Annotated in this window: 112 protein-coding genes and 1 other RNA gene (1 of these 113 running past the window's edge); 64 read left to right on the plus strand and 49 right to left on the minus strand. The window is 42.0% G+C overall.

Annotated elements, in window-relative coordinates:
* From PY092_RS08110 to PY092_RS08125, 4 genes are all read left to right on the plus strand, one after another.
* On the plus strand, positions 1-1,625 hold a 1,625-nt coding region (locus tag PY092_RS08110; RefSeq protein WP_275615349.1), incomplete at its 5' end, for an immunoglobulin-like domain-containing protein.
* Positions 1,626-1,811: 186 nt separating this feature from the next.
* Entirely contained in the window at positions 1,812-5,222 is a 3,411-nt protein-coding gene (locus tag PY092_RS08115) for a HEAT repeat domain-containing protein (RefSeq protein WP_275615350.1), read from the plus strand.
* Positions 5,223-5,394: 172 nt separating this feature from the next.
* Positions 5,395-5,970 carry a DJ-1/PfpI family protein gene (locus PY092_RS08120; RefSeq protein WP_275615351.1) on the plus strand — a complete coding sequence of 192 codons (576 nt, stop codon included), beginning with the start codon at positions 5,395-5,397 and terminating at the stop codon, positions 5,968-5,970.
* A 128-nt stretch (positions 5,971-6,098) separates the two neighbouring features.
* Entirely contained in the window at positions 6,099-6,446 is a 348-nt protein-coding gene (locus PY092_RS08125) for a winged helix-turn-helix domain-containing protein (protein WP_275615352.1), read from the plus strand.
* On the opposite strand, the gene PY092_RS08130 is transcribed toward PY092_RS08125, so the two are convergent.
* From PY092_RS08130 to PY092_RS08175, 10 genes are read right to left on the minus strand one after another with little or no spacing between them, the layout of a single operon-like run.
* Entirely contained in the window at positions 6,443-7,198 is a 756-nt protein-coding gene (locus PY092_RS08130; RefSeq protein ID WP_275615353.1) for a sulfite exporter TauE/SafE family protein, read from the minus strand. The genes PY092_RS08125 and PY092_RS08130 overlap by 4 nt on opposite strands.
* A gap of 3 nt (positions 7,199-7,201) precedes the next feature.
* Positions 7,202-8,368, minus strand: coding sequence for a molybdopterin molybdotransferase MoeA (locus PY092_RS08135; protein ID WP_275615354.1), 1,167 nt, complete (start codon positions 8,366-8,368; stop codon positions 7,202-7,204).
* On the minus strand, positions 8,368-9,360 hold the full coding sequence (moaA, locus tag PY092_RS08140) for a GTP 3',8-cyclase MoaA (protein ID WP_275615355.1): 993 nt from the start codon (positions 9,358-9,360) through the stop codon (positions 8,368-8,370). The genes PY092_RS08135 and moaA overlap by 1 nt, the downstream gene beginning before the upstream one ends.
* Positions 9,353-10,249, minus strand: coding sequence for a bifunctional molybdenum cofactor biosynthesis protein MoaC/MoaB (moaCB, locus tag PY092_RS08145; protein ID WP_275615356.1), 897 nt, complete (start codon positions 10,247-10,249; stop codon positions 9,353-9,355). The genes moaA and moaCB overlap by 8 nt, the downstream gene beginning before the upstream one ends.
* Positions 10,250-10,693, minus strand: a complete 444-nt coding sequence (locus PY092_RS08150; protein WP_275615357.1) for a molybdenum cofactor biosynthesis protein MoaE — start codon at positions 10,691-10,693, stop codon at positions 10,250-10,252. It lies immediately after the preceding gene.
* Positions 10,686-11,699 carry a HesA/MoeB/ThiF family protein gene (locus tag PY092_RS08155; RefSeq protein ID WP_275615358.1) on the minus strand — a complete coding sequence of 338 codons (1,014 nt, stop codon included), beginning with the start codon at positions 11,697-11,699 and terminating at the stop codon, positions 10,686-10,688. The genes PY092_RS08150 and PY092_RS08155 overlap by 8 nt, the downstream gene beginning before the upstream one ends.
* Positions 11,696-11,932: a MoaD/ThiS family protein gene (locus tag PY092_RS08160; protein ID WP_275615359.1), complete on the minus strand. Its 237-nt coding sequence runs from the start codon at positions 11,930-11,932 to the stop codon at positions 11,696-11,698. Before PY092_RS08160 ends, PY092_RS08155 begins: the two co-directional genes overlap by 4 nt.
* Complete coding sequence (locus PY092_RS08165) at positions 11,929-12,534, minus strand: nucleotidyltransferase family protein (protein ID WP_275615360.1); 606 nt, start codon at positions 12,532-12,534, stop codon at positions 11,929-11,931. The genes PY092_RS08160 and PY092_RS08165 overlap by 4 nt, the downstream gene beginning before the upstream one ends.
* On the minus strand, positions 12,531-13,685 hold the full coding sequence (locus tag PY092_RS08170) for an XdhC family protein (protein WP_275615361.1): 1,155 nt from the start codon (positions 13,683-13,685) through the stop codon (positions 12,531-12,533). Before PY092_RS08170 ends, PY092_RS08165 begins: the two co-directional genes overlap by 4 nt.
* A complete protein-coding gene (locus PY092_RS08175; RefSeq protein WP_275615362.1) occupies positions 13,682-14,836 on the minus strand; it encodes a cysteine desulfurase family protein in 1,155 nt (384 codons plus the stop codon). The genes PY092_RS08170 and PY092_RS08175 overlap by 4 nt, the downstream gene beginning before the upstream one ends.
* Before the next feature lie 152 nt (positions 14,837-14,988).
* Here PY092_RS08175 and PY092_RS08180 point away from each other — a divergent pair, with 152 nt between their 5' ends.
* The 4 genes from PY092_RS08180 to arsB are packed head-to-tail and all read left to right on the plus strand — an operon-like array spanning position 14,989 to position 17,512.
* The gene (locus tag PY092_RS08180; protein WP_275615363.1) at positions 14,989-15,318 is read left to right on the plus strand and encodes an ArsR/SmtB family transcription factor; all 330 of its coding nucleotides are present in this window, start codon (positions 14,989-14,991) and stop codon (positions 15,316-15,318) included.
* A 46-nt stretch (positions 15,319-15,364) separates the two neighbouring features.
* On the plus strand, positions 15,365-15,829 hold the full coding sequence (locus PY092_RS08185) for a DUF6428 family protein (protein WP_275615364.1): 465 nt from the start codon (positions 15,365-15,367) through the stop codon (positions 15,827-15,829).
* Between the two features lie 13 nt (positions 15,830-15,842).
* Entirely contained in the window at positions 15,843-16,460 is a 618-nt protein-coding gene (locus PY092_RS08190; protein ID WP_275615365.1) for an arsenate-mycothiol transferase ArsC, read from the plus strand.
* Positions 16,460-17,512, plus strand: coding sequence for an ACR3 family arsenite efflux transporter (gene arsB, locus PY092_RS08195; protein ID WP_275615366.1), 1,053 nt, complete (start codon positions 16,460-16,462; stop codon positions 17,510-17,512). Before PY092_RS08190 ends, arsB begins: the two co-directional genes overlap by 1 nt.
* 28 nt (positions 17,513-17,540) lie before the next feature.
* On the opposite strand, the gene PY092_RS08200 is transcribed toward arsB, so the two are convergent.
* Positions 17,541-19,082: an N-acyl-D-amino-acid deacylase family protein gene (locus PY092_RS08200; protein ID WP_275615367.1), complete on the minus strand. Its 1,542-nt coding sequence runs from the start codon at positions 19,080-19,082 to the stop codon at positions 17,541-17,543.
* Between the two features lie 147 nt (positions 19,083-19,229).
* Between PY092_RS08200 and PY092_RS08205 the strand changes: the two genes are divergently transcribed.
* Positions 19,230-20,183 carry a TolB family protein gene (locus tag PY092_RS08205; RefSeq protein WP_275615368.1) on the plus strand — a complete coding sequence of 318 codons (954 nt, stop codon included), beginning with the start codon at positions 19,230-19,232 and terminating at the stop codon, positions 20,181-20,183.
* 45 nt (positions 20,184-20,228) lie between these two features.
* A complete protein-coding gene (locus PY092_RS08210; RefSeq protein WP_275615369.1) occupies positions 20,229-20,678 on the plus strand; it encodes a hypothetical protein in 450 nt (149 codons plus the stop codon).
* Between the two features lie 8 nt (positions 20,679-20,686).
* Here PY092_RS08210 and PY092_RS08215 read toward each other — a convergent pair whose 3' ends face one another.
* Positions 20,687-21,874 carry a TlpA family protein disulfide reductase gene (locus tag PY092_RS08215; RefSeq protein WP_275615370.1) on the minus strand — a complete coding sequence of 396 codons (1,188 nt, stop codon included), beginning with the start codon at positions 21,872-21,874 and terminating at the stop codon, positions 20,687-20,689.
* Between the two features lie 154 nt (positions 21,875-22,028).
* Between PY092_RS08215 and PY092_RS08220 the strand changes: the two genes are divergently transcribed.
* Together PY092_RS08220 and PY092_RS08225 are read left to right on the plus strand one after the other, a co-directional pair.
* A complete protein-coding gene (locus tag PY092_RS08220) occupies positions 22,029-22,412 on the plus strand; it encodes a DoxX family protein (RefSeq protein WP_275615371.1) in 384 nt (127 codons plus the stop codon).
* Positions 22,413-22,460: 48 nt separating this feature from the next.
* Entirely contained in the window at positions 22,461-23,504 is a 1,044-nt protein-coding gene (locus PY092_RS08225; RefSeq protein WP_275615372.1) for a DUF4421 family protein, read from the plus strand.
* Between the two features lie 6 nt (positions 23,505-23,510).
* On the opposite strand, the gene PY092_RS08230 is transcribed toward PY092_RS08225, so the two are convergent.
* Positions 23,511-25,004 (minus strand): potassium/proton antiporter, encoded by a 1,494-nt coding sequence (locus tag PY092_RS08230; RefSeq protein ID WP_275615373.1) that lies wholly within the window; start codon positions 25,002-25,004, stop codon positions 23,511-23,513.
* 386 nt (positions 25,005-25,390) lie between these two features.
* Here PY092_RS08230 and PY092_RS08235 point away from each other — a divergent pair, with 386 nt between their 5' ends.
* Positions 25,391-26,239, plus strand: a complete 849-nt coding sequence (locus PY092_RS08235; RefSeq protein WP_275615374.1) for a TolB-like translocation protein — start codon at positions 25,391-25,393, stop codon at positions 26,237-26,239.
* Between the two features lie 687 nt (positions 26,240-26,926).
* Positions 26,927-27,571, plus strand: a complete 645-nt coding sequence (locus PY092_RS08240; protein ID WP_275615375.1) for a response regulator transcription factor — start codon at positions 26,927-26,929, stop codon at positions 27,569-27,571.
* A gap of 75 nt (positions 27,572-27,646) precedes the next feature.
* Here the strand turns inward: PY092_RS08240 and dnaK are convergent, their stop codons facing one another.
* On the minus strand, positions 27,647-29,563 hold the full coding sequence (dnaK, locus tag PY092_RS08245; RefSeq protein WP_275615376.1) for a molecular chaperone DnaK: 1,917 nt from the start codon (positions 29,561-29,563) through the stop codon (positions 27,647-27,649).
* Between the two features lie 232 nt (positions 29,564-29,795).
* On the opposite strand from dnaK, the gene PY092_RS08250 reads away from it, so the two are divergent.
* Complete coding sequence (locus tag PY092_RS08250; RefSeq protein WP_275615377.1) at positions 29,796-31,220, plus strand: L-serine ammonia-lyase; 1,425 nt, start codon at positions 29,796-29,798, stop codon at positions 31,218-31,220.
* Between the two features lie 48 nt (positions 31,221-31,268).
* On the plus strand, positions 31,269-31,676 hold the full coding sequence (locus tag PY092_RS08255; RefSeq protein WP_275615378.1) for a GNAT family N-acetyltransferase: 408 nt from the start codon (positions 31,269-31,271) through the stop codon (positions 31,674-31,676).
* Here the strand turns inward: PY092_RS08255 and PY092_RS08260 are convergent.
* Positions 31,668-32,147: a nuclear transport factor 2 family protein gene (locus PY092_RS08260; RefSeq protein ID WP_275615379.1), complete on the minus strand. Its 480-nt coding sequence runs from the start codon at positions 32,145-32,147 to the stop codon at positions 31,668-31,670. The two genes, PY092_RS08255 and PY092_RS08260, sit on opposite strands and share 9 nt — an antisense overlap.
* 71 nt (positions 32,148-32,218) lie before the next feature.
* Between PY092_RS08260 and panB the strand changes: the two genes are divergently transcribed.
* From panB to PY092_RS08275, 3 genes are read left to right on the plus strand one after another with little or no spacing between them, the layout of a single operon-like run.
* On the plus strand, positions 32,219-33,037 hold the full coding sequence (gene panB / locus PY092_RS08265) for a 3-methyl-2-oxobutanoate hydroxymethyltransferase (protein ID WP_275615380.1): 819 nt from the start codon (positions 32,219-32,221) through the stop codon (positions 33,035-33,037).
* 25 nt (positions 33,038-33,062) lie between these two features.
* Complete coding sequence (gene lspA / locus PY092_RS08270; RefSeq protein ID WP_275615381.1) at positions 33,063-33,557, plus strand: signal peptidase II; 495 nt, start codon at positions 33,063-33,065, stop codon at positions 33,555-33,557.
* Positions 33,554-34,261 carry an RluA family pseudouridine synthase gene (locus PY092_RS08275; protein WP_275615382.1) on the plus strand — a complete coding sequence of 236 codons (708 nt, stop codon included), beginning with the start codon at positions 33,554-33,556 and terminating at the stop codon, positions 34,259-34,261. The genes lspA and PY092_RS08275 overlap by 4 nt, the downstream gene beginning before the upstream one ends.
* Here PY092_RS08275 and PY092_RS08280 read toward each other — a convergent pair.
* Entirely contained in the window at positions 34,251-35,795 is a 1,545-nt protein-coding gene (locus PY092_RS08280) for a hypothetical protein (RefSeq protein ID WP_275615383.1), read from the minus strand. The two genes, PY092_RS08275 and PY092_RS08280, sit on opposite strands and share 11 nt — an antisense overlap.
* A gap of 147 nt (positions 35,796-35,942) precedes the next feature.
* On the opposite strand from PY092_RS08280, the gene PY092_RS08285 reads away from it, so the two are divergent.
* Together PY092_RS08285 and leuB are read left to right on the plus strand one after the other, a co-directional pair.
* Positions 35,943-37,115, plus strand: coding sequence for a 2-isopropylmalate synthase (locus PY092_RS08285; RefSeq protein ID WP_275615384.1), 1,173 nt, complete (start codon positions 35,943-35,945; stop codon positions 37,113-37,115).
* Positions 37,116-37,129: 14 nt separating this feature from the next.
* Entirely contained in the window at positions 37,130-38,248 is a 1,119-nt protein-coding gene (gene leuB / locus PY092_RS08290) for a 3-isopropylmalate dehydrogenase (RefSeq protein WP_275615385.1), read from the plus strand.
* Between the two features lies 1 nt (position 38,249).
* Here the strand turns inward: leuB and PY092_RS08295 are convergent, their stop codons facing one another.
* A complete protein-coding gene (locus PY092_RS08295; protein ID WP_275615386.1) occupies positions 38,250-39,497 on the minus strand; it encodes a peroxiredoxin family protein in 1,248 nt (415 codons plus the stop codon).
* 129 nt (positions 39,498-39,626) lie between these two features.
* On the opposite strand from PY092_RS08295, the gene pheT reads away from it, so the two are divergent.
* On the plus strand, positions 39,627-42,038 hold the full coding sequence (gene pheT / locus PY092_RS08300; protein ID WP_275615387.1) for a phenylalanine--tRNA ligase subunit beta: 2,412 nt from the start codon (positions 39,627-39,629) through the stop codon (positions 42,036-42,038).
* Here pheT and PY092_RS08305 read toward each other — a convergent pair whose 3' ends face one another.
* Complete coding sequence (locus tag PY092_RS08305) at positions 42,039-42,566, minus strand: fasciclin domain-containing protein (protein ID WP_275615388.1); 528 nt, start codon at positions 42,564-42,566, stop codon at positions 42,039-42,041.
* Between the two features lie 213 nt (positions 42,567-42,779).
* On the opposite strand from PY092_RS08305, the gene PY092_RS08310 reads away from it, so the two are divergent.
* On the plus strand, positions 42,780-43,499 hold the full coding sequence (locus PY092_RS08310) for a hypothetical protein (RefSeq protein ID WP_275615389.1): 720 nt from the start codon (positions 42,780-42,782) through the stop codon (positions 43,497-43,499).
* Here PY092_RS08310 and PY092_RS08315 read toward each other — a convergent pair.
* A complete protein-coding gene (locus tag PY092_RS08315) occupies positions 43,496-45,124 on the minus strand; it encodes an ABC-F family ATP-binding cassette domain-containing protein (protein ID WP_275615390.1) in 1,629 nt (542 codons plus the stop codon). The two genes, PY092_RS08310 and PY092_RS08315, sit on opposite strands and share 4 nt — an antisense overlap.
* Before the next feature lie 174 nt (positions 45,125-45,298).
* On the opposite strand from PY092_RS08315, the gene PY092_RS08320 reads away from it, so the two are divergent.
* Positions 45,299-46,687: a TlpA family protein disulfide reductase gene (locus tag PY092_RS08320; RefSeq protein ID WP_275615391.1), complete on the plus strand. Its 1,389-nt coding sequence runs from the start codon at positions 45,299-45,301 to the stop codon at positions 46,685-46,687.
* A 59-nt stretch (positions 46,688-46,746) separates the two neighbouring features.
* Here PY092_RS08320 and fsa read toward each other — a convergent pair whose 3' ends face one another.
* The 3 genes from fsa to ffs form a co-directional block, all read right to left on the minus strand.
* Positions 46,747-47,403 (minus strand): fructose-6-phosphate aldolase, encoded by a 657-nt coding sequence (fsa, locus tag PY092_RS08325; RefSeq protein ID WP_275615392.1) that lies wholly within the window; start codon positions 47,401-47,403, stop codon positions 46,747-46,749.
* 39 nt (positions 47,404-47,442) lie between these two features.
* Positions 47,443-48,252, minus strand: coding sequence for an SDR family oxidoreductase (locus PY092_RS08330; protein WP_275615393.1), 810 nt, complete (start codon positions 48,250-48,252; stop codon positions 47,443-47,445).
* A 24-nt stretch (positions 48,253-48,276) separates the two neighbouring features.
* Positions 48,277-48,375: signal recognition particle sRNA small type (gene ffs, locus PY092_RS08335), an RNA gene on the minus strand.
* A 99-nt stretch (positions 48,376-48,474) separates the two neighbouring features.
* Here ffs and PY092_RS08340 point away from each other — a divergent pair.
* The 8 genes from PY092_RS08340 (at position 48,475) to PY092_RS08375 (ending at position 55,319) form a co-directional block, all read left to right on the plus strand.
* A complete protein-coding gene (locus PY092_RS08340) occupies positions 48,475-49,515 on the plus strand; it encodes a glutaminyl-peptide cyclotransferase (RefSeq protein ID WP_275615394.1) in 1,041 nt (346 codons plus the stop codon).
* A gap of 2 nt (positions 49,516-49,517) precedes the next feature.
* A complete protein-coding gene (locus PY092_RS08345) occupies positions 49,518-49,910 on the plus strand; it encodes an acyl-CoA thioesterase (protein WP_275615395.1) in 393 nt (130 codons plus the stop codon).
* Positions 49,911-50,318: 408 nt separating this feature from the next.
* Positions 50,319-51,050, plus strand: a complete 732-nt coding sequence (locus PY092_RS08350; protein ID WP_275615396.1) for a LytR/AlgR family response regulator transcription factor — start codon at positions 50,319-50,321, stop codon at positions 51,048-51,050.
* A gap of 165 nt (positions 51,051-51,215) precedes the next feature.
* Positions 51,216-51,362 carry a hypothetical protein gene (locus PY092_RS08355; protein WP_275615397.1) on the plus strand — a complete coding sequence of 49 codons (147 nt, stop codon included), beginning with the start codon at positions 51,216-51,218 and terminating at the stop codon, positions 51,360-51,362.
* Positions 51,363-51,368: 6 nt separating this feature from the next.
* Positions 51,369-51,602 (plus strand): hypothetical protein, encoded by a 234-nt coding sequence (locus tag PY092_RS08360; protein ID WP_275615398.1) that lies wholly within the window; start codon positions 51,369-51,371, stop codon positions 51,600-51,602.
* An 87-nt stretch (positions 51,603-51,689) separates the two neighbouring features.
* Positions 51,690-53,777, plus strand: coding sequence for a tetratricopeptide repeat-containing sensor histidine kinase (locus tag PY092_RS08365; RefSeq protein WP_275615399.1), 2,088 nt, complete (start codon positions 51,690-51,692; stop codon positions 53,775-53,777).
* Positions 53,778-53,805: 28 nt separating this feature from the next.
* On the plus strand, positions 53,806-54,474 hold the full coding sequence (locus PY092_RS08370) for a response regulator (protein WP_275615400.1): 669 nt from the start codon (positions 53,806-53,808) through the stop codon (positions 54,472-54,474).
* Positions 54,475-54,650: 176 nt separating this feature from the next.
* Positions 54,651-55,319, plus strand: coding sequence for a hypothetical protein (locus tag PY092_RS08375; RefSeq protein ID WP_275615401.1), 669 nt, complete (start codon positions 54,651-54,653; stop codon positions 55,317-55,319).
* 17 nt (positions 55,320-55,336) lie between these two features.
* Here PY092_RS08375 and glyA read toward each other — a convergent pair whose 3' ends face one another.
* Positions 55,337-56,611, minus strand: a complete 1,275-nt coding sequence (gene glyA / locus PY092_RS08380; RefSeq protein ID WP_275615402.1) for a serine hydroxymethyltransferase — start codon at positions 56,609-56,611, stop codon at positions 55,337-55,339.
* Between the two features lie 251 nt (positions 56,612-56,862).
* On the opposite strand from glyA, the gene PY092_RS08385 reads away from it, so the two are divergent.
* Entirely contained in the window at positions 56,863-58,047 is a 1,185-nt protein-coding gene (locus PY092_RS08385; protein WP_275615403.1) for a hypothetical protein, read from the plus strand.
* 84 nt (positions 58,048-58,131) lie between these two features.
* Here the strand turns inward: PY092_RS08385 and ytxJ are convergent, their stop codons facing one another.
* Positions 58,132-58,521 carry a bacillithiol system redox-active protein YtxJ gene (gene ytxJ, locus PY092_RS08390; protein WP_275615404.1) on the minus strand — a complete coding sequence of 130 codons (390 nt, stop codon included), beginning with the start codon at positions 58,519-58,521 and terminating at the stop codon, positions 58,132-58,134.
* Between the two features lie 142 nt (positions 58,522-58,663).
* On the opposite strand from ytxJ, the gene clpB reads away from it, so the two are divergent.
* From clpB to PY092_RS08415, 5 genes are all read left to right on the plus strand, one after another.
* On the plus strand, positions 58,664-61,264 hold the full coding sequence (gene clpB / locus PY092_RS08395; RefSeq protein WP_275615405.1) for an ATP-dependent chaperone ClpB: 2,601 nt from the start codon (positions 58,664-58,666) through the stop codon (positions 61,262-61,264).
* A gap of 158 nt (positions 61,265-61,422) precedes the next feature.
* Entirely contained in the window at positions 61,423-62,736 is a 1,314-nt protein-coding gene (locus PY092_RS08400; RefSeq protein ID WP_275615406.1) for a gluconate:H+ symporter, read from the plus strand.
* Positions 62,737-62,747: 11 nt separating this feature from the next.
* Positions 62,748-63,212, plus strand: coding sequence for a RidA family protein (locus PY092_RS08405; RefSeq protein WP_275615407.1), 465 nt, complete (start codon positions 62,748-62,750; stop codon positions 63,210-63,212).
* Between the two features lie 8 nt (positions 63,213-63,220).
* Positions 63,221-64,285, plus strand: a complete 1,065-nt coding sequence (locus PY092_RS08410) for a dipeptidase (protein ID WP_275615408.1) — start codon at positions 63,221-63,223, stop codon at positions 64,283-64,285.
* Positions 64,286-64,456: 171 nt separating this feature from the next.
* Positions 64,457-65,053, plus strand: coding sequence for a TetR/AcrR family transcriptional regulator (locus tag PY092_RS08415; RefSeq protein ID WP_275615409.1), 597 nt, complete (start codon positions 64,457-64,459; stop codon positions 65,051-65,053).
* Positions 65,054-65,183: 130 nt separating this feature from the next.
* Here the strand turns inward: PY092_RS08415 and PY092_RS08420 are convergent, their stop codons facing one another.
* On the minus strand, positions 65,184-66,623 hold the full coding sequence (locus PY092_RS08420) for a PorP/SprF family type IX secretion system membrane protein (protein ID WP_275615410.1): 1,440 nt from the start codon (positions 66,621-66,623) through the stop codon (positions 65,184-65,186).
* A gap of 72 nt (positions 66,624-66,695) precedes the next feature.
* On the opposite strand from PY092_RS08420, the gene PY092_RS08425 reads away from it, so the two are divergent.
* Positions 66,696-67,220: a SixA phosphatase family protein gene (locus tag PY092_RS08425; protein WP_275615411.1), complete on the plus strand. Its 525-nt coding sequence runs from the start codon at positions 66,696-66,698 to the stop codon at positions 67,218-67,220.
* Positions 67,221-67,222: 2 nt separating this feature from the next.
* Here PY092_RS08425 and PY092_RS08430 read toward each other — a convergent pair whose 3' ends face one another.
* Positions 67,223-67,960 (minus strand): DUF6503 family protein, encoded by a 738-nt coding sequence (locus PY092_RS08430; RefSeq protein WP_275615412.1) that lies wholly within the window; start codon positions 67,958-67,960, stop codon positions 67,223-67,225.
* A 79-nt stretch (positions 67,961-68,039) separates the two neighbouring features.
* Between PY092_RS08430 and smpB the strand changes: the two genes are divergently transcribed.
* Complete coding sequence (gene smpB, locus PY092_RS08435; protein WP_275615413.1) at positions 68,040-68,501, plus strand: SsrA-binding protein SmpB; 462 nt, start codon at positions 68,040-68,042, stop codon at positions 68,499-68,501.
* On the opposite strand, the gene PY092_RS08440 is transcribed toward smpB, so the two are convergent.
* On the minus strand, positions 68,498-69,139 hold the full coding sequence (locus tag PY092_RS08440; protein WP_275615414.1) for a protein-L-isoaspartate(D-aspartate) O-methyltransferase: 642 nt from the start codon (positions 69,137-69,139) through the stop codon (positions 68,498-68,500). The two genes, smpB and PY092_RS08440, sit on opposite strands and share 4 nt — an antisense overlap.
* A gap of 114 nt (positions 69,140-69,253) precedes the next feature.
* Here PY092_RS08440 and PY092_RS08445 point away from each other — a divergent pair, with 114 nt between their 5' ends.
* The 8 genes from PY092_RS08445 (at position 69,254) to PY092_RS08480 (ending at position 77,149) form a co-directional block, all read left to right on the plus strand.
* The gene (locus PY092_RS08445; RefSeq protein ID WP_275615647.1) at positions 69,254-70,219 is read left to right on the plus strand and encodes a Gfo/Idh/MocA family protein; all 966 of its coding nucleotides are present in this window, start codon (positions 69,254-69,256) and stop codon (positions 70,217-70,219) included.
* 53 nt (positions 70,220-70,272) lie between these two features.
* On the plus strand, positions 70,273-71,160 hold the full coding sequence (locus PY092_RS08450) for a 3-hydroxybutyryl-CoA dehydrogenase (protein ID WP_275615415.1): 888 nt from the start codon (positions 70,273-70,275) through the stop codon (positions 71,158-71,160).
* A 181-nt stretch (positions 71,161-71,341) separates the two neighbouring features.
* On the plus strand, positions 71,342-72,577 hold the full coding sequence (locus PY092_RS08455) for a DUF1015 domain-containing protein (RefSeq protein ID WP_275615416.1): 1,236 nt from the start codon (positions 71,342-71,344) through the stop codon (positions 72,575-72,577).
* 311 nt (positions 72,578-72,888) lie between these two features.
* Complete coding sequence (locus tag PY092_RS08460) at positions 72,889-73,548, plus strand: YggS family pyridoxal phosphate-dependent enzyme (protein ID WP_275615417.1); 660 nt, start codon at positions 72,889-72,891, stop codon at positions 73,546-73,548.
* Between the two features lie 13 nt (positions 73,549-73,561).
* The gene (locus tag PY092_RS08465) at positions 73,562-74,893 is read left to right on the plus strand and encodes an exonuclease domain-containing protein (RefSeq protein ID WP_275615418.1); all 1,332 of its coding nucleotides are present in this window, start codon (positions 73,562-73,564) and stop codon (positions 74,891-74,893) included.
* A gap of 3 nt (positions 74,894-74,896) precedes the next feature.
* Positions 74,897-75,745 (plus strand): ion transporter, encoded by an 849-nt coding sequence (locus PY092_RS08470; RefSeq protein ID WP_275615419.1) that lies wholly within the window; start codon positions 74,897-74,899, stop codon positions 75,743-75,745.
* Positions 75,742-76,665, plus strand: a complete 924-nt coding sequence (gene miaA, locus PY092_RS08475) for a tRNA (adenosine(37)-N6)-dimethylallyltransferase MiaA (protein ID WP_275615420.1) — start codon at positions 75,742-75,744, stop codon at positions 76,663-76,665. The genes PY092_RS08470 and miaA overlap by 4 nt, the downstream gene beginning before the upstream one ends.
* Positions 76,658-77,149, plus strand: coding sequence for a gluconokinase (locus PY092_RS08480; protein WP_275615421.1), 492 nt, complete (start codon positions 76,658-76,660; stop codon positions 77,147-77,149). The genes miaA and PY092_RS08480 overlap by 8 nt, the downstream gene beginning before the upstream one ends.
* A gap of 73 nt (positions 77,150-77,222) precedes the next feature.
* On the opposite strand, the gene PY092_RS08485 is transcribed toward PY092_RS08480, so the two are convergent.
* The 13 genes from PY092_RS08485 to PY092_RS08545 all read right to left on the minus strand — a co-directional run bounded on the left by PY092_RS08485 (position 77,223) and on the right by PY092_RS08545 (position 89,912).
* Positions 77,223-77,939, minus strand: a complete 717-nt coding sequence (locus PY092_RS08485; protein ID WP_127137913.1) for a response regulator transcription factor — start codon at positions 77,937-77,939, stop codon at positions 77,223-77,225.
* 9 nt (positions 77,940-77,948) lie between these two features.
* Complete coding sequence (locus tag PY092_RS08490) at positions 77,949-79,532, minus strand: sensor histidine kinase (protein ID WP_275615422.1); 1,584 nt, start codon at positions 79,530-79,532, stop codon at positions 77,949-77,951.
* Between the two features lie 64 nt (positions 79,533-79,596).
* Positions 79,597-80,190, minus strand: a complete 594-nt coding sequence (coaE, locus tag PY092_RS08495; protein WP_275615423.1) for a dephospho-CoA kinase — start codon at positions 80,188-80,190, stop codon at positions 79,597-79,599.
* Positions 80,187-81,143 (minus strand): CdaR family protein, encoded by a 957-nt coding sequence (locus PY092_RS08500; protein ID WP_275615424.1) that lies wholly within the window; start codon positions 81,141-81,143, stop codon positions 80,187-80,189. The genes coaE and PY092_RS08500 overlap by 4 nt, the downstream gene beginning before the upstream one ends.
* A 2-nt stretch (positions 81,144-81,145) precedes the next feature.
* On the minus strand, positions 81,146-82,153 hold the full coding sequence (locus PY092_RS08505) for a glycosyltransferase family 2 protein (RefSeq protein ID WP_275615425.1): 1,008 nt from the start codon (positions 82,151-82,153) through the stop codon (positions 81,146-81,148).
* A 54-nt stretch (positions 82,154-82,207) separates the two neighbouring features.
* Positions 82,208-83,020 carry an enoyl-ACP reductase FabI gene (locus PY092_RS08510; RefSeq protein WP_275615426.1) on the minus strand — a complete coding sequence of 271 codons (813 nt, stop codon included), beginning with the start codon at positions 83,018-83,020 and terminating at the stop codon, positions 82,208-82,210.
* Between the two features lie 199 nt (positions 83,021-83,219).
* Positions 83,220-84,872 (minus strand): DNA repair protein RecN, encoded by a 1,653-nt coding sequence (gene recN, locus PY092_RS08515; RefSeq protein ID WP_275615427.1) that lies wholly within the window; start codon positions 84,870-84,872, stop codon positions 83,220-83,222.
* A gap of 223 nt (positions 84,873-85,095) precedes the next feature.
* Positions 85,096-85,986, minus strand: a complete 891-nt coding sequence (porD, locus tag PY092_RS08520; protein WP_275615428.1) for a type IX secretion system protein PorD — start codon at positions 85,984-85,986, stop codon at positions 85,096-85,098.
* The gene (coaBC, locus tag PY092_RS08525) at positions 85,979-87,184 is read right to left on the minus strand and encodes a bifunctional phosphopantothenoylcysteine decarboxylase/phosphopantothenate--cysteine ligase CoaBC (RefSeq protein ID WP_275615429.1); all 1,206 of its coding nucleotides are present in this window, start codon (positions 87,182-87,184) and stop codon (positions 85,979-85,981) included. Before coaBC ends, porD begins: the two co-directional genes overlap by 8 nt.
* A gap of 3 nt (positions 87,185-87,187) precedes the next feature.
* The gene (locus PY092_RS08530) at positions 87,188-87,514 is read right to left on the minus strand and encodes a DNA-directed RNA polymerase subunit omega (RefSeq protein ID WP_275615430.1); all 327 of its coding nucleotides are present in this window, start codon (positions 87,512-87,514) and stop codon (positions 87,188-87,190) included.
* Positions 87,515-87,538: 24 nt separating this feature from the next.
* Positions 87,539-88,375: an outer membrane protein assembly factor BamD gene (locus tag PY092_RS08535; protein ID WP_417958155.1), complete on the minus strand. Its 837-nt coding sequence runs from the start codon at positions 88,373-88,375 to the stop codon at positions 87,539-87,541.
* A 108-nt stretch (positions 88,376-88,483) separates the two neighbouring features.
* A complete protein-coding gene (dapA, locus tag PY092_RS08540; RefSeq protein WP_275615432.1) occupies positions 88,484-89,374 on the minus strand; it encodes a 4-hydroxy-tetrahydrodipicolinate synthase in 891 nt (296 codons plus the stop codon).
* Between the two features lie 4 nt (positions 89,375-89,378).
* The gene (locus tag PY092_RS08545) at positions 89,379-89,912 is read right to left on the minus strand and encodes a DUF6913 domain-containing protein (protein WP_275615433.1); all 534 of its coding nucleotides are present in this window, start codon (positions 89,910-89,912) and stop codon (positions 89,379-89,381) included.
* A gap of 115 nt (positions 89,913-90,027) precedes the next feature.
* Between PY092_RS08545 and PY092_RS08550 the strand changes: the two genes are divergently transcribed.
* A complete protein-coding gene (locus PY092_RS08550; protein WP_275615434.1) occupies positions 90,028-90,741 on the plus strand; it encodes a 5'-nucleotidase C-terminal domain-containing protein in 714 nt (237 codons plus the stop codon).
* Positions 90,742-90,744: 3 nt separating this feature from the next.
* Positions 90,745-91,656, plus strand: coding sequence for a metallophosphatase (locus PY092_RS08555; protein WP_275615435.1), 912 nt, complete (start codon positions 90,745-90,747; stop codon positions 91,654-91,656).
* A gap of 19 nt (positions 91,657-91,675) precedes the next feature.
* On the opposite strand, the gene PY092_RS08560 is transcribed toward PY092_RS08555, so the two are convergent.
* Genes PY092_RS08560 through PY092_RS08575 form a run of 4 tightly spaced genes read right to left on the minus strand, consistent with a single transcriptional unit; the run spans position 91,676 to position 95,346 of the window.
* The gene (locus tag PY092_RS08560) at positions 91,676-91,969 is read right to left on the minus strand and encodes a hypothetical protein (RefSeq protein ID WP_275615436.1); all 294 of its coding nucleotides are present in this window, start codon (positions 91,967-91,969) and stop codon (positions 91,676-91,678) included.
* Entirely contained in the window at positions 91,966-93,966 is a 2,001-nt protein-coding gene (gene ligA / locus PY092_RS08565; protein WP_275615437.1) for an NAD-dependent DNA ligase LigA, read from the minus strand. Before ligA ends, PY092_RS08560 begins: the two co-directional genes overlap by 4 nt.
* A 31-nt stretch (positions 93,967-93,997) precedes the next feature.
* Complete coding sequence (prmC, locus tag PY092_RS08570; protein WP_275615438.1) at positions 93,998-94,861, minus strand: peptide chain release factor N(5)-glutamine methyltransferase; 864 nt, start codon at positions 94,859-94,861, stop codon at positions 93,998-94,000.
* Complete coding sequence (locus tag PY092_RS08575; RefSeq protein WP_275615439.1) at positions 94,861-95,346, minus strand: GNAT family N-acetyltransferase; 486 nt, start codon at positions 95,344-95,346, stop codon at positions 94,861-94,863. Before PY092_RS08575 ends, prmC begins: the two co-directional genes overlap by 1 nt.
* A gap of 28 nt (positions 95,347-95,374) precedes the next feature.
* Here PY092_RS08575 and ribD point away from each other — a divergent pair, with 28 nt between their 5' ends.
* From ribD to PY092_RS08595, 4 genes are read left to right on the plus strand one after another with little or no spacing between them, the layout of a single operon-like run.
* A complete protein-coding gene (gene ribD, locus PY092_RS08580) occupies positions 95,375-96,427 on the plus strand; it encodes a bifunctional diaminohydroxyphosphoribosylaminopyrimidine deaminase/5-amino-6-(5-phosphoribosylamino)uracil reductase RibD (protein WP_275615440.1) in 1,053 nt (350 codons plus the stop codon).
* Positions 96,420-97,022: an HAD family hydrolase gene (locus PY092_RS08585; protein WP_275615441.1), complete on the plus strand. Its 603-nt coding sequence runs from the start codon at positions 96,420-96,422 to the stop codon at positions 97,020-97,022. The genes ribD and PY092_RS08585 overlap by 8 nt, the downstream gene beginning before the upstream one ends.
* Positions 97,023-97,886 carry a DMT family transporter gene (locus tag PY092_RS08590; RefSeq protein ID WP_275615442.1) on the plus strand — a complete coding sequence of 288 codons (864 nt, stop codon included), beginning with the start codon at positions 97,023-97,025 and terminating at the stop codon, positions 97,884-97,886. It abuts the gene before it with no gap.
* The gene (locus PY092_RS08595; RefSeq protein WP_275615443.1) at positions 97,886-98,500 is read left to right on the plus strand and encodes an IMPACT family protein; all 615 of its coding nucleotides are present in this window, start codon (positions 97,886-97,888) and stop codon (positions 98,498-98,500) included. The genes PY092_RS08590 and PY092_RS08595 overlap by 1 nt, the downstream gene beginning before the upstream one ends.
* A gap of 59 nt (positions 98,501-98,559) precedes the next feature.
* Here the strand turns inward: PY092_RS08595 and PY092_RS08600 are convergent, their stop codons facing one another.
* Entirely contained in the window at positions 98,560-98,958 is a 399-nt protein-coding gene (locus PY092_RS08600) for an acyl-CoA thioesterase (protein ID WP_275615444.1), read from the minus strand.
* 201 nt (positions 98,959-99,159) lie between these two features.
* Here PY092_RS08600 and dnaA point away from each other — a divergent pair, with 201 nt between their 5' ends.
* Genes dnaA through PY092_RS08615 form a run of 3 tightly spaced genes read left to right on the plus strand, consistent with a single transcriptional unit; the run spans position 99,160 to position 101,789 of the window.
* Complete coding sequence (gene dnaA, locus PY092_RS08605) at positions 99,160-100,584, plus strand: chromosomal replication initiator protein DnaA (RefSeq protein WP_275615445.1); 1,425 nt, start codon at positions 99,160-99,162, stop codon at positions 100,582-100,584.
* Between the two features lie 19 nt (positions 100,585-100,603).
* On the plus strand, positions 100,604-101,056 hold the full coding sequence (locus PY092_RS08610) for a low molecular weight protein-tyrosine-phosphatase (RefSeq protein ID WP_275615446.1): 453 nt from the start codon (positions 100,604-100,606) through the stop codon (positions 101,054-101,056).
* A gap of 4 nt (positions 101,057-101,060) precedes the next feature.
* On the plus strand, positions 101,061-101,789 hold the full coding sequence (locus PY092_RS08615) for an SAM-dependent methyltransferase (protein ID WP_275615447.1): 729 nt from the start codon (positions 101,061-101,063) through the stop codon (positions 101,787-101,789).
* Positions 101,790-101,834: 45 nt separating this feature from the next.
* On the opposite strand, the gene PY092_RS08620 is transcribed toward PY092_RS08615, so the two are convergent.
* The 4 genes from PY092_RS08620 to dapF all read right to left on the minus strand — a co-directional run bounded on the left by PY092_RS08620 (position 101,835) and on the right by dapF (position 104,977).
* Positions 101,835-102,479 (minus strand): hypothetical protein, encoded by a 645-nt coding sequence (locus PY092_RS08620; protein ID WP_275615448.1) that lies wholly within the window; start codon positions 102,477-102,479, stop codon positions 101,835-101,837.
* A 161-nt stretch (positions 102,480-102,640) separates the two neighbouring features.
* Entirely contained in the window at positions 102,641-103,684 is a 1,044-nt protein-coding gene (mltG, locus tag PY092_RS08625; RefSeq protein WP_275615449.1) for an endolytic transglycosylase MltG, read from the minus strand.
* A complete protein-coding gene (locus PY092_RS08630) occupies positions 103,674-104,207 on the minus strand; it encodes a GNAT family N-acetyltransferase (RefSeq protein WP_275615450.1) in 534 nt (177 codons plus the stop codon). The genes mltG and PY092_RS08630 overlap by 11 nt, the downstream gene beginning before the upstream one ends.
* Positions 104,195-104,977 (minus strand): diaminopimelate epimerase, encoded by a 783-nt coding sequence (gene dapF, locus PY092_RS08635; protein WP_275615451.1) that lies wholly within the window; start codon positions 104,975-104,977, stop codon positions 104,195-104,197. The genes PY092_RS08630 and dapF overlap by 13 nt, the downstream gene beginning before the upstream one ends.
* Before the next feature lie 136 nt (positions 104,978-105,113).
* On the opposite strand from dapF, the gene PY092_RS08640 reads away from it, so the two are divergent.
* The 7 genes from PY092_RS08640 to PY092_RS08670 form a co-directional block, all read left to right on the plus strand.
* Complete coding sequence (locus PY092_RS08640; RefSeq protein WP_275615452.1) at positions 105,114-106,514, plus strand: S1C family serine protease; 1,401 nt, start codon at positions 105,114-105,116, stop codon at positions 106,512-106,514.
* Between the two features lie 128 nt (positions 106,515-106,642).
* A complete protein-coding gene (locus PY092_RS08645) occupies positions 106,643-108,091 on the plus strand; it encodes a glyceraldehyde-3-phosphate dehydrogenase (RefSeq protein WP_275615453.1) in 1,449 nt (482 codons plus the stop codon).
* A gap of 107 nt (positions 108,092-108,198) precedes the next feature.
* Complete coding sequence (locus tag PY092_RS08650; RefSeq protein ID WP_275615454.1) at positions 108,199-108,801, plus strand: tRNA (guanine-N1)-methyltransferase; 603 nt, start codon at positions 108,199-108,201, stop codon at positions 108,799-108,801.
* A 215-nt stretch (positions 108,802-109,016) separates the two neighbouring features.
* Complete coding sequence (gene trmD / locus PY092_RS08655; protein WP_275615455.1) at positions 109,017-109,694, plus strand: tRNA (guanosine(37)-N1)-methyltransferase TrmD; 678 nt, start codon at positions 109,017-109,019, stop codon at positions 109,692-109,694.
* Positions 109,695-109,827: 133 nt separating this feature from the next.
* Complete coding sequence (rplS, locus tag PY092_RS08660) at positions 109,828-110,178, plus strand: 50S ribosomal protein L19 (protein WP_014031354.1); 351 nt, start codon at positions 109,828-109,830, stop codon at positions 110,176-110,178.
* 620 nt (positions 110,179-110,798) lie between these two features.
* Positions 110,799-113,018: an NADP-dependent isocitrate dehydrogenase gene (locus tag PY092_RS08665; RefSeq protein ID WP_275615456.1), complete on the plus strand. Its 2,220-nt coding sequence runs from the start codon at positions 110,799-110,801 to the stop codon at positions 113,016-113,018.
* A gap of 140 nt (positions 113,019-113,158) precedes the next feature.
* Positions 113,159-115,343: the 5' portion of a TonB-dependent receptor gene (locus tag PY092_RS08670; RefSeq protein WP_275615457.1), read on the plus strand. The gene runs 191 nt beyond the window's last position; 2,185 of the gene's 2,376 nt are visible here — the first part of the coding sequence; the start codon lies at positions 113,159-113,161; the stop codon falls past the right edge of the window.

A 115,343-nucleotide genomic window follows, 5' to 3' on the forward strand; every position in this document is an offset into this window, starting at 1 on the left:
ACTACCACGGGGCGACCTTCACAACAGGAACCTATCTGATCACGGGCGTGCCATACAGCGCCCCAGGACTCGGGGGGGACCAAGGGACGACACTGAGCCTCAGCTTCAGTATCGTGGACGACCCAGGACCCGATACCACCCCACCGTCCATCGTCCTGATCGGGGACAACCCACAGGACATCGTCCTGGGAGGGACCTATACGGAACTGGGCGCTACGGCGAGCGACAACAATGATGGAGACATCTCCGGGTCCATAACCATAGATGCATCCGGCGTCGACACCAACTCCGTGGGATCGTACTTGGTGACCTACAACGTGTCCGACCTCGCGGGAAACCCTGCGACAGAGGCCGTCAGGACCGTCAACGTCGTGGATGTGCCCCAGGTGCTGTCCGTGACGTCCTTCAACCTGATAGATGCCGATTCCGACAACATCATACAGGTGCTATCGGACGGGGACGTCATAAATATGGCCGCCCTTGCATCCAGCAACCTGGACATTCAGGCCATCACGACCAACGATGTGGGAAGTGTACGCCTTGAACTATCAGGGACCATGGCGGCAACAAGGACTGAGAGCTACGCACCATACGCCCTCTTCGGGGACGTCAGTGGGAACTACCACGGGGCGACCTTCACGACAGGAACCTATCTGATCACGGGCGTGCCATACAGCGCCCCAGGACTCGGGGGGGACCAAGGGACGACACTGAGCCTCAGCTTCAGTATCGTGGACGACCCAGGACCCGATACCACCCCACCGTCCATCGTCCTGATCGGGGACAACCCACAGGACATCGTCCTGGGAGGGACCTATACGGAACTGGGAGCTACGGCGAGCGACAACAATGATGGAGACATCTCCGGGTCCATAACCATAGATGCCTCCGGCGTCGACACCAACTCCGTGGGATCGTACTTGGTGACCTACAACGTGTCCGACCTCGCGGGAAACCCTGCGACAGAGGCCGTCAGGACCGTCAACGTCGTGGATGTGCCCCAGGTGCTGTCCGTGACGTCCTTCAACCTGATAGATGCCGAATCAGATATCATAATTCAGCAACTTTCAGATGGGGATGTACTCGATCTGAACTCACTGCCAACGAACAATTTTGATATCCAAGCCATCACGACCAACGATGTGGGAAGTGTACGCCTTGAACTATCAGGGACCATGGTGGCAACAAGGACTGAGAGCTACGCACCATACGCCCTCTTCGGGGACGTCAGTGGGAACTACCACGGGGCGACCTTCACAACAGGAACCTATCTGATCACGGGCGTGCCATACAGCGCCCCAGGACTCGGGGGGGACCAAGGGACGACACTGAGCCTCAGCTTCAGTATCGTGGACAATGATTTGACCGCAAAGACTACTAATAATATGAGTTTATACCCAAATCCAGCAAATGAAGTAGTTAGCTTGAACTTTGAGACTGCCAAAACAGTAATACAGTTTGAAATATTTGATTTTTCAGGTAGACTTATAAAAAGGAAAAAAGCAACTGTTTATGGAGACGATTATCAAATACCTGTTTTTGATCTTCCAGTCGGGGTATATATCGTTCGGATACTTGATGAAGACGGTTATAGTTTCCAAAAACAAATGGTCATAGAGAGATAGGATATCCAGTTGGTAATCGAATAGTATTCCTATATCATTTAAATTTTAAAAGCCCCATCTTGGGGCTTTTTTATGTTTCCCTCGGTTATTTGAATTTAACAGCTCTCCAAAATACTAACAAATCAATACTAGGGTGTTTGCCCATTTTTCATACCTTTTCCGTCATAATTGAACCAAACCTTAAAAATGATGCGCATAAAACCTGTGTTTGCAATCATCCTTCTTGGATTGCTCATTGTAGTAGTTTCCTGTAAAAAAGAATCATCAAAACCAACTGAAACCCCTATCACAATCGAATTGGACTCAGCTTACCTCAACAATGAGGTAGCCGAGGCAGAAAATATGGGCTCTGTTCAAATGGCGAAAGGGCTTCAACTCAACCTATGGGCCCCAGACACCCTTGCTCCCGACCCTATTGCAATGGATATCGATGCACAGGGACGTATCTTTTTTACCCGTACCAATCGTCAAAAAAACTCAGAATTTGATATTCGGGGTTATCGGGATTGGATGACAGCATCCAACAGTTTTGAAACCGTCGCCGATAGAAAAGCCTTTCTGCACGAAACCTTCGCTCCTGAGAAAAGTGAAGAAAACTCATGGTTGCCAGACCTCAACAATGATGGTAGCCACGATTGGATGGATTTAGCCGTGGAAGAAGATGAAGTTTGGCGATTGGAAGATACTGACCATGATGGTGTTGCAGAGAAAGCGACCCGTGTTGTTCATGATTTTAATTCCGAAGAAAGCGATGTAGCCAATGCTTTGGCTGTTGATGGCGAAAAATTGTTTGTTGGAATTGCCCCTGATATGTGGCACATGGAAGACACCAATGGTGATGAAGTATTTGATACCAAAACTTCCTTGGCCACCGGTTTTGGCGTTCATATTGGTTTTGGTGGACATGGCATGTCGGGTGCCGTAATGGGACCTGATGGTAAACTCTACTGGGGCATAGGCGATATTGGAGCCAATATTACCGACAAAGACGGAAATCGATATCCCTATTCTAACCAAGGTGTGATTGTACGCAGCAATCCAGATGGTTCCGATTTTGAGGTATTCGCCCACGGACTTCGAAATACCCACGAATTTGTGTTTGATAAATACGGTAATATCATTTCTTCCGATAATGATGGTGATCACCGAGGGGAAAGTGAACGCCTCGTGCATATTGTTGAAGGTTCGGATGCAGGATGGCGCTCCAACTGGCAATATGGAAAATATACCGACCCAAAAAACAACGGGTACAAAGTTTGGATGGACGAAAAACTATACCTGCCCAGATGGGAAGGGCAAGCCGCCCATATCATCCCTCCCATTATGAACTACCACAATGGTCCTACGGGAATGCTCTTTAATCCGGGTACCGCTTTGGGTTCCGATTGGGTGGATAAATTCTTTTTGGTGGAGTTCGTGGGCGACCCTGCCCTATCACATATTTGGTCTTTCGATTTAAAACCGAAAGGAGCATCGTTTGAACTCAATTCCGAAGTGGATATGTTGAGTGGTATCTTGCCAACGGCCATTAAATTTGGTCCCGATGGCGCCCTATACCTTGCCGATTGGATCAATGGATGGGGAACCAAAAACTCTGGAAGGGTTTGGAAATTGGATGTTACCGATTCGGAAAACGATTTGGCCGAACAGCGAAAAGAGACCCAAAAATGGATGACTACGGATTTTTCCGAATTGGACAATGATGAACTAGTGGAGTTATTGCGTTATCCCGATATGCGTATCCGTCAAAAAGCACAGTTTGAATTGGCCAAAAGCACTTTCTGGGGGCATCGAAAATTAAAGCAGGTCGCACAAGAAGATGAGAATCAATTGGCTCGAATCCACGCCATTTGGGGTCTTGGTCAACAAGCGGCCAACGATAGCGACAAAGCAGATCTATTAGTGAAGCTTTTAAATGATAATGACCCCGAAATCATAGCACAAAGTTTAAAAGTATTGGGCGATGTGTATCATTCCGAAGGAAGTGACAGAATGATAGCCTTACTCGATTCCGAAAACCCTAGGATTCAGTTTTTTGCTGCCCAGGCATTGGGACGGATCAAAGCAGAAAATGCCGTGCAACCGCTATTGGATATGTTGGCAGAAAATGCCGATGAAGATGTCTACCTACGCCATGCAGCTGTTTTGGCCCTATCCAGAATCGGAAAATCCCAACCGTTGGTTGATTTGGCCAATAGTGAAAATCGTTCCTTGAAAATTGCCGCTGTTTTGGCTTTACGACGAATGAATCGCCCAGAAGTAGCTGCTTTTCTAAAGGACACGGATGAATACATTGTTACCGAAGCTGCCCGAGCCATTAATGATGATAAAGGGATTCAAGAAGCCCTTGGCGATTTGGCGGCACTGTTGGAAAACCCAAAATTCAGTTCCGAACCCTTGATGCGACGTGTGATTAATGCCTCGCTTCGAGTTGGCGGAGAAAATCAACTGGATAATTTGATAGCATACGCCAAGAATGGGAATGCTCCTTCCGAATTACGAGGTGAGGCCTTGGCCGCTTTGAGCACTTGGACATCGCCATCAGTAATGGACCGCGTGGACGGTTATCATTTGGGAGAAAAAGAAAGACCATTGGAACCCATACAAAACAAAGTGTCGGGAAGCGTGTCCGATTTTTTGGCCGATGATAACCCAGAAGTCCTTATCGGTGCATTGAAGCTATTGTCCGCCTTGCAACTAAAAGGACATGAAGACCGATTGGTACAACTCCTACGTACAAACTCCTCTCCCGAAGCAAGAGCGGAAGCCCTGAACGCACTGGGCAGCACAGGTTATGAACAACTAGCACAGGTAATGCGCATGGGAATGGGCGATGAAAATGCACAGGTAAGACGAACTGCCGTGACTTTGATCGGCGAACTTTCATTGACAAAAGAAGAATTGCCCGCCGTCGTAAATCCGATATTCAGCAAAGGTGGAGTTAGCGAACAACAAGCACTGCTGCAAGTGCTCTCAGAAATGCCCGTGGAAAAAAGCGAAGTGGTACTATCCAATGTCTTAAAAAAAGCTGGACGTGGAGGCATTGATGAAGCCGTAATGCTCGATTTGATGGAAGCAGCTTCCAACAAAGACTCGGAAATGATCAAAAAAGAACTAGCTGCATTAAACAATCAAGGTTATGGTACCGATGCGTATGCAGAAACCTTGTACGGTGGTAATTGGTGGGACGGACAAAGCGTGTTCACAAGCAACCCCACGGCCCAATGTGTACGTTGTCATGCATTGAATGGTTCTGGTGGCCAAGTGGGTCCTTCCATGGACAATATTGGCAACAGATTGACCCGTGAGCAAATCTTGGAAGCTTTGATAGAACCCTCCAAACGAATAGCTCCAGGTTACGGAAGCGTGGCTTTGACCCTGACCAACGGACAAGAGGTCACAGGACTTTTGGAAGAAGAGAACGAAGAAGGTCTCATTCTACGTACTTCGGATGCCGAACCACTCGAAGTAGCACACTCACGTATTCAAACCAGACGAAATTTACCTTCGGGGATGCCTGCCATGGGCAAAATGATCAGCAAGAGGGAGCTGCGCGACCTCATCGAGTATTTAAGCAACTTAAAGACTGAAGAATAAGAATACCTAAAGCCCTCGAAAAAGTGAGCTTTATTGTATGCCTTCGTAATTCTAATCCAATAGGATATTCAAGTAAATTTTGATATTAATTTAATAGAACCGATTCCCGTTTTCCTAATATCTGTCCGTAACTTTAAGGTAGTTTAGTTATTAACCTTAAAATACTCCAGATATGAAAAAAATTCTTTTCCTAACAGGTGATTTTGCCGAGGATTACGAAACCATGATCCCATTTCAAATGCTTTTGATGGTCGGCTATGAAGTACATGCGGTGTGCCCAGACAAGAAAAAGGGCGACACCATTAAAACCGCCATTCATGATTTTGAAGGTGACCAGACCTACACCGAAAAACCAGGTCACAATTTCGCATTGAACTACAGTTTTTCCGATGTTACCCCATCCGACTATGCAGGATTGGTTATTGCCGGTGGTCGTGCTCCGGAATATCTTCGCCTAAACCAAAAAGTGCTGGACGTGGTCAAGCATTTCTTTGACGAAAACAAACCCGTTGCTACTGTTTGCCATGGCATACAAATTCTTACAGCAGCAGGAGTGGTCAAAGGCCGTAAACTTACCGCCTACCCTGCCGTAGGACCAGAAGTAACATTAGCTGGTGGTCAATTTCAAGATATTCCAGTGGATGGGGCCTACGTGGATGGCAACTTGGTAACATCCCCCGCATGGCCTGCACACCCTACCTTTATACGTGAATTTTTAAAGGTGATGGGAGCTGAAATATCCATCTAATCGAATTCATTGATTGGAAAAGGATGACACTACCATATTTCTTACTTTGGTAATGCCATCCTTTTTTATGATGGTGCACAAGGGTTAAAAGAGTTTTAATTATATTGATTGAAGCTAAAATCAAAAGCATGGGCAGAAGCAAAGAACTCAAAATACGATGCTGGATAGATATTGACGGAAAGAAATTCTTTGGCACCGGACGCGCTCAATTATTGATGATGATTGAAAAAAATGGTTCCTTATCCAAAGCGGCCAAGGAAATGGGTATGTCCTACCGCAAAGCATGGGCGATGGTGGACGATATGAACCAACGGGGGCAACAACCCTATGTCGAACTGCACAAAGGCGGTATCAAAGGAGGCGGTGCAGAATTAACGGAAGTGGGCAAAAAAGTCCTTGCCTCCTTTCAAAAAATGAACGATAAAATCAATGAAACCGTACAGCAACATACGGAAGAAATTTTAAGGTTGATTTAAATCTTTATTCCAAAACCGTGCAACAGAATCAGTCGGAAACCGACATAAAGCACCAAAATACTCGTTAGCACTCCCAAAAACTTAAGATTGAACTTTTTGTTGGACAGATAGGAACCAATACTTCCTCCAACCACCACAGCAACAACAAGTTGAAGCATCAGCTCATTGTTCAATTTGAAAGTTCCTGCCACCTTTAGTCCGATCAATCCCGAAATGGAGTTGACCCAGATAAAAACCGAGGCCAAAGAAGCAATGGTTCTCGGGTTGGCCCATTTTAAAAGGTTCAATACAGGCGACAGGAAAATGCCCCCTCCTATTCCGGAAATTCCAGAAAGCAATCCTATACTCCCGCCCAAAACGAGTTTTTTTGGATTGGAAAACTCCTTGGTGTCCATTTTTTTCTTTACAAATCGCAATAACATGAAAATACCTGCCAAAATCAGGGCACCACCCAATACCAAAAAGAAAGAAGTTCTGGAAAGCCGCAACTGTGCTCCCAGATACGCCAATGGAATGCTAACCACCAAAAAAGGCCAAAACCTTTTTAGGTTGAAGACCCTATTCTTTATAAAGAATAGGGTTCCAATGGTCACTACGCAAATATTCAGGATAAGGGCGGTTGAACGAATCTCATAGAAATCAGTGAGAAATAGGCTTAAAATGGCCAAATAACTGGACCCTCCACCAAATCCGACCGAGCTATAAAACAGTGCAATCAGAAAAAAAACTATAGGTAAATATTCAACGCCCATGTATTAGGATATTAGTTTGCACCTTACCAAATCCCCTTCATTCAATGCCTCGCCATCATCTACAAAAGCAAGTGCATTTCCTTTTGCCATGGATTGAATCATGGACGAACCTTGACCGTCCAAAACTTCAACTTGTCCATCTATTACTGCGGCTTTTAGAAAGGATGGACGTCCAAATGTGTTTTTATATGCATGCTTAATAGGAAATTGGTAGGTGGTTAGACCAACGTTTTCATATCCTGATAATCGTTGCAGCAACTGAAGCACGTACACATAAAAACAGGTCAACGAAGATGCCGGGTTACCTGGCAAGGCAAACACAAACTGATTTTCCTTTCGACCAAAATACAGCGGTTTCCCTGGTTTTTGAAATACCTTGTAAAACAACTCATTGACTCCATTTTCTTCAAGGGATTGTTTTACAAAATCGTAATCCCCGACTGAAATTCCTCCGGAAATAATCAACACATCGCAAGAATCCAAAGCCGTTTTAATACCCGCTTTTGTTGCTTCAAAATCATCTTTTATCTGTGTTTTTTTATGGTGCTGAAACCCGAATTGTTGCAATGCTCCAGAAATTGCATAGCTATTGGATTCGTATATCTGTCCTTCAGTTTTAGGTTGACCTGGTTTTACGAGTTCATTTCCTGTGGAGATGATATTGATTGTTGGTTTTGATACGACTTCCAATTTTTCCATTCCCAAACTACCCATCAAGGCCAAGGAAGGTGGATTTAAAATGTGTCCTTGTTCAAACACTTCTCGCCCTTGGATTAATTGACCTCCTTTTTTACGGATGTTCTGTCCAGCTTTAGGCATTTCATCAAGAAATAGCGTGTTCTCTTTAACAGAAGTTTTCTCCTGCATCATAACTGCAGTAGCCTCCTTGGGCACTCTCGCACCCGTAAAAATCCGAACCGCCTCGCCATCCTTCAATGAAATATCATTCGAGTCGCCAGCTGCTACCTCCCCTACCAGTTGGTACTCCTGATAAAGTCCGCAGAGCGCATAACCATCCATCGCAGAATTGTCAAACTCGGGCACATCAAAAGGAGCAGCAGTGTTGGTTGCTAACGCATAGCCAAGTGCCTCCTCAAGAGGTTTTAATTCGCTTTCTAAATCGATTTTTTGATCTTCGATAATACGAAGTGCTTCTTCAATTGATACCATTACCCTCCTATTGAAATCATTGAACGGTTTTGCTCGTAGTGGTCGGCGTCCATTTTAACGTCCATGCCATCACGGGAATGCTTTTTGGATTTTATGGCCTCCAAAATGGTGTTTTCAATTTGTTCTCCATTCCGAAGCGGCGTTAACAAATCGGTTTCTGAGGCGGCAAACAGACAGTTTTTCATTTTGCCATCGGCGGTCAAACGAATACGGTTACACTCATCACAAAACGGATTGGTAATCGTGCTCACAATGCCAAAACTCCCTTTGTGGCCCTTCACCCTAAAATTGGTGGAGGTGCTGTGCTTTGGATTATCAAGGGTTTCGATTTCCCCAAATTTATTGCCAACAGTTTTTAAAATTTCTTCTTTGGACACCCCTTTGCTCCAGTCCCATTTGTTGCCTTTAAAGGGCATAAACTCAATAAACTTGGGTGTAATCTTTTTATCCTTGGTCAATGCGATAAAATCATTGATTTCTTTGTCATTAACCCCCTTGATCAACACAATATTGAGCTTGATGTCCATATCCATATCCAAGGCCATATTCAAGTTTCGCATAATGCGCTCATAATAGTCTCGCTTGGTAATGAAAATAGATTTGGCCTTATCCAAGGTATCCAGACTGAAATTGATTTTTCGCAGTCCAACTTTATCGAAAAGATCCAAATATTTATCGAGCACAATTCCGTTGGTTGTTAATTTTAGAGTCACGCCCAATTTGGCCAACTCTTCGACCAAAAAACCGAAATTCTTCCGAACCAAAGGTTCGCCGCCTGTCAACCGTACCGTATCCACACCCAAATCACGAAATGTTCTTGTCATCTCAATGATTTCCTCCAAGGTCATAATGCTCGGTTTTTCCATCAACTCAATACCTTCTTCCGGCATACAGTAAAAGCACCGCAGGTTGCATCGGTCCGTCAACGAAATGCGGAGATAGGTATGTGGCCTCCCGAAATTGTCTATTATTTGTGGTTTTTTGTCAATCATGTCTTTTTCCTTCTATCACTTTGAATGCGTGCAGCACGTGCGGGAAAATCGCATCCATCGATTCAGCAGCTCCCTTTGTGGAGCCTGGCAAAGCCAAAATCAGTTTACCGTCCTTTATACCAGCGATAGAGCGTGAGAACATTGAGTATGGCATCCGATTTTGTCCGTAGCTTCTCATTTGTTCTTCTACTCCTTTTAGTTTGATGTCCAACAAGGGCTCCAAGGTCTGTGGGGTTACATCTCGTGGTCCCACGCCTGTTCCCCCTGTAAAAATCACAAGGTCTGCGGAAGTGCTTTCCACCTTTTTGATGATTTCCTCAGCTTCATCGGGAATGATGTTTTTTTGGGATGTTACCCCCAAAGCCTTCAATTTCTCGATAATGGCCTCTCCTGCCCTGTCCTCTCCTTTTCCTTTGGAAATGGTATCAGAACAGACAACAACATCGGCAGTCAGTCCTTCTGCATTGACTTTATACGAGGATTTCCCTCCTTTTTTCGATTTCAAACGAATGGTTCCGATTTCCACGCTTTTGTCAATCGGTTTCAGCATATCGTACATGGTAAGGGCCACAACACTGGCCCCGTGCATCGCCTCTACCTCTACCCCGGTTTTGTAAATGGTTTTTACCGTCATGGAAATGGTAATGTCCAAACCGTCAATTTCATAATCGATGCCCGTGTATTCTATGGGCAATGGATGACAATCGGGCAAGAGGTCCGGGGTTTTCTTAACGCCCAACAAACCAGCCGCTTTGGCCATTTCAAATACATTCCCTTTGGGAACCTTATTGTTTTGTATCGCATCTATCGTAGCTTGACTACTCGTTTTTACGATAGCTTCAGCAGTGGCCTCCCGCAAAGTGGTCACTTTATGTGTAATGTCTACCATTTACTTATTTACTTTCCATTGATGGGTTTCATCCTCAAAAATCTCTTTGCCAAAAACGGGAACTCTCGCCTTGATTTCCTCCACAAAAAAGTTGGTGGCTTCTATCGCAATCTTTCTGTGTGCCGAGGAGGTGAACACGAACAGGCACAACTCCCCAACGTTTACCTTGCCCAAACTATGATAAATATGGGCACAGGTAATGTCGAACTTGGCAAAAGCTGCTTCGCGTATTTCGTGGAAGACTTTCTCTGCCATTTCTTCATAAGCCGCGTAATCGATAGCAGTCACGGTTTTGCCTTCTACCTCGTCTGCCCTGATCTGTCCCAAAAAAATACTGTGCGCGCCAATATTCGTCTTGCTTTGGTGGTTGGCCACCGAATTGGCTATTTTTTCGAGAGGAATCGCTCCTTGTACAAATACTTTTTTTGGTTTTTTCTTATCCATCAATAATTGTTTCTATACCGCCTTCCACGTTTTTCAAGTTGTGAAAGCCAAATTCATTTTTAAGGATTTCTATGGCGTTTTTGCTTCGTTTTCCAGATTGGCAGAATACAAAAACCTCCTGATTATTAGGTATTTCTTGGTATCGTGATGTTAAATCACCCATAGGAATGCTCAGCACCTTTTTCCCTTTCGGTTTGGGCTGTTCGAACACTTCGCGTACATCGAGATACCACTGTTCTTTATTTTTTAGATCACAATCAATATAAACGGGGGCTATCCCATTCTTGCGAATTTTTTCCACTTCTTCAGGGCGTTTGTTTATTTTGATGGTCTGCTCGCTGGCCTGCATCATGTTGATAAGCTTAAGCTTACCAGAAAGCACCTCGCCCGCTCCCAAGATGATTTTAAGGGCTTCGGCAGCTTGAAGTGCTCCCAAGATACCAGGCAACACACCTAAAACTCCCGTAGCCTCGCAGCTAATGTTCTGTCGCGTGCTTTTCGGGAATACACAACGATACGTAGGCCCATCTTTGTAATTAAAGACCGATAATTGCCCTTCATTTTTATAAATGGAGGCAAAAACCCAAGGTTTATCAGTCAATATGCATGCATCGTTGATCAGGTACTTGGTTTCAAAATTGTCCGTACCATCCAAGACCACATCGTATTGATTGATGATGTTTTCCACGTTTTCAATGGTCAACGGCTCTTCGAATACTTCAAACCGCACCTCACTGTTCTGTTTTTCCAAGCGCTCTTTGGCAGCATTGGCCTTCGACCTGCCCACATCCGACTCTTGAAATAATACTTGTCGATGCAGGTTGGACATATCGACTTTATCATGATCCATCAAACCAATGGCACCTACTCCTGCACCTGCCAAATACATGGCAGCAGGACAGCCCAGTCCTCCAACACCAACAATCAATACCTTGGCATCGCAAAGCTTTTCTTGGCCTTCAGGTCCAACTTCCGTGAGTTTTATTTGTCTGTCGTATCTGCTCATCCTCCAGCGAACGGCGGCAATAAGGCCACTTCGTCTCCGTCCTTTATCGTTATTGTATCGTCTAAATTTTGGTTCACCGCTATCTGGACTGAATCTTTGTCAGCAATAGCCAAGCCATTCAAACATTGTATTTTTAGTTCCGACGCAGTAAGCGCCCCATTGAGTTCCAAAACCTCTTCGGACTTATCGGCAGCTTCGGCCACCAAACCAAAATATTTTATGGTTACTTTCATACGTCCATTTGCTTTAGTTGCTGTACATCTTCTTCGGTGTCCACATCAAAACCACCCTTTTTAAAGGTTTCCGTACAATAATTAAAATCTTCCAAGCGCATCAATTTCTTGGCCCCTTCGTCTCCCTCTAATTCCAATAGCAATGGAAATGCTTCCTTACTAAAAATAGCAGGCACCCCAATATTATCCCCATATTTGGAATAGGTCGCTTTTGGGCGTTGTGTCAGCTGCGTATGCACCAGTTTGATTAAGTTAGCGCGTTCCAAAAAGGGTTGGTCGGACACCAAAAAAAGTACGTGGTCCAATCCATCCTCTTCTATTAAAGCAGTTTCGAGTCCCAATTTGATACTAGATGCCATTCCCTGCTCCCAATGGGTATTAACGACTACTTTAAAGTCGTTGGAATCAATTTTATCCATAATTTCCTCCCGCTTTGCGCCCAGTACTAAAATTTTGGTCTGGAAACCTAGCAAGTCCACTTTGTCCAATGCATGGTCCAAAAGGGTTTTTCCCTTGAATTCCACCAACTGCTTTGGTCTTCCCAAACGAGTAGAGCCACCTGCTGCCAAAACAACAACCGCTATGTTTTCTTCTGCACTCAAAGGGTTATTTTTTGAAATTGATTCTGTTTTGTATCGTGAATCGGCTCGGTTTTTTGCTTTAATGGTCGGACTTCTTTGTTCGTCAATACACTTTGAATTTCGGCCAATATGGACAATCCGATTTCGGCGGGTGTCTCCGCTCCTATTTCCAACCCTACGGGTGAATGAATCTTTGCCAAATCCTCTTTGGATACTTCGATGCCTTCATCTGCCAGCTCGTTGAGCATGCGCTCATATTTTTTCAATGGTCCCAAAATACCAATATATGGTGTCTCGGGATTTCCGAGCAGTAACTTGAGTACCGATAAATCGTAGTTGTAATTATGGCTCATCAATACAAAACAAGTTCGATTATCTATATTGATATTTTTAAGCGTTTCTTCGGGTTTGGTCACAATCACTTGGCAAGACCCCACAAAACGTTCTTTATTGGCATGCGTGGGGCGACCATCGGTCACAGTAACCTTCCAACCCAGTAAATCTGCCTGTTGAGCCAAGATTTGGGCATCATTCCCCGCTCCGACCAAAACCAATTTTACAGGAGGTTGATGCATTTGGATGAACACAAAATGTGTTTTCTCTTCCGTTGTGAGCTCAGCAAAACAGGAAGCATTTTCGTTAATGACTTCCTTGCTTTTTAAAAGCAAAGCTTGATGCAAATCATCTGAGAGTTGTTGACCCGAAATAACTTGATTTTCATTTAAAACCAAACAAGTTCCCAGTTGGTGTTGGGTTTTGTTCAAGTCAAAAACTACTGAAACGGCCATTGGAACTTCCTGTTTCGCAACAGTTTTTAAAAGTTCACACGGATTGTTCCCATCGGTATAATTTATGGGTTCAAAGAGCACCTGAATGATTCCATTGCAGCCCAATTGCGCACCAATAACCGCATCATCCTCATCGCTGGTGTCGTAAGTGACCAGCTTGTTTTCCTGTCTATCCAACGCAAAAAGTGCCTTTCTGAGGGCATCACCCTCTAGGCAACCTCCGCTAATGGCCCCAGTGATATTTCCATATTCATCCACCAACATCCGTGCACCTGCTCTTCGATAGGATGAACCTTCAACATGCACCACGGTGGCCAAAATACAGCGAATGCCCTGCGACTTTAGCTCTTGATATCTTGCTATGACGACATCCAACTCCCTCATACGGCAGTGGTTTTAAGTTGGTTGACGACTTTTTTAATTTCAAATACCGCTTTTTCAATGTCCTCCGAAGAGGTATTTCGCCCTGTACTGATGCGGAGACTTGCAAAGGCAAGTTCATCTTCAACTCCCATCGCTTTTAATACATGGGATGGGTTCACTTGATTTGCGGTACATGCAGAACCACGAGAAACGGCGAAAGTGTTCAAATACCGAAGCAGTTTGGTACCATCCACGCCTTTGAACGACACATTTGTAGTATTGGGCAACCGCTCTTCATCTTGGCAATTGATGGTTACTCCGTCTATAGTCAATAGCTCCTCCTCTAATTGATTTTGAAGCCTTACCAGTTTTTCGTGGTTATTATTCAAGCTTTGGTTGGCAATTTCACAAGCTTTGCCAAATCCAACAATCCCAGGAACATTCAAAGTTCCGGGTCGTACTCCTTTTTCGTGGCTTCCACCGAAAAGATGTTTGTCGATGGAAATATTATTGTTTTTGTTTAAGTAAAGTGCGCCAATCCCTTTAGGTCCATAAAGTTTATGCGAAGAAAAAATAGCCATATCGATTCCCAAATCTTGCAAATCCACTGGAATTTTGCCCACAGCCTGTGTAATGTCCGACATTATAGGAACATTCTTGGAATGTGCAATTTTGGTTATGGTTTTTATAGGATGGATCAGACCTGTCTCATTGTTGGCTAGCATCAAGCAGACCAAAATTGTGGATGATTTAATGGATTCTTCCAGTTGGCTTAAATCAATGTTTCCTTGTCCATCCACATCCAAATAAGTGACTTCAAAACCATCAGACTCCAATGCCTTCAATGTATCCAGAACGACTTTGTGCTCCGTTTTACAGGAAATAATGTGGTTCCCCTTGCTCCCATTTTTTTTGCAAAATCCGAACAAGGCCAAATTAGCGGCCTCCGTAGCTCCGGAGGTAAAAGTGATTTCCGTTGACCTACAATCTACCAGCTTCGCTACCTGACTACGTGCTGTTTCCACTACATCATCGGCACACCACCCAAAAGAATGATCACTGCTCGCATTGCCAAAGTTCTCAATAAAATATGGCAGCATCGCCTCCACCACTTTTGGTTCCGTAGGTGTGGTTGCATTATAATCCAGATATATTTTTTTTGTTGGCGACAAATTACAATCGTTATGTTTGTTTGTGCATAACGCAATTTAATAAGAATGAATCAGTATTCCCCTATGTTTTTCAAACCATTAAGAAATAAAATCCTAAAAAATCTTTGTCAGCAAACCTATTAATCGTAATATTGCAATGAATAAGATTATTTATGGGCTTAGCCAAAACTGAAATATTTACTGATAAGCAAAATCAGATTGCCCAATACGCAAAAGTATTCGGGCATCCGGCTCGTGTGGCGATTCTGCAGTATTTATATAAACTGAATGCTTGTGTTTGTGGGGATTTAGTAGATGAAATCGGTTTGGCCCAACCCACAATTTCCCAACATTTGAAGGAATTAAAGCAAGTTGGTCTTATCAAAGGCAATGTGGAAGGTACAAGTGTTTGTTACTGCATTGATGCCGATAATTGGACGAAAATGAAAGAAATAATGTCCGAATTTTTGGACCAAGACCTCAACCAAAAAGATTGTTGCTAAAAAAATTTGAACTAATTAATCGTAATATTACAATAAATATAGAGATATGAAATTAGAAGAAGTTAAATCAGTATTGTCCCAATTGGAGACCATAGCGTTTCAATTGCCCAACGGGGATTTGGTCCCCAATCATTTTCACGTAACCGAAGTGGGTAAAATAACCAAGCATTTTATTGATTGTGGAGGAACTGTTCGAAATGAGGAAGTTGTCAACTTTCAGCTTTGGAATGCTGATGATTATGACCACAGGCTCCATCCTGAAAAGTTGGTCCACATCATTGAACTGTCCCAAGAAACTTTAGGTATAGGAAATTTGGAAGTTGAAGTGGAGTATCAGGGACAGACCATTGAAAAATTTGCTCTCGATTTTGATGGCAAAAACTTTTTGTTGACCACCAAACAAACTGATTGTTTGGCAAAGGACAAATGTGGTATTCCTGAAGAAAAACCCAAAGTAAAACTTTCCGAACTTCAGAATTCTGGATGTGTTCCAGGAAGTGGGTGTTGCTAAAAAAACAAAAATCATGTCACATTATTCGGTGTTGAACGATTTCATCTCAAATTTGGATATGAAATCCATTTCAGAAGACAGAAAAGTAATGTTGAAACCACTTGTGGCCTACATTCAAGAAAAGGTGGATAGCAAGGATTCTATTCGACTAAACCTAATTTGCACACACAATTCCAGACGGAGCCATTTGTCCCAGATTTGGGCTCAGACCATGGCTCATCATTTTGGAATTAAGAATGTAAGCTGCTACTCGGGAGGAACGGAGGCCACCGCCCTATTTCCCATGGTGGCTTCAACTTTGGCAAACACTGGTTTTGAGGTGCAAATGCTTTCCGAAGGAAAAAATCCAGTGTACAGTATCAAGTTTTCGGAAAACGAACATCCTGTCATCTGTTTTTCAAAACGGATGGATGATGATTTCAATCCTAAGTCGGACTTTGCGGCCATTATGACCTGTTCGCAGGCTGATGAAGGTTGCCCATTTGTGCCTGGGGCCGAAAAACGCATACCTATCACTTACGACGATCCAAAAGCGTTTGACAATACACCTCAGCAAGCTGAAAAATACAGTGAGCGAAGCAAACAGATTGCCACCGAAATGCTTTATGTCTTTTCCCTAATTCAAAACTAATGGCCATCAAAAAATTAAGCTTTTTAGATAAAAACTTGACCCTTTGGATTTTTGTTGCCATGGCTTTAGGGGTCGGTATCGGGTACTTTTTTCCCAACTTTCCCGACTTTGTCAATTCCTTTAGTAGCGGAACGACCAATATTCCGATTGCCATCGGATTGATTTTGATGATGTACCCGCCACTGGCCAAAGTAAAATATTCCCTGTTGCCCAAAGTGTTCAAAAACACTAAAATTCTATCCATTTCTCTCGTTTTGAACTGGATTGTGGGCCCAATTTTGATGTTTGCCCTTTCCATCATCTTTCTCCGTGACTACCCCGAATACATGGTAGGCCTTATTTTGATTGGCTTGGCAAGATGTATTGCCATGGTCTTGGTCTGGAACGATTTGGCCGAAGGTAGTAGCGAATATGGTGCCGGTCTGGTCGCCCTAAACAGTATATTTCAAGTTTTCGCCTATAGTTTTTATGCTTGGATCTTTATAACCATACTTCCACCTTACTTTGGTTTTGAAGGAGCGATAGTTGATATTTCCATCGGGACCATTGCCGAGAGTGTGGCCATTTATCTGGGCATTCCTTTTTTGATGGGGATTCTGAGCCGTCAAATCTTGGTAAAATCAAAAGGAGAAGAGTGGTATACAACAAAGTTTATTCCCGCCATTTCCCCCATTACCTTAATAGCGCTTTTGTTTACCATTGTGATCATGTTTTCCCTAAAAGGTGAATTAATCGTGCAAATACCCATGGATGTGTTGATCATTGCCGTTCCCCTACTGGTCTATTTTGTTTTGATGTTCATTATCGGCTTTTTCACTACAAAGGCTATGGGTGCCGAGTATGACAAAACAGCTTCTGTGGCATTCACGGCGGCCGGTAACAATTTTGAGCTTGCCATTGCCGTTGCCATTGCCGTTTTTGGATTGAACTCTGGTCAAGCCTTTGCCGGGGTTATTGGACCGTTAGTGGAAGTACCTGCCTTGATCTTGTTGGTCAAAGTCTCTTTTTGGTTTAGAAAGAAATATTTTGGATTCAATAAAGCGAAAGCATAAATCAATTTTGATTGATTTATGCTCAAGGTTATTTTTGTGATACTTCTTTACGCAGTATTTTACCAAATCTTTCATCAGAGAATTGAGCATTTTTTATGGCCCGTTTGCCGTTGACCCAAACTTCGTCAAAACCTTCTGCAAGCTGATGTGGATTTTCGAACGTAGCGGTTGCTTTTATATCTGCAGGGGCAAAAAGTAAAAGATCGGCTTTAAAACCTTCTTGGATCACTCCTCTTTTTTGCAATCCCATGGTCTTGGCCGCAAGCCCTGTCATTTTATAAATTGCCTCTTCCAAAGTGAACAACCCATCTTTGTTCACGTAATTCTCGATTACTTTCGGGAAACTTCCATAACCGCGGGGATGTCGCATAGTTGGGCTTCCGTCGCTGCAAATGTTGACCAAATTGCTTTGGACCAAGGTTCTTTGTAGGGTTTCATCCATAATAAAATAGGCACCACTGGCACCATAAGGACCAATATCCTCAATCAAAACATCTTCGAATGGCTTGTTCAATTCTTTTGAAATCTCCTGTAGATTTTTACCCGCAAATTCACCTGAACCAATCAGGGTAGCCTGTGGACCATTGCGCTGGGCTATTTTGTTCCGAAGAAATTTCTGTAGTTCGGATTTTCTATTCGCCACCACCTCATCAAAATCATGGGGTTTCTTGGCCCAGTCAGGAAAAACAATGGCAATTCCCGTATAACTGGCTGTGTAGGGATACAGATCTGCTGTAACCTGCACACCTTCAGTTTTGGCACTATCCAGCAATTTCAAAATCTCTCGGCCACGCTCTTCCCCTTTTCCGTAAACGGATTTAATATGTGAAACGTGCACCGGGCAATACTTACCTTGACTCAACAGTTCCCGAATGGATTGCTCCACTTCTGTATCATCTTCATTACGCATGTGGCTCATGATCAGTCCTCCACGCTTACCCACTACCTTTGCCAATTCTTCCAATTCCTCTTTTTTGGAAAAACTACCGGGATTGTACTCCAAGCCAGAGGTCATGCCAAAAACGCCTACTTCAAAAGCATTGTTTAAAAGCCTCTTCATTTCGGCAAGACCTTCTTCGGAAGGCACTTCCTCATAGTTTACCCCTGAAAGTTGACGTATGGTATTATGCCCCACGAACATTGCTATATTCACGCCAGAATTCACAGAATCCACCTTTTGCATCCAACCCGATAAATCTTTCTCACGAGGGCTATACCCATCCTGTCCAAGTGCAATGGTCGTAACCCCCATGGCCAAAAAGTTCTTGAATTCCGGGTCTTCAATTGGATCTCCATGGGCATGTGTGTCGATAAAACCTGGGGTCAGAACGCTGTTTGTTGCATCCACCTGCTCTTGTGCCAGAAATTCTTGCTTGGTATCCTTTTCAATTTTTGCTATTTCATCATCCAAGACCAACACGTGTGCCCTATAACTTTTTGATCCCATACCATCCACTACATTGGCGTTTTTGATCCATAGATCGTATGTGATATCATCGGTTTTCTGAGTATGTTCACAAGAGAGGAGCAACAAAGTCAAAAAGTAGAAAGAAAAGAATCTAGATAGCATAATTGGTCGGTTTTAAGAATCAGTCTATTCGCTGTATGAGCAACACTAGTGTTCACCACAAATAAACTACAAATTTTAACAGATCTAAAATTTCGGATAGTTTAGTATCTTCAACCTTACATAAAACCCTATCAAACTGAACGCATTATGACAAAAGGAGTTACTATTCTTGGACTTTTGGTGTTGTTGCTGTCCTGCAACACAAAAGAGAACGTATCCGAACACGAATTGGGACTGGTTTACAATGTTTTGAGAGATGTTGATATTGACAATTACGAGGTATTCTCCATGAATCTGGATGGCACCAATAAGAAAAACATCACTGACCTTTACAATGTGGAGTGGACCTATTATTCATACCAAGACACACTCTATTTTATTTCTGATAGAGGCGCTTGCAAACGATGTTATTTTCTTTACAAAAGCAATTTCAAAGGAGAAAATGTCCAAAAAGTTTCTAATCTGGAGTTGGCCGACAGCTGGATGAGCACAAGAAAAGATGGCTCCGAACTTATTGTGAAACCCAAACTGATTACAGAATCCACCTTTTATATCCTTAATAGAAACGGAGATATTGTCAACAGGTTAGAAATAGGCTTACCGTTTGCGGCCGACCCCCTATTCGTAAATGATGGAAAGCAAGTGGTTTTTAGAGGTGGCAAAACCAGTGGTAAAAATATAGATGGGTTTGATGAAGAGCTATACATTACTGATGAAAATGGTCAAAACCGAAAGCAACTGACCCATTACCCAGAAAAGGATACGACTGCGGGAAGATTCGGATACCGAGCAGGGGCCCCTAAATTGCACCCTACAGAAAATTTTGTATCCTACCAAAGCAAGCAAAATGGCAAATACAGTTTATATGCCGTTAGCTTGGATGGTAGTAAAACATGGAAGTTGACGGAAAACACCCAGAACGAGGGGTGGCATGACTGGAGTCCAGATGGGAAATGGCTCGCCATTGAACTATTTGATGACGAGCAATCACAATTCCATATTGGTCTGATGAATTGGGAAACCAAGGAAATGGAAATCTTGACCGATGATACCTTCCAATATCAACAAGCACCGAATTTTATATGGAAACCAAGGGATTAGATAATCCCACTTCCCTATCATTTTTGATATAACTACAACTAAATCATGACAAAAAGAAAATCCAATGCTCTTGTTTTTATGACTATCGGTTTGGTCTTGGCGATAGTCTTCTATCAAAACAGTGCTTTTCCAAAAAATCCAGAGGCCTACTTTAAACCCGAATACTACAACCAATTTGGTCCTATTGCAATATGTATTGAGCTATTAATCGCTGGTATTTATCTGTTCCAAGGCCATAAAAAAAGTAATTTCGCTCTTGCGCTTTTTGCTTTCACTGCTTTATTGGACCCTATTTTTAATTTGGTGGGACTCTTCGGTTCCAATGTCCCTGTTTATGCGGCCTTTATTTTTGTGGTGTGCGCTATTTGGTCCCTGTACTTGGCATTTTCCAACACTTACAATCTTGGAAGAATTTCTTTGTTGGAGGTACTTGGAAGCTTTATTTTGGGGGTTATCATTGAACTTTCCTTCAATTATATCTACCAGTTTTTGTAAAAGGAGTACTACTTGGACATGTATTCATCCACAAAACCAACCAAATCCTCTCCGTGTAAGTTTTTGGCCAGTACCGTCCCGTTCCCATCCAATAAAAAGTTTGCGGGAATTGTACTCAAACGCAAGGCATCCATAAAAGGATTTTGGTCTCCCCGCAGATGAGAAGCGTGCGACCAACGGTAAGCACCATCTTTCTGTATGGCATTGTTCCAGGCCTTTTCACTACTTTCCAATCCGTATGCCACAATTTGAAAATCATCTGCATGATACTTTTCCCATAGCGGTACCAAAACATTTCTATTTTCCACTCTACACGGCGCACACCAAGAGGCCCAGACATCCAACACCATCAATTTTTGCCCCTTGAGCAAGGTTTGCAATGAGGCAGTTTCACCACCCCTGATCGGAAGTTGTATCTCGGGAATAAGATCTCCAACCAAAATGGGGAGATTTTGTTTATCGGCCACTGTAGCCAGTTCCTTTACCCATGGATGTTCTGGGTGCAGAGCGTTCCATTTTTCAGACTGATTGTAAACCAGTTCGGCCATCCGTTCGTAGTCCCCTTCCGGACTGGCCCATCGCAAAGCCACCATAGCAGGTAACAGCTCCTTCGTGCTATCCGCAAAATCGATCAATTCTTTTTTAAAGTTATATTCGTTCTTTTCACGTTCCAACAAATCTTCATCTGCCCCGCGAACATCTTTTTGACCTTCAAGATATTTTTCATAGGCCATCAAACGCAAATCCCTCAATCGCAACAGTGCTTCATTTTCTGATGACGGTTCCAGAATAGAGAAAGTGGATTGAAAATAGGCAACATCCGATTCAATCACCATTTGGGTGCCCGGTTGATAGATCAAAGGGAAATAATTATCCGTTTGGGGATTTTCATTCACTAGCCGGTTGGGATACTTCTCTCCATTTTTCTGAACCACAAGCTCCAGCAAAACCGGTTTTTTGTATTCTGGTAGGTTTTTAAATTCAAAATGGCCGTTTTGGGATACTTGTGCTGAGTCCAATACTTTTCCAACAAAGCTTTGGACCACATCATCGAACTTTTCTGGCTGAACAAGATATACAGTAGGTTTCCAGTCTGCTTCAGTCTCGAAAGCAATTGTTCCTGAAAGCCATGGTTTTTCGGAACAGGACTGCATCAACAGCAGTGAAAACAACGTGAGTTTAAATACATTTTTCATGACCATAAAATTAACCATTTCCGAAGATGATTTTACAAAGAAACACCTCATTGACGTTTATGGAAATCGCCTCTTGATGAATTATTTGCTGAGTAACAGTTATTTGAACCCATGTTTTTCGACTAAACCATCATTCAACATAATCAATAACATCATGACAACAAAATCAATTGTACATGCCTTTCTGAGGATTGTCCCTACAGTAATTCTATTGCAGACCTTGTATTTTAAATTTTCAGCAGCTCCAGAATCCGTCTATATTTTTGAACAGCTCGGATTGGAACCTTGGGGAAGAATAGGTTTGGGGATTATTGAATTGATCGTGGCACTGCTCATTCTTATTCCCAAAACCACTTGGATTGGTGCTTTGTTGGGTATTGGGATCATGCTGGGTGCTATATTTTCCCATATTACCCAATTGGGCATCGTGGTGCAAAATGATGGAGGTACACTTTTCATTTTGGCTTTGGTCACTTTTATTTTTTGCTTAATTCTTGTCTGGATCAACCGAAATCAAATCCCGTACCTGAACAAATAGGACGTAAAAATCCAGATTTTACCAAATAGCAGTGTATCTTGTAAGGGTATGGCCTTTTACACTAACTTTCATCCATTTACCAATCACTTTGCAGGATGCATTGTTCCATTTCTTTTTGGATTTGGGCTTGAATGTAATGCGCAAAATGATACGGTGGCCCTTGTCAACTACACGGATAAAATTATTATCAAAGCTAATATTGATACCCGTAACGATGTTTTTTTCTATAAAAATGAAGAAGAAAACACCCAGCTTCACTTAAAACCCAATAATAGATATCGTCTATTTCTGTCCTTGGATTATGAGTTTTTAGGAGTTAGTGTCGGCTTTGTGCCAAAATTCCTCGGTGCAAACAGCGATGAAAACCTAAAAGGGGAATCTTCTTTTTCAGACTATCAGTTCAGATTTTTTCTAGGCAAATGGGTTCAAGGACTTAGCTATCGTAAAATTTCAGGGTATTATGTTCGGAACACCAAAGATTTTGCCCCTAACTGGATAGAAGGTTCTGACCCTTACATACAGTTCAACAATTTGTTCAGTGAGGTATTCGGTATGTCGACTTCTTATGTTTTCAACCCTGATTTTTCATATAGAAACATTGTATACCAAAACGAATGGCAAAAGATAAGTAGCGGAAGCCTAATAGGCTCATTGCATTATGATTACAATATTTTTGATTTACATGAAGAAGGAATAGTAAACAAGGAAAAGTTTTTTAATGTTCGATTGGAACCTGCCTATTATTACACCTTTGTACTTCACGATAATTGGTTTTTATCTGCAAATATTTCTCCTTCACTGGGTTTGCGATTTTCCAAATCAGAATCGGAAGTTGATGGTGACCCTATTATTGAAAACAACACTTATGTTACACGACGACTGGCAGGTGGCCTTAATTTAGGGTACAGTTCAAAAAGGGTAATTTATGGATTGAATCTTACATTTAGTGCGGATTGGTACAACGAAGACAGTGTTTCCTCTACTGAAAACGACCAATTCTACGGCTCAATTTATGTAGGCTACCGATTTGACCCCCCAAGGTTCGTGCAGAGAATCTTCAAACCTTTTACAGGTCGTGAGGTTGCTGACTGATACAATCTACTCAGAAGTTGCTTCCTTCTCCTTTACTCTTTTTAAGGAAAGTGAATCATACACCTTATCCAATATTTCTGGTTTATCGGTAAGCACTACCAATTTATCATTAGCTCTGATCTTTGTCAACCCATTTGGGGTAAGGTAGTTGCCATCCCGCTCTATCATCGCAATAATCGCTTTCTTGGGAAAGTTAAGGTTCACGATTTTCACTCCTGTAGCGGGGCAGGATTCACTGATGGTAATTTCCTTCATTAACGCTTTTGGGTGTTCTGACAATAGCTCATCGGTGGGAGATAATGGTTTGGCACTCTCGGGCAATCCAACATGCAACCATTTTGCTACAAGGGATAATGTGCTTCCTTGAACAAGAACCGAGGTAATGGAAACAAAAAAGACAATATTGAAAATGATATTGGCTTTTTCAATTCCTGCCAAAAGTGGGTATGTTGCAAAAACTATGGGCACGGCACCGCGCAATCCTACCCACGAAATATAGAATCTACGCCTCATTTTCATTCGAAATGGGGATAGTGAAATCAAAACCGCCAATGGACGGGCCACAAAAATCAGAAATAAAGAAATCAACAACCCTATACCAATATAAGGTACCATCTGGGTTGGAAATACCAGTAACCCCAAAGTAAGGAACAATACAATTTCCATAAGCCATGCCAACCCATCGAACATCCGCATGATGGTTTTTTTGTGAATCAAATTTTGATTGCCCAAATACACGGAACAGATATAGATGGACAAAAACCCATTGCCCCCTATAAAATCGGTAGCCGAAAAGGTAATGAACATCAAGGCGATCGTTAGCACAGGGTAAAGTCCCTCAAAATCCAGCCGAATCCTGTTGATGATTATTTTACTGAGTTTTCCGAACAAAAACCCTGCCGCTCCGCCAAGTGCCATTTGAAGAAAAAACATTGGCAATACGGATAAAATGTTCTTTTCAGGAAATTGTACCAAGGTCAAAAATGCAATGGTCAGTACATAAGCCATGGGGTCGTTACTACCACTCTCCAGCTCCAAGGTGGGCCTTAAATTCTTTTTCAGGGCCAAGTTCTTGCCCCGAAGTATCGAAAAAACAGCAGCTGCATCGGTAGAAGAAACAATAGCTCCGAGTAGCAGACTTTCATATAAACTAAAATCCGTAATCAAATACACAAAGTACCCCAACCCCACAGCAGTAAGCAAAACTCCTAAGGTGGAAAGTGCTATTCCCTCTTTGAGCACGGGTTTTACCGATTGCCAATTGGTATCCAATCCTCCCGAAAAAAGAATGAAGTTCAGGGAGACCACACCAACAAACTGGGCAATCTTGGGATTATCAAAATAAATACCGCCAATCCCATCCGACCCTGCGAGCATCCCAATGGTCAAAAACAACAATAAGGTAGGAATACCGAAGCGATAGGTTGTTTTACCTGCCAAAATACTGATGAGCAGCAGTACCGAACCTATTAATATGATGTTTTCTATGGTAATATTCATTCAATAAGGATGAATTTGGGTTTGAGGTTATTTAAAGATGTAGACGAAAAAGACTCCATAAAGGGGGGGCTTTTTCAGTAAAAGCGAAGTTAATTCAATTTCACTGATTTATAATATTAAGAGAGGCAAGGTATTACATCAATGACAGGAAATCGGCTTTGCAATCAATTTTGGGTCATTTTATACCCTTCGATTATCGTTCGCCCAAAAACACAAAAAGAACGTTCAAATGCACTTTGATGATCAAATACATGTTAAACAGCGAAAAAATATTCGATAAACTGCACTTTTTAGTCGTTAAAAGTGAAAACCTATGAAAAATTGATAAGTATCCGCCGCGATTGTTTTTGATCTTTGTCATGTATTAACCCCCAAATCCATACATCATGACACGATCTACGATTTACAGTCTACTTGTTTCAGGAATGATACTTGCCAGTCAAAATGCTTTTGCACAGGCAGATGAAAAAATGATCAACGACACTTTGGAAGGAAGCGTTTCCACTATTGATGGATACGTACCCTCCATGTCGATTACCAAAGATGGGAAAACGGCCTACTTTAGTAAAGGCACGTATGAAAAACCTCTTTACGGTGTGTTCTCCAAAAAAGAATTGGTTTACCACGTTTACCGTGCGGAAAAAGTGAACGGCGAATGGACCAACATTACCCAATTGGATGTATGCCCGAAACACTACTCGGCCAAACACCCTACAGTTACCGCCGATGGATCTCGTTTGTTCTTTGCTTCCAATATGAAGGGTACCTTTGGTAAATACGATATTTATGTGGCCGATATTGCCGCAGATGGAACCTTGGGCGTATCCAAGAACCTTGGCCCCAAGGTAAATACAAAAGAAGATGAACTTTACCCCAGCATTTACAACGAAACCTTATTGTTCTTTGCTTCAGAAGGAAGGGATGGATTCGGTGGATTGGACCTTTACGCCTCACAAGTGGTAAAGAACACCCTAACCACTTCAGTCAACTTGGGAGCCCATATCAACAGTAATAGCGATGAGTACGCCATTCAGTTGAGCCCAGAGAAAAAAATGGGATTTGTGGTATCCAATAGGGGTTACAATAATACCGTAGCACAATATACCGTAGCGTATGGACGTTCAAGTAAGCAGGATCAGTACAACGATGTTGCCGAGCGAGATACAGGACTCCAAACCGCCATGAATGAAGGAAGCTACGAATATGTGGAAACTTCATTCCAAGATGAAGAATAATACCTGATTACTAAATACTTATTGAATCGGTCAATAAACCTGAAGTGTCTTATGACGTTGTTTCATAGCCGAATTTTGAAACACTCATGACAATGATAAGAAAGACAGGGGGAAACTGACAGACTATCATAGAGAGCGGGTTGTATTATTTCAATCTGACCGATTTACTTCAAGAATAGGATGCTGATGGGACGGCATCCTATTTTTTTTATTTAACAATTTGAAAAACAACTATTTACAACCGAATCTTCTCTTCTATCCCACTCTATTTCAAACTGATGGATTATATCTGAAAGTGCATTTGAACGAAAATCACTACAAAAATTCCGCTCAATAGTTAAAAAATTCTAAATTCACTAATGAAATAATACAATCCCAAATCTATTAAGTCATGAACAAAAACTACAACACTCGAAAAAAAGGCGTCCCAAAACCTCTTTACATCTTCCTTTTTTGATGGGGCAGCACCTCAACTAAACACAAATTTCAGCACTTAATCCCTAAAGGGATTACACCCATTTTTGGAGTAAACCTTAATGGAACACTTGCTTTTGTTCATTGTGAACATCGCAGCAATACTTCATTGGTTTATCCCAACTTCAAAAATGTGGAGACGGACGATATTGTCCAAAACTTAACCTACAATACAAATATGTAACAACATTAATCCCCCTAATCTTTCTTATCATGAAAAAGAATGTTTTAAAAATTGCCATCATCGACAACGATGATACCTTTGGCGGCATTTACCATCAGTACTTTACTGACAATGAGCAGTACGAACTCCACGGTGTTTACGGCTCCGTTCACGGTCTTTTGTCCAATTTTGGGCGGTCCCATCCAGATATTGTCATCTGTGAGGCCATGCTAAATGGAATCTCGGGCATTGATGGCCTGGAATATTTTTACCGGAAGAACAAAGACCTCAAGGTATTGATGATGAGTCAAAAAAATGATTTTAAACTCATTAAAGAAGCCTTTAAAAAAGGGGCTAGCGGCTATTTGATCAAACCAATGACCAAGGACCGGTTGTTCAATGCGTTGGACGCCCTTGACCAACATGGTATTGCCTTGGAATTGGATGTGGCGAAAAAAATCATTGATTCGTTCCAAACCAAGTCGTTCGATGTGTTCTCGAAAAAAGAAAATGAGATCATTGAACTCCTAACCCAAGGTTTCACTTATAAAATGATCGCGGACAAACTCTTTGTTACTCCCAGCGCGGTCAATTTTCACATTCAGAACATTTATGTAAAGTTGAACGTGAACTCAAAATCAGAAGCTTTGCGAAAGCTCAAAGAAATGGAAATGCAGCAATTGAACGCGGCGTAATTTGGAAACTTCGACCCAACAAAAAAACCCTGACGATTTCGTCAGGGTTTTTCTATTTATTAAAACGTAATTGAATTACTTCACTTCTTCGAAGTCAACATCTTCTACGTTGTCTCCTTCAGAGGCACCTCCAGCAGTATCACCAGCACCGGCATCCGATGAAGCTCCTGCTCCACCACCTTGTGCTTCAGCTTGTGCTTTGTACATTTCTTCGGAAGCTACTTTCCAAGCTTCGTTGATTTTTTCCAAAGCAGGCTCAATAACCGCTAGGTCTTTGCCTTCGTAAGCTTTCTTCAACTCTTCCAAAGCATCTTCGATTGGTTTTTTCTTGTCATCGGACAATTTATCACCAAACTCGCTCAGTTGCTTTTCCGTTTGGAAGATCATAGCATCTGCCTCGTTCAACTTATCAGCGGTTTCCTTAGCTTTTTTATCCGCTTCGGCATTTGCCTCAGCTTCTGCTTTCATCTTTTCGATTTCTTCCTCGGTCAAACCAGAAGAAGCTTCGATTCGGATGTCCTGTGACTTACCAGTAGCTTTGTCGGTCGCAGAAACCTTGATGATACCGTTGGCATCAATATCGAAGGTCACTTCAATTTGAGGTGTACCTCTTGGTGCTGGTGGAATACCATCCAAGTGGAATCTACCGATGGTCTTGTTATCAGCAGCCATAGGTCTTTCTCCTTGCAGTACGTGGATTTCAACCGAAGGTTGATTGTCCGCCGCCGTAGAGAATACCTGTGATTTCTTGGTTGGGATGGTTGTGTTCGCCTCGATCAATTTTGTGAACACGCTACCCATTGTTTCAATACCCAAAGAAAGTGGGGTTACATCCAACAAGAGTACATCTTTTACATCTCCAGTCAATACACCACCTTGGATAGCGGCACCAATCGCCACAACCTCATCCGGGTTTACACCTTTGGATGGTTTTTTGCCGAAGAATTTCTCAACAGCTTCTTGTACCGCAGGGATACGAGTGGAACCACCCACCAAGATGATCTCATCAATATCGCTTTTGGATAGTCCTGCAGACTTCAATGCTTTCTCACAAGGATCGATTGTTCTTTTTACCAAATCAGCGATCAATTGCTCAAATTTGGCTCTGGACAATGTTCTTACCAAGTGCTTTGGTCCTGATGCCGTAGCGGTCACATAAGGCAAGTTGATTTCTGTCTGTGCAGAAGAAGACAACTCAATTTTTGCCTTTTCAGCAGCTTCTCTCAAACGCTGAAGTGCCATTGGGTCTTCACGAAGGTCCATATCTTCATCTTTCTTGAACTCTTCAGCCAACCAATCGATAATTTTTTGGTCAACATCGTCACCACCCAAGTGGGTATCACCATCCGTGGCCAGTACTTCAAATACTCCGTCTCCCAATTCAAGAATGGAAACATCGTGTGTACCACCACCAAAGTCAAACACCACTATTTTTTGTTCTGTATCCTTTTTATCAAGCCCGTATGCCAAAGAAGCAGCCGTTGGCTCGTTGATAATACGTTCCACGGTAAGGCCAGCAATTTCACCAGCTTCTTTAGTGGCCTGTCTTTGTGAATCGTTAAAGTATGCAGGAACGGTAATAACCGCTCTGGTTACATCTTGTCCCAAGTAATCCTCTGCGGTTTTCTTCATTTTTTGAAGAATCATTGCAGACAATTCTTGTGGAGTGTACAAACGACCGTCCACATCCACACGTGGTGTATCATTGTCACCTTTTGTTACCTTATAAGGTACTCGTTTTGCTTCCTTGCTGGATTCTGAGTATTTGTTACCCATAAATCGCTTAATGGAATAAATCGTTTTGTGCGGGTTGGTCACCGCTTGTCTTTTTGCAGGGTCACCGACCTTGATCTCCCCACCTTCAACAAATGCAATCATGGATGGAGTGGTACGCTTACCCTCGGCATTTGGAATTACCACAGGCTCGTTACCTTCCATTACAGAGACGCAGGAGTTGGTCGTACCTAAGTCTATACCTATAATCTTGCTCATCGTATCTAAAGTTATATCTGTTTAAAATTCTTTTTTTATCTCGCTCTTAAAATGTCAATGATCATGCCATGGCCAAGAATATGACAAGGTGTCAGATAATTGTATAAACCCTTTAAAACCCTAGCAGTAAAAGAGGTGTCATGATTATTGTTGAAAAAGGACCTTTGATATTAAAATATTCCACTTATTTATATTACCTAGCTTCCTATATTTGAAACTGTAAATTGAGTTTATGGAATGCATTAGTGTGTTTGATATGCTAAAAATCGGCGTAGGGCCTTCCAGCTCCCATACGCTCGGTCCATGGCGTGCAGCGGAGCGCTGGATTGCTGAACTGGAAGAGCAGCATGTTTTTGACGATGTTGAAAGCATCAAAGCATATTTGTATGGTTCCCTTTGCCTCACGGGCAAAGGACATGCTACCGATATAGCTGTAGTCATGGGATTATTGGGTACCGACCCAGAGACTGTGGAAATCGATGGCATTTCAGGAAGAATTGACAGGATCAAGGAAGAAAACAAACTCAATTTTGGTGGGAAAAGAGAGATTCCCTTCAGTTTTCAGCATGATATCCTCTTCAAAAAGGAATTTCTACCCTTTCATGCCAACGGAATTCAGTTCGAAGCTGAACTGTCCAACGGTAAAAAAATATCCGAAACCTATTATTCCATTGGTGGCGGTTTTGTGGTAAAGGAAGAACTCATCCATGCCAAGGAGAACAAAGAAACGTTTAAAACTTTTCCGCATCCCGTAAAAAGAGGGGATGAATTGCTCCAACATTGCAACGCCCAAAATAAATCCATCTCTCAAATAGTCATGGAAAATGAGCTTTCTTTACGTCCCGAACCTGAAATAAACGAAGGTATCGCCCGAATATGGACCACCATGTTGGAATGCATGTATGTCGGCTGCCATACCGAAGGAAAACTCCCAGGAGGATTGAATGTGAAACGGCGCGCTTACGAAATACATCAAAAGCTAAAAGGCGATGTTCCCTATTTAAATCCGCAGGAATGGCTGGAAAGTATTCGTGACACAGAGGTCAAATTCCGTCAAATTATTAAATGGGTAAGCTGTTTTGCGCTCAGCGTAAATGAAGTGAATGCTTCTTTGGGTAGAGTGGTTACTGCCCCAACGAACGGTAGTGCTGGTGTAATACCATCCGTATTAATGTATTATATGGTCATCGAAAACCACGATGCCAATTTTGACGACGTAAAACAATTTTTATTGGTCGCCAGCGAAGTTGGAAGCATCTTTAAAAAAGGAGCTACCATCTCTGCTGCTATGGGAGGATGCCAAGCAGAAATCGGTGTTTCCTCAGCGATGGCAGCTGCAGGGTTAACCGAACTGATGGGGGGTACTCCCGAGCAAGTTTTGATCGCTGCAGAGATTGCCATGGAACATCATTTAGGACTTACCTGTGACCCCATTGGCGGCTTGGTACAGGTTCCTTGTATTGAACGTAACGCCATGGGAGCCATTAAAGCGATTAACGCTGCGGAACTCGCTCTGGATACGGACCCAAAAGATTGCAAAGTACCCTTGGACAAAGTAGTGAACACAATGTGGGAGACCGCAAAGGACATGAACTCCAAATACAAAGAGACCTCTGAAGGAGGTCTTGCAGTAGGTGTGTTTTTAAGTGATTGTTAATTCAAACTAGATCTTAGTTACTTGTCATCTTTTCAAAACCGCACAACCATGATAGAATACAAAAGAGAAAAAAACATTGACATTGAAGAGTTTAAAAAAGTACTTATAAATTCAACTTTGGGAGAAAGAAGACCGATAAGTGAAATTGAAAGGCTGTCAAGTATGATTGAGCATTCAAATTTAATCATCACCGCAAGAGAAAATGGAGATCTCATCGGAATTTCTCGTTCGCTGACTGACTTTTCGTTTTGTACTTATCTTTCAGATTTGGCAGTTGATAGAAAGTATCAGAACAAAGGAATTGGCAAAGAATTGATACGGAGGACTAAACTAGAAGCGCCTACAACAAAACTTATACTTCTTGCTGCACCCGAAGCAGTTTCATACTATCCTAAAATTGGAATGAGTCAGTACGAATTTTGCTATTATTTAAACAATGCTCAAGACCTATTGTAGACACCCCTCTTTACCCCTGGTATCAATCAAGTAGATGATTTTCCATTCGCCATCAAAATTGATGAGCTGGAACGAATTGATGCCGCAATGGCTGAACTCCCCGTTCAACCAAAACTCGTACCCTACCCAAGCATTGGCCATGGTTCTATCCACCTGAATGGAGAATGAAGTGAGTTTTTCCTCAAACTTTGTGGTTTCTGGAATACCGACAATGGATTTTAAAAATTTGGGGAATTCCTCTGTCTTGAAAAGCGTCTTGCCTTCAGGACTTCTTCCCGTGGTTTGAAGTACTATCTCCTCGGCCACGGTACTTTTGATGATGGTTGAATCTTGCTTGTGGAAACCGTCAAAAAAAGTTTCAACGACTTGTTTAACTTCTTCTTTGGCTTCTTCGTTTGAAGGATTTGGGCCTTGTGCATATCCAAATACACCCAAAACAAACAACACTACACAACTGAACAATTTTCTCATTTGATTAGTTTTTTTGATTGAAGTCTAAATTAAACAAATCTGCTTACTTTTAGCCATCAAATAGAATTACAATGTCTACAGCTAAAAAAGAATATAAAAGGGTAACGGTAAAATCGTTGGTGGATATGAAAAAGACCGGTGAAAAAATCAGTATGCTCACCTCTTACGATTATTCCATGGCCAAAATTGTTGATGGCGCCAATGTGGATGCCATTTTGGTGGGAGATTCCGCCAGTAATGTCATGGCGGGCCATGAAACCACATTGCCCATTACCCTGGACCAAATGATCTATCACGCCAGCTCCGTGGTCAGGGCCGCAAAAAGGGCCTTGGTTGTAGTGGACATACCTTTTGGAAGTTATCAAGGTGACTCCAAGGAAGCCCTACGCTCCGCTATACGAATTATGAAAGAGAGTGGTGCACATGCTGTAAAAGTCGAAGGTGGCGAAGAAATCAAAATATCCATCAGCCGAATTTTGGAAGCAGGAATCCCTGTGATGGGCCACTTGGGACTTACCCCACAATCCATTTATAAATTTGGCACTTATACGGTTCGCGCGAAGGAAGAAGAAGAGGCTGAAAAACTGAAATCCGATGCCAAACTCTTGGAGGAATTGGGCTGTTTTGCCATTGTTTTGGAAAAAATTCCAGCTAAATTGGCCAAAGAGGTCGCGGAAAGTGTTTCCATCCCCATTATTGGAATCGGTGCTGGCAACCATGTGGACGGACAGGTGTTGGTAGTGCACGATATGCTAGGAATGACCCACGAGTTCCACCCCAGGTTCTTGAGAAGGTATTTGAACCTTTATGACGAAATGAGCAAAGCAGTTTCCCAATATGTGGATGACGTGAAAAGCCGGGATTTTCCGAATGAGGACGAATCATATTAAATCGTGATCTAGAATTGACACTTACATGAAAAAACATCTGTCCAAAATACTTATACTGATTTTGATTTTCAGTAATATCAGTTGTGACCAAGTTTCCAAAAAATTAGTTAGAAACAATGTTGATCAAGGAGAGTATATCCAATTGATCAGCAATAATCTAATTTTAACCAATGTTGAAAATACAGGTGCCGCATTAGGATTTGGACAAAACTTCCCTCCCTTGATTAAAGCAATTTTGTTGAAAGGCGTTCCTTTGATTGTACTAGTGGTTCTGGCCATTAGAATTTTGACAAAAAGAAACTTGGAAAAATGGTTCATCATCGCTTTTGCATTTGTCATAGGAGGAGGAATAGGCAACTTGATCGACCGGATTCTATATGGTTCTGTCACAGATTTTTTCCATATACGAATAGGCTTTTTCAAGACCGGTATTTTCAATATGGCCGACGTTTCCGTGACCATTGGTGTCTTGATGATACTTGCACTCTCTTTGAGAAAGAAAAAGTATGAAGTTCAATGATTCAAAAATCCAATAGATCCACCCCTTCCAACCTTCAAGTACTTTATGAAGACAACCATCTCATTGTGGTCAATAAACGCGTAGGGGATATTGTACAGGGGGATAAAACGGGGGACGACCCTTTGAGCGAAGTTGTTAAGCTACATCTAAAGGAAAAGCACAACAAACCCGGTAATGTGTATTTGGGCGTGGTGCATCGTTTGGATCGTCCCACATCGGGCATTGTACTCTTTTCCAAGACATCCAAGGCCCTACCACGTCTAAACAAAATGTTTGCTCAAGGGGAAACCAAAAAAATGTACTGGGCCGTTGTAAAAAATGCTCCTCCACAGGAAAATGGCTCTTTGACCCATTGGTTGGTGCGCAATCCCAAACAGAACAAATCCTATACGCACAACAAAGAGGTTCCCAATAGCAAAAAGGCCGAGTTGGACTATAAAATCATAAAGAAACTGGATAATTATTTCTTGTTGGAAATTGATTTGAAAACAGGCAGGCACCATCAAATCAGGGCACAATTGGCAGCGATAGGCTGTACTATAAAAGGGGATTTAAAATATGGTGCAGACCGCAGCAACAAGGATGGCGGCATACACCTACACGCCCGAAGTTTGGCCCTTGTGCACCCCGTACAAAAGGAGCCCATTGCTTTTTTGGCGCCACCACCAGAGGATCCCGTTTGGAACGCCTGCCTCAGCGAGTAAGTGCCAAGGCCTTTTCCCTAATGATCTCGGAAACAGGTTTGTTCTGCAAATGACTTTCCAGCCACGAAAGGATATCCAAATACAGGAATGCCCTTTTTTCATAAGGATGGTTCTCGTATTTTTTCAACTCGTTGTACAACTTTTGGAATTCTCCTTTTAGGTCCGTTGGATAAATGTCCCCAAGATTTCTCAGGAACTTGATCATTTCCTTTTGCACCTCGTGTAAATCGTTCATTTTCAACAAGAACTTATATGTGCTTTTAAGCTGTACTTCCAAGTGATAATCCATCCCTGCTTCGTAGTGCGCCACAAGACTCAATACCCTCGCAAAGCACATGAGATCCTCTCGCATCTTCAACTTTTTGTTGGAAATAATCCTTTTGAGGTAAGCGATACAGTTTTTGTTGTCTCCATTTCCGAAGTACAGGCAGGCAATTTTGTAATAGAGCAGCATCACATGATGCTCATCTATTTGTTGCCTGTGTTTTTTGATGCCGTACTCGATAATGTTTACCAAATAAATCCCTTTATCAAAAGTCCCCTCCAGAAAATGTAGGTTCAGTTTGTTGGTGTTGATGTACAAAAAAGCAAGCGAGCTGATGTTATCGTTCTTAGGAAACTTAGGATCTTCAACCTGCTCTTCCAAGCGCTCCAAAGTTTCCTTGAACTGGGATGCGTATTTCACAAAGAAAAGCGACTCCAACAGATAATGGTTTCCTTTTAAAAAGAACACGGGGTTCAGTGGAATCATATGTTCGTTTTCATAAAATAGGTCCACCCATTTGCTGGCATATTTATAGGCTGACAAAAAGTCCTGAATCAGAAGACTATACCACAAATGTGCCTTGTACAGCCACAATTTTTCACGGAAACCCAACTTTTCCATATCGTACTTGGGTAAATGTTCTTCAAAGTAAGTCTTTACTTTTTGAAGATCTTCATCACTCCTTACATAGCCTACTTTTAGCATCATCCCGTACAACTGCAACGAAAGATTGGAAAGTTTGCTAGTGATGACATTCTGTTCAGAAAGCTCCTTGGCCTCAATGGCAAGTTCATCTGCCCTATCGGGTATACTTCGCGTGATATACTGGGTTTCTATTACCTTTTCGAGTTCAACGATTTCGTAGGCCACATTCTTTTCCTCGTTTTCGATGGCAAAACTTTTGGCTTTTTCCAAAATCTTCAAGCTTTGCTTGTAAAGTCCTTTTTGATAGAGAATGGTGGCAAAATCGAGTTGTTCCCTAATCTGAATGCGCACATTTTGGTTCACGGGGTTCAACCTTAGACTTACCAAAATCTGCTTGTACAAATGCGCTTTGAGGTTGGACAGTTGTGACTTTTTGACAATGCCGCTATCCAAAATCTGCTTTTCATCATACTTACGCATCTTATCCAAGAGATTGAAAAGCGCCAAAAACTTGGCATCCGTATTCACACCCAAACGGCCAACATAGAGTTTAAATTGACGTTTTTCGGATTTGGACAGCGATTTTACCAGCACAAACAAAGCATCCTTATGGGCATTTGTCATCGTAAAAAATATTATTTAAACAATTGTTTTTCAGTTATTTAAATTATTCAAAAAGCAGTTCAACGTTGTAACATATTCTCAACCGCTTTTCGTCTTCAGCCCACCTTCCCTATTTTCGTAAGTCATAGAAAAAAACAGGTTGAAATAATGGGTAAAGATAAGGTAGAAATTTTTGACACAACACTAAGAGATGGAGAACAGGTGCCTGGTTGTAAACTGGATACCGAACAAAAATTAATCATTGCCGAACGATTGGATGAGCTGGGAGTTGATGTGATCGAGGCAGGGTTCCCCATATCTAGCCCTGGTGATTTCAAATCGGTGAACGAGATTGCCAAATTGGTCAAAAATGCAACGGTCTGTGGACTGACCCGTGCCGTGAAAAAGGACATCGAAGTGGCTGCTGAAGCCATTAAGGATGCCAAAAGACCTAGAATACATACTGGAATCGGAACTTCCGAATCACACATCAAATACAAATTCAATTCCACACAGGATAAAATTATAGAGCGGGCCGTGGAAGCCGTGACCTATGCCAAAACTTTTGTCGAAGATGTGGAATTCTATGCGGAGGATGCAGGCCGAACGGACAATGAGTTCTTGGCACGTGTATGCGAAGCGGTGATCAAAGCCGGAGCTACAGTTTTGAACATCCCCGACACCACAGGATATTGCCTGCCCGAAGAATATGGTGCCAAGATGAAATATTTGAAGGAAAACGTAAAAGGCATCGATAAAGCCATTCTTTCTTGTCATTGCCATAACGATCTAGGTTTGGCCACCGCCAACTCCATTGCAGGTGTGATCAACGGAGCTCGACAAATTGAATGTACCATCAACGGTATCGGAGAAAGAGCCGGAAACACATCTTTGGAAGAAGTTGTGATGGTAATGAGACAACATCCACATTTGAATTTGGATACCGATATCAACAGTAAATTGCTTTGGGACACCAGCACCATGGTTTCCCAAAAAATGGGAATGCCGGTGCAACCCAACAAGGCCATCGTAGGTTCCAATGCATTTGCCCACAGTTCAGGAATCCACCAAGATGGGGTAATCAAGCAACGAGAAACCTATGAAATCATCGACCCAAAAGATGTAGGCGTAAGTGAATCTTCCATTGTGCTGACCGCAAGAAGTGGACGTGCCGCCTTGGCCTACCGCGCTAAAAAAGTAGGCTACGAGCTCACCAAGCTTCAATTGGATGTAGTGTATGAAAACTTCTTGAAATACGCCGACGTTAAAAAAGAAATCATGGATGAGGACATTCACGAAATTGTTGAGACCAGCAATATCGGAATGAAAAGCTTGGCTTAAATAATGGTTATTGTATGGCATTGAAAATTGCATTGCTTCCTGGAGATGGTGTAGGACCCGAAGTATTGGCCCAGGCGGTAAAATGCTTGGAAGCCGTTGAAGAGACCTTCAATCAACATTTTATATTTAAAGAAGCTCCGGTCGGTGCCATTGCCATCGACAAAAAAGGGACTCCCCTACCCGATGCCACGCTAAAATTATGTAAAGATTCAGACGCCGTGCTTTTTGGCGCTATTGGCGACCCAAAATACGACAATGACCCAGAAGCAAAAGTACGACCTGAGCAAGGCTTGTTGCAATTACGAAAAGAATTGGGTCTGTTCGCCAACATAAGACCTGTTCTGTCCCATCCAACTTTGTTGGATAAATCCCCATTAAAAAAGAAAGTAATCAACGGCACTGACTTTGTGATCTACCGCGAACTTACGGGCGGTATATATTTCGGAGAGAAAAAATTGAACGAGGAAGGAACCAAAGCCTCAGACCTTTGCGAATACACCGAGGATGAGATAAGCCGAATAGCCCATTTGGCGTTCAAAGCCGCAAAAGGTAGAAAAAAGAAACTCACTTTGATTGACAAGGCCAATGTGCTGGAGTCTTCAAGACTTTGGCGCAAGGTGGTAACCAAAATTGGGGAAAGCTACCCCGAAGTAGCCTTGGATTTTATGTTTGTGGACAATGCTGCGATGCAAATCATACTCAACCCCAGACAGTTTGATGTTGTTTTGACAGAAAATATGTTCGGGGATATTATATCAGATGAAGGCAGCGTTATCGGTGGTTCCATTGGTTTATTGGCTTCCGCCTCGATTGGCGACGAAAACGCGTTGTTCGAACCCATTCATGGCTCGTATCCCCAAGCCAAAGGGAAAGATATTGCCAACCCGATTGCTTCCATTCTTTCTGCAGCTATGCTGTTGGAGCATTTTGGACTTACAGAAGAGGCTTGGGCCATCAAAAAAGCGGTGGACAAATCCTTAAAAAAAGGAATCGTCACGCCAGATTTAAAAGAAAACAGTCAGTATGGAACCAATCAGGTTGGGGACTTTATCGCGCACAACATCGTGGACATTGAAGATGACTTTTTGATGAACGATGAAAACATCGACTTGGGCAAGTCGACCATTATCTAAATCAACATTCACTTTCCGGTTCTTCTTCCTTGGTCATTGCATCAATGGTTTTATGGAACTCTTCCTTGAATTCAACAAACTTTTCACCTGTTGCAGGTCCGTTGAAACCAGTGTGGATTTTATGCACCTCCCCTGTTTTATCAATATAGATTGTAGTGGGGTAGGAAAGTATATGATTCAGCATTGGTAATTTCTCATTGGCCTTTTGTTTGTTTGAGGTCCCGTATTGTGCCAATAAAATAGGATAAGGCACTTCTTCACGTTCCTTGAGCCTGCTTATACCCTCAAAAGCCTTTTCCTCGGTTTTTGCATATTCAAAGGCCAGTCCCACAAATTGCAGGTCCAAATCTGGATTGTTCTTGATGAAATCCACGTAAAACCTTGTTTCGTCCAAGCAATTGGTGCACCAAGTACCCATTATTTGTACAAGCACCGCCTTGTCTTTGAACATTGGGTCGTCCAGACCAACCATCTTCCCATCAGAATTTGGAAAAGAAAAATCGAATTTATCATAACCTTCACGCAAATAGGTAAGTCCATCGGAATCGGGAAGTTCAAAAGCTTCGTTCCTCGCCCCCATAAATTCTTGAACCGTGTGCTTTCCAGAGTAAAACTTTCCATTTAAGGTACTATCGGTTACCTGGGCCAAAAACAGGAACACGTGCGAACCGTCAAAGGCGGACAGCTTCATGCTGTCTCCCGTGACAACTCCTTCCAAATAGCGATAATCGCCGGTCTTGGTTCTAAAAGTTCCTTTGACATTGTTTCCATTCTGCATAAAAATACCTTTTGCAGGATATTCATCCGCCGTATTTATATGGAAATAGGTCTCCCAAATACCCGATAGGTTCACAGCAGCCGGTTCTTTGGCTTCAAAACGATCTAGCTTGCCCTGCACTGCCCTAAAAGGAACGCTTCGTTCTTTGTCCTCTTCAATGAATTCGCCTGTGATTTCAGTAGCGGTATAGGTACCCGCAATGTGACCTTCGAATATGGGCATTCGAATATCGATGGAATCCCCATTGAACGAAAACTCATCTACGGTAACAACTTCTTCCGCATTATAGACCTGCATCACATACCCACCTTCTTCATTTTGGTTGATAATGAACTCAAAAGGCAATTTTTGCGATTCTGAAACCTCCATAGTTCCCAACCAATGGCCTTTTTTGAGTTCAATTTTTTCTTCTTTTTCACAAGAAGTAAATATGATCAAAAGCCCTATTGCAACTGTCACTATCTTATTCATAAAGTGAAAGATTTTTCCTAAATGTAGGAAATTGGATTTAAAACAAAACACTCCTAACGGTGTAAGGTTATTATTAACGTTGAATCTGTTCCCCTATTGTTATATATTTGTGCCCTCTAAAAATGGGGTATGAAGATTTCTTATAACTGGTTGAAGCAATTTTTGCAAATTGATTGGGATGCTCAAAAAACTGGCGAGCTTTTAACAGATTTAGGTCTGGAAGTTGAGGGCATATCACAATTTGAATCAGTTAAGGGTGGATTAAAGGGTATCGTGGTCGGACACGTGCTCACTTGCGAAAAACACCCAAATGCCGATAAACTTAAATTGACCACAGTTGATGTAGGGCAAGAAGCCCCATTACAGATTGTTTGTGGCGCGCCCAATGTGGCAGCAGGCCAAAAAGTACCCGTAGCCACTGTTGGCACTACCCTGTACACCAAAGAAGGGGAAGCTTGGGTGATTAAAAAAGGGAAAATCCGTGGAGAAGTGAGCCAAGGTATGATCTGTGCAGAAGATGAAATCGGGGTTGGCGAAAGTCACGACGGCATTATGGTACTCAATGAAGAATTGGTTCCCGGCACTCCCTGTTCCAAAGTTTTTGAAGTTGAAAACGACGAGGTTTTTGAAATAGGCCTTACCCCCAACCGAGCTGATGCCATGAGTCATTTTGGTGTGGCACGTGACCTTAAAGCTGGATTGGAACAAAAAGAGATTCAAAAGGAATTGGTTACCCCTTCGGTAAGTAATTTTTCCATTGACAATCGCTCATTGAAGGTCGATGTGGAAGTTATGGAAAGTGATCTTGCACCAAGATATTGCGGGGTTACCATTAGTAACCTTGTGGTACAGGATTCCCCGGATTGGTTGAAAAATAGATTGAAGGCGATTGGATTGACACCTATCAATAACATTGTGGACGTTACCAACTACGTACTTCACGAATTGGGCCAGCCCTTGCATGCTTTTGATGCATCCAAGATAAAAGGAAGTAAAGTTGAGGTTAAAACCCTGCCAGCCGGAACCAAGTTTACCACCTTGGACGAGGTGGAACGTGAACTGCACGAAGATGACCTGATTATTTGTGATGCAAACAGCCCCATGTGCATTGCCGGGGTTTTCGGCGGACTCCACTCTGGTGTTACAGAACATACAACCTCCATATTTTTGGAAAGTGCTTACTTTGATCCTGTTTCCATAAGAAAAACAGCTAAAAGACATGGTTTGAACACCGATGCATCATTCAGGTTTGAAAGAGGTATCGATATCAACATGACCAAATATGCCCTTAAAAGGGCAGCCCTATTGATCAGGGAGATTGCAGGAGGCTACATCACTTCCGAAATTGCCGATCTGTTCCCCAAAAAACCACAAGAAAGACAGGTGTTCTTGACTTTTAGTAAAATCAATTCCTTGATTGGTCAGGAAATACCACAGGATACCATCAAATCCATTCTTTCTTCTTTGGAAATCAGAATCAACAACGTAACGGAATCAGGTCTTGGATTGACCATTCCGACCTACCGAGTGGATGTTACCCGAGAAGTTGATGTGATTGAGGAAATCCTTCGTGTATTTGGTTATAACAATATCGATTTCAAGGAAAAGTTGAACGCTTCCATTGCCAAAACATCACGGTTCGAGAATTATAGGATTCAAGATGTGGTCGGAAGTATGCTTGCTTCCAAAGGTTTCTACGAGATCATGACCAATAGTTTGGTTTCATCGGATATTACTTCGGATGATGATGGCACTGTTCAAATGTTGAATCCTTTGAGTTCGGATTTATCCGTGCTACGGACTTCAATGCTTCATTCTGGACTACAGACGGTAAGCTACAACCATAACAGGCAAAAAACGGACTTGAAGCTTTTCGAGTTTGGGAAAACCTACCACAAAATGGCCGGACAACATCAGGAAAAACAACATTTGGCGATTTTCATCTCTGGTGACCGCGAACAAAATAGTTGGGCCGTTGCCTCAAAAAAATCTGAATTCTTCTATCTGAAAGGTATCGTTGACAATGTTTTTGAGCGCTTGGGCCTTCGAGACATCGACACAAAGCCTTTATCGGATTCAGATTATGCAGAAGGGGTTTCCTATGTGAAAAACAACAAGGTTTTGGTATCACTTGGCTTGGTCGGCAAAGCTGCCCTTAAACGATTCGACATTAAGCAAGAAGTATTCCATGCCGATTTGGACTGGGACGCCATTTTGGAATCCGTGAGCACACAAAACGTGGCTTTCAAGGAAATTCCAAAGTTCCCGGAAGTAACAAGGGATTTTGCTTTGTTATTGGACGACTCGATCTCTTTCCAAAAAGTGTACGATATCGCTTGGAGCACTGAGAAAAAATTGCTTAAAAAGGTAAATCTGTTCGATGTGTATACTGGTAAAAACCTTCCTGACGGCAAAAAATCCTATGCGGTAAGCTTTACCTTGATGGACGAAAAGAAAACCTTGACGGACAAACAAATCGATAAAATCATGGGCAAACTATTGACCCAGTATCAAAAGGAATTGGGAGCGGAATTACGCTAATTACATTTGGGCAGGTAGAATAACGCTGTCTATTTCGTGAACCACCCCTTCATTTTCCAGATTAAGGTCGGCTGCCGTGATTCTTGCCGTATTGCCTACGGGGTCCGTAAGCACAATGTCGTAACCATCCAAATGTGCAGTTAATTTTTTGCCCTGTACGGTGGTAAAACGGGCTGTTCCATTACCATTGCCTATGGCACGGAGCATACGTGAGGCTGTCAGTTGACCTGCTACAATATGATAGGACAACAAGGATTTCAAAGCTCTTTTGTCCTCTGCTTTGATGAGCTCGTCAATTTTATTGTTCGAAAATTTCTCAAAAGCAGCATCAGAAGGTGCGAAAATGGTAAATGGCCCTGATTTTTGAAGCAATGTACCCAATTCGGTGGCATTTACCGCACTCAAAAGAATTTTGTGATTATCCAATCTGCTGGTATATGAAAGTGCATTGGAATTGTTTTGGGCAGTGGCGAAAAAGGAAAAAGCCAAGCAAAGGCCGAGCAGTAGTTTGGTTGCGGGGGTATTCATGAGGTTGGTCAAAATTTTAGGGCTTGTACTTTTAGTATGATTATACGACTAACTACCAAAAACGTCGATAAGATACACCTTTTTAGATGACATCCATCCCATTTTATTCCTCTAAAATTTCATTTAACAAAAACTTAACATTGTGTTTTTATGACAAATGTCAGTATCGAAAATTCAAATCATTAAATTTGAGAGGATTACTAAAAAAACAGCATGATTTTGAAAGGAACAAACATCGAACACAAACTTCAAAGCCTAAAGACCAAGAAAGGGGAAAGTGAAAAAATCCTAGCTGAAGTCCAGCAAATTTTGAGGGAGGATTTTTTAAAAGAAGAGCACATCACTCATCAATTGGGTTCAAAAAACAATGTTCGTTCGAATGACTTTGAGTTTGACCTTTTGGAAACCGACAACATCTACCATATTAACCAAATCAAGGACATCTGTATTGATTACCGATTACGTTTTTTGGATAGCTCTTACTTTAAAGGCGGGATTCCCCAAGAAGCCATTTCCAAAATCAAACATTTGGAGGCAGCCCATGATACCGAGATCAAAGGCTTCAAGATTATGGCCCCTTCCAAATTGTTCAAGCTGGAAGACAAGGATGACCCACTTCTCTTCGCCCCTATCGGAAACGATTATTACTATTTGATCCACAAATGGGGCAATGATTTGCATCCAATGCGAAAATTTTTCGCATGGCCTTTTAAGAACATGGCCAACTTGGTTTTTGTGGTTTTATTGATCAGTTACTTTGTAACCCTGATGGTCCCCGAAGGATTGTTCTCCAAAAAAAACACTACCGCGGAGTTTTGGATCATTTACTTTTTTATGTTCAAATGCATAGCATCCATAGTAATCTTCTACGGATTTGCCTTGGGTAAAAACTTTAACCCATCCATCTGGAAAAGCAAATACTTCAACGCTTAAGCAGTCACGGCGTACATTTTTTCGCGTTGCTCTTTGATGGATTTGTCGGACATGTAATCATCGAAGCTCAAGTAGCGGTCGATAACACCATTTGGTGTCAACTCAATGATTCTGTTTGCCACTGTGTTCACAAATTCGTGGTCATGGGTAGTGAGCAAAATCGTTCCTTTAAAGTTCTTCAAAGAGTTGTTGAAAGCCGTGATACTTTCCAAATCTAAGTGGTTGGTAGGTTCGTCCAACATAAGCACATTGGCGCGGAGCATCATCATACGGCTTAGCATGCAACGCACTTTTTCCCCACCGGAAAGTACGGTACATTTTTTCAGGGCTTCTTCACCACTGAACAACATCTTGCCCAAAAAACCTCTTAGGTACACCTCTTCCCGCTCCTCTTCGGTTTTGGCCCATTGGCGCAGCCAGTCCACGAGATTGATGTCTTCCTGGAAGAATTCGGAGTTGTCAGCAGGCAAATAGGATTGTGTCGTGGTAACACCCCACTGAAACTTACCACTATCTGGTTTGATCTTATCCGCAATGATATCATAGAAAGCAGTGGTGGCACGAGAATCTTTGGATAGGACAGCTACTTTATCCCCTTTGGCCAAGTTGATGTTCACATCTTTGAACAGCAAATCCCCATCTTCCGATGTTGCGGAAAGTTTCTCCACGTTCAAAATCTGGTCGCCTGCTTCGCGCTCACGATCAAAAATAATGGCCGGGTATCTTCTACTAGAAGGTTTGATATCTTCCACCTTAAGTTTGTCCAACATCTTTTTACGGGACGTTGCTTGCTTGCTTTTTGCTACGTTGGCACTAAAACGCTGAATGAACTCGTTGAGTTCCTTGGCCTTTTCCTCGGCCTTTTTGTTTTGCTGGGCTCTTTGACGGGCAGCCAATTGGCTACTCTCGTACCAAAAAGTATAGTTACCCGAAAACAAGTTGATCTTTCCAAAATCGATATCCGCAATACTAGTACACACAGCATCCAAAAAGTGTCTATCGTGAGATACCACGATTACAGTATTATCGTAGTTGGCCAAGAAATTCTCCAACCAGTTGATGGTATCGTAATCCAAATCGTTGGTAGGCTCATCCATGATCAGCACATCCGGGTTACCGAACAAGGCCTGAGCCAAAAGAACACGCACCTTGAGTTTGGAATCCAAATCGGCCATGTTGGTATAGTGAAGGTCTTCGGTAATCCCAAGGTTGGAAAGCATGGCTGCTGCATCACTATCGGCGTTCCATCCGTTCATTTCCTCGAACTTTACCTGAAGCTCCCCTATTTTCTCTGCATTTTCATCGGTATAATCGGCATATAGGGCATCAATTTCCTTTTTTATCCTGAACAAGGGCTTGTTCCCCATGACCACGGTTTCCAAAACAGGATACTCGTCGTAGGCATTGTGGTTCTGTTCCAAAATGGACATCCTTTTCCCGGGTTCCAAATGCACATGGCCCGAGGTTGGGTCTATCTGTCCCGACAATATTTTCAGAAAAGTGGATTTCCCAGCGCCATTGGCGCCAATGATGCCGTAGCAATTTCCTTGGGCAAAGGTTACGTTAACCTCATCGAACAAAACTCTTTTGCCAAACTGTACGGATAAATTCGATACTGATAACATGCAACTATCTTTATTTTTTTTGCAAAAGTAGCTAAATAGGACTCGTAATTCTAATTTAAATGAGCATATTTAAACGATGAAAAATCACCGTTTAACAACATTTAACTACACCTTAACAAGTTTGGCTTCTTGGGTTGCTTACTTTTGAGAGACTAAATGAATCGCTTCCTATATATGGTAAGATTTTTACTCGGCCTTTCCTTATTGTCGACTTTTGTATCGTGTTCCGATTCCTCGGAAAACGGTTCTTCAATTTTTTTTGGCGGTGAAATCGTTAATCCCACAAGTGATTTTGTGGTGCTTTACCATAATGACACGTATGTGGATTCCGTAAAGCTCGACGATAAAAACCGCTTTTCTTTTCAATTGGACCATATTGAGGGGGGACTTTATCACTTCAACCATATGCCCCAATATCAATACCTCTATCTGGAAAAAGGTGATAGTCTGTTGGCGCGATTGAATACGGTAGAATTTGATGAATCATTGGTTTATTCTGGTAAAGGAAGTGAAATCAACAACTTTATGACCGAAATGTTCCTTGCCTATGAAAAGGAAGAGAATCTGGTCAAAAGCTACTATTCCTTAAACCCTGAAGTGTTCAGTAAAAAAATAGATTCCTTGCATTCCCACAAGATGAAACTTCTAAAGGATTTGCAAACGGATAACGTGTTCTCCACCCAGTCTTTGAGCATGGCAGAGGCTTTTATTGATTATCACTCCTATATCAGTAAGGAAAAATACCCGTTTTACCATAAGAAGAAGACCGGAGAAGAAACCATTCACGAACTTGGTGAGGATTTTTATGGATACCGAAAGAACATAGACTTCAACAATGAAGACCTAACCTATTTCAGGCCTTATTTTGATTTTATGAAGTGGCACTTCGGAAACATATCCTACACGGCCTGTCTGGAAAATTGCAGTACTGACAAGAAACCCATCATTGACCGCTTGCACTTCAATAATCACAAACTCACTTTAGTGGACAGTATTGTAAAGCAGCCCGAACTAAGAAACATCTTGTTCAGAAATGTTGCGATGGACTACTTATTGGTGGAACACACTCCGAGCGAAGAAGCCACAGTTTTTATTGACAAATTCAAATCCCTATCCACCAACGAGGAACACCAAGAAGAAATCGACCTTCTTTATACAGGGATAAAAAATTTGCAGCCCAACACCACGGTTCCCAATATTGCCGTCAAGAATTTCAACAATGAAGCGATTTCCCTAAAAGATTTGACCAATAACAAAAAGAATACTGTTTTCTATTTTTGGACCGCGGACCAAGAAAATCATTTCAAAAACATCAATAGGCATATTACCTCTTTAGAAGAGAAATATCCCCACTACAACTTTGTAGGCATCAATTTAAGGACCAGCTACGCACAATGGCAAGAGTTGATGAAAGAGTACAAACTGGACACGAACAAGCAATTTTACGGGGAGGATTTCAAAGAATTGCAAATGGCCATGATCATTGACGGACTCAACAAGTGCGTCATCACAAAAGACAGTATGGTGGTCGACGGCTTCGCCAACTTATACACTTCCTTATAATACATAAAAAAGCCCCGAATTTTCATTCAGGGCCTTTTTGGTTTTATCAAGATTCCTAATTAGGAATTTCCTTTCTTGTAATCTTCCAAGAATTTGGCCAATCCAATATCGGTCAATGGGTGTTTCAACAATCCATCAATGGAAGACAATGGACCAGTCATCACATCGGCACCAAGCTTGGCACAATCGATCACGTGCATGGTGTGGCGGATGGAAGCAGCCAAGATTTCGGTTTCAAATCCGTAGTTGTCATAAATCAGACGGATTTCAGCGATCAAGTTAAGACCATCAGTGGAAATATCATCCAATCTGCCCAAGAACGGAGAAACGTAGGTTGCTCCGGCTTTGGCGGCCAATAGGGCCTGACCTGGTGAGAACACCAAAGTACAATTGGTACGGATACCTTTGTCTGAAAAATATTTCAATGCTTTTACGCCATCCTTGATCATGGGAACCTTCACTACGATCTGATCGTGCAGTTCTGCCAATTCCTCGCCTTCTTTGACCATTTCTTCAAACTCCGTGGCCACTACTTCGGCAGAAACATCTCCATCAACAATATTGCAGATATCCACGTAGTGCTTTAAAATATTATCCTTTCCTGTAATACCCTCTTTCGCCATTAGGGAAGGGTTGGTGGTCACACCATCCAACACGCCCAGTTCCTGGGCCTCCTTAATTTGGTCAAGGTTGGCAGTATCAATAAAAAACTTCATTTCTAAGTATTTATAATTTGTTCACTAATACGTGTAAAATTACAACTTATAATGGTTGAGGAGCAATTTTTCGTAGACTTTGTCGGGTAAAATCTTCTTTAACCTAAGGGAAAACTTTTGTAAAAATGCACCCACGGGGTTATGCACCTTCGGTTTATTCTGGTTGATGATCTTATAAACCGCCTCGGCCACTTGGATGGGGTCTCCCCCACCGTTCACATCCTCATCAATTCCTTTTAGGGTTTGACCGTACTTTTCTTCATAAGCGGAGCCCTTGATCACAGGAGAATGGTACCTTCCCGATGCAATGTTGGTGGCAAAATCCCCAGGAGCCACATTGGTCACCGTTACTCCAAAATCCTTGGTTTCCATACGCAGCGCTTCCGTGATAAGCCCCAAAGCACCTTTGGTGGCGGAATAGAATCCTCGATAGGGCAATCCCATATAACCCGCAATGGATGTAATATTGATGATGGCTCCCCCACTCTGCTTGCGCATTTGTGGCAAAACGGCCTTCATCACATGTACGGGACCATGAAAATTGGTATCGAACACATGAAGGATTTCTTCGTGGGGTGTCTCTTCAATGGGTCCTGTGATACCCACACCTGCATTGTTGATCAACACATCCAATCTGTTTTCCTTGGAAATCACATGGGAAACGGCCTTTTGAATGCTTTCCACATCCTTGACATCCAACTGGACAAGTTCAAATTCCTTAAAGTCTGGGTAATTTTTTGGATTTCGTGTAGTACCATAAACAGTAAATCCTTTTTGGGTCAAATATGTTCCTATGGACTTACCAATACCTGAAGAACCGCCTGTGATCAGTACAATTTTTTTATCCATGATCATCTGATTTTTGGGTACAAAAAAAGGCAAGCTACCTACATCGCACCGCTACGACCACATACCCTTGCTGCGTTCCCGCCCTGGGGGATTCTGCAGGAGCTGGTCGTGTAGGACTTGCCCGGCTGCAAATATACGACCTTTTATATTTGTGGCAATCCCAATTCATTCTTAATTTCGGTGTTTCAGGATTAACGATTTATGACACAAGCAGTAAGAACCATGGGCAAACTTTTTTCTATAACCGGGGCATTGCTCTTCTTTTTGGGCTGTGGCGGTAATGCCGACCCAGCGAAGCATTTTTCCATTCAATTGGAAAACAAAGCCATACAGCAAAATCAGCAACTTGGCGTGGCGCTGAAAAACAAAAAAGAAATTGAAATTTCGGACCTTCATTATTATATTGATGGTAAGCAAATACCTGTCGAAAATGGTAAATTGATCTTAGATTTGCCCACCTTGGGCAACAAAACCTTGATCGCCAAGTTCAAAATTGAGGAACAAACCGTAGAAGTTGAAAAGGATTTCAGGCTATTGGCAGCCGCAGCCCCAGAGGTTTACACCTATGAAATCATAAATAGTTATCCGCATGATACCGGGGCATATACGCAAGGTTTGGAGTTTCACAACGGCACTTTATATGAAAGCACAGGCAAAAAAGGTGCCTCCACGGTCAGAAAAGTGAATTTTGAAACGGGCGAAGTCCTTCAGCGAATAGATATGGATGCTTCCGTGTTCGGGGAAGGCATTACCATAATGAACGATAAGCTTTACCAACTTACCTGGCAAAGTGGATTTGGGTATGTTTACAATCTATCCAACTTTGAAAAAATAAAGAACTTCACTTATAATGAAAGTAAGCAAGGATGGGGACTCTGCAACGACGGCAATAAAATATTCAAAAGTGATGGCACCGAAAAAATATGGTTTCTTGACCCAGAGACGTTGGAAGAGCAAGGACATATTGAAACAGCTACCAACAAATCCATTTTCAACATGGCCAACGAGTTGGAATATGTAAACGGTAAAATCTACGCCAATGTGTACCAAAAAGAAAGCATGATGATCATTGATGCAACCTCAGGTGCCATTGAGGGCGTCATCAATTTCGGAGGACTCAAGAGCAAAGTGAAAAAAGGGGCGGAATGGGACGAAGGCAATTCGGTTTTGAACGGAGTGGCCTACCATCCGGAACGGGAAACTTTTTTTGTTACCGGTAAAAACTGGGATAAACTCTTTGAGGTAAAAATCCTTAAAAAGTAATAATGAAAACCTACTCGGAAGTTTTTGACGTTACACCAAATGACCTGGACGACCTCAACCATGTCAACAATATTAGGTATGTGGAGTGGATTCAGGATATCTCCAAAAAGCATTGGATGCATGTAACCTCAGAGGAAACCCAAAAATCCATGGTCTGGGTGGTTCGGAACCATAATATCACCTACCATAAATCCGCCGTATTGGGAAACACCATCCTGATGAACACATATATAGAGAGCAATAAAGGGCCTATTTCCACACGAATCGTGGAAATCAAAAACAAAGCAACGGATGAGCTGTTGGTAAAAGCAGTCACGGAATGGTGCTTGTTGGATGCCAAAACCTTTCGCCCCAAACGGGTTCCTGGTGAAATTGAAGCTCTTTTTGTGGATTAAAAACCAACCTAATACATTAAGATGCTGTATTTCATCGAAATATGACCCTATTTTTTAAAATCCGCTCCCCAAAATTTTGAAGCGTACCCAACAAATTGTAATATAGTGGTAAACCAAACACAAACTAAACCTATTTGTTGAACCAATTAAACGCGATCTTTACCCAATTTACATTCCAAATTTTCCGGATTTCCACATCTTAAAATCGGTCATTTTTTGAGATTGATACCTTTTCAAAATTGAACCAGAAAAATCGAAGGGACAATTACAGATAATTTCGTTTTAACGTTTTTTTATGGAAAAGTGTAGGAAAATAGCCCGATTTAGGGGAAAACCCATAGTTTTTTTAAGGGAAAACTGCAATGAGTTTTTTTTGTGCGTTAGTAACTTGCAATCAGCAAATTGCACATGGAATATACCTACAACATAATCGATTCGGATGCGAGCTCAAAGCTTCAGCTGCAACTCTATTTGGAGGAGTTCGAAGGTTTGGTTTGTGCTGGGGTGGACACCAGTGCTTCAAGTGGTCTCAATTCCATTTTAAAATACAACCCTGACCTTGTACTCATCAATCTTGGGGAAGATGGTATGGATTTCTTCCAAATGATTTCGGAACTGAACCAGTACATGCAGACACTTCCACTGATCATAGGATACGCCAAAACCAAAAAATACGCATACAATGCCATTAAAAGTGGTTTTTTTGATTACTGGATTTTACCACACAACGAATTTGATATCAGAAAAACAATTTTCCGCTTAAGGAAACTACATCCAAAACAAGATACCCCCTCTACCATCTGTCTTAAATCTTACAAGGATTACAGATACTTGGACACCAAGAACATCCTTTACCTAAAATCCGACAACAACACCACGGATTTCTTCATGAAGGATGGTAATGTCATCAGTGCTTTTAAGACCTTGAAGTCTTTTGAGGAAAAACTGCCCAAGGATTTTATTCGAGTGCACCAAAGCTACATCCTCAATAGTAGGTATGTGTCCCGTATCAATTACGGTAAATCCATTTGCAGCCTTAACCATGGCGAAGAGGAACTTCCCTTTTCCAAAACATATAAAGACAAAGTGGACCAATTAAAGGAAATGCTCTCCAAAACGGCAGCAAAGGCCCTTAATTAGCAAAATTCTTGCAGATTATCGTAGAATTCTAGCAGACTGTATAGGAATACTACGCCCCTTCCAGAAATACTTCCCCTGCTGAAAATGCCACATACTTTAGCGGTATAAACTTATTTTTTTACCTAAAGACCTAATATTATGAAAAAAGTACTAAGCATTTTAGCCATGGCATTATTGACAATTGGATTCTACTCTTGTGAAACCGAAACCGATGTGCAAGATACCGAAGCCATGTTCCAACAACTAACAGTAGATCAGAATGCTACTGATGACGCTGAAGCCGAAGTTGACGGCAGAGGAGATGATGAATAATTAAAAATGGCTTTTTTTACCATAACCAACTTAGCACGAAATACCGTTTCAATCTCGTTTCTGCTTGCTATGCTCTTTTGCCAAAAGGATGAATCAAATGATTATTCGACTATAAATCGGCTGGATTTTTTAGAGGAAGGCGAAGAAGCATTGTTCAAAAAAAGAATTCATCTTGGTTTTTCAAAGTATGGTGAAATCAGATTGCAACAAAGTATCGATGATACCCGCCAGCTTTTTTAGTTAGCATTTAAAATAGATCTCAGCCCCAAAGCTATAAAGTTTGGGGCTTTTTTTGTTACCTTGGATATACAAACGAACCCAATCAATTTGAAAACCGGAACCTTTATAGTATTATTTTTGTTTGTTTTGGGATGCGCTCAACATGAACCCAAACAGGAGTCAGCTTCCAATCCACAAGTGGATTCCATCCAAGAATTGGTCACTATTGCCAAAACGGCCAAAGAATTATCCTTGGAAGATCGAAAATCGTATTTGGAAGAGGCCGAATCCATAATATACAGCTTGAAAAATGACACCATGCAGCTAGAGGAACTCTCCAAGGTTTCTTTGGTATATATGAAGCTTAAAGATTCCTTAGGCTTTAGAAAGTCTAACGCCAAACTATTGGAAATGGCCGAGGAAGCTGGTGACTCTAAAATATTGGGGTATTCCTATTGGGACCTTGGAACCTTTTTAGAGGGCAAAGGTGTTGTGGACAGTGCTTTCTATCACTACAAAAAAGCATTGGACAATTTTGAAGAATTGCCTGTGGATTCCACATCACAATCCCTACGGGGACGCATGCTGTACGGTATGGCTCGAATACAAGACTCCTACAAAGATTATTTGGGCGGTGAAATCAGTGCCACAGCTGCGATTGAACTATTTGATGAGCTGGATGATGATTATAGGTTATACAATGCTTACAATGTTTTGGGGATTCTAGCCACGGGTATGGGCAATGTTGAAAAATCTATTGAGTCTTATGAAAAAGCACGAGAGTACCTAAATAAGTCAAACAAATCCAATAAAACAGAACTTATCTGGCAAAACCAAAACAACATTGCTAGTGTTCATCTGAAAAATAAAGATTTTACCAAATCAAAGCAAGCTTACGAACAATTACTTTCAAGCAAAGATTTGAAAAATAGAGCCCCAGATATATATGAAAAAGCCCTTGGTAGTCTGGCATATTCCATTCTCAAGGCAGATGCCGATGTAGGACAAGCCAAAGAACTTATAAGTGAAGCTTTTTCAATGAATACTGAAACAGGAGAGCTGTATGACAGAGCACGAATCAACTATTTTTACGCTGAGGTCCTAGCGGCAGAAGGAGACACCATAAGTGCCATCGCTCAAACCAAGGAAGCCTACAACATCGCTAGGGAAACCTACAACAACGACCGCTCCCTCGATGCGCTGAGATTGTTGACCCAATTGGATATGGGCAATGCCTCTGCCTACGCACAGGAATATTATGAACTGGATGAGACAATAAGCGAGGAGGAACGCACCAAAAGAGACAAATTCGCACGTATCCGTTTGGAAACCGATGAAATCATAGAGGAAAACCAGATCCTTACCAAAGAAAAGCAAGTATGGGCCTATTCCGCCATACTCCTGATCGTGTTCGGGATGGGTTTTATGATCATTGTTTCCCTTTATGTGAGCAACAACCAACTCAAGTTCAAACAACGTCAGCAAGAAAGCAACCAGGAAATATACAACCTCATGCTCTCCCAACAGGGGAAATTCGAGGAAGGCAAACAGCTGGAACAAAAACGGATTTCCGAAGAACTGCACGATGGCATTTTGGGCGAGATGCTAGGTATTCGATTGATTCTGAGCGGACTTAACGAGCGGGAAGACCCAGCTTCAGTTGAGCAACGAGCAGCTCTTATAGAAAAACTCAGGGAGTTGGAAGAAGAGATCAGGACCATTTCCCATGAACTGAACCATGCATCGTACGAAAAATTTCATAATTTTATTGTGTCATTGGAAGACATGATCGATGGCATTGGAAAATCTTCCGGCATAGCTTGTTCCTTCAACTACGACAAGAAGGTTCCATGGGACAATTTGCTGGGAGATATCAAGATCAACGCCTACAGGATTATCCAAGAATCGTTGAAAAACTGTGTGAAACATGCCAAAAGCAAGCATATAAGCATATCGTTTCAATCCATGGAGGACAACAAGTTGAAACTTACCATAACCGATGACGGGGTGGGTTTTGATATGAATAAAAAAAGAAAAGGAATTGGTCTCAAAAACATTATTTCGAGATGCAAAAAGATAAAAGGAACCTTGGACATTGACAGTGAACCAGGTAAGGGAACAACCATCAAGATTACCATGCCTGTCACATACGTGGATGTGGAAACTTCGGAAAAAATAGATTTAATAAATGCTTAGTTCCCCAAATACAGCAACAGAACCTACCATGAAAACATTACGAATACTAGCAATAGACGACCACGAAATGACCATGCTCGGGTATAAATTCATACTCGAGGGCATTGAGTTCGATGGACACAACATAATCGTGGATACCGCCACCTCATACAGTACAGGGAAAAAACTTATCGAGGACTCGGTGAACACCTTCCATTACGATATCCTGTTCCTGGACGTACAATTATTTGCACCAAACGAAGATCAACCCCATACTGGCGAGGATCTGGGTATCTTGGCACGCAAAATCGTACCTGAAAGCAAGATTGTGTTCATGTCCTCTTTCAGCGATAACTTTAGGATAAACAGCATCCTTAAATCCGTTGACCCCGACGGATACTTGGTAAAAACGGATATAGACCCCAAAACACTGGAAGACGCGGTAAAAACCATAATGCTGGATCCTCCTTATTATTCCTCCAAGGCCTTGGGTGCCATCAGAAAGAAAATGGCCAATGATATCGACATCGATGAAAAAGACATGCAGATACTCTACCACCTTTCCAAGGGAACCAAGAACAAGGATTTGGAAAAATTCATCAGACTGTCCCCCTCCTCCATTGAAAATAGAAAACGTCATTTGAAGAGTTTGTTCGGAACGGAAAACGAAAATGATCTTGCCTTGATTTTGGCCGCTAAAAATAGAGGCTTCATTTAGCAGTATTTTGCTCAAAAAAAAACAGGATGGGCACATTTTGTGGTTGATTTAAATCCAATTTTTCAAAAAAATCTTACAAATAAAGGAAAAACCCCAGAATTTTTAAGGATTATCTGCAATCCCATGAAAAAGATTCATCCTAACTTTATGTGCAAAGAAATAGGAACTCTGTACACATGCCATTCCCGAACAAATCCAACGATAAACACAAGCAATTGGCCCCAAAAACTTTTGAGGCCATTGAGGGCTTGGATGACTTCATTAAAGATTTGGAAAGATATTTTTTTGCCACTGTTAAACTAAAGTGCAAACACAATATTGTGGAAAACAGACTGGATTTGGTGGTAGACCTGCACTTTAATTTCAGCATAGCGGACTGCCTCAGCCATCTTAGCAATGGAGACTGGGGCAACTATAGCATTTCTGAGGAAAGTAGTTGCGATATGTGCACCGCCATGAAGGATGCTCTTAAAAAGTTAAATCAAAAAAGCACATATCCTGCCGATGTCATGGAAACATCCCTACACTTTACAGACACTTCCATTGTTATAAGCAGACTATACCTCAACAGCATTCCAGAACATATTGGAAAAATATTAACAACGGTCAGTCAACACTTCATTTATTTTACCAAAGGGTTGACGGAAATGCCATACGAGGTTTTCGTGCCCGTTTTTGAAGATAAAACCATACGAAGCCATCAATCCAAAATGGATACAGAGACCAACTACTACACGTATTGGGGACTCTATTTTGAAAATGATGGTCCAGATGAGCACGAGGCCCTCATCTACTCATTGGGCAAAAAGAAATTTTTCGAGGAAAGCATTTTCCTCTTCGAATAATATTCCTCTAGCAAATACTAAGCACTGAACAAAGGTCGCGACTTCATCAGGTCGTTGACCTTTTGTTTTATTTCAGCAACCTTTTTCTCGTTTTCTGCATCGGTGATGATCTCATCGATAAAGCCAACCACGGTTTCCATATCGGCTTCTTTGAGACCTCTAGTAGTGATGGCAGAAGTACCAAAACGTATTCCTGAAGTGATAAATGGTGATTTATCATCAAACGGAACCATGTTTTTGTTGGCAGTAATGTCTGCCTTTACCAGTACTTGTTCTGCCTCTTTACCAGAAATATCCTTGTTTCGAAGATCGATCAACATCATGTGGTTGTCCGTTCCACCGGAAATTACTTTGTAATCCTTGTCCATAAAGGCTTTGGCCATGGCAGCTGCGTTTTTCTTTACTTGAACCATATAGTGCAGGTATTCATCGGTAAGTGCTTCTCCAAAAGCAATGGCCTTGGCAGCGATTATGTGTTCCAAAGGTCCTCCTTGATTCCCTGGGAATACCGCCAAATCCAACAAACCTGACATTTTTCTCAAGTTTCCGTTTTTTAGTTTGATGCCAAATGGATTCTCAAAGTTCTCTCCCATCAAAATAAGACCCCCACGTGGCCCCCGTAGGGTTTTATGGGTAGTAGTGGTAACAATGTGGCAATGCGGGATGGGATCGTTCAAAATGCCTTTGGCAATCAATCCGGCAGGATGCGAAATGTCTGCCAATAAAATAGCTCCAACACTGTCCGCAATCTCACGGAAACGTTTAAAGTCCATGTCCCGCGAATAGGCAGAAGCACCAGCAATGATCAATTTGGGCTTTTCCCTATCGGCAATCTCTTGGATTTTGTCGTAGTTCAACAAACCTGTTTCCTCGTCCACCCCATAAAAAACGGGATTGTACAATTTTCCAGAGAAATTCACGGGCGAACCGTGGGTCAAATGCCCTCCGTGGGACAGATCAAAACCCAGAATTTTATCCCCTGCATTAAGGCAAGCATGGTACACGGACGCATTGGCCTGCGAGCCCGAGTGGGGCTGAACATTGGCGTAAACGGCACCGAACAATTCCTTGGCACGGTCTATGGCCAACTGTTCCACTTGGTCCACCACTTCGCAACCACCGTAATAGCGCTTTCCCGGGTATCCCTCGGCATATTTGTTCGTAAGCACAGAGCCAGCAGCTTCCATTACTTGTGGACTTACAAAGTTTTCGGAAGCTATCAGTTCAATACCTTCCAACTGTCTTTCTTTCTCTTGCGCTATAAGTTCAAAAATCTTGTGGTCTCGTTGCATGTTGCCCATTGTTTGATTAAGGGCGTAAAATTACGAATTGAAAGGGGATTTCCATCTATAAAAATGAGTTTGGAATCTAATTTTATCAAATGGCAATTAACAATTTTTCAAAAAAATGAAATATAACCCAAGCCCCTGTTTTCAAGCACTTTTCATATCAAATATACTACCGTGCATCCTTTTCCGTTAATAGTGTGAGGATTTTTGGCACAGCTATTGAATTCCCTTGAACAACCATAAAGTTGACCAATATGAAAAGACTTTTACTCTTAACCACAATTATAGTTTTAAGCGCCTGTAGTGGCGTGAAGAAAACCCAAGAGGCCATCAATACGGGGAATTATACCACGGCGATGAACAAGGCCATAAACAACCTGGCAGAGAACAAGACCAAAAAAGGACATCAGGAATACATTCTTTTGCTGGAAGAAGCATTTGCCAAGAACACCACAAGGGAACAGCAAGAAATTGCTTTTCTTCAGAATGATGGCAATCCGGCCAACTTGGAGACCATCTACAACAAATATTTGCAGTTAAAGCAAATCCAGGAACGCATAAGACCTTTGTTGCCACTATATATCCAAGACGAGGGAAGAACGGCCAAGTTCAATTTTGTGAACTACGACAACAAGATTTTGAACACCAAGGACGATCTTTCCGAACACCTATACCAAAACGCCTTGAATCTGTTGGCATCCGCGAAATACAAAGCGGATTATAGGACTGCCTACGAAGATTTGAAATATTTGCAGGAAATAAATCCAGGCTACAGGGAAACCATCGCCAAAATGGACGAAGCCTATAACAAAGGATTGGAGTTTGTTCGGGTTGATATTGCAAACCAGACCCAACAAATCATCCCAGAACGTTTGGAGACCGAACTGTTGGATTTCAACGCCTTCGGAATTGACAATTTCTGGTTGCAGTACCACACCAATCCATTGGCCAATGTAAAATATGATTATGCGATGAACCTTGACTTCATGGAGATCAATGTATCCCCTGAACGCATTAGCGAAACTCAAGTAATCAAAGAAAGACAAATAAAAGATGGCTGGAAATACCTTTTGGACAACAACGGAAACGTGGTAAAAGATAGTTTGGGCAATAAAATAAAAGTGGACAAGATGCGAACTGTTACCTGTAAATTATTCCAGTTCACACAAACCAAAAGTGCGCAAATAGGCGCCAAAGTCAGTTTCACGGATTTGAGAAGCGGTCAGGAAATCAATTCCTATCCCCTATCCAGTGAGTTTGTATTTGAACACATTTTTGCCAACTACCAAGGAGACAAAAGAGCTTTGGAAGATGATCTATTGCTGTACTTGAATGCTCGGGAAGTTCCATTCCCATCCAATGAACAAATGGTTTACGATGCAGGTGAGGACCTTAAATTACGCCTCAAGAGCATTGTCTCAAAATATCAATTCAATTAAAAAATGGTGTGTACCACATCGAGCGCAGTCGAGATGTCTTAAGTTCTCGACTGCGCTCGAACTGACATACACTCGTTCGTTTTTTTATAGATACTTGGTAAAATCCGTATCAGATATAGCACCATGCGAAGTGTGAAAAACAACTTCATTATTTTTAACGACCAACAATTGTGGTGATTCATGCCGAACCGCAAACTTTTCCTCTATTGCATTGGACACATCCCTATGGTTCTGAATGGTCAGAAAATAAAGGTCAATATCCAAATCCGTATCATACGAATCAGTGAACATGCCCAACACCATCCTACTTATTCCACAAGTACTGGAATGCTTGTATATAACCTGAGTCTTATTTTTTGAGTTTTCCCCAATGTTTTCCAATTGGGTCATGGATTCCAATTGAATCCACGGCAACTCTTTCTTTTCTATTTTTGTTTTCTCCTTCTTTCCGAAGACGCTGTCAAATATTCCCATATCGCAAATTTATAGGATAAGTCGTTAGGGAGCAAAAAGCTTACAACTGACTAAATGTCTTGTTGTTACTGCTTTTATCAGACATTTTGGCGGTGCGGGTGCATTGGTAAGGTTGTTGACATTTCAGAGAAAAACAACAACTATGAACTTCAATAATTTTACAATAAAATCACAGGAAGCCATTCAAAGGGCCCAGCAATTGGCCCAAGAATTTGGGCATCAACAAATCGAAAACGAACACTTGTTCAAGGCCATTGCCGAGGTCGATGAAAACGTATTGCCATTCATATTGAAGAAATTGAATGTCAACACCAACCTTATCAATCAAATACTGGACAAGGAACTCCAAAGCTTCGCCAAGGTATCGGGAGGTGAAATCATGCTTTCCAGGGAAGCTGGGAAAACCGTCAACGAAGCAAGCATCGTCGCCAAAAACATGGGTGATGAATATGTTTCCGTTGAACACCTGTTATTGGCCATTTTCAAATCCAAGAGTAAAATCGCTCAAATCTTAAAAGATCAAGGCGTAGCAGAAAAAGATTTAAAGGCTGCTATTCAAGAACTTCGCAAGGGCGGCAAGGTAACCTCACAAAGTGCAGAGGAAACCTATAACTCATTGGATAAATATGCGAACAACCTCAACCAAATGGCAGATAGCGGCAAGTTGGACCCCGTAATCGGTAGGGACGAGGAAATCCGAAGGGTATTGCAGATTTTATCCAGACGTACAAAGAACAATCCAATGTTGGTGGGTGAACCCGGTGTGGGTAAAACTGCCATTGCCGAAGGTTTGGCACACAGAATCATTCAAGGGGATGTGCCAGAAAACCTTAAGAACAAAATTATCTATTCCTTGGATATGGGTGCACTTATCGCAGGGGCCAAATACAAAGGCGAGTTCGAAGAACGTCTAAAGGCCGTGATCAAAGAGGTAACCTCATCGGACGGCAACATTGTACTGTTCATTGACGAGATACATACTTTGGTAGGTGCCGGGGGCGGACAAGGTGCTATGGATGCCGCAAACATCCTGAAACCCGCCTTGGCACGTGGCGAATTGAGAGCTATAGGAGCCACTACCTTGGACGAATACCAAAAATATTTTGAGAAAGACAAAGCACTAGAGCGTCGATTCCAAAAAGTAATGGTAGATGAACCCGATACCGAGAGCGCCATTTCCATCCTTAGGGGAATCAAGGAAAAATATGAGGCACACCACAAGGTTCGCATCAAAGATGATGCGGTAATTGGTGCCGTAGAACTGTCCCAACGCTACATTACCAACAGGTTCTTGCCCGATAAGGCCATCGACCTTATGGACGAGGCTGCTTCCAAACTTCGCATGGAAATCAACTCCAAACCCGAGGAATTGGATGTTATGGACAGAAAGATAATGCAGCTGGAAATTGAAATCGAAGCCATCAAGAGAGAAAATGATCAAGCTAAATTGAAAACCTTGAATTTGGAGCTCGCCAACCTCAAAGAGGAACGCAACGAAATCTTCGCCAAATGGGAAAGTGAAAAAACCGTAGTCGACAATATCCAAAAAACAAAAGAGGACATTGAAAACTATAAAGTTGAGGCAGAACGTGCCGAGCGAAACGGCGATTACGGAAAAGTGGCCGAATTGCGGTACGGTAAAATAAAAGAAGCCCAAGAACGATTGGAAAAACTCCAAGATGAATTGGCAGAGCAGCAAACAGCCGGCACATTGATCAAAGAAGAAGTAACCTATGAGGATATTGCCGAAGTAGTTGCCAAATGGACCGGTATTCCCGTGAACAAGATGATGCAGAGCGAAAGGGAAAAACTCTTGAAACTGGAAGATGTACTGCACAAACGAGTAGTGGGGCAAGATGAGGCAATAATCGCCGTATCCGATGCTATCCGCAGAAGCAGGGCCGGATTACAAGATGCCAAAAAGCCCATCGGTTCGTTTCTGTTCTTGGGTACAACAGGTGTAGGTAAGACCGAGTTGGCCAAAACTTTGGCCGCTTATCTGTTCGATGATGAAAATGCCATTACACGGATAGATATGAGCGAGTACCAAGAGCGTCACTCCGTGAGCCGATTGGTAGGTGCGCCTCCAGGATATGTGGGGTATGATGAAGGAGGTCAGTTAACGGAAGCCGTAAGACGTAAACCCTATTCCGTAATCTTGTTGGATGAGATTGAAAAAGCACATCCCGATACCTTCAACATCTTATTGCAAGTACTGGATGAAGGCAGGCTGACCGACAACAAAGGTCGCGTAGCGGACTTCAAAAACTCCATCATCATCATGACCAGTAATATGGGAAGCCACATCATCCAAGAGAAATTTGAGGATGCCGTAGATGTGGAAAGTGCTTCTGAGGCAGCACGGGTGGAAGTACTGGGATTGCTTCGCAAGACCATCAGGCCCGAGTTCCTGAACCGTATTGATGACATCATCATGTTTGCGCCATTGAGCAAATCGGACATCAAGGACATTGTGGGATTGCAATTGGAGAACTTGAAGAAAATGTTGGCCAAGCAAAACATTGCCCTCGATGCAACCGAGGAAGCTGTCTCCTACTTAGCAGCAAAAGGTTTCGATCCCCAGTATGGAGCGCGACCCGTAAAACGATTGATTCAAAAAGAGGTCTTGAACAACCTTTCCAAAGAATTGTTGTCAGGAAAAATAACCTCCGACAGTATAGTGCTCTTGGATTCCTTTGATGATCAATTGGTGTTCAGAAATCAAGATGAATTGGTAGAGTAATTCTCCAAATAAATTTCAGTCAGGAAATCCCCTCCCCTAACTTTTTGGGAGGGGATTTTTATTTATATCATATTTGTTAATCAAAATTTTAGAAATCCGCAACTTTCGTATGCCATTACATTTAAATCCTTATTTTAGCTCAAAACCATATCCTAAATATGCCACTAATCATTGCCGTTCTAGGTATTTTACTGCTATTCTTGCTTATCGCGAAATTTAAACTCAATGCTTTTCTGTCCTTTATCATCGTATGCCTGTTCGTAGGCATCTTTCAAGGGATGGAATTGGGTAATTTAGTGCAATCCATACAACGGGGGATTGGCAATACACTGGGTTTTCTGGTCCTTATACTTGGACTTGGTGCCATGTTGGGAAAATTGGTGGCCGATAGCGGTGCCGCCCAACAAATCACAACGCAATTGGTCGCAAAATTTGGAGTGAAACACGTACAATGGGCCATGGTAATAACAGGATTTATCGTAGGTATCCCAATGTTCTATTCCGTGGGCTTTGTTATTTTGATTCCTTTAGTGTTCACCGTCGCTTTTTCAACAGGATTGCCCCTGCTTTATGTAGGATTGCCAATGCTTACCTCTTTATCGGTAACGCACGGGTACCTTCCGCCCCATCCCGCGCCAACGGCCATAGCGGCCATGTTCAATGCAGACATTGGAAAAACATTGATGTACGGTCTTATTGTTGCTGTGCCTGCCATTATTGTTGCAGGACCATTGTTTGCCCGAACCATAAAAAAGATTGAGGCCAAGCCCTTAAAAGAATTTTACAATGCCGAACCCATACCCGAAGAAGAACTGCCATCGACCGCAGTAAGTATTTTAACTGCCCTTTCCCCTATCATCTTCATTGGAGTAGGCATTATTGCAGAACAATTCTTGGATGAAGGCCTACTCAGAAACATACTGACCTTTATCGGCAATCCTGTGATTGCTTTGCTCATTTCGGTACTCATCGCCATTTACTCCTTGGGATTGGCCAAGGGAAAGGAAATGAGCACGATTATGGATTCCTTGTCCGCTTCCGTTTCCAGTATTACCATGATACTTTTGATCATTGCCGGGGCAGGAGCATTAAAGGAAGTTCTGATAGATAGTCAAGTAAGCGACTATATCGCCGACAGCTTAAAAGGTTCCAGTGTTTCGCCTTTGGTGTTGGCCTGGCTCATTGCCACTGCCATACGCGTTAGTGTGGGGTCGGCAACCGTGGCCGGACTTACCGCAGCCGGGATTGTACTCCCGCTGGCCTCTGGCACAGGAACAAGTCCAGAGTTAATGGTTTTGGCCATTGGCTCGGGAAGCCTAATGCTTTCCCACGTCAACGATACCGGATTTTGGATGTTCAAGGAATATTTCAACCTTTCGGTCAAGGAAACCCTTTCCACTTGGACTGTTATGGAGACCTTGGTAGGCGTCATGGGACTCCTGGGCGTTTTGGCAATCAATAGTATAACCTAACAATATAAATTATGGAATCACCATCGCAACGCATTGAGGCATTAAACCTCCAATTACCCCCTGCTCCTACACCTGCTGGTGTGTATCGACCCGTTTTAGTGATTGACAATTTTTTGTACGTATCGGGTCAAGGCCCCGTTAATTCAGATGGCTCCCTAATCACGGGGCGGGCTGGAGACAACCTCGATGAGGACCAAGCCAAACTCGCCGCACGGCAGGTAGGATTGACCATGCTGTCCACCATTACGACACATTTTGGGAGCTTGGACAAAATCAAAAGAATGGTAAAAGTATTGGGGATGGTAAATTGCACCCCTGACTTTGGCAAACAACCCTATGTAATCAATGGTTTTAGTGAATTGATGGTCGATATCTTCGGAGAAGAGAACGGTATCGGAGTGAGAAGCGCGGTCGGTATGATGCTCCCCAACAATATTGCGGTGGAAATCGAAGCTGTATTTGAACTTCACCAATAACACCTGACATGTTTATATTTGATGCCCATCTTGACCTTGCCATGAACGCCCTGGAGTGGAACAGGGACCTTAGACTTTCAGTCTCCGAGATAAGAAAACGTGAGCAAGGCATGACCGACAAGCCTGACCGTGGCAAGAACACTGTTTCCCTCCCAGCCATGCGAGAAGGCAACATCGGGTTGTGTATGGGCACTCAAATTGCACGCTTTGTGGAAAAAGGTAGTCCACTACCCGGTTGGCATTCACAACATCAAGCGTGGGCGCAGACACAAGGGCAACTTGCCTGGTACAAGACCATGGAAGCCGCAGGCGAAATGGTTCAAATAAAGGACATTGCAGGTCTGGAAAACCACCTCGAACTTTGGAAGAGTGATGAGCCAAAAAAACCGATTGGATATATTTTAAGCTTGGAAGGAGCCGATTCCATTGTGGATATGAGCTATTTGGAAAAATCCTACGAATCGGGGCTCAGGGCCATCGGTCCCGCCCATTATGGTCCTGGCATATACGCCCATGGTACGGATTCGGTGGGAGGTATAGGTCAAAAAGGAAAGGATTTGCTCAAAAAAGTGGAAGAGCTCAATATCATCTTGGATGCCACCCATCTTTGCGACAAGAGCTTTTGGGAGACCATGAAAGTGTACCACGGCCCAGTTTGGGCCAGTCATAACAATTGTAGAAAATTAGTGGACCACAATCGACAGTTTTCCGATGAGCAGATTACGGAGCTTATCAACAGGGATGCTGTCATCGGTGTTGCATTGGATGCATGGATGATGGTTCCCAACTGGGTTCGTGGTATATCCACCCCAAAAGACATGAACGTCACCTTGGAAATTGCAATTGATAATATTGATCATATATGTCAATTGGCTGGGAACACCGATCATGTTGGCATTGGAACCGATTTGGACGGTGCCTTCGGAAAAGAACAGACCCCATGGGACTTGGACACTATCGCTGATCTTCAAAAAATTCCAAATATGTTGACCAAAAGAGGTTACACCAGATCGGATATTGAAAAAATCATGAATCAAAATTTCATCAATTTTTTAAGAAAAGTCTGGACCTAAACATTGAATTCAATCCGACCCTCAATCAACAAACTGGAAAAACACCTTTCCAGACCCTAAAATTTCACTCCAAAAAGCAAGGAACTTGTTAAAATAGGGGCTTTTGCCTATTTTAATACCAAACAGTATGTGTTTTTTTATATATTAGATTCGACCAACAGCAACCTAAGAATGACCAAGAAGGCAGAAAGAACCACCGCTTATATCATTGAGACCGTAGCACCCATCTTTAATCGCCACGGTTATATTGGTACCAGTATGAGCGACCTTACAGAGGCCACTGGGCTTACCAAAGGTGCTATTTATGGCAATTTTGAAAATAAAGAAGCCCTGGCACTATCTGCTTTTGAACACAATAGAAATTTATTGCTACAAGCCATTGATAACAAATTGGATATGGAGATTGAAGCTTTGGATAAGCTATTTTCACTGCTGAGCTTCTATAAGCAATATGATGTCTTCACACTACCATTGGGCGGGTGCCCATTATTGAACGTTGGCGTGGATGCACAAAGCAATAACAAGCTACTGGCTGCAGCGGTAAAAGAAACCATCAAGGAGATTGAAGGAAAAATTGCGCTTATCTTGGAAAATGGTGCCAAACAAAACGAAATAAAACTTCCTGTTCCGCCACTACAATTTGCCAAACAATTGTTCACCATGATTCAAGGCGCCGTAGCCATGAGTACTATGACGCAGGATAGAAAGTATTTGGTCAATACAGTTACGTATTTGGAGTATCTTGTAAAGCAGGAGCTTAAAAAGTAAGGTATACTATCCCTCTTATAAAATTTAAACCATTTGTCATTCCGACAGAGTGAAGCGACGAGGAATCTGGCATTATTGAATTTGAGAAGAGATTTCTCACTAAGTTCGAAATGACATTATACCCTAAGAATCAATTCCCCTTTACCCTAAATATCCACGTCTTGTCGTCGTACTTACCAAAAAACTTACTGTCTCTAGCTTTTCTTGCCTCCTCCATGGTATTGTATCGCTCCAAATACACATAGTTGTATTTATTGAAACTCCTGTAAAACGATTTTGGGTCCAGACCTTTTTCCCTTAGTGTCTTCATAAAGTTTTCGAAGTACTTTTTGGTCCCGTAAACGTTGGCAATCAAATAGAAACCTGGTTCTAGACCATCTTCGCTTTCAACCTCCTCGTACCTTTCATTGGGCCTTACCTCGACTTTCTGATTTTGCAGACGTTCAATACTATCTTTTTTGCGCTGAAGCTCCAATTGTTCCTTAATACGTTGTACTTCTGCCAAAGAATCCCTTTCGAGCTCCAACTGCCTTCTTCTCTCCAACTCTCGTTGCTCCTGCTCACGACGTTGTTGTTCAATCTCTTCCTCCCTTCGATTCGGTTCCTCCTCTATCTCGGGTTCGGGCAAGATTTCTTCAGGTTCTTCGGGAGGCACTTCTTTTGACTTTGCTTTTCCAAAGTGATAGGAGGCAACAATTTCGATAGTGGAATCTTCTTCGCTCAACGAGCTATCTGTTCCGAATTCCATTAGTCCACCTATGGAAAAGGCATTGGACACAGTAACACCCAATCCCCCGGAAACACCATAAAAACTATTATATCCGCCTTGTACCCAAAATTTTGAAGTGGAAAACAAACCATTCAAACCAAATTGCGTGTCACCATTGGGCACCGATTTGACATAAAGCACAGGGCGAACGTAGCTATCTCCCAAACCTTCGGATAACACCAAAGGGAAATCATTGCTGAGGGTTACGGTAACACTTTGAAAGCTTTCCATACTGTCCCCATTTCCTGAAACATTGAAACCGATGGCATTTTCCAAAGCCAAGCCCACACTAAACTTATTGACCAATAAACGTAATCCCGGTGTAAATTGCACTTTGAAGCCTTCCAAATCCTCCAGTGCAACAGGGTCAAGTTCATCCCCTTGCACATATTGCTCGTCCGCGACCGTTTGTTGAAAAGCAAAAGTGTTCAACCCTGCCATTAAACTTACTCCATCATCCAATTCAAATGTTTGTGCAAAGGTCAGGTTGACCCCTGTATAAAGAAATATTCCCGTATTGTGCTGTAAAAACCCAGCAGAAGCTACAGAAGAAGTATTTAATTGATGCGTATAATTGGCAAAAATGGAAGTTGGGTCACCATCAATGCTCTGCCATTGCCAACGGGTCCAGACCGAAAACGAATTAGGATTGTTCCAATCCAAAGCGTAGGTGGGATTGAACAAACTAGCATTGAATTGCGTCAGCGAATGTTGCCTAAAATCAGATGGTAAAACAGCTTCTTGACCCCAACTTGTGGCGTAAATTACCAATGCAAACAAAGAAACCAAAAACTTGGGCATACGAGAAAATGAAAATTAAACGTTACTTTTAAAACTGAATAACAAAAATATACGGGAACTTTGAATAGAACTATGCGAACCATCAAACCCTTAATTGCCCTGGCAATTATACTCGTTGGAAGTATCGGCTGCAAAAAAGATACGAAAATTGCGGAAGACCCAGTTATTTCCACCTTCTATTTTATACGGCATGCCGAAAAAGATAGAACCAATCCAGAGAACCTTGACCCAGAGCTTAATCAAGATGGATTGGACAGAGCCATTCGCTGGGCCGAGGTTTTTGATGCCATTCCATTGGACCTTGTTTATTCCACCAATTACGAGCGCACCTCCATGACCGCCGCTCCAACATCGGTAAAAAAAGATATCGATATCAAATATTACGACCCCTCTTCACTTGATATGGAGGAGTTCAAATTGGTAAACGAAGGTAAAAATGTTTTGGTCGTTGGCCATAGCAACACCACCCCCATGCTTGTAAACAAAATGATAGGCATGGAAAAATACCCCCAAATGGACGATTCGGACAACAGCAGTCTTTTTATTGTTCGAATTATTGATGGTATCCCCACCCATATCCGCTTAAAAATGGACTAGGTTTATTCTACCACAATATTTTTGAGTTCAATTTTGCTTAGGAGTTCAAGTTCGCCTTTGTTATACAATTGTCCAATTTCCAGAATATCCGTACCGTCGTTTTTTGGCTTATAGTTCTCATAATCCACAAATCGGATACCATTGACATAGCGTTCATTGTACGCTTTCCTGAATCGCTGCCCCCCTCCGTTCACATGAAAGTCATACGCTAAGTAGTTGGGCTTGAATGACTCTATATCAAACCAATACAAATAAGTATCCTCAAAATCATCACCTCCGCCTGCTTGGTCAAACGTTACCTTTACTTTATAATATTCTTTATTATCGATGGTTTCCTTGCCCAAAAGTTCCTTGTTGACAGCACCGTCGTTCAAACCATAAGGCAAACGCACAAAATAATGTACAGAGTTGATGGAGTTCGCATACTTTACCGCCATGGTATCGTGGACCATTACCAAGGAATCGTTCATATATCGTTCAAATTCATCATTCCGCTTCACATCGGTAATGGTAATGGAGTCCAAATCGGAAATTCGTTTAAAAACACGTTGTCCATCCACATTTTCAGAAACATAGCTCTTGTCCCGAAAATCAAAAGTCACTTTATAATCGTCAAATAGTTTTCCACCACTATCCGCGATGGAATTATCAACGATTTCTTGTACAGTCAGTTCTTTTTTGGGCTCCTGCTTACATCCAATGGCAAAAACAAGTATCAGGGGAATTATAATTCTTTTCATAAGGTTGTTTGGGTACTTATTCGTAAAATCCACCATAACATTACAATTTTCTTGGCAAAGAGTTCCTATTTTTGTCCCAATGCAGCAAAGTATCAACATAAAAAATAAAAGAGCCCGATTTGATTACGAAATTTTGGACACCTACACCGCAGGTATTGTTCTGGGGGGTACCGAAATAAAATCGCTTCGCGCCGGCAAGGCTTCCATTTCCCAAAGCTTTTGTGAATTTAATGACAAGGGCGAACTGTTTGTCGTCAATATGCAGATTGATGAATACAGTCACGCAAGTCATTTTAACCACGCACCCAAGGCCGTACGCAAATTGTTGCTCAATAAACGGGAATTAAAAAAACTTCAAAAAGAGGTGGCCACCACTGGTCTTACCATTGTTCCCCTGAAAGTTTTTATAAATGATAGAGGGCTCGCCAAAATGAACATCGGCCTGGCAAAGGGTAAAAAACTGTACGATAAACGGGAAACCATCAAGGACAGGGACAATAAACGCAACCTATCCCGAATCAAAAAGAGCTTCAACAACTAGTTTTTATCTTCCAGTAAAGGAACAAACCGGAACGAACCAAACTCTTTTTTCTCAAACTCTTTTTCGGATTTACGAACAAATAAGGTCATAACTTGTTCATCCACACCAACAGGGATGACCAACCTACCCCCTACTTTCAACTGGGACAAGAGTGGTCTTGGCACTTCAGGTGCACCGGCGGTAACAATGATCCCATCAAAAGGTGCTTCTTCGGGCAATCCCTTATATCCATCCCCAAAAATCATTTTCTTGGGTCGATAATGCATCTTGTTGAAGAACAATCTGGTGGTCTTAAAAAGCTCCAATTGGCGTTCAATGGTGTATACTTTGGCCCGTAAATGCAACAAAACAGCAGTTTGATAACCACTACCCGTGCCAATTTCCAAAATTTTGGCATTGGGCTTCACTTCGAGCAATTCTGTTTGAAAAGCAACAGTATAGGGCTGTGAAATGGTTTGGTCCGCACCAATGGGAAATGCCTTGTCCTGGTACGCATGATCTTCAAAGCTGCTATCCAAAAACAGGTGTCTAGGAATTGTTTTTATGGCTTCGAGTACTTTTTTATCCGTAATCCCTTTGGCGGCAACAATCTCCGCCAAGTTCTTGCGCATTCCCCTATGTTTGAGCGTATCCTTCATGGTGTGTGGTCTGGTGGCACGAATTTAAAAAGTTCCCCAAAATATCCCCTTAGTTCCGTTCAAAAATTTATGGAAACTGACATCATATCCGTATTTTTGACGAAAACAGGTAATATGCTTAAAGTTGGTGTCCTCGGAGCAGGACATTTGGGAAAAATACACCTAAGGCTCTTAAATCAATCGGACAAATATGAACTGATTGGATTTTATGACCCAGATGAGATCAATGCCAAAAAAGTGGCCGCCGAATTTGGCTACACTCATTTCGACAACATCAATAATTTGATAGATGCCGTGGATGTTGTCGACATTGTAACCCCTACCTTATCCCATTTTGATTGCGCCAAAAAAGCCATTGAAAAAGGGAGACATATTTTTATTGAAAAACCCATTACCAACACACTTGAAGAAGCCGAGGAATTATTGGAGCTTTCCAAAAAACACAGCGTAAAAGGTCAAGTTGGGCATGTGGAACGCTTTAATCCTGCATTTTTAGCTGTAAAAGACAAAATCGAGAACCCTATGTTCATCGAAACCCATCGACTGGCGGAATTCAACCCACGCGGAACAGACGTCCCTGTGGTACTGGATTTAATGATTCATGACATTGATGCCATTTTGAGCGTGGTTCCTTCCGAAGTGGAAAAAATAAATGCCAGTGGTGTTTCCGTGATAAGTCAATCGCCAGATATCGCCAATGCGCGCATACAATTCAAGAACGGTTGTGTGGCCAACCTTACCTCTAGCCGAATCTCTTTGAAAAACATGCGAAAGTCACGTTTCTTTCAACGCGACGCCTATATTTCCGTGGATTTCTTGGAGAAAAAAGTGGAAGTGGTAAAAATGAAGGACGCTCCAGAAAACCCTGGGGATTTTGATATGATTCTTCAAAATGCGGAAGGCGATAAAAAACAGATCTATTTTGAAAACCCTGAAATAGATGTCAACAATGCCATTTTGGACGAATTGGAAACCTTTGCCGATGCCATCAACAATGACACTACCCCAATCGTAAGTTTGGAGCAAGGGACCAATGCACTAAAAGTCGCCCTTCAGATTATTGAGTCTTTTAAAAATTAATCGTCGTCATTCTCGACTTAGCTCGAACTGACAACAATTTTAAACAATATACTATGCAACAAATCGCAGTAATTGGCGCTGGAACCATGGGAAACGGAATAGCCCATGTTTTTGCACAAAACGGATATAAAGTCAATTTAGTGGATATTTCCCAAGCCTCTTTGGACAAAGGAATGGCTACGATTACCAAGAATTTGGACCGAATGATTTCCAAAGAAGTCATCGACGAAGCCAAAAAAGAGGCTACGCTCGGCAACATCACTACCTACACCAACCTCAAAGATGGTGTTTCGGACATGGACTTAGTGGTTGAAGCTGCCACAGAGAACTTGGATATCAAACTCAAGATTTTCAAGGACTTGGACGAAATCTGCAAAGCAGAAACCATTTTGGCCACCAACACCTCCTCTATTTCCATCACGCAAATTGGTGCTGCAACCAATCGTCCCGAAAAAGTGATCGGGATGCACTTTATGAACCCCGTGCCGATTATGAAGTTGGTAGAAATCATTCGTGGATATAGCACCTCTGATGAAGTCACGGAAACCATCATGGAGCTATCCAGAAAATTGGGCAAAATCCCAACAGAGGTAAACGATTATCCAGGATTTGTGGCCAATCGCATTTTGATGCCCATGATCAATGAATCCATTGAGACCTTGTATAATGGCGTGGCTGGCGTTGAAGAAATCGATACCGTGATGAAATTGGGAATGGCGCACCCTATGGGCCCTCTTCAATTGGCGGATTTTATTGGTTTGGATGTATGCCTTTCCATTTTGAATGTGATGTACGATGGATTCAAAAATCCAAAATACGCTCCCTGCCCCTTGCTCGTCAACATGGTAATGGCCGGTAAATTGGGAGTGAAATCGGGCGAAGGGTTTTACGATTATTCCGAATCCAGAAAAGCAGAAAACGTTTCCGCACAATTCAAATAAGATTCAAAGTACTTGGTTGTCATTCCGACAGAGCAAAGCGACGAGGAATCCCATAACCTTAAATCTATAATGAGATTTCTCACTACGTTCGAAATGACAAGGAACACTAAGTATTTAGAACTAAAATAGCGATAATAAAAAATTAGGAGGAAACCCCTCTTTTAACTAGATAACGAATTTCATGGCCATTGTAAAACCTTTTAAGGCCATCCGCCCCACAAAGGACAAAGCTTTTTTTGTTGCTTCCCGCTCCTACGAGGAATATTCCAAAGAGGAATTGAAAGCGGTATTGCAATACAATCCCTTCTCGTTTTTGCATATCATCAACCCGGGGTTCAAGTTCGAAAAGAACATCAAGGGAAAGGAACGATTTGGGTTAGTGCACAATCGATATTTGGAATTTTTGGAGGAGAACATCTTTCAAAAAGATGATGAGCCCAGTTTTTACCTCTATCAAATTGAAAAAGATGATTTTAAGAGCTTGGGATTCTTTTGCGCCTGCAGTGTGGATGATTACCGGAGCAATGTCATCAAAAAACACGAGGATACCATTCAGGATCGCGAGGAGCTTTTTGCCGATTACCTTCATACAGTAGGTTTTAACGCAGAACCGGTTTTAATGACCTATGAGGATAATGAGCTGGTCGACGAAATCTTTCAACGTAAAATTGAACGAAAGCCCGAATACGACTTCACAACAACGGACAGGGTAAACCATAAACTTTGGAAAATCTCATATCCCGAAGGGATTGAGAAACTGGAAAAAGCATTCGGTGACCTCGATGCACTCTACATTGCCGATGGACACCACCGAAGTGCTTCATCCAACCTGTTGGCAGACCTTAAAAAATCAGAGAATCCCAGTCACTCGGGAGAAGAAGCCTATAATTATTTTATGGCCTACTTGATTCCTGAATCACAAATTAAAATCTATGAATTCAATCGTATGGTCAAAGATCTGAACGGATTCTCGAAAAAGGAGTTCTTGATTCAATTGGATGAGCATTTCAGGATAGAGAAAAGAGAAGACGGACTTCGCAAACCATCCAAAAAACACGAATTCAGTATGTATTTGGAGGGAGAATTTTACACGCTGCATTTCAGGAAGACCAATCATGAGTTCACCGATGCCCTGAGCAAGCTGGACACCCAAATCCTGTACAAAACCATTTTAGAACCCATTTTGGGCATTACAGACCTAAGAAACGATAAACGGATTTGCTATGGTTATGGCAAAAACAACCTTATCCAAATGAAGGATATGGTGGATTCCGGGAGCTATGCGGTGGGTTTCAGTCTGGTTCCCACAACAGTTGAAGAAATCAAGGCAATTGCCGACGCAGGTTTGGTAATGCCCCCAAAAAGCACGTATATTGAGCCTAAGCTCCGTAGCGGGCTGGCTATTTATGAATTGTAAATTTTAACCCATAGTTCATTTTGATGATAGCATGAAAGTAAACCGTCAGTTCGAGTTTTTTCAGAAGGAAAAAGTACCTGCCTGCCGGCAGACAGGTCGAGAACAAGGTTTATTTCCTTAGAAAATTCTTTTCTCGATACATTTTTTTGAAATTTGCTTCAAAAAAACACTCGAAATGACATTTTTTTCATCAAAATGCAGTTCTAATACTTTTTGTAGTTTTTGCACTCCGTTCTTCAACGGAACAATAAAGCAGGAACCCATGATTTTAAAAGATTCCGCATCAAGTGTGGATTGACATCAATTAAATTATGTCCATAAAAGATAATCTCAATAGAATAAAATCCGACCTCCCCGAGGGAGTTACCTTGGTCGCTGTTTCCAAAACCAAGCCCAATGAAGATATTTTGGAGGCTTATGAAGCTGGACAACGGGTATTTGGGGAAAACAAAGTACAGGAAATGGTCCAAAAGTGGGAAGATTTGCCCAAGGACATCGAATGGCACATGATTGGTCATGTACAGCGAAATAAGGTTAAATATATGGCCGAGTTTGTTTCCTTGATTCACGGGGTGGACAGCCCTCGCTTGTTGAAGGAAATCAATAAACAGGCAAAAAAGTATGACCGTGTGATTCCCTGTTTGCTCCAAATCCATATTGCCGAAGAAGATACCAAGTTTGGATTGGACAAAACAGAACTGAACGAGCTTTTGGAGTCTGAGGCATTTAAAGCGATGGAAAACATTGAAATTGTTGGTTTGATGGGCATGGCGACTTTTACCGAAGATGAAAAACAAGTCCGTAGAGAGTTTGCCCAACTCAAATCCATGTTCGATGACCTTAAAACAAAATTGAACAACATTACCATCCTTTCCATGGGTATGAGTGGTGATTATGGTATTGCCATTGAGGAAGGTAGCACCATGGTACGGATTGGAAGCAGTATATTTGGAGCTAGAAACTATTCATAACCAGTAATTTTCCATGTACGCGATACTCGACATTGAAAGCACGGGAGGAAAATACAATGAGGAAGGCATTACCGAAATTGCCGTCCACAGGTTTGATGGACGCCAGGTAGTGGATAAATTCATCTGTTTGATAAATCCTGAACGGGAAATACAGCCCTTTGTGGCCAAACTCACAGGCATTAATAATAAAATGCTGCGTTCGGCACCCAAGTTTCACGAAGTGGCCAAACGTATTGTGGAAATTACGGATGGTGCTGTTTTAGTGGCGCACAATGCACAGTTTGACTATCGTATCCTCAGAACCGAGTTTAGGCGCCTGGGTTATGATTTTCAACGAAAGACACTTTGTACAGTGGACCTATCCAAACAACTCATCCCAGAAGCCGAATCGCACAGTTTAGGGAAATTGGCGCGTTCGCTGGGAATACCCATGAGCGATAGGCACCGTGCCAATGGCGACGCATTGGCCACCTTAAAGCTTTTTAAATTGTTGCTGGATAAGGACTCGGATAAGAAAATCATTACCGAGATTACCCGCGAGGAGACCCATGGGGAACTATCCCCCAATCAATTGGATATGGTTTTTAACCTACCATCGGAAACCGGTGTGTACTATATGCACGATAAAGATGGGGAAATCATCTTCTTGGGGAAAACCAAGAATATTAAAAAGCGGGTCAACCAACATTTTACCAATGTGGGGAAACTGGCACGCAAACTTCAAAAGGAAACCAAGAAAGTCACATACGAAACCACGGGAAGCGAGCTCATTGCCATTTTAAAGGCGTATGTGGAACAAAAAAATAACAAGCCGCGCTATAATCACGTATCCAAAAAGAAACTCTTTTCGCATACCATTGATTTCAATCAGAATGGAACCGAGCATATTATATTGGAGGTGGAAAAGAATCGGTCGTTGGAGCATAAAAAAATGGCCTTTAACGGAACGCAATCGGCAAAGAGTTTTTTAAATAAGGTTTCTTCTGAATTTGAGCTCTGCCCCTCTTCCTTGGGAACAGAAAATGAATGCCTGCACCAAGAAACCGAGTTAAGCGCATCCAACTGTAACGAAAGAGTGCTTTCCGCTTTTGAAAAGTACAGCATCCAAGAAAAGAATATCGCACTGACCGACCAAGGCAGGGAAACGGGGGAACGCAGTTTTATTTTGATTAAAAATGGTCGTCTTCAAGGGTTTGGCTTTGTGGAACTCAATCATCAGATCAATAATATTCATATCTTGGAATCGATTATGACCCCGATGCGCAGTGATGAAAACACCACTTTTATCGTGGAAACCTATTTAAGAAAAAACAACCGACTCAAAACCATACAGCTAACTACCTGATCATTGAAAGACAACAAACCACTTCCCGGCTGGAAAAACAAACTTCATGAAGTCATTTATGAAGCGGACACCCCATCGGGCAAGTTTTTTGACATTCTTCTTTTTATACTGATCATCATCAGCGTTATTTTGGTAATGCTGGAAAGTATTGATGATTTTGATGAGCACTACCACAAAACACTCCTTGCCCTAGAGTGGATCGTGACCATATTTTTTACCCTTGAGTACATTGCGCGCTTGATCAGCATCAAAAAGCCATTGAAATATGTTTTCAGCTTCTATGGCATTATTGATTTCTTGTCCACCATACCCCTTTACCTCTCTTATATTTTGGCAGGTTCCCAAGTTCTGTTGGCCGTAAGGGCTTTTCGCTTACTGCGGATTTTCAGGATATTGAAACTTGTTAAATTTATGGGCGAAGCCTCGCAACTACAATCGGCATTAAAAGCAAGTCGAACGAAAATCGCCGTATTTATCTACGTAGTTTTGATTTTATCCGTTATCATGGGTACCTTAATGTACATCGTGGAAGGGGATGATTCTGGCTTTACCAGTATTCCCAAAAGTATATACTGGACCATTGTGACACTTACTACTGTGGGCTATGGGGATATTGCCCCTCAATCCAATTTAGGTCAATTTTTGGCCACTGTGATCATGATTTTAGGTTATGGAATCATTGCGGTACCCACTGGTATTGTCACTGCGGAATTTGCCCGAAGCAGGAAGAACGATGACGAAGAAGATGATGAATTTATGGTGCACATAAATACCCAGGCCTGCCCCAGTTGCGGCATTGAGGGACACCGGGACGATGCCACCCATTGTTATAATTGTGGACACCCATTATGAGCAAAAAAATCTTACTTGCTGTGGTAGGTCCCACGGCCATTGGAAAAACCGCGCTCGGCATCCGATTGGCAAAACATTTTGATACCGATATACTTTCCGCCGATTCCCGGCAATTTTTCAAGGAAATGGAAATAGGTACTGCGGTTCCTTCCTATGAAGAACTGAATGAAGTACATCATCACTTTATACAACACAAAAGTATTTTTGAACCCTATTCGGTCGGTGATTTTGAAAAAGAAGCCATCAATTTGTTGGATGATGTATTCCAGAAAAAGGATATTGCCGTTATGGTGGGTGGCAGTGGACTGTACGTTGATGCGGTGGTATCTGGATTGGATGAGTTTCCAGAGGTTGACCCGAAGATACGGGAGCAACTCAATCAACAACTTGAAGAAGAAGGATTGGAAAGTCTTCAGAAAGAACTCAACCAACGAGATCCTGAATACTACAAAACCGTTGATCTGGACAATCCGCATCGGTTGATCCGTGCCCTAGAGGTGTGTTTGGCAACAGATAAACCCTACTCATCATTCCTGAACCGGCCCAAAGCGGAAAGAAGCTTTAAAGCCTTTTATATTGGCATTGAAGCCCCCAGAGAGATGATTTACGAGCGGATAAATACCCGAGTGGACCTTATGATGGATGCTGGGCTATTGGACGAAGCAAAAAAACTTTATCCCCACAAAGAACTGAATGCCCTGCAAACAGTTGGTTACAAAGAACTTTTTGAATATATTGAAGTGCAATGCACATTGGAGTTTGCTGTTTCGGAAATCAAAAAGAACACAAGACGATTTGCAAAACGGCAACTAACATGGCTGCGAAAGAATGAAGCCATTTTGTGGGTCCCTTACAATGCTGAACCAAAAAAGGTGCTCCAAATGGTCACAGACCGACTTAAAACCAACTTTTATGCCTAACGGTAAGAACGTGATAGTGGTCATGGGAGTCAGTGGTTCGGGTAAGACCGAAATTGGGAAACTGCTTTCTGAAAAACTATCCAGACCCTTTTTTGATGGTGATGATTTTCATCCCGAGGCCAACGTGAAAAAAATGAGTTCGGGCCGACCATTGAACGACGAAGACCGTAAGGAGTGGTTGATTGCCATAAACAAACTTGCCGTAGAACATAGACACAAAGGAGCCATAATCGCATGTTCGGCCTTAAAAAAGAACTACAGAAGCCTTTTGAGAGCTGGAATGGGCAATTGCATGGCCTTTGTTTATTTGGATGGGTCCTTTGAACTGATAAAGTCGCGTTTGGAAAAAAGAAAGGGGCATTTTATGCCCATGAACCTATTGCAATCCCAATTTGACACGCTTGAGCCACCCTCCAAGGCAATTATTGTTTCCATTGAAGAATCGCCCGCCAAGATTGTCAAAAAAGTATTGAAAGAACTTTAAGATAAAAAATTCCCTCAACTTTCGGCAGAAAAAAAGCCACCTAAAGGTGGCTTTTTTATTTTTCTATTCAATCTTACTGTTCGTTCTCCGCTTTAACCACAAGCCTAAAGCCTTCGCCATGAATGTTCAAAATTTCGACCAAGTCGTCTTTTTTGAGGTATTTTCTCAACTTGGCTATATATACATCCATACTTCTGGAAGTAAAGTAGTTGTCATCCCTCCATATTTTGGTCAATGCCAATTCCCTTGGCATCAGATCATTTTCATGAAGTGCCAACAAACGCAATAACTCGTTCTCTTTTGGAGAAAGTTTGATGGGTTCTTCCTCCTTATATTTCAAGAAACGAAGTTTTGAGTTCAAATGGAAATTTCCGATTTGGAACTCGAACTGTTTGCTGTCCGCCAAAGAGCTGGAGGCTTTTCTTTGTAGGATCGCTTTTAATTTCATCAACAGCACCTCGGAGTCGAAAGGCTTGTTCAGGTAATCATCGGCACCTGCTTTGTATCCTTTCAGCACATCCTCTTTCATGGTCTTAGCGGTCAAAAAGATAATCGGAACGTTCTCGTTTTTCTCACGGATTTCCTTAGCTAGGGTAAATCCATCCTTGTAAGGCATCATTACGTCCAAAATACAGACATCGTAATTGTCTTTCTTGAACTTTTCAAAACCTTCCATTCCGTTTTTGGCCAGAACAACATCAAAATCGTTCATGGTCAAATAATCTTTAAGTACGATTCCAAAATTGGGATCGTCTTCCACTAAAAGTATCTTCTTTTTCTCTGTTTCCATAGTTTCTTTTTAAATTAAAGGGAGTTTTATAAAGAAAGTGCTTCCTTTTCCTTTTTCACTTTCAGCATAAACCTCACCTTGATGATCGTCTATAATTCGCTTTACGTAGGCCAATCCTAAACCGTGGCCCTTAACGTTATGTATGTCGCCGGTATGTTCCCGGTAAAATTTTTCAAATACTTTTTTGAGCACTGCTTTACTCATCCCCGCTCCTTGATCTTGTACCTTGATAATGATACTGTTTTTTACCACTTCGGTGTACACATCGATTTTCGGGGTCTCTGGAGAATATTTTACCGCATTATCCAGAATGTTCACTATCACGTTGGTCATGTGCATATCATTGGCCAACACTTCGGACCGCTCAGCATCAAGGTGGGCCTTTGCATATCCTCCCCTATCCTGTACAATCAACTCGATATGGGCAATGGCATCGGTAATGATATCGTGTATATTCACCCTATCCTTGCTAATGTCCAATTGGTTTTTCTCGAGTTTGGATATCCTCAAGACATTCTCCACTTGGGCATGCATACGTTTATTCTCATCACGAATCATGCCTAGATAACGCAACACTTTTTCCTTATCCTCAATGGATTTTGGATTTCGAATCGCTTCTACGGCCAAGTTGATGGTGGCAATCGGCGTTTTGAACTCGTGCGTCATATTATTGATGAAATCCGATTTGATCTCGGAAATACGCTTCTGCTTGATCAATTGGTAAATAGCACTGGAATAGGCCAACAGAATCACCAAAGTAAAAATCAATGACAAAAGAGCCATCTTCATTACTGAACCAAATATGTAGCGTTTCATACTGGGAAAAGTCAGCAATAGCGAAAAGTTGGACATCCCTTCACTATCCTTGAAAATCGGTGCCTTGTACATTTTGGAGCCTGAGAACTTGAATTTTCTGGATCTTATCTTCGTTGGATAACCTTGACTGTACACTCCATACTCATAATCAATATCGATGTTCCTATTACTAAGTTCTTGACTGAGCAAAAGTTCCAGCTCTTGCTTGGAAACCCGTTTATGGATAGGCTGGATTTTAGCATATTCCATGAAAACGTCTTCATATTGAGCTTTCTCCATACTGCTCAGGTTTCCGATTTTCGTTATTTTCTCAATGGGGGTCAAATGCGAAATTCTACCATCCAAACCTGACTCTTCCTTGAAAATCTGTTTGGTTCTTCGACTGGTGAAATTTTTGAACGTAGTGGTATCATTACCAACCAATGTATTATCAAAGAACGCCGAGGTTATATTGTAATCTTCTTCTAAAATTCCATGGGAGTAAAAAAGGATTTCGTCGGAATTGAGATCCCTTTCCACAAACATGAAATTTTTGAACTGGGCACTTTTCGGCTTACCAATACTATCGATCATGGAAGCTACAAGGTCTGAGTAATCCTTCATCTCGCGCTTCTCCACCCTACTCGCTACCTTATCCAATATGTCCGTGATTGTTCTTGAGAATTGTTCTTCTTTGTCGTTTATGGATGTTCGTATCCAATAAACCTGCACGAATATTATCCCTATAAGGGATAAGCTCATAAGAACAACCAGAAGAACGAATAGCTTCTTGTTCATTGATGTAAAATTAAAAATTTAACATTTAGTACTTTTAGCGTTTAACCAAAACTTAACATAAATGTTAAAATTTGGGAGTCAACGCTAAAAGTTTGAGGTGTAGTTCTTTAACCTTTCTTTTGGTTTTATCCAGTTCAAGGTTTTCAAGCAAAAAATCGGTCAAATCAAGCTTTTGCCCATCATCCAATTGGTTTTGCATTCGATCGACAACCGCTTGTTTTTCAAGCCCATCCCTGTCCACAACCCTTTGGATCCGTGTTTTGACAGGAGCCGTTACCAATATAGTATAATCATATTTACCTTGGGCATTATTTTCAAAAATCAAGGCGGTTTCCTGTATTACATAGGGGGATTCTTGAGCTTCAGCCCATTGCATAAAATGCTTTCCAACTGCAGGGTGGACGATTCCATTGAGCTTTTCCAGTAGTTCCGTGTCCCTAAAAACTTTTTCTGCTATAAAAGACCTGTTCAAGCCATCTGCTGTATAAGCTTCCTTGCCCAGTAGATCTGTAATGGCCTCTTTGACCTCCTGAGAAGTTGACATCAATATTTTGGCCTCTTTATCAGAATCATATACAGGAATACCAAGTTCCCGGAACATATTGGCCACGGTACTTTTCCCGCTACCTATCCCCCCTGTTAGTCCAACTATCATCATTGTCGCTCCAATACAAAGTTTACTGTATTCTCTTCTAATTTAATATCGTAGACCTTTTGTGGGCTCTCGGTAATTTCCAAAAACAACTTACTGCTTACCGAACCATCCAGCTGACCATAATCGGCCACAATTTCAAAATCGGAAGCCGATATCTCCTTCAATCTTTCAATGGTCGCCTTGCATAAAATGGTTACCGAATTAGGGAACGTTCTTATTTGGTATCCTTCAGGAGCATTCACAACTTGAATCGGTACATCAAATACCTTTTCGGAGAATTTGGAAACCTTACCCGAAATCATGGCACGCCCCACCGAAAAAATACTGTTATCCAAGCCCTTCGGAAAGACCAAGCTCACTTCGGAAGAGAAATCCTCATTCACATCGGTCAATTGAATTGGAGCTGTTTTGATGGATTGGATAGTGTCGATTTCATTTTTTGGTCCTTTTACCTCCACGGAATCTGGCGAAATCTTGATTTTTCCATCCAATATATAGTTTTGCTGCAGTTGCAGGTTCAGCCTAGCCTGTACGGGTATTTTCTTGGAGTCCACCTGATACAGATCCACATCCAGTACATTCCTGTCCAAATACAACAAAGATATATTTTGGGACAATTGTTGATCCATTTGTCGCCTCAGCACCTCTTCGCTGAGCACGTATTGCCCATTCCTGTAGTCGACTTGGGATACATCGATATCGATTTGACTCCTAAAAATCTTATAATACAAAAATTGAAAGCCGCTGGTCCTCAACTTAGCTTCAATCTGATTGTTGGAATTCTTGCCCAACAACAACGAATCGGGAAGATTTCTGTAATTAAGCGTAAAATAAGCTCTTGACTCATAGGTTTCGGATAGATTACTAATGAACCAAGCCAAAAATGAGCATATCAGGAACAGCGAAAACACTTTCGCTTTCTTTTGATTGAGGCCTTGCAATACCTTTTTGAACACTTTTACTTCTTCTTGAAAAATAGTTTAGGAAACAGTTCTTCCGGCTTCTTATTACTAAAGTTAAGCAACATTGTGGACTTGAAAAAACCAATTCCGTATCCTGTGAATTGAATCAAGGCGGCAAAAATGGACAAAATCCCCACAATTAGGCTCTTACTCTTGATGAATGCATCCAAAAACAGGATTGAAAAATAGAAACCATATAGTAGTAATGGCAACCAAAGTCCGAAAATTGAAAGAATGATCGCAACGTCCAATCCCAAAATGAACAAAGTGGGAAACCAATAGGTTGGTTTTGCCGTTCCTGGGTGCCATTTGTTTAAAATGGGGCGTACCATCCCAAATTTGTTGACCTGAATATAGAATTTGTTCCAATCAATACGCCTCTTGTGGTAGACGTATGCGTCTGGGAATAATCTTGTATCAAACCCAGCTTTCCAAATACGAAAGGTCAGGTCTGGATCTTCCCCTGGGTGTATTCTCCCAAACCCTCCTGCCTTTTCAAAAGCTGTTTTGGAAATACCCATGTTAAAACTACGGGGCTGAAATTTACCTACGGCCTTTTTACCTCCACGGATACCACCAGTGGTCAAAAAAGAGGTCATCACATAGTTGATGGCCTTCTGAATTATAGTAAAGGAAGCATCGGCGGCATCGGGTCCGCCAAAGCAATGGACAAACTCCTTTTTAAGTTCCTTGTCCACTTCGGACAAATACTGTTTGGGAAGGATACAATCGGAATCCAAAATGATAAAATAATCCCCTTTGGCCTTTTGCATTCCGAAATTTCTGGAATCGCCAGGACCCGAGTTTTCCTTGAAATAGTAGGAAACGTTCAGTTTATCCCGAAATCCATCCACAATGTCCTCAGAACGCTCTGTGGAACCATCTTCCACGATCACCACTTCAAAATCTTCTTGGAAATCTTGTTGCCCAAGACTTTCCAACAGCTCTCGAACTTCTTCGGGCCTATTGAACACCGGAACTACTGTGGAGAAAAATGTATTCATTTGAAACAGAAAAGCCACCCCTAAAAGGATGGCTTCCCATATATTTTTTACGGTTTATTCCGAAAATTCATCAATTACCTCCTGACTTACACCTGTGTTGGAAAACCCTCCATCGTGGAACAAGTTCTGCATGGTCACCTTTTTGGTCAAATCGGAGAAAAGTGACACGGTATAGTTGGCGCAATCATCCGCCGTGGCATTGCCCAATGGAGACATTTTTTCCGCGTAATTGATGAATCCATCAAATCCTTTCACGCCTTGACCCGCTGTTGTAGGGGTCGGAGATTGGGAAATGGTGTTCACTCTTACCTTATGTTCCTTTCCGAAGAAATAACCAAAGCTCCTTGCAACAGACTCCAAATAGGCCTTGTTGTCCGCCATATCGTTATAGTCAGGGAACGTTCTCTGTGCAGCCATATAAGTTAGGGCTACGATACTTCCCCATTCATTCATCGCCTCCGCTTTATAAAGCGATTGCATTACTTTGTGAAAAGATAGTGCGGATACATCCCATCCCTTCTCGGTAAAACTGTAGTTCTCGTCCGTGTATTGTCTTCCTTTTCTAACGTTTACGGACATTCCTATGGAATGAAGCACAAAATCCAGTTTTCCACCCAAAATCTCCATGGACTTCTCCACCAAGGTTTTCAGGTCCTCTTCGTTAGTGGCATCTGCAGGAATAATTTCTGAGTTGGTTTTTTTCGCCAATTCGTTTATTTGTCCCATTCGCATGGCAATGGGTGCGTTGGTCAAAACGAACTCGCCTCCTTCTTCATGAACGCGTTCTGCGGTTTTCCAAGCAATGGAATTAGGGTCCAATGCACCAAAAATGATTCCTTTTTTACCTTTTAAAAGATTGTATGCCATAATTTTTTGCAATTGTTAATTGTGTGACAAAGATATTTAAACTATTTGAATGTTAACCCTACCCAAATACATAGATTCTCGTCATGCTGAACTTGTTTCAACATCTGATTCATCCAATAGCCCCATTTAATGAGACCCTGAAATAAATCCAGGGTAACGTTCCTTGATCTAATGGCGAAATTAACAGGAGTTCACAGGCCTATTGCAACAGCTCCTTGGCATGGGCCAAAGCGGATTCGGACAACGACTTACCTCCCAACATTTCAGCCAACTCCCGTACCCGCTCATCCGCGCTCAATTGTTTAATCTGTGTGCTTGTTCCGGCTGCTCCTTCTTCTTTATATACCTTGAATTGATAACGTCCTTTTGAAGCGACCTGCGGTAAGTGCGTAATGGAAAAAACTTGCATAGTATCGCTCATTTGCTGCATGATTTCCCCCATTCGGTTGGATATTTCTCCAGAAACCCCTGTGTCGATCTCATCGAACATCATGGTGGGCAGGTTCTCATACTCGGCCAAAATGGATTTTATGGTCAACATAATACGGGACAGTTCACCACCAGATGCTACTTTTTTCAATTCGCCATAACTGGACCCCTTGTTTGCTGAAAACAAGAACACCAAGTCATCTTTTCCATTGGTTTTGAATGATTTGGATGGGTTTACTTCAATTTTAAAAGTAGCGGATGGCATACCCAAAGATGATAAGTTCACTTGCAGTCTCTCGTCTAATTTGGGGATGACATTCTTTCTGCCCTCACTTATTTTTTCGGCCCAAGCATCCACTTTTTTGGTAATGGCATTGACCTCTTCTTGTTTTTCCTTGATTTTGGACTCAATGTTGGCTACGGTATCCACTTTTTGTGACAAATCTTCGCGAATATCAATCAATTCCGTTACTGAATCGGTTTGATGTTTTTTCTGAAGGTCGTATAGTTGTTGTAATTGACTATTGACCACTTCCAAACGTTCTGGATTGGCCTCAACACCTTCCTGCAACTGCTCCAATTCGGAGGCGATGTCGTCGGTTTCAATCAAAACCGATTGAATCCTTTCGTACAAAGACTTGTATTCAGAGCCAAAGTCCATTAATCCTTGCAAAGCCCGCTTTAAGTCGGTCAGTCGACCCACAATGCCCAATTGCTCATCGTTCAATAACTGATGCCCTGCAGACAATTGTTCCATTATCTGCTCCACATTGCTCAACTGCTCATATTCTTCTTCCAGCTCCTCCTGCATACCTTCTTTGAGCTTGGCCTCTTCCAGTTCCTTCAACAAAAAACTATTGTAATCGTGCTCCTTATCTGCATCAGCCTGAAAATTTTCCAATTTTTGAAGTTCTTTGGAGACTGTTCTCAGCTTTTCAAGTTCCAGCGAGTATCCCGAAAGGTTTTCAGCATTGTCAGCCAATGCATCGAGCACTTTCATCTGAAAATCATTGTCGGTAAGCTGCATGGTCTGGTGTTGCGAGTGCACATCCACCAATTGATCTCCCAATGCCCGCATCACATCCAAAGTGACCGGAGAGTCGTTCACAAACGCCCTAGATTTCCCACTGGGCAATATTTCCCTCCGTAGAATCGTGGTTTTCTCGTAATCCAGGTCGTTTTCCTCAAAAAAAGGCTGGAGTTCGTATTTGTAAACATCGAACTCTGCCTCAATCACACACTTTTGCTCTTTGTTTTTAAGAGACGATAGATCGGCTCGCTTTCCCAGAACCATGGAGAGCCCCCCCAACAGTATGGATTTTCCGGCACCAGTCTCACCAGTTATGGTAGTGAAACCGTTGGAAAAAGACACACTTACATCGTCAATGAGTGCATAATTTTGGATGGATAGATTTACTAGCAATATTGAAGAATTTACCCGTAAAGATAAATTTCTTTATAGAACTGCACTAACCCATTGTGCATTTTGAAAAAATTCGTCATTTCGAGTGGATTTCACGATAGCATAAGTGAAATTTGTATCGAGAAAAAGAATTTTTGTCCAAAAAAGTTCTCGACCTGCCTGCTGGCAGGCAGGTACGATTTTTTGTTCCTTAAAATCACTCGAACTGACACCTAGAGCTGCACTAGTAATTTATTTCATTCCATGTGCTGGAATAAAATGGAGCCACTTTGTTAAGGGTTTCTTTAAGTTTTACGATGTCCACCTTAGGGCCATCGGAGAAGATATTCTGAATTTCCTCGGACTTGGCATCAAAAAAGGTCTGAATCAAGAAGGCATTGGGCCTGCGGCTAATGAGTGTTTCAAACAAACGAAGGCTTCCCGTGATGATTTGTTTACCTGTACTGTTATTGTCCGCCAGTATATCGAGTCCTTTTCTGTGATAATTGTACATGGCAATCCGATATTCCCGGAAAGAGTTGCTCAATAAGTTATCCACCAATTCAAAACGGCTACGATCCCCTGTTTCCTGACTCCAACCGCTGTAACTGGAACTTTGCGCCTGGGTCACGATATTTTGTGCCTGTCTGTAGAAATCGTTACCTCCTTCTAAAGAAAAAGTGTCGGCATCCAACCCTAAGATCATATAGACGTAGTATGAGATAACGCCAACCAAATTGGAATCGAAGTTGTTCGGATTGAACACTAAAGGCTGAAATTCTTGATATTGAAAATTAAATGAGTTGTCCTTATAGTTGAACACTGGACTTTCGTAGGTCGTATTAAAAACGGGCCGTGTGGACTGAATTTGGATATTGGCCTCGAAACGGTCCGATTCATATTGAGTTACCGTAATGAACATCCGTGCATTGACACGCTCATTTTCACGGTATGTCCTGTTCGTCCATTTGGTCTTGTTCACAAAATCGTTGAGCGAACGCTCCAAAGTCCTGAAAATCTGCTGATTGGTCTGCCCTACTTGGTCCGAGTTTACAGTAACCTGGCAATTCAATTCCTGGGCATAAGTCCCAAGGACAGCAAACAAAAGAAAAACGGCAAAAAATGTGTTACGCATGGATTCTGGAGATGATTTCTTCCCAAATATCGGAAGCCACTTCGGACTTCGTCTTCAAATCAAACGTTTTTATCCCCGAATTCTTATCTATGAAAGTAATTTTATTTGTGCTTCCGCCAAACCCTGCACCATCATCTTTGAGCGAGTTGAGCACAATACCATCCAAATGCTTTCTTTTGAGCTTGCCTTTGGCATTTTCCAGTTCATTTTGGGTTTCCAAAGCAAATCCGACCAAGAATTGATTCTTTTTGGCTTCTCCAAGTGACATCAAAATGTCCGGGGTCCGTTCCAACTCAATTTTCATGTCGCCTTCCTGCTTCTTTACTTTTTCCGAAGCTACGGTTTTAGGTCGATAATCCGCCACGGCAGCTGCACATATTGCGATATCGGTATCTGCATAATGTTCGTGGCAGGCACTATACATGTCCTGCGCAGAGGTCACACGAATCAGTTGAATATTATGATGTTCGATGTTCAAATGGGTCGGACCTGATACCAAAATCACGTTTGCGCCTAGATTAGCCGCCTTTTTGGCCAATTCAAATCCCATCGTACCCGTGGAACGGTTTCCCAGAAAGCGAACGGGATCAATTGCTTCTTGGGTAGGTCCAGCAGTAATAAGCACTTTTTTTCCTGATAACGGTAGGCCTTTGGCCAAATCTTCCTGCATAAAGGCCACAATATTCTCGGGCTCTGCCATACGTCCTTCTCCGTGCAATCCGCTGGCCAACTCTCCTGATTCCGCTGGAATCATGGTATTGCCAAAAGATTGTAGTTTATCCAAAGAGTTTTTTGTGGATGGGTGCTTGTACATATCCAAATCCATGGCCGGGGCAAAATAGACTGGGCATTTTGCCGACAAATAGGTGGCCAAAAGTAGATTGTCGCATGTTCCATTGGTCATTTTGGACAAGGTATTGGCCGTTGCCGGGGCAATGACCATAACATCGGCCCAAAGTCCAAGCTCAACGTGGTTGTTCCATGAAAGGCTTCCATCCTCCTCATTGATAAAATCCATCAAAACTGGATTTTTGGAAAGCGTGGAAAGTGTAAGTGGGGAAACAAAAGAGCTGGCGCTCTGGGTCATAACAACTTTGACCTGGGCGCCAGCTTTAATCAGTAAACGGACAAGAAAAGTGGTCTTGTACGCGGCAATTCCCCCGGAAATTCCCAAAAGGATATTTTTACCGCCAAGCATTTCTTAAGCGTCTTTCTCTGTATTCCTGTAGTAGATTTTATCTTCCAACCACTCTTGTACTGCCAAAGCGTGTGGTTTTGGCAATTTTTCGTAAAACTTGGAAACCTCGATCTGTTCTTTGTTTTCGAACACTTCTTCCAAGCTATCACTGTAAGTGGCGAACTCTTCAAGCTTCTCCAACAATTCCTTTTTTATTTCGGAATTGATTTGGATGGCTCTTTTGGCCGCAATGGAAATAGCTTCATAAATGTTTCCGGTTTTTTCATCAAACTCGTTTCTGTTCAATGTTACTGTGGAAACCGGGGCCTTGGTGTTTTTCAAATCTTGCATATGCAGTGGTTTAAAAACTAATTTTTATTTGGATAAGGAAGTGTTGTCATAAGCGCTCAGTTCCTCACGAATTGTTTCAGCATAGTCATCTGCCTTTTTCTTGAATTCTGTTTCTGGAAAATAACGCATTAAATTATTGTATGATTCAAGAGCGTCTTCCAATCGCTCCTGTTTTTTGTCTTCGGTACTGTTCAAAGCCAATCTTGTGGCCGATTCAATTCGATAATAAAGAGCTTCTTCCCTATATACCGAACCTGGGTTGTCGGTAATAAAGTTGTCCAAAGCCGTTATGGCCGAAACCAAAACAGGAAGATTGAACTCTCCTATTTTATTGAATTGCTTTGCAATTTCAAGTTGTTTCTCCTCTTTTTTTGTGGTCAACTCCCCGGCCATGGTGTTGGCCTCTTCAAAATATTCAGATTCGGAATAATTGTTGATAAACGTCTGGAGTTTCAACAAAGCCTTGTCTGTTTCAGTCTGATCCAAAGAATATCTTGGAGAGAGCATATAGTAACTTTTCGCCCCCAGAAAGCTGGCTTCTTGAATTTTATCACTCCTGGGATATGACTTGATAAAACGTTCAAATTGATACCCTGACAAATAATAATCCCCGTTTTTAAAATAACTGTCGGCAAAAAAGAACATGACACGCTCTCCTTGGGGTTTGCCCACATACTTGGGCACAATCTGTTCGAACAAACGAACAGCTCTTTTATAATCACCTTCATCATACAGCTTTTCGGCCATTTCGTATTTGGCTTTTGTGTCGGTTTCCTTGAGTACCTTTTGGTACTCGCTACAGGAAACGAGAAGTACTGCTGTACAACAAAAAAGGAGTATTGACCTCATATTCAAAAACATTTTGCAAAATTAGTGATATTGAATGGATATAAAAAAAGATTTTTTACCGCTCAAATGTAAAGGGTAACACGGCCAATCAACAAGAATTTGGGCAACATTTAACGAATTTTAAACATGTGCCTTATCCAAAGACTTTAAAGAAACCTCTATTTTCTGTTTTAAAATTGAGGTTGCTTCCACCAAGGGCAACCGTACCACCGCCCCTGAAATACCCTTGCTTTCAAAAATACTTTTGATGCCTGCCGGGTTGCCTTCTTCAAAAATAAGCGCCATGAGGTCCGATAATCTGTGATGTATTCCGTAGGCTTCCCTTACATTGCCCTCCAGACCCAACTTGATCATTTCGGAAAAAAGCGATGGCAATCCTTGACCCAATACAGAGATGACTCCCGCCCCGCCTGCCAAAACCGTAGGTAAGGCCGTGGCATCGTCACCGGAGATAACCAAAAAGTTTTCTGATTTGTTCTTGATGAGCTTATCTATTTGAATGGAGTTCCCAGATGCTTCTTTGATCCCAACGATATTCGGGAAATCATGTGCCAAGCGCAATGTGGTTTCGGGCAGCATGTTGCTTCCTGTTCTAGATGGCACGTTGTACAAGATAATCGGGATGGGCGATGCTTCCGAGATTGTTTTAAAATGCTGATAAATCCCTTCTTGTGTTGGTTTGTTGTAATATGGGGAAACGGATAGAATGGCATCAAAATCCGACAAATCCAATGTTTTTAATTCGTTGGCAACCGCTAGGGTATTATTGCCCCCAACTCCTATCACCAACGGCAACCGTCCTGCATTGGCACGCACCACAACATCCACCACCAATTGTTTTTCAGCTTGGGAAAGGGTTGCGGTCTCGGCCGTTGTACCCAGCACCACCAAATAATCCACACCACCTTGGATATTGTGTTCCACCACTCTTTCCAAAGCTTCCACGTCCACCGATGAATCTTCTCTGAACGGGGTCACCAATGCTACTCCTGTTCCGATCAATTGTTCCATTTGCTCAAATTTCTTTTAAGATCTTTAAATATTTCTTCAATTCACCTTTGAACAACTTAAAATCATTCATGGGTGTATTTAAGATCAAATCGTTGACCTTGGGGTCTTGGCTGCCCAAACCTACTTTGATACGAGCGGGGGTTTTTACCGATAACAACTTCATCATCAAACTATCGTCTTCGTAATAATTGATCAACATATCGTATTCCCTACCCAAAAACTCAAGAACGTAACCATTCTCTATCTGTCCTTTCCATCCCAGGTCCCTATCCGAGAACATTTGGATGGCATAAGGAGAGTTTTTGTCGTACTCCCTCTTATATCCAATGATTTTTATGGCATTCGGACGCAACTCAAAATCATCGATAAGCTCGTAAAAGGCTTCCGCTTTCTGGAAATTGTCCACATCCACTATGCAGCCTATGCTTGTAATCCCCTTATCCCTGGCCACGGACTTTGGAGGCTTTTCCATTTCCTCCCTTAAATATTTTAGTCCGGATTTAACCTTAAATTTGTCTTGGAGTCCTTTCAAAAACATATTTTTGATGATTTTTACAAAGGTAAATAATCTACCAAGACGACTTAACAAAGATACGCACGTGAACAATCTAAAATTTAAACAATTTGTTGTATTTACAACTTTTTGTTTTTTGATGTCCTGTAAGAACGACACGGGAAAACTAACTGAAATCGAAGGAAAACAAATCCCGATTGATTCCACCATAGCCCAGATGGATTCCATTGCCAGCTTCGTGGAACCCTACAAAAACCGAATCAACGAGGTACTGGACAGTACTTTGGCCTACGCTCCAAAACCTCTATTGCTGAACGATGGGGAACGTACCTCATCCATGGGAAATTTAATGGCGGACATTGTTTTTGAAGAATCCGCTCCTATTTTTAATTCCAGAACAGGCAAGGAACTGGATTTTGTGGTACTCAATGCCGGTGGGGTTCGTTCCGTAATTTCCGAAGGAAATGTAAGCGCAAGGAATGCTTATGAGGTAATGCCTTTTGAAAATTATATCGAAGTGGTTGAACTAAACGGTTCAGCCACACGACAATTGATCAATTTTGTGGCCAAGTCATCCCGTAGACATCCGGTGTCTGGCATTCAGATCATCATGGACAGTGATGGCTCTCTGGAATCCGTGAACATTCAGGGACAGCCTTTTGATGAAAGTCGAAATTACTTTGTGGCCACATCCGACTATTTGGTCAATGGTGGACCAAGCGTTGGCTTTTTTGATGAGATTGTTTCAAGAACGGCAACGGATTATCTTCTACGCAATGCCATCATCGACCACTTTAAAAAAGTGGATACCTTAAAAGCCGTAGCTGATGAACGAATTAAACAACTTGATTAGACCATGAAAAGAAGGGAATTTATAACCAATACCACAGCAGCCTCCACCTTGATTGGTTTGGGAGGCCTAAGTTTAAGCTCCTGCTCCAATTTGGGCAAAAAGCAGATTACCATCTTGCACACCAATGATGTCCATAGCCATATCGATACCTTTCCTTCCTCCCACTCCAGATACCCGAATCTGGGCGGGGTTGCGCGAAGGGCCACTTTGGTGGAACAGATTCGCAACGAAAACCCCAACACTTTGCTTTTTGATGCAGGTGATATTTTTCAGGGCACTCCTTATTTTAATTTCTATGGAGGCGAATTGGAGTTTAAACTGATGAGCAAGCTCAAATATGATGCCTCTACCATTGGTAATCACGACTTTGACAATGGCATCAATGGCTTGTTGGCACAAATGCCCCATGCTACTTTTGAAATGATCAGTGCCAACTACGATTTTTCCAACACTGTGATGGATGGTTACGTAAAGCCTTATAAAATCTACACGGTGGATGGTGTGAAAATCGGCGTGTACGGTCTTGGTATTGAATTGGATGGTCTGGTAACCAAAAAACTATACAAAGAGACCCAGTATTTAAATCCGTACGAGATTGCTTTGGACATGGAAAAGCAGTTGAAAGATGAAGAACAATGCGACCTGATTGTCTGTCTTTCGCATTTGGGATATGATTATAAATATCCTGACAAGCCCTCTGATATACGTTTGGCACAACAAACCTATCACACCGACTTGATCATTGGCGGGCATACCCACACCTTTTTGGACAAACCTGATGTACGCACCAACCAAAGCGGGAACTCCGTACTGGTCAACCAAGTAGGCTGCTACGGCATTAACCTAGGTAGGATTGATTTTTACTTCGATTCGGATAAGAATGCTTCGGCCGAAGGGGTAAGTATTGCGGTTTAGCACTAAGTATAGGAACAGGTTAAAGGTTTGCCTCTACCAAAACTTTCAATTCCTCTTCCAAGCTGTATTCTGGAAAAGGCTTATTGGCACGGTTGTACCAATACCCAGCATTCCACTTATCCCCTTCTTTACGATGTAGATATGCATGTATCCAGCTACCCATCTGGGAATGGAGGTCTTGGGCGATATCATGTGATGCTTCCCAATCCCCTTTCGCATCAAACCAAAGGGACTTTAAAGGTTCGGACCACTCCTTAGCAGGTTGATCTTGTTCCAATGTTACTTCAAATTCATCGAAAGTTCTGGGTGTCATACTTCCAATTTTTGTAAAAATTCCTGTTCTGATATAATGGGTACTCCCAGATTTTCCGCTTTTGTCCGTTTACTCGGCCCCATTTTGTCGCCAGCCACCAAAAAGCTTGTTTTCGAGGACACGGAGGATGCCACCTTGCCCCCATTGTCCTCGATCATTTTCTTCAACTCATTTCTACTGATGGATTCGAATACACCGGAAACCACAAAAGTTTGTCCTTTTAGCAACTCTGTTTGATTTTCCAGTTGCTCCTCTGAAAGCGAAAATTGCAATCCGTAGGATTTTAATCGATCAATAATATCTTGGTTGACAGGTTCGCTGAAAAATTTGATGACACTTTGCGCGATTCGCTCCCCTATTTCATCTACAGCCACCAATTGCTCTTGTGAGGCAGCCATCAAAGCATCAATATTTTTGAAAGCTTTTGCCAATTTTTTGGCTACCGTTTCCCCAACATATCTAATTCCTAAAGCAAAAAGGACCCGTTCAAACGGGATTGCTTTGGATGCCTGCACACCATTCACCAAATTTTCAGCAGACTTCTCCGCCATACGCTCCAAAGGCATTATTTGTTCCTTGGTCAAGGTGTACAAATCGGCATAGTTGCCAATTAGCCCTTCCTTAAAAAGAAGCTCCACCGTTTCTCCGCCCAAACCTTCTATATCCATGGCCTTACGGGAGATAAAATGTTGGATTCGACCTGTAATCTGTGGTGGACATCCAATATCGTTTGGACAAAAATGTTGTGCTTCGCCTTCTTTCCTTATCAGCTCCGTTTCACATTCCGGACAGTGGGTAATGTACTGGGTAGGTTTTGAATCCGTATCTCTTTTGGCAAAATCCACCCCAACAATTTTTGGGATGATTTCCCCTCCCTTTTCCACAAAAACGGTATCACCTTCGCGGACATCAAGTTTCGCAATCTGATCGGCATTGTGCAACGAGGCCCGCTTTACCGTGGTTCCGGCCAACAAAACAGGCTCCAAATTAGCTACGGGCGTAATGGCCCCTGTTCGCCCCACTTGATATGTGATCTTATTTAGTTTGGTTATTGCCTGTTCTGCTTTGAACTTATATGCCATGGCCCATCTTGGCGACTTGGCAGTGTACCCGAGTTCATCTTGATGCTGGATACTGTTTACCTTAACCACTACCCCATCTGTTTCATAGGGCAAGTCGTGACGGTTTACCTCCCAATAATCCGCAAACTGCATGACCTCTTCGGTGGATTTGCAAAGCTTTGCAACAGTTGGCACCTTAAAACCCCATGACCTGGCTTTTTCCAGCACTTCAAACTGAGACACGACCCCCAGATTATCGCCCGCAATGCTATACAACAGACATTCCAGTGGTCGCTGGGCCACCAAGGCACTATCTTGAAGCTTTAAACTGCCCGATGCCGTATTTCTTGGGTTCATATAAGGGTCCTCACCTGCTTCCACACGCTCTGCGTTCATTTTTGCAAAGCCCTCCAGCGTTAGGATAATTTCCCCCCTAATATCAAATTTTGGTGGATAATCCCCTTTCAACTGCAAGGGAACGGACTTAATCGTTTTGATGTTGTTGGTCACATCATCCCCTTGAAAGCCATCGCCCCGGGTAACCGCTTTCACCAATTGCCCATCTTCATAAGTAAGACTGATGGAAGCACCATCATACTTCAATTCACAAGTAAATTCGACCTCGACATCACCCAAAATCCGCTGGATGCGCTTTTCCCAATCTTCCAAATCTTCTTTCGAGTACGAGTTGTCCAGCGAATACATACGATGTTCATGGGGAACGGTCTCAAAGTTTTTGGTGACCATCCCTCCCACACGCAAGCTTGGCGATGTTGGGTCGTGAAATTCAGGGTGTTCCACTTCCAGTTTTTGAAGTTCCTTGAGTTTCATATCAAACTCATAATCGGAAATGGACGGCTCATCGAGCACGTAATATTTATAGTTGTGCTCCCTTAGCTCATCACGCAGGGAAGTTATTTTTTGTTCTATACTCATTGGTTTTCTTTATCAGGATTAAAAAACACCCCTAAAGTCCCCTCGAGGGGACATTTGCTTTGAGCATTCTATCGTTACCGAACATATCTTTTCGAAGTTCAATTTCTGAAAAATTACGGGTATGGAAAAGTGCCTTGGCCTCCTCTCCCAAATATTGATTGATCTCAAAATACAACTTTCCTTTTTCGGATAAATGATTTTCCGCAAAATCAATAATTGCCCTATAAAACAACAAGGGGTCTTCATCTGGAACAAACAATGCCGTATCAGGTTCAAAGTCCTTTACATTCTTTTTGATTTCCTTTTTCTCCAACTCCCTGACGTAGGGTGGGTTGGAAACGATGATGTCGAAATCAAGTTCAAGTTTCGTGTCAAGTATATCATCATGCAAAAACGTGATATCCACTCCATTTGATGCAGCATTTTTCCGAGCCACGTTCAATGCGCCTTCGGATACATCCAAAGCATAGATTTGGGCATTGGAAAGGTGCTTTGCCAAGGCAATGGCAATACAGCCGCTTCCTGTTCCGATGTCAAGCAATTTAAGGTCTCGACTGCGCTCGACCTGACAATCATCCAAAATCCATTGCACCAATTCTTCCGTTTCAGGGCGAGGTATCAACACGTTTTCATTGACCTGAAGCTCCAAACCCATAAAATGGGCCGTTCCCAAAATATATTGAAGGGGTCTTTCCTGTTTCAACTCGGACAATGCTTCAAAAAGGGGCTGTTCCTCTTCCTTGGTCAAGGTAATTCCGGGCTGAATGACCAGAATAAATCGTTCCAGATCCAGATAATGTTCAATACAGGAATAGAAAAAGGAATCAATTTCCTCTTTGGGATAGATTTTACCCAATTCTTTATGAAAAATATCTTTGATTTCCTTGAGGAGCATTACAACTTTTTAAGCATCCAAACGGGGCAGGAATAATGTCCCGTATTTCCCATGGGGGCATCTATATATTCAAAACCGTTCTTTTTGTACAACTTTTGGGCAGCTTCCATATAGGGCATGGTTTCGAGATAGCAGGCCTCAAAACCGAATTCCTTGGCCTTGCCCAGGCAAGCTTCGATCATTTTGGCACCAAGCCCTTTGCCCCGGGCTTCCTCCAAAAAGTACATTTTTTGAAGTTCACAGACGTTTCCGTCGTAATTATCCAATTGTGCCACACCAGCGCAACCAATGATCTTTCCTTGGTGCTCCACTACGAAATATGTTGCCTTTGGCACATTATAATTGGAGTACATATCATCCAGAGCTTTGTCGGCATAAGCGGTGCCCACTTTGGGCACACCCATATCCTCAAAAACTTTTCGTATTACTTGGGCCACCTGTGCATTGTCTTCGGGGGTTATTTCACGAATCACCGTATCTCCCATTCTGTTTTTATTGTTCTATTTTTGCGGTGTGAATATACATCAAAAATACCTCCTTCGCTGCATTGAACTGGCCAAAAAAGGACTGGGAACCACCGCTCCAAACCCTATGGTCGGATGTGTGGTCGTACACAACAACAACATCATCGGAGAGGGGTTTACCGACCCTTACGGAGGACCACATGCGGAAGTGAATGCCATTAATTCGGTCAAGGATAAGGACTTACTGCAAGAAGCATCCCTGTATGTTACCTTGGAGCCTTGCTCGCATTATGGCAAAACCCCTCCGTGCGCCGATTTGATCGCTAAGCACCAACTCAAAGAAGTTTTTATAGGCTTGAAGGACCCGCACGATAAAGTGGCGGGCAACGGTATCAAAAAATTGGAGGATGCTGGCTGCAAAGTCACGGTGGGTGTTCTGGAAGATGAATGCAGGGAACACCACAAACGTTTTTTGACCTTTCAAGAAAAGAAACGTCCTTATATTATTTTAAAGTGGGCCGAGTCCCATGATGGCTTTTTAGCTCCCGATGCCTCCTTACGAAGCGATGACCCCGAGCCGTTTTGGATTACCAACGCCCATTCCAAACAGTTGGTACACCAATGGCGAAGCCAAGAACAGGCCATTTTGGTCGGCACCAATACTGTTTTGGAGGACAATCCCAAGCTGACGACCCGGAATTGGTCTGGTAAAAATCCTATTCGCGTGGTTCTGGACAGGAGTTTGAAGATTGATTCAAACTATCTTGTTTTGGACAAATCGGTTCAGACCATCATTTTGACAGAGGTCGAAGATGCATCAAAATATATAGAAGGTGTTGATTATACTGTAATCGATTTTTCGAAGAACTTGGCACAACAAATCTGCAAAGCGCTCCATCAACATAACATTACCAGCGTAATTATTGAAGGCGGAGCAAAAACGCTTCAAACATTTATAAATGAAAACTTGTGGGACGAAGCACGTGTTTTTAAAGGCATTGTCCGTTTTAAAAATGGTTTGCCAGCTCCCAAATTACAGGGAACTTTACAGCATCAAAAAAAGATATTGACCGATACCCTATTCGTTTACTGCAATGATTAAAAACGTAATTCTCGATTTTGGCGATGTACTCATCAATCTGGATAAATCTGCTACGGCAAAAGCTATGGTGCAGCACGGTTTTACCGAAGTAACCCCCAATTTGGAAAGTCTATTTCAAAATTATGAGAAAGGACTCATGGCTTCTTCGGATTTTTTGAATGAGGTGTCCTCACACTTCCCCAAGGCCAGCAGGGAATATTTAACTCAAGCGTGGAATTCGATTTTACTGGATTTCCCCGAACATCGTTTGGAGTTTATTGAACAACTTGCAGCCGAAAATCAATACAAAATGATTTTGTTGAGCAATACCAACGACCTACATATTGAATGTGTGAAAAAGCAAATGGGGATAGAGCGATTCAACAGGTTCAAAAATGCTTTTGATGTGTTTTATCTAAGCTACGAAATGGGGATGCGCAAACCAGATGCAGAGATTTTTGATTTTGTTTTGCAAGAGAACAGACTAACGCCAGAAGAAACCTTTTTTGTGGATGATGTTACCGAAAACACTGATTCCGCATCCAATCTGGGGATTCATGTCTGGAACCTGCAAGTGGGCAAGGAGGATATAACTCAACTAAAATCAAAATTATAAATGCTGTACCTGATTCTGAGCATTCTAAGCTCCACCTTTATTTTTGTGGTTTTCAAACTGTTTGATGTCTTTAAAATCCAGACGCTTTACGCCATTATCACCAACTACGTGGTCGCCTGTATAGTAGGACTCTTTTTATACGATGGCCCTGTTGGCGTGGGCGACTTTACCAATAAGCCTTGGCTCATAGGCCCCATATTATTGGGAGTGCTTTTTATTGTCATATTCAATTTAATGGCCCGAACGGCACAGGTCTCTGGTGTTTCCGTTGCTTCGGTGGCCACCAAAATGTCGTTGGCCATTCCTGTAGTGATGGGAGTTCTATTGTACGACGAACATTTAAGTGCTTTCCAGATTATCGGGATTGTTTTGGCTTTGGTCTCTGTGTATTTGGCTTCGATCAAAGAGAAAAACATCAGGATAAACCGAAAGGCACTCATTCTCCCTTTATTGGTTTTTCTAGGGTCTGGAGTCATCGATACGAGCATCCAGTATTTTGAGGAAATCCATTTGACCGATCAGGAAATCCCCGTATTCTCTTCCATGATTTTTGGCTTTGCTGCCTTGACCGGGTTCATTTTTATTGGTATAAGAGCGGCTAAAACCCCGTTGAAAATCAACCTGAAAAACATTGTGGGGGGAATAGCCCTCGGAGTACCCAACTATTTTTCCATTTATTTTTTGATTCGTGCCCTTCGGGCGGACATTCATAGCAGTGCCGCCATCTTTACTTTAAATAATGTTGCCATTGTGATGTTCTCCACGCTCTTCGGGATATTATTGTTTAAAGAGAGACTCAGTCTTAAAAATTGGAGCGGTGTTGCCTTGGCCGTTTTGAGCATAATATTGGTAGCTTTGTTCTGATGGAGAAAAAAGAAGATGTTTACAGGACAGTAACCAAACCTTCAACTGAGATTTTATATAAGGACCGAAAAAGCAAATTCTATGCTCAAGTCCATCCTATTTCTTCGGAAGATGATGTAAAACCGATTGTAGAGGGACTCCGGAAGAAATACCACACGGCCAACCATGTTTGCTACGCTTGGCAATTGGGCACAGAAAACCTTATGTACAGAGCCAATGATGATGGCGAACCGAACAATTCCGCGGGAATGCCCATTTACGGACAAATACAATCCTTTGATGTCACGAATGTACTGATTACGGTCACCCGAATCTTCGGAGGCACCAAACTTGGGGTCGGCGGATTGATACAAGCCTACAAAACGGCTGCTCAAATGGCGTTGGAAAGTGCCAAGATTGTCAAAAAAACCATTAAAGTACAACTGCGGTTACAATTTGAATATCCATTTATGGATATCGTGATGCGTACCATCAAACAAAAAAACTTGGACATTGTTTCCCAAAAATTGGAATTGGATTGTGAGCTGGTTATTTCGGTACGATTAAGTGAATCGGAAGAAGTTTTTCAACTTTTCGATGAAATGCATGGTGTGGATGTGACACCGATAGAATGATCGAGTAAAGACCGATTGGGTGTTAGATGCAAGTCCGCTTCACTTCCAGACTAAAAAAATCAATCATCCAATTTCTCCAAGATATAATCTGGGCATTTTATGGGTCTTCCCCTTTTTTTGTCCATAAAGGCCAGAACGGTATTTGCAGTGGCCAATAATTCCCCGGATTCGTTCAATAGTTTGTAGTCAAATTCAATTTTGACCATGGGTTTGGATTTCAGTTGCGTCTCCACAGTTAACAAATCATCATACAACGCAGACTTTTTGTAATCAATATGTAAAGAAATTACGGGCAGCATTACGCCATTATCCTCCATACTCTTGTAAGTGATTCCCATAGATCTTAACCACTCTACTCGACCCAATTCGAAGTACTGGGCATAATTACCATGATAAACTACCCCCATTTGGTCGGTTTCTGCATATCGAACCCGAAAAGAATATGAATTTAGACCCATTTTTAACTGAAAAATTATATATTTAATGGCTTGCTTATTTCGAGAGTAACATGCGAAAAAAAAACAAAACTTTCAATGACAATTTCATTTTTTTTTTAAAAGATTTGTTCACATATTTGTCGCATCCAATAAGCATCCTGTAATCCTTTAGATGCTTACTCTTAAGTTTAAAGCTAACCATTAAAACAAGGAAAAACTTCTATGAGTGCTACTGCTAATTCCGTATGGAACAACTGTTTGGCTTTTATCCAAGATAATATCCAACCGCAGGCATTCAAAACATGGTTTGAACCCATCAAACCTATAAAGCTAACTGATAAGGCGCTCAGTATACAGGTACCCAGTAAGTTTTTCTACGAATGGCTCGAAGAACATTATGTAAAGCTTCTCAAAGTTGCCATGACCCGTGAATTGGGTAGCAACGCTAAGCTGATCTACGTTATAAAAATGGAGAACAAGTACGGTAACAAGGAACCTTTTACGGAACAAATTCCAAGTTCCAACCGTACCGCTGTGGGACCTCAGGAATTGGATGTACCGATTACTTCCAAAAGTCCCGAGCTAAAAAATCCATTTGTGATTCCCGGAATTCGAAATATCAAAATCGAATCCCAGTTGAATCCCAACTATAATTTTGACAATTTCCTGGAGGGGGATTCCAACCGATTGGCAAGATCGGCTGGTATGGCCGTGGCCAACAAACCTGGTGGAACATCTTTTAACCCATTATTGGTTTTTGGTGGAGTTGGTTTGGGGAAAACCCACTTGGCCCATGCCATTGGAGTTGAAATAAAAGACAAATACCCAGAAAAGACCGTACTCTATATTTCTGCCGAGAAATTCACGCAACAATATATAGAGTCGGTAAAAAAGAACACTAGAAACGATTTCATCCATTTTTACCAGTTGATAGATGTACTTATTATAGATGATGTACAATTTCTATCAGGAAAATCTGGAACCCAGGATGTTTTCTTCCACATTTTCAATCATTTGCACCAAAACGGAAAGCAAGTTATTCTGACATCGGACAAAGCTCCCGTGGATATGCAGGATATTGAGCAGCGTTTGCTGTCCCGTTTCAAATGGGGGCTATCCGCAGAATTGCAAAGTCCCGATTACGAAACCCGTGTGTCCATCTTAAAAAACAAGTTGTACCGAGATGGGGTTGAAATGCCCGAAGATATCGTCGACCACGTGGCCAAGAACATCAAGACCAATATTCGCGAGCTTGAAGGTGCCATCATTTCCTTGATCGCACAATCTTCTTTCAACAAACGTGAGGTTACCTTGGAACTGGCCCAACAAGTGGTGGAAAAATTCGTGAAAAACACTAAGCGCGAGGTATCTATCGACTACATTCAAAAAGTAGTGTCCGATTACTTCGAAATGGATGTGGCCACACTTCAATCCAAGACAAGGAAGCGTCACATTGTTCAAGCGAGGCAATTGGCCATGTTCTTTGCCAAGAAATTTACCAAAGCATCTTTGGCGAGCATTGGTTCACAAATTGGAAAACGTGATCACGCAACCGTGCTACATGCATGTAAAACGGTGGACAATCTGGCAGAGACCGATAAGCAATTCAGAAAGTACATTGAGGATTTGAGCAAGAAGTTCTCCTAATAACTTCACAACAATATTTATGAAAACCAAAGTTTTGATGGTCTGCTTGGGAAACATTTGCAGATCACCATTGGCCGAAGGCATTCTGCAATCCAAAGTTGATTCTGATGCTGTTTTTGTGGATTCCGCAGGCACTGCTGGTTATCACGTTGGCAATCCGCCCGACAAACGCTCCATTGCAGTGGCCCGGAAATACGGTTTGAACATAACACACCAGAAGTGTAGAAAGTTTTCGGAAAAGGATTTTTCCGAGTTCGACCTTATATATGTGATGGACCGAAGCAATTTTTCCGATGTGGCCAGTCTTGCAAAGAACCAAGAAGAAGCAAGCAAGGTAAAACTGCTATTGAACGAGATTGAAGTAGGCACACAAGAGGTTCCCGACCCTTACTACGGCGGCGAAGATGGTTTTGAAAATGTCTATCAAATGATCGATAGGGCTTGTGAGGCAATTGCGAAAAAACTAACTTAAACCCATGGAAGAGGAAAAACCTGGTTTAGTCGTGGGCAAAATCTATCTAATTCCCACCACCTTAGGGGATAATGCTCCTTTGGAGGTGCTGCCCATATCGGTAAAAGGAACCATAGAGCGGATTGACCACTATATTGTGGAAAATGAAAAGACGGCCAGACGTTTCATCAAACGGGTAAGCCCCAGTAAACCCCAGCCCGACCTTCACTTACAATCACTGAATAAATATACCAACGCTGAAGAAATCCCATCATTTTTAGACCCTTGTATCCATGGTCATGATATTGGGATTTTATCCGAGGCTGGATGCCCGGGCATTGCCGACCCTGGCGCCGATGTAATTCGGGTTGCCCACGAAAGAAGGATACAAGTAGTTCCTTTGGTAGGCCCCTCCTCTATTCTCATGGCCATGATGAGCAGCGGCATGAACGGACAAAATTTTGCCTTCAATGGGTATTTGCCCATTGACAATGCGGAACGAAAGAAGATGGTAAAAAGTTTGGAACGATTGTCCCGAGACAAAGGACAATCCCAGATTTTCATGGAAACACCGTATCGAAACAATAAACTGGTAAAAGAACTACTGAAAACACTCCATAAATCAACACGCTTGTGCATAGCCTGTGATATTACTTTGCCAACAGAGTTTATCTCCACCAAAAGTGTGCATGAATGGAACGAAATTGAGATAGATCTCGATAAAAGACCGACGATCTATATTATTCAAGCATAAAAAAGCCCCGAAATTCAGGGCTTTTTTCATTACATTTTTTGCCTTCTACACTTTGGCATTTTTCTGCTGCTTGATATTGGAAATATCGTAGCCCTCAAATTTTTTCATATAGTACGAGATACTACTTCCATAAGCATCTGTTACATCATTTTGCCCATAGGATCGTAGATACTTCTTGACGTTTCCAGCTCCGGCCAAATGTGCCGCAGCCAAGATTCCTGACTCTGTTACTTTAATACCACCAATGGTTTTCCCATTGAAACGCTTGATGTCCCTTCGCAGAATCCATTTGTTTCGGGCAATATTGGCCTCGAAAGCCTTTTCCTGAAGTTCTGGGTTTTCCAGAAAATCTTCCATATCGTAAACGCCCATCAAATGCAAGGTACTACTACCAAACTGGTATTTACCCAAATAACCCAATGTGTTCACTCTATGATATTTGCCCTGGGATTCTTTAAAAGCAAGTGCTTCCTTAAAGCCATTAAAGGCCTTGCCCAGAAAAGGAGGCGTTACCTCGTCCTCGTCAATAAGTGCAATGGAATCTTGCGGAGCAAAAAATTCCAAATTGGTCGATACCTTTAATGATTCGGGAATTTCAACATCCACTTTTTTCATTACGGTATACGTACCAAAACTTGTCAAAACTACAATCATGGCAAGATGCAGCATAAAACCTATCCATCTTTTCATAATGTTCTCTTTTGTGATCTCAATACATATATACGTATCAAAAATCAATTTGGCCGGCAAATATAGGGGGAGTTATCTTAACGGATACCCTAAAGCTCATAAAGATTTCTTAAATCACCCTTAAAATCCGTTAAAGCGATGAAAATCAACGACAAAGAGTGCTATCTCATAACTTTTTGTTGGTTCAACCAACGGGTGTATTGCACTTTATTTCGGTTATGTTGTGCCAAAGTTTTGGCAAACATGTGGTATCCAAAGTTGGAAACATCGGCCACAAAATAAAGGTAATCGTGCTTTTCAGGGTTCAAAACCGCATCGATGGATGATATGTCCGGCATCGTAATCGGACCTGGTGGCACACCTGCATATTTATAGGTATTGTAGGGCGAATCCATCTCAAGATCACGAAAAAGCACTCGCTTAATAATGGTATCGTAATTGCCTGTTTCCTTTTTTATGGCATAGATTACCGTGGGATCAGCCTGAAGCAACATTCCCCTTCTGATTCGATTCAGATACACACCGGCCACTCGTGGACGCTCATCCACTTTGGCGGTTTCCTTCTGCACTACGGCTGCCAAAGCAGTAACCTCATTCGGACTGAGACCCAAGTCTTCGGCTTTTTGCAAACGCTCCTCGTTCCAGAAACGATCATATTCCGTTTTCATCCTGTCTCGAAAGCTCTCTGCATCGGTATTCCAGAAAAACTCATAGGTGTTTGGAATATACATCGCCAGCTTGGTATCATCATCAAACTTGGTCTCTTTCAAAAAATTGGAATCGTTAAAGGTTTGGAGTAGGGACAAACTATCGGCCTCAATTTGTTCGGAAATCCTTCCTGCCAACAATGCAACTGACTCCTGATTGTTGAAGGATACTTGAACGGGAATATTGGCGCTACGTAGGGTGTTGATGATCTCGTTGTTGTTCATCCCTTTTTTGAGGGCGTATTTTCCAGCTTTAATATTGGTCATGTATCCTTTGCGCTTGGCAACGGCTTCAAAAGTGGACAAGTCCTTCAACAAAGGCTCCAATGAGGCTTTTACATCTGAAAATGTAGCATCAGAAGCAATATAAACATATGCCTCATCATTATTGAACTGCGTATTGGGGCTAAAAATGGCACTATAGATTTGATAGGAGATAAAACCACAAATCAACAGCCCAAGAATGGCGGTTGCCCAAAGTACTTTTTTAAGATTCATCTGTGTTGATCTTTTGATACATTATTTCGTTCTTGAACCCTTTACTGGTCCGTATCCATTCTTTTTTAACGCCAATTTCCTCAAAACCCATTTTTTGAAACAGGTGGATACTAGCTTCGTTGTCCTCCAAAATATTGGCGTACAGTTGATGCAGGTCCAAAGTGGAAAAAGCATAGTCGCACAACAGTGACAGAGCTTCCGCGCCAGCACCTTTGTTACGGTCCCCGGGTTCAACAATGATGATTCCAATACCAGCTCGGCGGTGTTTGGGGTCAAAATCAAACAAATCAATCAACCCAATACACTCATCTTGATGGTTACTGATGCACAATCGTAATTGCTTTACATCATATATATCTCTATGGGCATTGTCCAAATATAATTGCAGCACTTTTTTGGAATAGGGCTTTAAGGTGCCGCTTACCTCCCAAACCACCGTATCATTTTCCAGTTTGTATAGAAAATCGAGGTCGGTAGGCTCCAAGGCCCGTAAATAGACTTGCTTTCCTTTTAGATTGAGCATTCGATGGTTCCTTTAAATACTTGTATTGCTGGACCTTTTAAAAATATATTACTGTATTTCCCGTCCTTTTTCTCAAAAGCAATGGTCAAATTACCTCCAATAGTATGGATGTGGACTTCGTTGGCAGTGGTTTTGCCTGATTCATACATGGCCAAGGCCACAGCAGTTACACCAGTACCGCAGGAGTAGGTTTCACCTTCCACTCCCCTTTCGTAGGTTCGAACATCGAAGGTGTCATCGTTGGTCTGCTCCACAAAGTTGATATTACTTCCTGACTGACCATACAATCCGTAACGGAGTTTTTTTCCTTCTTTTTGTACATCAAACTTTTCCAGTTCTTTTACGAGTTGCACATGATGTGGGGAACCTGTGTCCAAAAAACTATGATTTTGTTTCTCATGGACCTTGTCAACATCCACCATTTTCAAGTTCACGACATCGCCATCAATCGTTGCATAATGAAGCCCATCCACAGCATTGAATTTTGCTTCTCTTTCAAAAACTCCCAAATAGTGCGCAAAAGCCACCAAACATCTTCCTCCATTTCCGCACATACTGGCTTCTGCCCCATCCGAATTATAATAGACCATCTTAAAATCCGACATATTGTCATTTTCCAACAGGATCAATCCGTCGGCTCCTATGCCAAATCTTCGGTCGCAAAGTTGTGCCACCAACTTGGTATTGTTTTTGGGAAATATTTGCTGACGATTATCGATAATTACGAAATCGTTTCCCGTTCCTTGATATTTAAAAAACTGTAGTTCCATATTCACATCTACAAAGGAACAAATATATGGGATTCTTTAAGGTTTTTTTTGGAGTTAAAACAGCGTTAAACCAACCTGATCGAAAATTGAAATCTTTTAATTTTGTTGGAGCTTAATGTTAAATAATTAATGAATTATGAAGAAAATAGCGAGTTTATTCCTAGTATCCGTATTTGCAGGTGCAATTACGCTGGGAGCTTACAAATTATTTTTTGAGAAAGAAAGCTATAAATTGGTCGCTTCGGAACAAGAAACACCCTTTGTTACTACGAGCAACTTGAACACTTCGGCCAAAGGTGCTGGAATCAATGAAGCTGATTTTACCATTGCTGCCGAAAAAACGGTCAACTCGGTGGTACACGTTAAAAACATGACGATGAGCAGTAGAGGACCATCCAGCATAGCTGAATTCTTTTACGGGTACGAACGCCAACAAATCCCCCAAGTGGGAACTGGTTCTGGAGTAATCATTTCCCCAGATGGATATATCGTAACCAACAATCACGTAATTGCAAACTCAAGTCAATTGGAAGTTGTATTGAACAACAATAAATCCTATGAAGCTGATATCATAGGGACCGACCCTGATTCCGATATCGCCCTATTAAAAATCGATGCCGAAGAGGCTCTGCCCTATTTGGCCTTTGGGGATTCCGACAATGCCAGAATCGGGGAATGGGTGCTTGCCGTAGGAAACCCGTTCAACCTAACATCCACGGTTACCGCTGGGATTGTAAGCGCCAAAGCCAGATCGCTTTCCAGAACAGGAGCGCAGTCCTTTATCCAAACCGATGCGGCTGTAAACCCTGGGAACAGTGGGGGCGCCTTGGTAAACACAAACGGCGACCTTATTGGTATCAACACTGCCATTACCTCTCAAACAGGATCTTACATAGGGTACGCCTTTGCAGTACCCAGTAATATTGCCAAAAAAGTAGTAGAGGACATTATGGAATTCGGCAATGTCCAAAAAGGGCTTTTGGGTATTTCTGCAGCCAATACAAAATCCCAAGCCGCTATTGAAAGGGGCTTGGACCAACTCGAAGGAGTCTATATAGCTGGTGTGGAGGAAGAATCAGGTGCGGATGATGCTGGTTTGATGGAAGGTGATGTCATTAAAAAAATTGACAATATGGAAATCGGTAAATTTTCCGAACTCACAGGATATCTCTCCGCTAAAAGACCAGGCGATATAGTTCAAGTAACCTTGGACCGAGATGGAAAAAGCTTGGTAAAAAACGTAACCCTGAAAAAACAGACCAGCGTTATTCTCCCAGCTACTTCTTTTAAGGTAAAAAACTTGTCTAAAGCCGATATCAAAAAATTCGGGGTTTCCAAAGGAGTGAAGATTACCGATGTGCCCGAATCCTATGCTAGGTACAATCTAGTCAATAAGGTCATCATTGCTCTGGATGGCGACCCGATCGACAATATTAATGATGCCAAAGAACGTTTTGGCCAATTATCCAGATATGGAAGAACCAGTTTTACCATGATCAATGAGAATGGTGAAAAGGAACACATGATACTCCAGTAGAAAGTGCTGAAAAAACACTTACAAACGCCTTTTAGCAAGGCGTTTTTTTATGTCGATTATGTTTCACGAAAACGTTTGAAATATATAATTTAGCCAAAAAATAAACTATACAACAGCAACCTTCATCCATGAGTGACAACATATCTTACGAAAAAGAGCTGGCCTTTCAGGCAGACAGGAGAAAAGCAACCACCGAATTCATAAAAATCATCAGCGACCTCTGGTACGATAAGGCCATTGAAGTAGTATTGTTCAAAAATCAAATCATAGATAAAAATGTTAGCGACATCATCAACCTGCATGAATACGCCGGGGAATTTGTCCAAAAACCCATGTCCATTTTTGATTCTGTGGAAATTTTAAGGGCGATAAACGATATCAACCTCCCTCCTGCCAAGTTGGATATTGGCAAATTGACCTATGAGTACAATTCCAACCAGAATGCACACCTTAATGTAAAGGCTTTTGTCATCGACAAATTAAAGGACGCCCAATCTTCCAAGGCCATAAAACCCAAAGATGTGGTGCTTTACGGTTTTGGGCGCATAGGTCGTTTGGTGGCCAGGGAACTCATGGCAAAAACAGGGCGGGGCAGTCAGTTACGATTACGTGCCATTGTTATCCGAGGTGAATTGAACAGAGAGGTTCTCGAAAAAAGGGCCGCACTTCTCAAAACCGATTCCGTACACGGACCATTTACAGGCACTGTGGGTGTTGATGAAGAAAAACAAGCCCTTGTAATCAACGGCACCACCGTGAAAATGATAAGTGCCAATCAACCAGAGGATATCGACTATACCAAACATGGTATCATCAATGCCTTGGTCATCGACAATACTGGGGCTTTTAGGGATAATACTGCATTGTCCAGACACCTGAAATCAAAAGGAGCCAGTAAAGTTTTGTTGACCGCACCGGGGAAGGAAGTCCCCAATATTGTACATGGTGTGAACCACAAGGATTTCAACCCCGACAAAACCAAAATCTACTCCGCCGCTTCGTGTACCACAAATGCCATTACCCCCATTTTAAAAGTAATCGAGGATTCTTTGGGCATCAAAAAAGGGCATTTGGAAACCATCCACGCCTACACGAACGACCAAAATTTGGTGGACAATATGCACAAAAAGTACCGTAGAGGTCGTGCTGCTGCACTTAATATGGTAATTACGGAAACAGGAGCTGGCTCTGCCGTTGCAAAAGCCCTGCCTACGTTAAAAGGTAAATTAACATCCAATGCCATTAGGGTTCCCGTTCCGAACGGTTCCCTTGCCATCCTAAATTTGGAGATAAAGAACAAGACCTCGAAAGAAGGAGTGGATACGCTGATCAAAAAATATGCCTTGGAAGGTGATTTGGTGGAGCAGATTAAATATGCGTTGAGCAACGAACTGGTTTCCTCGGATATTGTAGGTACCACAGCACCATCCATTTATGACAGTAAGGCCACCATTGTATCGCCCGGTGGTAAAAATATTGTGCTCTATATCTGGTATGATAATGAGTACGGATATTCCCATCAAGTGATTCGATTGGCAAAATATATCGCCAAAGTTCGCCGTTATACGTATTATTAGTGGATGCAAATTGTTCAAAGAGGTGATTTTCTTTTTTTGAAATTTGCTATATTGATGTAATTTCGTCCCACCCTTAATCTAAATTTAATACGAGAACCTTATTGAACATGAAGCATTTACGCATTTTATTTACCTTAGCCTTACTTATTCAGACCTTATCAATCCATGCGCAGGAAGAACCCGAGGTGGAAACGGACAACACCCTAAGAGGTCAGTTGGAAGAACTGGAAAGGAAATCGGGAAATTATAGGGCCAATGGCGTTCGTTATGAAGTCGTCAAGTTATCGGACCTGTACGAAACCAAAAAGAACATTTTTGATTCCATAGATACCGCGAATAAAACCATCAAGGATTTATCCGCCACCATTACGGCCAATGATACTGAAATTGAAGACCTAAACGGTAAATTGCAGGAAACCACCAATAAGCTCAATGCCGTTACCGAAGAAAAAGACAGTATTTCGTTTTTTGGTGCCTTGATCAGTAAAGGGACCTACAACTTTATATTATGGTCCATCATTTTTGGGCTGTTGTTGCTACTGTTGTTCTTTATTTATCGCTTTAGGAACAGTAACTTCTTGACACAGCAAGCCAAATCCGCCCTCGCTGATTTAGAAGAGGAATACCAGAACCATAGACGAAGAGCTTTGGAACGTGAACAAAAAATCAGTCGTCAGCTTCAGGACGAGTTGAACAAGCAGAAAAAATAAGAGCTGGAAGCTGTCTAAAAAGCAACAAAATTTTGGTTTTGTCAGGTTGAGCGCAGTCGAAACCTCTTGATGGTCAAAATTGACTTAGGTTCTCGACTGCGCTCGAACTGACAGTTAACTAACTTTTAGAATTTAGTCCCTTTCTTTTTTATATCAGAGTTGTTGTCAGCATTCACTACTTTTGGGGCTGAAATCAATACCCAGCAGCCATGTCCATGCGGATAGACATCATCACGGTACTTCCCGAACTTTTAAAAAGCCCCTTTGAAGCATCCATTTTAAAGCGTGCCATCGAAAAAGGGCTGGTGGAAGTACACCTACATAATTTAAGGGACTACTCCATTGGAAACTACAAGCAGGTGGATGACTATCAGTTTGGTGGCGGTGCAGGCATGGTCATGATGGTGGAACCCATCGATAAATGCATTTCCCAGCTCAAAGCGGAAAGGGATTATGACGAAGTCATTTACATGACCCCCGATGGCAATACCCTAAATCAAGGGATGGCCAATGAGATTTCCATGAAAAAGAACATTATTGTCCTCTGTGGTCACTATAAAGGTGTAGACCAACGGGTAAGGGACATGTTCGTGACCCGTGAAATCTCTATTGGCGATTATGTATTATCTGGAGGCGAATTGGCCGCTGCCATCTTGTGCGATGCCGTAATTCGTTTGTTACCCGGAGTTTTGAATGATGAAACCTCCGCCCTGACCGATACATTTCAAGATAATCTTTTGGCCCCGCCAGTTTACACGCGCCCCTCGGAATACAAGGGCCGTAAAGTCCCCGAGATCCTGCTCAGCGGTAATTTCCCGGAAATTGAAAAATGGCGTGAGGCACAAGCTTTGGAGCGTACCCAAGAAAGAAGGCCAGATCTTTTGGAAAAATAAAGTGACGCTGTATTCAAAAACGCAAAAAAGCACTTGTTATTTCTAAATATTGCATTACTTTTGCAATCTCAAAATCAACCTCTGACGAAATCCGTGAAAGTTGGTCTTGTAAAAAACGCTAAAAAAAATAAAAATGGAATCCTTAATAAAATTTGTTGAAGACGAATTTGTTCCAAAAAAAGAATTTCCAAAATTTTCAGCTGGTGATACCATCACTGTTTATTACGAAATCAAGGAAGGTGAAAAAACACGTACCCAGTTCTTTAAAGGTGTAGTGATACAACGTAGAGGAAGCGGTGCCACCGAAACCTTTACCATTCGCAAAATGTCCGGTACTGTAGGTGTGGAAAGAATTTTCCCAGTGAACATGCCAGCTTTGCAAAGAGTTGAAGTAAACAAAAAAGGTAAAGTACGTAGATCTAGAATCTTCTACTTCAGAGGTCTTACTGGTAAAAAGGCCCGTATCAAAGAAGTTAAGGGATAATCATTGTTCCATACAACATGCAGAAGCACCCATTTTGGGTGCTTTTTTTATGAACAATTGTTAATAACTATGGTTCATATCATGTTGATTTTTAATGCTTTGAAAAGTTGCTAATTTTACTTTTCCGTTCTACTTTAGTCGAAGATATGAAAGTGATACCATCACGATTGTATCGATTTAAAGTTGACGTTCTTTAAAACTGTGGATTCCCTTTTAATTGGTAACACTACTGATCACAAAAGGAATTTCGAATAAGGAGGAGTTTAGGCAAGACCTTATGAGAAATGATGAATTTTATGTGCGAATGGAAGAGCAATTTTTCATTTTGATAAAGTTTAGGAATACAACAGTACACTTTGCAGAATGTAGTTTAGTTGAAAAATTAAGAGCATAGCAAAGCAAACGTCGAAAGGGCAAAAGAGCAATCAAATAGATTGTAGTTTTGGTACCACCAAACAAATCTTGAGTCCTATCTGAAAGCCATATCTTTCGTAAAAAAAAGATATGGCTTTTGTTTTTTTCACAAATTATCAGTAAACCCTCCCACTTTTAGTCGCTTCCATTCGTACTTCACCAGCCATATATCGTATATTTGCAACCGCTCAAACAAATACATTTAAATGGCTAAACTTTATTATACCAAAACAGATGAGGCTCCTGCCTTAGCAACATTATCTTTCTTACCCATTGTAAAATCTTTTACCGAAACCGCCAGTATTGCCGTAGAAACCAAGGACATCTCTTTGGCCGGTAGAATTGCTGCCATGTTTCCTGAATTGTTGACCGAAGACCAACAAGTTTCTGACGATTTGTCCATTTTGGGCGAACTCGCCAAAACCCCAGAGGCCAACATCATTAAACTTCCAAATATCAGTGCTTCCATTCCGCAGTTGAAAGAAGCCATTGAGGAACTTCAAGAAAAAGGGTACAAACTACCTGATTATCCCGATGAGCCCAAAACAGACGAGGAAAAAGCCATCAAGGCCAAATACGACAAAATAAAAGGTAGTGCCGTAAACCCTGTGCTCCGTGAAGGAAACTCGGACAGACGCGCACCAAAAGCCGTGAAAAACTACGCCAAAGCACACCCGCACACCATGGGCGAATGGTCATCCGATTCCAAGACCCACGTAGCTACAATGTCCCACGGTGACTTTAAGGCCAACGAGAAATCATTGACCATGACCAATGCAGATGAAATTCGCATCGAATTGGCAGGTACAGACGGAAGCACAACCGTGCTAAAAGACAAGCTTTCCCTTTTGAAAGGCGAGGTCATCGATGCTACGGTGATGAGCAAAAAGGCTTTGGTCGAATTCTTGACCAAGGAAATCGCCGATGCGAGAGAAAGCAACATTCTACTTTCATTGCACTTTAAAGCCACCATGATGAAGGTTTCCGACCCTATCATTTTTGGACATGCATTGGAAGTATATTTCTCCGAATTGTTCAAAAACTACGGAGACACCTTCGAGAAATTGGGAATCAACCCAAACAACGGACTGGAAACCTTGTTGGACAAAATCGGGGAACTGCCCGAAGAACAACACAAGGAAATCGAAGGAGCCATCAAGGCCAGTATAGACAACGGGCCCGATTTGGCCATGGTAAATTCCGACAAAGGGATCACCAACCTTCACGTACCAAGTGATGTGATTATTGATGCCTCCATGCCTGCCATGATCAGAAATTCCGGTAAAATGTGGGACAAGAACGGAGAGCTTCAAGATACCAAGGCCATCATACCCGATAGTAGTTATGCCGGTGTTTACCAAGCCACCATTGATTTTTGTAAAGAAAACGGTGCTTTCGACCCTAAAACCATGGGAACTGTTCCCAATGTAGGTTTGATGGCCCAAAAAGCCGAGGAATATGGTTCCCACGATAAAACTTTCGAAATTGAGAAAGCAGGATCTGTAAGAGTGGTAAATGCAGCAGGAGAAACATTGATCGAGCATGCCGTGGAAGAAGGTGACATCTGGAGAATGTGCCAAGTGAAAGACGCTCCCGTACAGGATTGGGTCAAATTGGCCGTATCCCGAGCAAGGGCAACCGATACTCCTGCTATTTTCTGGTTGGACGAAAACAGAGCCCATGATACCGAATTGATTAAAAAAGTAACCCTTTACCTCAAAGACCACGATACCGAAGGATTGGACATTAGAATCCTTTCCCCTATTGAGGCCACCAAATTTACCTTGAAGCGAATGAAGGAAGGGAAAGACACCATCTCTGTATCCGGTAACGTATTGAGGGATTATTTGACTGACCTCTTCCCTATCTTGGAAGTGGGAACAAGTGCTAAAATGCTATCCATTGTCCCATTGATGAACGGTGGTGGATTGTTCGAAACCGGTGCTGGTGGTTCCGCTCCAAAACACGTAGAGCAATTTTTGGAAGAAGGTCACTTGCGATGGGATTCCCTAGGAGAGTTCTTGGCATTGGCCGTTTCCTTGGAATTCTTTGGAGAAAAGAACAACAATAAAAAAGCACAAGTGCTTGCCGATGCTTTGGACAAAGCAACCGAAGAATTCTTAAACCAGGATAGATCTCCATCCAGAAAGGTAAACGAAATAGATACTCGCGGAAGTCACTTCTACCTTGCAATGTACTGGGCAGAACAATTGTCCAAACAAGATGAGGATGAGGAATTAAAAGCCATATTCAGCAAGGTTTTTGAAGCAATGTCATCCAACGAGGAGAAAATCGCACAAGAATTGATAGACGCGCAAGGTTCAACTATGGATATTGGAGGGTATTACCTTCCAAATCCCGAAATGGCATCCAAAGCAATGCGACCCAGTGACACCTTGAATGATATATTGAGTTCCATTGGATAATCAAAAAAACACTTGATCAATAGTAAAGGCAGCTAAAATTTTAGCTGCCTTTTTTAATTGGATATGTTAAATAACCTTTGGTTTACACCTTTCCTTTCTGCTGTTCTCCATAATTGTGTATTTTTAAACAAACCAATCGAATGCCCAGACATTATCTCGCATTATTGCTAGCCCTGTTTGGGCATTTTTTTGTATTGCACGCACAAGGAAAATACACTTTGAGCGGTACCGTTTCCGAAGCATCCAGTAACGAATCCTTGATTGGAGTGACCGTAGCAGTCTCCGAACTGAAAACAGGAACCACTACAAACGAGTACGGTTTTTATTCCATAACGCTTCCCGAAGGCGAATACCAAATCATTGTAAGCTATTTGGGTTTTCAGGAAATCATTAAAACCATTACCCTAGATCGGAATACAAAACAAGACTTCAACTTAATCGAAAAAACGGAAGCGTTGCAAGAAGTGGTTGTGACCGATAATGTGGAAAAACTGGACATTCGCAAACCCCAAATGAGTGTTACATCATTGGCATCCAACACCATCAAGGAAATTCCCGTAGTGCTGGGCGAATCCGATGTAATAAAATCGTTATTGCTTTTACCCGGGGTTACCAGTGCCGGCGAAGCTTCTTCCGGATTCAATGTAAGGGGTGGCGCTGCAGACCAAAATTTGATCCTATTGGATGAAGCAACAGTGTTCAACTCCTCCCACCTATTTGGCTTCTTTTCCGTGTTCAATCCAGATGCCATCAAAGATGTCAAACTATTCAAAGGAGGGATTCCAGCACGTTACGGCGGAAGGGTTTCATCTGTACTCGATATCTTTCAAAAAGAAGGCAACAGCAAAGAGTTTAAAGTAAATGGAGGTATCGGTGCCGTGGCAAGTCGTTTATTAATCGAAGGTCCCATCCAAAAAGACAAAACTGCATTTTTAGCTGGTGGACGAGCCTCGTACGCACACCTATTTCTGCCTTTGTTCGATATCGACAACAAAGCGTATTTCTATGATCTGAACACTAAAATCAACCATAAAATCAACGACAACAACAATATTTTCCTTTCGGGTTACTTTGGAAGAGATCTGTTTAATGTAAGTGATAGATTTGTTAACGTGTATGGTAATGCCGTGGGGAACCTAAGGTGGAACCATTTGTTTTCAGATAAACTTTTCTCCAACCTTTCACTGATTTACTCCGATTATTATTACGGCTTGGAACTTGATTTCGTGGGGTTTGAGTGGGACTCTGGAATCCAAAACTTTAACGTTAAGTACGATTTAAAACACTATCTCAACAATAAACTTCAGATGAATTATGGGATAAACAGTATTTACTATGTATTCAATCCTGGAAAAATAGTGCCCAATAGTCCTGATTCGGGCATTGTTGAAGATCAGCTTACTAAAAAATACGCCAACGAAAATGCGGCTTACATTGATGTGGAACATGACATCACGGATAATTTAAGTATTGAATATGGATTGAGGGCAAGTCAGTTTAGCAGGCTGGGGCAAGATGAATTTTTTGTTTATGCAAACGATAATCCCGTGGAGTTTAATTCGTTTACGCAAACCTATCGTGAAGCGGAACCCATAGATACAATTACTTCAGGAAGAGGTGAAGTCCTTGAAACCTTTTTTAATTGGGAACCCAGGATTTCCATGTCGTACACTTTTAAGGAAAACAATTCCATAAAAGTCAGTTATACCAGATTGGCACAGTATCTCCATCTCATTTCCAACACAAGCTCCCCTACCCCTTTGGATGTATGGACACCTAGCGGTCCCTTTGTGAAACCACAGTTGTTGGATCAATTTGCCGCTGGATATTTTAGAATCATCAAGGAGGGCACTTACAGTTTGGAAACCGAGGCTTTCTACAAAACCATTCAAAATAGGATAGATTATATAGACGGTGCCAACCTTATTGCCAACAATGCCATAGAACAAGTTATTTTAAATGGGGAGGCCAGAGCATACGGATTGGAGTTGTTGCTACGCAAAAATGAAGGTCGTTTCACAGGCTGGCTGGCCTACACATTATCCAAATCCGAACAAAAAACACCTGGAAGGTCTGATTTGGAAACAGGAATCAATACGGGGGAATGGTACAACACACCCTACGACAAAACACATGACCTTTCCATTTATAGTAGCTTTGAGCTTAATGAAAAATGGAGTTTCAATGCCAATTTCATTTATCAAACAGGGCAACCGACCAATTACCCCATTGGTCAATTTGAGTTTGAAGACGTAACTATTCCCTATTATGGCTTGCGGAACAAGGAAAGGCTTCCCGATTACCATAGGTTGGACATTTCAGCTA

Source organism: Flagellimonas yonaguniensis, assembly GCF_029193885.1.
Lineage (GTDB): Bacteria > Bacteroidota > Bacteroidia > Flavobacteriales > Flavobacteriaceae > Flagellimonas > Flagellimonas yonaguniensis.

Coding starts and splice junctions, on each gene's coding strand:
- PY092_RS08115 (WP_275615350.1), top strand. CDS start 1,812: ATGATGCGCATAAAACCTGTGTTTGCAATCATCCTTCTTGGATTGCTC.
- PY092_RS08120 (WP_275615351.1), top strand. CDS start 5,395: ATGAAAAAAATTCTTTTCCTAACAGGTGATTTTGCCGAGGATTACGAA.
- PY092_RS08125 (WP_275615352.1), top strand. CDS start 6,099: ATGGGCAGAAGCAAAGAACTCAAAATACGATGCTGGATAGATATTGAC.
- PY092_RS08130 (WP_275615353.1), bottom strand. CDS start 7,198: ATGGGCGTTGAATATTTACCTATAGTTTTTTTTCTGATTGCACTGTTT.
- PY092_RS08135 (WP_275615354.1), bottom strand. CDS start 8,368: ATGGTATCAATTGAAGAAGCACTTCGTATTATCGAAGATCAAAAAATC.
- moaA (WP_275615355.1), bottom strand. CDS start 9,360: ATGATTGACAAAAAACCACAAATAATAGACAATTTCGGGAGGCCACAT.
- moaCB (WP_275615356.1), bottom strand. CDS start 10,249: ATGGTAGACATTACACATAAAGTGACCACTTTGCGGGAGGCCACTGCT.
- PY092_RS08150 (WP_275615357.1), bottom strand. CDS start 10,693: ATGGATAAGAAAAAACCAAAAAAAGTATTTGTACAAGGAGCGATTCCT.
- PY092_RS08155 (WP_275615358.1), bottom strand. CDS start 11,699: ATGAGCAGATACGACAGACAAATAAAACTCACGGAAGTTGGACCTGAA.
- PY092_RS08160 (WP_275615359.1), bottom strand. CDS start 11,932: ATGAAAGTAACCATAAAATATTTTGGTTTGGTGGCCGAAGCTGCCGAT.
- PY092_RS08170 (WP_275615361.1), bottom strand. CDS start 13,685: ATGAGGGAGTTGGATGTCGTCATAGCAAGATATCAAGAGCTAAAGTCG.
- PY092_RS08180 (WP_275615363.1), top strand. CDS start 14,989: ATGGGCTTAGCCAAAACTGAAATATTTACTGATAAGCAAAATCAGATT.
- PY092_RS08185 (WP_275615364.1), top strand. CDS start 15,365: ATGAAATTAGAAGAAGTTAAATCAGTATTGTCCCAATTGGAGACCATA.
- PY092_RS08190 (WP_275615365.1), top strand. CDS start 15,843: ATGTCACATTATTCGGTGTTGAACGATTTCATCTCAAATTTGGATATG.
- arsB (WP_275615366.1), top strand. CDS start 16,460: ATGGCCATCAAAAAATTAAGCTTTTTAGATAAAAACTTGACCCTTTGG.
- PY092_RS08200 (WP_275615367.1), bottom strand. CDS start 19,082: ATGCTATCTAGATTCTTTTCTTTCTACTTTTTGACTTTGTTGCTCCTC.
- PY092_RS08205 (WP_275615368.1), top strand. CDS start 19,230: ATGACAAAAGGAGTTACTATTCTTGGACTTTTGGTGTTGTTGCTGTCC.
- PY092_RS08210 (WP_275615369.1), top strand. CDS start 20,229: ATGACAAAAAGAAAATCCAATGCTCTTGTTTTTATGACTATCGGTTTG.
- PY092_RS08215 (WP_275615370.1), bottom strand. CDS start 21,874: ATGAAAAATGTATTTAAACTCACGTTGTTTTCACTGCTGTTGATGCAG.
- PY092_RS08220 (WP_275615371.1), top strand. CDS start 22,029: ATGACAACAAAATCAATTGTACATGCCTTTCTGAGGATTGTCCCTACA.
- PY092_RS08225 (WP_275615372.1), top strand. CDS start 22,461: ATGGCCTTTTACACTAACTTTCATCCATTTACCAATCACTTTGCAGGA.
- PY092_RS08230 (WP_275615373.1), bottom strand. CDS start 25,004: ATGAATATTACCATAGAAAACATCATATTAATAGGTTCGGTACTGCTG.
- PY092_RS08235 (WP_275615374.1), top strand. CDS start 25,391: ATGACACGATCTACGATTTACAGTCTACTTGTTTCAGGAATGATACTT.
- PY092_RS08240 (WP_275615375.1), top strand. CDS start 26,927: ATGAAAAAGAATGTTTTAAAAATTGCCATCATCGACAACGATGATACC.
- dnaK (WP_275615376.1), bottom strand. CDS start 29,563: ATGAGCAAGATTATAGGTATAGACTTAGGTACGACCAACTCCTGCGTC.
- PY092_RS08250 (WP_275615377.1), top strand. CDS start 29,796: ATGGAATGCATTAGTGTGTTTGATATGCTAAAAATCGGCGTAGGGCCT.
- PY092_RS08255 (WP_275615378.1), top strand. CDS start 31,269: ATGATAGAATACAAAAGAGAAAAAAACATTGACATTGAAGAGTTTAAA.
- PY092_RS08260 (WP_275615379.1), bottom strand. CDS start 32,147: ATGAGAAAATTGTTCAGTTGTGTAGTGTTGTTTGTTTTGGGTGTATTT.
- panB (WP_275615380.1), top strand. CDS start 32,219: ATGTCTACAGCTAAAAAAGAATATAAAAGGGTAACGGTAAAATCGTTG.
- lspA (WP_275615381.1), top strand. CDS start 33,063: ATGAAAAAACATCTGTCCAAAATACTTATACTGATTTTGATTTTCAGT.
- PY092_RS08275 (WP_275615382.1), top strand. CDS start 33,554: ATGATTCAAAAATCCAATAGATCCACCCCTTCCAACCTTCAAGTACTT.
- PY092_RS08280 (WP_275615383.1), bottom strand. CDS start 35,795: ATGACAAATGCCCATAAGGATGCTTTGTTTGTGCTGGTAAAATCGCTG.
- PY092_RS08285 (WP_275615384.1), top strand. CDS start 35,943: ATGGGTAAAGATAAGGTAGAAATTTTTGACACAACACTAAGAGATGGA.
- leuB (WP_275615385.1), top strand. CDS start 37,130: ATGGCATTGAAAATTGCATTGCTTCCTGGAGATGGTGTAGGACCCGAA.
- PY092_RS08295 (WP_275615386.1), bottom strand. CDS start 39,497: ATGAATAAGATAGTGACAGTTGCAATAGGGCTTTTGATCATATTTACT.
- pheT (WP_275615387.1), top strand. CDS start 39,627: ATGAAGATTTCTTATAACTGGTTGAAGCAATTTTTGCAAATTGATTGG.
- PY092_RS08305 (WP_275615388.1), bottom strand. CDS start 42,566: ATGAATACCCCCGCAACCAAACTACTGCTCGGCCTTTGCTTGGCTTTT.
- PY092_RS08310 (WP_275615389.1), top strand. CDS start 42,780: ATGATTTTGAAAGGAACAAACATCGAACACAAACTTCAAAGCCTAAAG.
- PY092_RS08315 (WP_275615390.1), bottom strand. CDS start 45,124: ATGTTATCAGTATCGAATTTATCCGTACAGTTTGGCAAAAGAGTTTTG.
- PY092_RS08320 (WP_275615391.1), top strand. CDS start 45,299: ATGGTAAGATTTTTACTCGGCCTTTCCTTATTGTCGACTTTTGTATCG.
- fsa (WP_275615392.1), bottom strand. CDS start 47,403: ATGAAGTTTTTTATTGATACTGCCAACCTTGACCAAATTAAGGAGGCC.
- PY092_RS08330 (WP_275615393.1), bottom strand. CDS start 48,252: ATGGATAAAAAAATTGTACTGATCACAGGCGGTTCTTCAGGTATTGGT.
- PY092_RS08340 (WP_275615394.1), top strand. CDS start 48,475: ATGGGCAAACTTTTTTCTATAACCGGGGCATTGCTCTTCTTTTTGGGC.
- PY092_RS08345 (WP_275615395.1), top strand. CDS start 49,518: ATGAAAACCTACTCGGAAGTTTTTGACGTTACACCAAATGACCTGGAC.
- PY092_RS08350 (WP_275615396.1), top strand. CDS start 50,319: ATGGAATATACCTACAACATAATCGATTCGGATGCGAGCTCAAAGCTT.
- PY092_RS08355 (WP_275615397.1), top strand. CDS start 51,216: ATGGCATTATTGACAATTGGATTCTACTCTTGTGAAACCGAAACCGAT.
- PY092_RS08360 (WP_275615398.1), top strand. CDS start 51,369: ATGGCTTTTTTTACCATAACCAACTTAGCACGAAATACCGTTTCAATC.
- PY092_RS08370 (WP_275615400.1), top strand. CDS start 53,806: ATGAAAACATTACGAATACTAGCAATAGACGACCACGAAATGACCATG.
- PY092_RS08375 (WP_275615401.1), top strand. CDS start 54,651: ATGCCATTCCCGAACAAATCCAACGATAAACACAAGCAATTGGCCCCA.
- glyA (WP_275615402.1), bottom strand. CDS start 56,611: ATGCAACGAGACCACAAGATTTTTGAACTTATAGCGCAAGAGAAAGAA.
- PY092_RS08385 (WP_275615403.1), top strand. CDS start 56,863: ATGAAAAGACTTTTACTCTTAACCACAATTATAGTTTTAAGCGCCTGT.
- ytxJ (WP_275615404.1), bottom strand. CDS start 58,521: ATGGGAATATTTGACAGCGTCTTCGGAAAGAAGGAGAAAACAAAAATA.
- clpB (WP_275615405.1), top strand. CDS start 58,664: ATGAACTTCAATAATTTTACAATAAAATCACAGGAAGCCATTCAAAGG.
- PY092_RS08400 (WP_275615406.1), top strand. CDS start 61,423: ATGCCACTAATCATTGCCGTTCTAGGTATTTTACTGCTATTCTTGCTT.
- PY092_RS08405 (WP_275615407.1), top strand. CDS start 62,748: ATGGAATCACCATCGCAACGCATTGAGGCATTAAACCTCCAATTACCC.
- PY092_RS08410 (WP_275615408.1), top strand. CDS start 63,221: ATGTTTATATTTGATGCCCATCTTGACCTTGCCATGAACGCCCTGGAG.
- PY092_RS08415 (WP_275615409.1), top strand. CDS start 64,457: ATGACCAAGAAGGCAGAAAGAACCACCGCTTATATCATTGAGACCGTA.
- PY092_RS08420 (WP_275615410.1), bottom strand. CDS start 66,623: ATGCCCAAGTTTTTGGTTTCTTTGTTTGCATTGGTAATTTACGCCACA.
- PY092_RS08425 (WP_275615411.1), top strand. CDS start 66,696: ATGCGAACCATCAAACCCTTAATTGCCCTGGCAATTATACTCGTTGGA.
- PY092_RS08430 (WP_275615412.1), bottom strand. CDS start 67,960: ATGAAAAGAATTATAATTCCCCTGATACTTGTTTTTGCCATTGGATGT.
- smpB (WP_275615413.1), top strand. CDS start 68,040: ATGCAGCAAAGTATCAACATAAAAAATAAAAGAGCCCGATTTGATTAC.
- PY092_RS08440 (WP_275615414.1), bottom strand. CDS start 69,139: ATGAAGGATACGCTCAAACATAGGGGAATGCGCAAGAACTTGGCGGAG.
- PY092_RS08445 (WP_275615647.1), top strand. CDS start 69,254: ATGCTTAAAGTTGGTGTCCTCGGAGCAGGACATTTGGGAAAAATACAC.
- PY092_RS08450 (WP_275615415.1), top strand. CDS start 70,273: ATGCAACAAATCGCAGTAATTGGCGCTGGAACCATGGGAAACGGAATA.
- PY092_RS08455 (WP_275615416.1), top strand. CDS start 71,342: ATGGCCATTGTAAAACCTTTTAAGGCCATCCGCCCCACAAAGGACAAA.
- PY092_RS08460 (WP_275615417.1), top strand. CDS start 72,889: ATGTCCATAAAAGATAATCTCAATAGAATAAAATCCGACCTCCCCGAG.
- PY092_RS08465 (WP_275615418.1), top strand. CDS start 73,562: ATGTACGCGATACTCGACATTGAAAGCACGGGAGGAAAATACAATGAG.
- miaA (WP_275615420.1), top strand. CDS start 75,742: ATGAGCAAAAAAATCTTACTTGCTGTGGTAGGTCCCACGGCCATTGGA.
- PY092_RS08480 (WP_275615421.1), top strand. CDS start 76,658: ATGCCTAACGGTAAGAACGTGATAGTGGTCATGGGAGTCAGTGGTTCG.
- PY092_RS08485 (WP_127137913.1), bottom strand. CDS start 77,939: ATGGAAACAGAGAAAAAGAAGATACTTTTAGTGGAAGACGATCCCAAT.
- PY092_RS08490 (WP_275615422.1), bottom strand. CDS start 79,532: ATGAACAAGAAGCTATTCGTTCTTCTGGTTGTTCTTATGAGCTTATCC.
- coaE (WP_275615423.1), bottom strand. CDS start 80,190: ATGATGATAGTTGGACTAACAGGGGGGATAGGTAGCGGGAAAAGTACC.
- PY092_RS08505 (WP_275615425.1), bottom strand. CDS start 82,153: ATGAATACATTTTTCTCCACAGTAGTTCCGGTGTTCAATAGGCCCGAA.
- PY092_RS08510 (WP_275615426.1), bottom strand. CDS start 83,020: ATGGCATACAATCTTTTAAAAGGTAAAAAAGGAATCATTTTTGGTGCA.
- porD (WP_275615428.1), bottom strand. CDS start 85,986: ATGCGTAACACATTTTTTGCCGTTTTTCTTTTGTTTGCTGTCCTTGGG.
- coaBC (WP_275615429.1), bottom strand. CDS start 87,184: ATGCTTGGCGGTAAAAATATCCTTTTGGGAATTTCCGGGGGAATTGCC.
- PY092_RS08530 (WP_275615430.1), bottom strand. CDS start 87,514: ATGCAAGATTTGAAAAACACCAAGGCCCCGGTTTCCACAGTAACATTG.
- PY092_RS08535 (WP_417958155.1), bottom strand. CDS start 88,375: ATGTTTTTGAATATGAGGTCAATACTCCTTTTTTGTTGTACAGCAGTA.
- dapA (WP_275615432.1), bottom strand. CDS start 89,374: ATGGAACAATTGATCGGAACAGGAGTAGCATTGGTGACCCCGTTCAGA.
- PY092_RS08545 (WP_275615433.1), bottom strand. CDS start 89,912: ATGTTTTTGAAAGGACTCCAAGACAAATTTAAGGTTAAATCCGGACTA.
- PY092_RS08550 (WP_275615434.1), top strand. CDS start 90,028: ATGTCCTGTAAGAACGACACGGGAAAACTAACTGAAATCGAAGGAAAA.
- PY092_RS08555 (WP_275615435.1), top strand. CDS start 90,745: ATGAAAAGAAGGGAATTTATAACCAATACCACAGCAGCCTCCACCTTG.
- PY092_RS08560 (WP_275615436.1), bottom strand. CDS start 91,969: ATGACACCCAGAACTTTCGATGAATTTGAAGTAACATTGGAACAAGAT.
- ligA (WP_275615437.1), bottom strand. CDS start 93,966: ATGAGTATAGAACAAAAAATAACTTCCCTGCGTGATGAGCTAAGGGAG.
- prmC (WP_275615438.1), bottom strand. CDS start 94,861: ATGCTCCTCAAGGAAATCAAAGATATTTTTCATAAAGAATTGGGTAAA.
- PY092_RS08575 (WP_275615439.1), bottom strand. CDS start 95,346: ATGGGAGATACGGTGATTCGTGAAATAACCCCCGAAGACAATGCACAG.
- PY092_RS08585 (WP_275615441.1), top strand. CDS start 96,420: ATGATTAAAAACGTAATTCTCGATTTTGGCGATGTACTCATCAATCTG.
- PY092_RS08590 (WP_275615442.1), top strand. CDS start 97,023: ATGCTGTACCTGATTCTGAGCATTCTAAGCTCCACCTTTATTTTTGTG.
- PY092_RS08595 (WP_275615443.1), top strand. CDS start 97,886: ATGGAGAAAAAAGAAGATGTTTACAGGACAGTAACCAAACCTTCAACT.
- PY092_RS08600 (WP_275615444.1), bottom strand. CDS start 98,958: ATGGGTCTAAATTCATATTCTTTTCGGGTTCGATATGCAGAAACCGAC.
- dnaA (WP_275615445.1), top strand. CDS start 99,160: ATGAGTGCTACTGCTAATTCCGTATGGAACAACTGTTTGGCTTTTATC.
- PY092_RS08610 (WP_275615446.1), top strand. CDS start 100,604: ATGAAAACCAAAGTTTTGATGGTCTGCTTGGGAAACATTTGCAGATCA.
- PY092_RS08615 (WP_275615447.1), top strand. CDS start 101,061: ATGGAAGAGGAAAAACCTGGTTTAGTCGTGGGCAAAATCTATCTAATT.
- PY092_RS08620 (WP_275615448.1), bottom strand. CDS start 102,479: ATGAAAAGATGGATAGGTTTTATGCTGCATCTTGCCATGATTGTAGTT.
- mltG (WP_275615449.1), bottom strand. CDS start 103,684: ATGAATCTTAAAAAAGTACTTTGGGCAACCGCCATTCTTGGGCTGTTG.
- PY092_RS08630 (WP_275615450.1), bottom strand. CDS start 104,207: ATGCTCAATCTAAAAGGAAAGCAAGTCTATTTACGGGCCTTGGAGCCT.
- dapF (WP_275615451.1), bottom strand. CDS start 104,977: ATGGAACTACAGTTTTTTAAATATCAAGGAACGGGAAACGATTTCGTA.
- PY092_RS08640 (WP_275615452.1), top strand. CDS start 105,114: ATGAAGAAAATAGCGAGTTTATTCCTAGTATCCGTATTTGCAGGTGCA.
- PY092_RS08645 (WP_275615453.1), top strand. CDS start 106,643: ATGAGTGACAACATATCTTACGAAAAAGAGCTGGCCTTTCAGGCAGAC.
- PY092_RS08650 (WP_275615454.1), top strand. CDS start 108,199: ATGAAGCATTTACGCATTTTATTTACCTTAGCCTTACTTATTCAGACC.
- trmD (WP_275615455.1), top strand. CDS start 109,017: ATGCGGATAGACATCATCACGGTACTTCCCGAACTTTTAAAAAGCCCC.
- rplS (WP_014031354.1), top strand. CDS start 109,828: ATGGAATCCTTAATAAAATTTGTTGAAGACGAATTTGTTCCAAAAAAA.
- PY092_RS08665 (WP_275615456.1), top strand. CDS start 110,799: ATGGCTAAACTTTATTATACCAAAACAGATGAGGCTCCTGCCTTAGCA.